General features: G+C 39.4%; 114 protein-coding genes, 1 tRNA gene and 3 pseudogenes (2 of these 118 cut by a window edge). 27 read left to right on the forward strand and 91 right to left on the reverse strand.

Annotated features, from left to right (window positions below; all coding sequences use genetic code 11):
- Both ilvC and I6F10_RS05630 read left to right on the forward strand, forming a co-directional pair.
- Nucleotides 1-1,268, forward strand: the 3' portion of a protein-coding gene (gene ilvC, locus I6F10_RS05625; protein WP_197098578.1) for a ketol-acid reductoisomerase. The gene continues 205 nt to the left of window position 1, outside the view; the window shows 1,268 of its 1,473 coding nt (coding positions 206-1,473); its start codon lies beyond the left edge, outside the window; its stop codon occupies nt 1,266-1,268.
- Between the two features lie 192 nt (nt 1,269-1,460).
- A complete protein-coding gene (locus I6F10_RS05630; RefSeq protein WP_197098579.1) occupies nt 1,461-3,380 on the forward strand; it encodes a methyl-accepting chemotaxis protein in 1,920 nt (639 codons plus the stop codon).
- Between the two features lie 94 nt (nt 3,381-3,474).
- On the opposite strand, the gene I6F10_RS05635 is transcribed toward I6F10_RS05630, so the two are convergent.
- The gene (locus I6F10_RS05635; protein ID WP_197098580.1) at nt 3,475-3,804 is read right to left on the reverse strand and encodes a GIY-YIG nuclease family protein; all 330 of its coding nucleotides are present in this window, start codon (nt 3,802-3,804) and stop codon (nt 3,475-3,477) included.
- Nucleotides 3,805-3,911: 107 nt separating this feature from the next.
- On the opposite strand from I6F10_RS05635, the gene I6F10_RS05640 reads away from it, so the two are divergent.
- Nucleotides 3,912-4,271: an outer membrane protein assembly factor BamE gene (locus tag I6F10_RS05640; protein ID WP_004335706.1), complete on the forward strand. Its 360-nt coding sequence runs from the start codon at nt 3,912-3,914 to the stop codon at nt 4,269-4,271.
- Nucleotides 4,272-4,403: 132 nt separating this feature from the next.
- Here I6F10_RS05640 and I6F10_RS05645 read toward each other — a convergent pair whose 3' ends face one another.
- Both I6F10_RS05645 and I6F10_RS05650 read right to left on the reverse strand, forming a co-directional pair.
- The gene (locus tag I6F10_RS05645) at nt 4,404-4,727 is read right to left on the reverse strand and encodes an RnfH family protein (protein ID WP_004335703.1); all 324 of its coding nucleotides are present in this window, start codon (nt 4,725-4,727) and stop codon (nt 4,404-4,406) included.
- On the reverse strand, nt 4,724-5,164 hold the full coding sequence (locus I6F10_RS05650; protein WP_197098581.1) for a type II toxin-antitoxin system RatA family toxin: 441 nt from the start codon (nt 5,162-5,164) through the stop codon (nt 4,724-4,726). The genes I6F10_RS05645 and I6F10_RS05650 overlap by 4 nt, the downstream gene beginning before the upstream one ends.
- Nucleotides 5,165-5,310: 146 nt before the next feature.
- Between I6F10_RS05650 and smpB the strand changes: the two genes are divergently transcribed.
- Together smpB and I6F10_RS05660 are read left to right on the forward strand one after the other, a co-directional pair.
- Complete coding sequence (gene smpB / locus I6F10_RS05655) at nt 5,311-5,790, forward strand: SsrA-binding protein SmpB (RefSeq protein WP_004335699.1); 480 nt, start codon at nt 5,311-5,313, stop codon at nt 5,788-5,790.
- Between the two features lie 462 nt (nt 5,791-6,252).
- Nucleotides 6,253-8,808 carry a TonB-dependent receptor gene (locus I6F10_RS05660; RefSeq protein ID WP_197098630.1) on the forward strand — a complete coding sequence of 852 codons (2,556 nt, stop codon included), beginning with the start codon at nt 6,253-6,255 and terminating at the stop codon, nt 8,806-8,808.
- Between the two features lie 95 nt (nt 8,809-8,903).
- Here the strand turns inward: I6F10_RS05660 and I6F10_RS05665 are convergent, their stop codons facing one another.
- Together I6F10_RS05665 and fadR are read right to left on the reverse strand one after the other, a co-directional pair.
- The gene (locus tag I6F10_RS05665) at nt 8,904-9,509 is read right to left on the reverse strand and encodes a peroxiredoxin (RefSeq protein ID WP_007378637.1); all 606 of its coding nucleotides are present in this window, start codon (nt 9,507-9,509) and stop codon (nt 8,904-8,906) included.
- 362 nt (nt 9,510-9,871) lie between these two features.
- Nucleotides 9,872-10,585, reverse strand: coding sequence for a fatty acid metabolism transcriptional regulator FadR (fadR, locus tag I6F10_RS05670; protein ID WP_024606190.1), 714 nt, complete (start codon nt 10,583-10,585; stop codon nt 9,872-9,874).
- A 544-nt stretch (nt 10,586-11,129) separates the two neighbouring features.
- Here fadR and dsbB point away from each other — a divergent pair.
- Complete coding sequence (gene dsbB, locus I6F10_RS05675) at nt 11,130-11,648, forward strand: disulfide bond formation protein DsbB (protein WP_007584117.1); 519 nt, start codon at nt 11,130-11,132, stop codon at nt 11,646-11,648.
- Between the two features lies 1 nt (nt 11,649).
- On the forward strand, nt 11,650-11,952 hold the full coding sequence (locus I6F10_RS05680) for a DUF6170 family protein (protein ID WP_010553884.1): 303 nt from the start codon (nt 11,650-11,652) through the stop codon (nt 11,950-11,952).
- Between the two features lie 24 nt (nt 11,953-11,976).
- On the opposite strand, the gene I6F10_RS05685 is transcribed toward I6F10_RS05680, so the two are convergent.
- The gene (locus I6F10_RS05685) at nt 11,977-12,273 is read right to left on the reverse strand and encodes a ComEA family DNA-binding protein (RefSeq protein ID WP_165742701.1); all 297 of its coding nucleotides are present in this window, start codon (nt 12,271-12,273) and stop codon (nt 11,977-11,979) included.
- A 313-nt stretch (nt 12,274-12,586) separates the two neighbouring features.
- Here I6F10_RS05685 and I6F10_RS05690 point away from each other — a divergent pair, with 313 nt between their 5' ends.
- Nucleotides 12,587-12,904, forward strand: coding sequence for a YebG family protein (locus I6F10_RS05690; protein ID WP_024606193.1), 318 nt, complete (start codon nt 12,587-12,589; stop codon nt 12,902-12,904).
- Between the two features lie 273 nt (nt 12,905-13,177).
- Here I6F10_RS05690 and putP read toward each other — a convergent pair whose 3' ends face one another.
- Entirely contained in the window at nt 13,178-14,656 is a 1,479-nt protein-coding gene (gene putP, locus I6F10_RS05695) for a sodium/proline symporter PutP (RefSeq protein WP_197098582.1), read from the reverse strand.
- Between the two features lie 331 nt (nt 14,657-14,987).
- Here putP and I6F10_RS05700 point away from each other — a divergent pair, with 331 nt between their 5' ends.
- Nucleotides 14,988-16,214, forward strand: coding sequence for an EAL and HDOD domain-containing protein (locus tag I6F10_RS05700; RefSeq protein ID WP_024606195.1), 1,227 nt, complete (start codon nt 14,988-14,990; stop codon nt 16,212-16,214).
- A gap of 147 nt (nt 16,215-16,361) precedes the next feature.
- Here I6F10_RS05700 and I6F10_RS05705 read toward each other — a convergent pair whose 3' ends face one another.
- Genes I6F10_RS05705 through ccmA form a run of 10 tightly spaced genes read right to left on the reverse strand, consistent with a single transcriptional unit; the run spans nt 16,362 to nt 24,082 of the window.
- Nucleotides 16,362-17,093: an MlaA family lipoprotein gene (locus tag I6F10_RS05705; RefSeq protein WP_002959276.1), complete on the reverse strand. Its 732-nt coding sequence runs from the start codon at nt 17,091-17,093 to the stop codon at nt 16,362-16,364.
- A gap of 9 nt (nt 17,094-17,102) precedes the next feature.
- Nucleotides 17,103-18,356 (reverse strand): c-type cytochrome biogenesis protein CcmI, encoded by a 1,254-nt coding sequence (gene ccmI / locus I6F10_RS05710; protein ID WP_197098583.1) that lies wholly within the window; start codon nt 18,354-18,356, stop codon nt 17,103-17,105.
- The gene (locus I6F10_RS05715) at nt 18,357-18,818 is read right to left on the reverse strand and encodes a cytochrome c-type biogenesis protein (protein WP_197098584.1); all 462 of its coding nucleotides are present in this window, start codon (nt 18,816-18,818) and stop codon (nt 18,357-18,359) included.
- Nucleotides 18,818-19,387, reverse strand: a complete 570-nt coding sequence (locus tag I6F10_RS05720; protein ID WP_002959281.1) for a redoxin family protein — start codon at nt 19,385-19,387, stop codon at nt 18,818-18,820. Before I6F10_RS05720 ends, I6F10_RS05715 begins: the two co-directional genes overlap by 1 nt.
- Nucleotides 19,384-21,354 carry a heme lyase CcmF/NrfE family subunit gene (locus tag I6F10_RS05725; protein ID WP_197098585.1) on the reverse strand — a complete coding sequence of 657 codons (1,971 nt, stop codon included), beginning with the start codon at nt 21,352-21,354 and terminating at the stop codon, nt 19,384-19,386. Before I6F10_RS05725 ends, I6F10_RS05720 begins: the two co-directional genes overlap by 4 nt.
- Before the next feature lie 2 nt (nt 21,355-21,356).
- On the reverse strand, nt 21,357-21,836 hold the full coding sequence (gene ccmE, locus I6F10_RS05730; protein ID WP_002959283.1) for a cytochrome c maturation protein CcmE: 480 nt from the start codon (nt 21,834-21,836) through the stop codon (nt 21,357-21,359).
- Complete coding sequence (gene ccmD / locus I6F10_RS05735) at nt 21,833-22,036, reverse strand: heme exporter protein CcmD (protein WP_002959284.1); 204 nt, start codon at nt 22,034-22,036, stop codon at nt 21,833-21,835. Before ccmD ends, ccmE begins: the two co-directional genes overlap by 4 nt.
- A 2-nt stretch (nt 22,037-22,038) precedes the next feature.
- Nucleotides 22,039-22,776: a heme ABC transporter permease gene (locus tag I6F10_RS05740; RefSeq protein WP_002959285.1), complete on the reverse strand. Its 738-nt coding sequence runs from the start codon at nt 22,774-22,776 to the stop codon at nt 22,039-22,041.
- Entirely contained in the window at nt 22,776-23,462 is a 687-nt protein-coding gene (gene ccmB, locus I6F10_RS05745; RefSeq protein ID WP_002959286.1) for a heme exporter protein CcmB, read from the reverse strand. The genes I6F10_RS05740 and ccmB overlap by 1 nt, the downstream gene beginning before the upstream one ends.
- Nucleotides 23,462-24,082: a cytochrome c biogenesis heme-transporting ATPase CcmA gene (gene ccmA / locus I6F10_RS05750; RefSeq protein WP_152609331.1), complete on the reverse strand. Its 621-nt coding sequence runs from the start codon at nt 24,080-24,082 to the stop codon at nt 23,462-23,464. Before ccmA ends, ccmB begins: the two co-directional genes overlap by 1 nt.
- Before the next feature lie 103 nt (nt 24,083-24,185).
- Here ccmA and fliK point away from each other — a divergent pair, with 103 nt between their 5' ends.
- The gene (fliK, locus tag I6F10_RS05755; RefSeq protein WP_197098586.1) at nt 24,186-26,639 is read left to right on the forward strand and encodes a flagellar hook-length control protein FliK; all 2,454 of its coding nucleotides are present in this window, start codon (nt 24,186-24,188) and stop codon (nt 26,637-26,639) included.
- A gap of 2 nt (nt 26,640-26,641) precedes the next feature.
- The gene (locus tag I6F10_RS05760) at nt 26,642-26,950 is read left to right on the forward strand and encodes an EscU/YscU/HrcU family type III secretion system export apparatus switch protein (protein ID WP_138488715.1); all 309 of its coding nucleotides are present in this window, start codon (nt 26,642-26,644) and stop codon (nt 26,948-26,950) included.
- 29 nt (nt 26,951-26,979) lie between these two features.
- Here the strand turns inward: I6F10_RS05760 and I6F10_RS05765 are convergent, their stop codons facing one another.
- The 31 genes from I6F10_RS05765 to I6F10_RS05915 all read right to left on the reverse strand — a co-directional run bounded on the left by I6F10_RS05765 (nt 26,980) and on the right by I6F10_RS05915 (nt 57,275).
- Nucleotides 26,980-27,381, reverse strand: coding sequence for a DUF2802 domain-containing protein (locus I6F10_RS05765; protein WP_024595394.1), 402 nt, complete (start codon nt 27,379-27,381; stop codon nt 26,980-26,982).
- Between the two features lie 17 nt (nt 27,382-27,398).
- A complete protein-coding gene (locus I6F10_RS05770; protein ID WP_002959294.1) occupies nt 27,399-27,896 on the reverse strand; it encodes a chemotaxis protein CheW in 498 nt (165 codons plus the stop codon).
- Nucleotides 27,897-27,920: 24 nt separating this feature from the next.
- Nucleotides 27,921-28,715, reverse strand: coding sequence for a chemotaxis protein CheW (locus tag I6F10_RS05775; RefSeq protein WP_197098587.1), 795 nt, complete (start codon nt 28,713-28,715; stop codon nt 27,921-27,923).
- Between the two features lie 3 nt (nt 28,716-28,718).
- Nucleotides 28,719-29,489, reverse strand: a complete 771-nt coding sequence (locus tag I6F10_RS05780) for a ParA family protein (protein ID WP_002959298.1) — start codon at nt 29,487-29,489, stop codon at nt 28,719-28,721.
- Nucleotides 29,490-29,501: 12 nt separating this feature from the next.
- Entirely contained in the window at nt 29,502-30,461 is a 960-nt protein-coding gene (locus tag I6F10_RS05785; protein ID WP_024595392.1) for a flagellar motor protein MotB, read from the reverse strand.
- 1 nt (nt 30,462) lies between these two features.
- Complete coding sequence (locus I6F10_RS05790) at nt 30,463-31,227, reverse strand: flagellar motor protein (protein WP_197098588.1); 765 nt, start codon at nt 31,225-31,227, stop codon at nt 30,463-30,465.
- Nucleotides 31,220-32,383, reverse strand: coding sequence for a protein-glutamate methylesterase/protein-glutamine glutaminase (locus I6F10_RS05795; RefSeq protein WP_197098589.1), 1,164 nt, complete (start codon nt 32,381-32,383; stop codon nt 31,220-31,222). Before I6F10_RS05795 ends, I6F10_RS05790 begins: the two co-directional genes overlap by 8 nt.
- 58 nt (nt 32,384-32,441) lie before the next feature.
- Entirely contained in the window at nt 32,442-34,661 is a 2,220-nt protein-coding gene (locus tag I6F10_RS05800) for a chemotaxis protein CheA (RefSeq protein ID WP_197098590.1), read from the reverse strand.
- Nucleotides 34,662-34,676: 15 nt separating this feature from the next.
- The gene (locus I6F10_RS05805) at nt 34,677-35,450 is read right to left on the reverse strand and encodes a protein phosphatase CheZ (RefSeq protein WP_149602298.1); all 774 of its coding nucleotides are present in this window, start codon (nt 35,448-35,450) and stop codon (nt 34,677-34,679) included.
- Between the two features lie 17 nt (nt 35,451-35,467).
- Nucleotides 35,468-35,851: a chemotaxis response regulator CheY gene (cheY, locus tag I6F10_RS05810; RefSeq protein ID WP_004588308.1), complete on the reverse strand. Its 384-nt coding sequence runs from the start codon at nt 35,849-35,851 to the stop codon at nt 35,468-35,470.
- 40 nt (nt 35,852-35,891) lie between these two features.
- A complete protein-coding gene (locus tag I6F10_RS05815) occupies nt 35,892-36,602 on the reverse strand; it encodes an RNA polymerase sigma factor FliA (RefSeq protein WP_197098631.1) in 711 nt (236 codons plus the stop codon).
- A gap of 26 nt (nt 36,603-36,628) precedes the next feature.
- The gene (locus tag I6F10_RS05820; RefSeq protein WP_002959312.1) at nt 36,629-37,489 is read right to left on the reverse strand and encodes a MinD/ParA family ATP-binding protein; all 861 of its coding nucleotides are present in this window, start codon (nt 37,487-37,489) and stop codon (nt 36,629-36,631) included.
- Nucleotides 37,482-38,963, reverse strand: coding sequence for a flagellar biosynthesis protein FlhF (flhF, locus tag I6F10_RS05825; protein WP_182692825.1), 1,482 nt, complete (start codon nt 38,961-38,963; stop codon nt 37,482-37,484). The genes I6F10_RS05820 and flhF overlap by 8 nt, the downstream gene beginning before the upstream one ends.
- Before the next feature lie 21 nt (nt 38,964-38,984).
- On the reverse strand, nt 38,985-41,096 hold the full coding sequence (gene flhA / locus I6F10_RS05830; protein ID WP_182748762.1) for a flagellar biosynthesis protein FlhA: 2,112 nt from the start codon (nt 41,094-41,096) through the stop codon (nt 38,985-38,987).
- Nucleotides 41,097-41,168: 72 nt separating this feature from the next.
- Complete coding sequence (gene flhB / locus I6F10_RS05835) at nt 41,169-42,299, reverse strand: flagellar biosynthesis protein FlhB (RefSeq protein ID WP_024596365.1); 1,131 nt, start codon at nt 42,297-42,299, stop codon at nt 41,169-41,171.
- Nucleotides 42,300-42,308: 9 nt separating this feature from the next.
- A complete protein-coding gene (gene fliR, locus I6F10_RS05840; RefSeq protein WP_024596364.1) occupies nt 42,309-43,088 on the reverse strand; it encodes a flagellar biosynthetic protein FliR in 780 nt (259 codons plus the stop codon).
- A gap of 2 nt (nt 43,089-43,090) precedes the next feature.
- Nucleotides 43,091-43,360, reverse strand: a complete 270-nt coding sequence (fliQ, locus tag I6F10_RS05845) for a flagellar biosynthesis protein FliQ (protein WP_002959325.1) — start codon at nt 43,358-43,360, stop codon at nt 43,091-43,093.
- Between the two features lie 40 nt (nt 43,361-43,400).
- The gene (gene fliP / locus I6F10_RS05850) at nt 43,401-44,141 is read right to left on the reverse strand and encodes a flagellar type III secretion system pore protein FliP (protein WP_002959327.1); all 741 of its coding nucleotides are present in this window, start codon (nt 44,139-44,141) and stop codon (nt 43,401-43,403) included.
- A gap of 4 nt (nt 44,142-44,145) precedes the next feature.
- Nucleotides 44,146-44,529, reverse strand: coding sequence for a flagellar biosynthetic protein FliO (fliO, locus tag I6F10_RS05855; RefSeq protein ID WP_197098591.1), 384 nt, complete (start codon nt 44,527-44,529; stop codon nt 44,146-44,148).
- Nucleotides 44,526-44,924, reverse strand: coding sequence for a flagellar motor switch protein FliN (fliN, locus tag I6F10_RS05860; protein WP_002959332.1), 399 nt, complete (start codon nt 44,922-44,924; stop codon nt 44,526-44,528). The genes fliO and fliN overlap by 4 nt, the downstream gene beginning before the upstream one ends.
- Before the next feature lie 20 nt (nt 44,925-44,944).
- Entirely contained in the window at nt 44,945-46,036 is a 1,092-nt protein-coding gene (gene fliM, locus I6F10_RS05865; protein WP_197098592.1) for a flagellar motor switch protein FliM, read from the reverse strand.
- A gap of 9 nt (nt 46,037-46,045) precedes the next feature.
- A complete protein-coding gene (fliL, locus tag I6F10_RS05870; protein WP_197098593.1) occupies nt 46,046-46,573 on the reverse strand; it encodes a flagellar basal body-associated protein FliL in 528 nt (175 codons plus the stop codon).
- Between the two features lie 57 nt (nt 46,574-46,630).
- The gene (locus tag I6F10_RS05875; RefSeq protein WP_197098594.1) at nt 46,631-48,742 is read right to left on the reverse strand and encodes a flagellar hook-length control protein FliK; all 2,112 of its coding nucleotides are present in this window, start codon (nt 48,740-48,742) and stop codon (nt 46,631-46,633) included.
- Nucleotides 48,743-48,831: 89 nt separating this feature from the next.
- On the reverse strand, nt 48,832-49,278 hold the full coding sequence (gene fliJ / locus I6F10_RS05880; RefSeq protein WP_197098595.1) for a flagellar export protein FliJ: 447 nt from the start codon (nt 49,276-49,278) through the stop codon (nt 48,832-48,834).
- Nucleotides 49,278-50,612: a flagellar protein export ATPase FliI gene (gene fliI, locus I6F10_RS05885; RefSeq protein WP_197098596.1), complete on the reverse strand. Its 1,335-nt coding sequence runs from the start codon at nt 50,610-50,612 to the stop codon at nt 49,278-49,280. Before fliI ends, fliJ begins: the two co-directional genes overlap by 1 nt.
- Nucleotides 50,613-50,630: 18 nt before the next feature.
- Entirely contained in the window at nt 50,631-51,437 is an 807-nt protein-coding gene (gene fliH / locus I6F10_RS05890) for a flagellar assembly protein FliH (RefSeq protein WP_002959339.1), read from the reverse strand.
- A 3-nt stretch (nt 51,438-51,440) separates the two neighbouring features.
- Nucleotides 51,441-52,481, reverse strand: coding sequence for a flagellar motor switch protein FliG (fliG, locus tag I6F10_RS05895; RefSeq protein ID WP_007581881.1), 1,041 nt, complete (start codon nt 52,479-52,481; stop codon nt 51,441-51,443).
- Nucleotides 52,474-54,189, reverse strand: coding sequence for a flagellar basal-body MS-ring/collar protein FliF (gene fliF, locus I6F10_RS05900; RefSeq protein WP_182769532.1), 1,716 nt, complete (start codon nt 54,187-54,189; stop codon nt 52,474-52,476). Before fliF ends, fliG begins: the two co-directional genes overlap by 8 nt.
- Nucleotides 54,190-54,209: 20 nt before the next feature.
- Nucleotides 54,210-54,542 (reverse strand): flagellar hook-basal body complex protein FliE, encoded by a 333-nt coding sequence (gene fliE / locus I6F10_RS05905; RefSeq protein ID WP_197098597.1) that lies wholly within the window; start codon nt 54,540-54,542, stop codon nt 54,210-54,212.
- Nucleotides 54,543-54,699: 157 nt separating this feature from the next.
- A complete protein-coding gene (locus I6F10_RS05910) occupies nt 54,700-56,166 on the reverse strand; it encodes a sigma-54-dependent transcriptional regulator (RefSeq protein WP_154903544.1) in 1,467 nt (488 codons plus the stop codon).
- Entirely contained in the window at nt 56,163-57,275 is a 1,113-nt protein-coding gene (locus tag I6F10_RS05915) for a sensor histidine kinase (protein ID WP_007581877.1), read from the reverse strand. The genes I6F10_RS05910 and I6F10_RS05915 overlap by 4 nt, the downstream gene beginning before the upstream one ends.
- A 132-nt stretch (nt 57,276-57,407) precedes the next feature.
- Between I6F10_RS05915 and I6F10_RS05920 the strand changes: the two genes are divergently transcribed.
- Nucleotides 57,408-58,004, forward strand: a complete 597-nt coding sequence (locus tag I6F10_RS05920) for a DNA-3-methyladenine glycosylase I (protein WP_197098598.1) — start codon at nt 57,408-57,410, stop codon at nt 58,002-58,004.
- Nucleotides 58,005-58,302: 298 nt separating this feature from the next.
- On the opposite strand, the gene I6F10_RS05925 is transcribed toward I6F10_RS05920, so the two are convergent.
- Nucleotides 58,303-59,739 (reverse strand): sigma-54 dependent transcriptional regulator, encoded by a 1,437-nt coding sequence (locus tag I6F10_RS05925; protein ID WP_197098599.1) that lies wholly within the window; start codon nt 59,737-59,739, stop codon nt 58,303-58,305.
- 395 nt (nt 59,740-60,134) lie between these two features.
- Here I6F10_RS05925 and fliS point away from each other — a divergent pair, with 395 nt between their 5' ends.
- A complete protein-coding gene (fliS, locus tag I6F10_RS05930; RefSeq protein ID WP_197098600.1) occupies nt 60,135-60,536 on the forward strand; it encodes a flagellar export chaperone FliS in 402 nt (133 codons plus the stop codon).
- Nucleotides 60,537-60,544: 8 nt separating this feature from the next.
- Nucleotides 60,545-60,859: a hypothetical protein gene (locus I6F10_RS05935; RefSeq protein ID WP_197098601.1), complete on the forward strand. Its 315-nt coding sequence runs from the start codon at nt 60,545-60,547 to the stop codon at nt 60,857-60,859.
- 97 nt (nt 60,860-60,956) lie between these two features.
- Here the strand turns inward: I6F10_RS05935 and fliD are convergent, their stop codons facing one another.
- From fliD to I6F10_RS06025, 18 genes and pseudogenes are all read right to left on the reverse strand, one after another.
- Entirely contained in the window at nt 60,957-62,390 is a 1,434-nt protein-coding gene (gene fliD / locus I6F10_RS05940) for a flagellar filament capping protein FliD (RefSeq protein WP_197098602.1), read from the reverse strand.
- A 61-nt stretch (nt 62,391-62,451) separates the two neighbouring features.
- Nucleotides 62,452-62,874 (reverse strand): flagellar protein FlaG, encoded by a 423-nt coding sequence (locus I6F10_RS05945; protein WP_197098603.1) that lies wholly within the window; start codon nt 62,872-62,874, stop codon nt 62,452-62,454.
- A gap of 151 nt (nt 62,875-63,025) precedes the next feature.
- Nucleotides 63,026-63,478 carry a flagellin gene (locus tag I6F10_RS20545; RefSeq protein ID WP_442960859.1) on the reverse strand — a complete coding sequence of 151 codons (453 nt, stop codon included), beginning with the start codon at nt 63,476-63,478 and terminating at the stop codon, nt 63,026-63,028.
- A gap of 585 nt (nt 63,479-64,063) precedes the next feature.
- Nucleotides 64,064-64,423: pseudogene (locus I6F10_RS20550) on the reverse strand (flagellin N-terminal helical domain-containing protein); the annotation flags it as partial.
- A gap of 310 nt (nt 64,424-64,733) precedes the next feature.
- Nucleotides 64,734-66,548, reverse strand: coding sequence for a flagellin N-terminal helical domain-containing protein (locus tag I6F10_RS20370; RefSeq protein WP_269435804.1), 1,815 nt, complete (start codon nt 66,546-66,548; stop codon nt 64,734-64,736).
- A gap of 310 nt (nt 66,549-66,858) precedes the next feature.
- Nucleotides 66,859-68,112 carry a flagellar hook-associated protein FlgL gene (gene flgL / locus I6F10_RS05965; protein WP_197098604.1) on the reverse strand — a complete coding sequence of 418 codons (1,254 nt, stop codon included), beginning with the start codon at nt 68,110-68,112 and terminating at the stop codon, nt 66,859-66,861.
- Nucleotides 68,113-68,114: 2 nt separating this feature from the next.
- Complete coding sequence (gene flgK / locus I6F10_RS05970; RefSeq protein ID WP_197098605.1) at nt 68,115-70,115, reverse strand: flagellar hook-associated protein FlgK; 2,001 nt, start codon at nt 70,113-70,115, stop codon at nt 68,115-68,117.
- A gap of 1 nt (nt 70,116) precedes the next feature.
- Complete coding sequence (flgJ, locus tag I6F10_RS05975) at nt 70,117-71,133, reverse strand: flagellar assembly peptidoglycan hydrolase FlgJ (protein WP_197098606.1); 1,017 nt, start codon at nt 71,131-71,133, stop codon at nt 70,117-70,119.
- Between the two features lie 172 nt (nt 71,134-71,305).
- Nucleotides 71,306-72,400, reverse strand: coding sequence for a flagellar basal body P-ring protein FlgI (locus tag I6F10_RS05980; protein WP_197098607.1), 1,095 nt, complete (start codon nt 72,398-72,400; stop codon nt 71,306-71,308).
- An 11-nt stretch (nt 72,401-72,411) separates the two neighbouring features.
- Nucleotides 72,412-73,095 (reverse strand): flagellar basal body L-ring protein FlgH, encoded by a 684-nt coding sequence (flgH, locus tag I6F10_RS05985; RefSeq protein ID WP_010553251.1) that lies wholly within the window; start codon nt 73,093-73,095, stop codon nt 72,412-72,414.
- A 16-nt stretch (nt 73,096-73,111) separates the two neighbouring features.
- On the reverse strand, nt 73,112-73,900 hold the full coding sequence (gene flgG, locus I6F10_RS05990) for a flagellar basal-body rod protein FlgG (RefSeq protein WP_002959420.1): 789 nt from the start codon (nt 73,898-73,900) through the stop codon (nt 73,112-73,114).
- 21 nt (nt 73,901-73,921) lie between these two features.
- A complete protein-coding gene (locus I6F10_RS05995; RefSeq protein ID WP_149591735.1) occupies nt 73,922-74,665 on the reverse strand; it encodes a flagellar basal body rod protein FlgF in 744 nt (247 codons plus the stop codon).
- A 157-nt stretch (nt 74,666-74,822) separates the two neighbouring features.
- Complete coding sequence (flgE, locus tag I6F10_RS06000; RefSeq protein WP_165742728.1) at nt 74,823-76,166, reverse strand: flagellar hook protein FlgE; 1,344 nt, start codon at nt 76,164-76,166, stop codon at nt 74,823-74,825.
- Between the two features lie 58 nt (nt 76,167-76,224).
- A complete protein-coding gene (locus I6F10_RS06005; RefSeq protein WP_197098608.1) occupies nt 76,225-76,905 on the reverse strand; it encodes a flagellar hook assembly protein FlgD in 681 nt (226 codons plus the stop codon).
- A gap of 13 nt (nt 76,906-76,918) precedes the next feature.
- Nucleotides 76,919-77,350, reverse strand: a complete 432-nt coding sequence (flgC, locus tag I6F10_RS06010) for a flagellar basal body rod protein FlgC (RefSeq protein ID WP_002959429.1) — start codon at nt 77,348-77,350, stop codon at nt 76,919-76,921.
- Between the two features lie 5 nt (nt 77,351-77,355).
- Nucleotides 77,356-77,763: a flagellar basal body rod protein FlgB gene (gene flgB, locus I6F10_RS06015; RefSeq protein WP_002959431.1), complete on the reverse strand. Its 408-nt coding sequence runs from the start codon at nt 77,761-77,763 to the stop codon at nt 77,356-77,358.
- Nucleotides 77,764-77,908: 145 nt separating this feature from the next.
- Nucleotides 77,909-78,739: a CheR family methyltransferase gene (locus tag I6F10_RS06020; protein ID WP_039484688.1), complete on the reverse strand. Its 831-nt coding sequence runs from the start codon at nt 78,737-78,739 to the stop codon at nt 77,909-77,911.
- Between the two features lie 20 nt (nt 78,740-78,759).
- Complete coding sequence (locus I6F10_RS06025) at nt 78,760-79,692, reverse strand: chemotaxis protein CheV (protein WP_002959434.1); 933 nt, start codon at nt 79,690-79,692, stop codon at nt 78,760-78,762.
- Between the two features lie 140 nt (nt 79,693-79,832).
- Between I6F10_RS06025 and flgA the strand changes: the two genes are divergently transcribed.
- The 6 genes from flgA to I6F10_RS06055 all read left to right on the forward strand — a co-directional run bounded on the left by flgA (nt 79,833) and on the right by I6F10_RS06055 (nt 84,525).
- Nucleotides 79,833-80,540, forward strand: coding sequence for a flagellar basal body P-ring formation chaperone FlgA (flgA, locus tag I6F10_RS06030; protein WP_007581857.1), 708 nt, complete (start codon nt 79,833-79,835; stop codon nt 80,538-80,540).
- A 76-nt stretch (nt 80,541-80,616) separates the two neighbouring features.
- The gene (gene flgM, locus I6F10_RS06035) at nt 80,617-80,937 is read left to right on the forward strand and encodes a flagellar biosynthesis anti-sigma factor FlgM (protein WP_002959436.1); all 321 of its coding nucleotides are present in this window, start codon (nt 80,617-80,619) and stop codon (nt 80,935-80,937) included.
- Complete coding sequence (flgN, locus tag I6F10_RS06040) at nt 80,930-81,361, forward strand: flagellar protein FlgN (protein ID WP_182672290.1); 432 nt, start codon at nt 80,930-80,932, stop codon at nt 81,359-81,361. Before flgM ends, flgN begins: the two co-directional genes overlap by 8 nt.
- A gap of 101 nt (nt 81,362-81,462) precedes the next feature.
- A protein-coding gene (locus I6F10_RS06045; protein WP_442960858.1) for an IS3 family transposase occupies nt 81,463-82,679 on the forward strand; the annotation gives its coding sequence in 2 pieces (ribosomal slippage) (nt 81,463-81,796 and nt 81,796-82,679; 1,218 coding nt in all).
- A 35-nt stretch (nt 82,680-82,714) separates the two neighbouring features.
- On the forward strand, nt 82,715-83,914 hold the full coding sequence (locus tag I6F10_RS06050; protein ID WP_331461820.1) for an HlyD family type I secretion periplasmic adaptor subunit: 1,200 nt from the start codon (nt 82,715-82,717) through the stop codon (nt 83,912-83,914).
- Nucleotides 83,915-83,937: 23 nt separating this feature from the next.
- Complete coding sequence (locus I6F10_RS06055; RefSeq protein ID WP_197098610.1) at nt 83,938-84,525, forward strand: response regulator transcription factor; 588 nt, start codon at nt 83,938-83,940, stop codon at nt 84,523-84,525.
- Between the two features lie 22 nt (nt 84,526-84,547).
- Here I6F10_RS06055 and I6F10_RS20150 read toward each other — a convergent pair.
- The 5 genes and pseudogenes from I6F10_RS20150 to I6F10_RS06070 all read right to left on the reverse strand — a co-directional run.
- A pseudogene (locus tag I6F10_RS20150) lies at nt 84,548-85,063 on the reverse strand (EAL domain-containing protein); the annotation flags it as partial.
- Nucleotides 85,064-85,363: 300 nt separating this feature from the next.
- The gene (locus tag I6F10_RS20155; RefSeq protein ID WP_231619893.1) at nt 85,364-86,503 is read right to left on the reverse strand and encodes a LapD/MoxY N-terminal periplasmic domain-containing protein; all 1,140 of its coding nucleotides are present in this window, start codon (nt 86,501-86,503) and stop codon (nt 85,364-85,366) included.
- Nucleotides 86,503-86,901 (reverse strand): annotated as a pseudogene (locus I6F10_RS20160) (transglutaminase-like cysteine peptidase); the annotation flags it as partial. The pseudogene I6F10_RS20160 and the gene I6F10_RS20155, both read right to left, overlap by 1 nt.
- 15 nt (nt 86,902-86,916) lie before the next feature.
- Nucleotides 86,917-87,210 (reverse strand): hypothetical protein, encoded by a 294-nt coding sequence (locus I6F10_RS20165; RefSeq protein ID WP_231619894.1) that lies wholly within the window; start codon nt 87,208-87,210, stop codon nt 86,917-86,919.
- Between the two features lie 142 nt (nt 87,211-87,352).
- The gene (locus I6F10_RS06070) at nt 87,353-87,811 is read right to left on the reverse strand and encodes an LPP20 family lipoprotein (protein ID WP_008168853.1); all 459 of its coding nucleotides are present in this window, start codon (nt 87,809-87,811) and stop codon (nt 87,353-87,355) included.
- A 140-nt stretch (nt 87,812-87,951) separates the two neighbouring features.
- Between I6F10_RS06070 and I6F10_RS06075 the strand changes: the two genes are divergently transcribed.
- On the forward strand, nt 87,952-89,145 hold the full coding sequence (locus tag I6F10_RS06075) for a flagellar assembly protein FlgT (RefSeq protein WP_197098611.1): 1,194 nt from the start codon (nt 87,952-87,954) through the stop codon (nt 89,143-89,145).
- Here I6F10_RS06075 and I6F10_RS06080 read toward each other — a convergent pair.
- Nucleotides 89,142-90,041: a LysR substrate-binding domain-containing protein gene (locus I6F10_RS06080; protein ID WP_197098612.1), complete on the reverse strand. Its 900-nt coding sequence runs from the start codon at nt 90,039-90,041 to the stop codon at nt 89,142-89,144. The two genes, I6F10_RS06075 and I6F10_RS06080, sit on opposite strands and share 4 nt — an antisense overlap.
- Nucleotides 90,042-90,153: 112 nt before the next feature.
- On the opposite strand from I6F10_RS06080, the gene I6F10_RS06085 reads away from it, so the two are divergent.
- From I6F10_RS06085 to I6F10_RS06100, 4 genes are all read left to right on the forward strand, one after another.
- Complete coding sequence (locus tag I6F10_RS06085) at nt 90,154-90,882, forward strand: glutathione peroxidase (RefSeq protein ID WP_197098613.1); 729 nt, start codon at nt 90,154-90,156, stop codon at nt 90,880-90,882.
- 80 nt (nt 90,883-90,962) lie between these two features.
- Nucleotides 90,963-92,411: a dihydrolipoyl dehydrogenase gene (locus I6F10_RS06090; protein ID WP_197098614.1), complete on the forward strand. Its 1,449-nt coding sequence runs from the start codon at nt 90,963-90,965 to the stop codon at nt 92,409-92,411.
- A gap of 145 nt (nt 92,412-92,556) precedes the next feature.
- Nucleotides 92,557-93,489 carry an exopolyphosphatase gene (locus tag I6F10_RS06095; RefSeq protein ID WP_197098615.1) on the forward strand — a complete coding sequence of 311 codons (933 nt, stop codon included), beginning with the start codon at nt 92,557-92,559 and terminating at the stop codon, nt 93,487-93,489.
- Between the two features lie 111 nt (nt 93,490-93,600).
- Nucleotides 93,601-94,194 carry a DUF4303 domain-containing protein gene (locus I6F10_RS06100; protein ID WP_197098616.1) on the forward strand — a complete coding sequence of 198 codons (594 nt, stop codon included), beginning with the start codon at nt 93,601-93,603 and terminating at the stop codon, nt 94,192-94,194.
- Nucleotides 94,195-94,271: 77 nt separating this feature from the next.
- Here I6F10_RS06100 and I6F10_RS06105 read toward each other — a convergent pair.
- The 13 genes from I6F10_RS06105 to rppH form a co-directional block, all read right to left on the reverse strand.
- Nucleotides 94,272-94,346 (reverse strand) — tRNA-Arg (locus I6F10_RS06105).
- 72 nt (nt 94,347-94,418) lie between these two features.
- Nucleotides 94,419-95,093, reverse strand: coding sequence for a FlgO family outer membrane protein (locus tag I6F10_RS06110; RefSeq protein WP_197098617.1), 675 nt, complete (start codon nt 95,091-95,093; stop codon nt 94,419-94,421).
- Between the two features lie 8 nt (nt 95,094-95,101).
- Nucleotides 95,102-95,803, reverse strand: coding sequence for a FlgO family outer membrane protein (locus tag I6F10_RS06115; protein ID WP_197098618.1), 702 nt, complete (start codon nt 95,801-95,803; stop codon nt 95,102-95,104).
- Nucleotides 95,804-95,816: 13 nt separating this feature from the next.
- Nucleotides 95,817-96,410 (reverse strand): FlgO family outer membrane protein, encoded by a 594-nt coding sequence (locus tag I6F10_RS06120; RefSeq protein ID WP_197098619.1) that lies wholly within the window; start codon nt 96,408-96,410, stop codon nt 95,817-95,819.
- 48 nt (nt 96,411-96,458) lie between these two features.
- A complete protein-coding gene (locus tag I6F10_RS06125) occupies nt 96,459-96,656 on the reverse strand; it encodes an SPOR domain-containing protein (protein ID WP_331461821.1) in 198 nt (65 codons plus the stop codon).
- 3 nt (nt 96,657-96,659) lie between these two features.
- Nucleotides 96,660-97,049 (reverse strand): hypothetical protein, encoded by a 390-nt coding sequence (locus I6F10_RS06130; protein WP_197098620.1) that lies wholly within the window; start codon nt 97,047-97,049, stop codon nt 96,660-96,662.
- A 107-nt stretch (nt 97,050-97,156) separates the two neighbouring features.
- Nucleotides 97,157-97,840, reverse strand: coding sequence for an SPOR domain-containing protein (locus tag I6F10_RS06135; RefSeq protein WP_197098621.1), 684 nt, complete (start codon nt 97,838-97,840; stop codon nt 97,157-97,159).
- A 700-nt stretch (nt 97,841-98,540) separates the two neighbouring features.
- Nucleotides 98,541-99,419 (reverse strand): UTP--glucose-1-phosphate uridylyltransferase GalU, encoded by an 879-nt coding sequence (gene galU, locus I6F10_RS06140; protein WP_024594910.1) that lies wholly within the window; start codon nt 99,417-99,419, stop codon nt 98,541-98,543.
- Nucleotides 99,420-99,442: 23 nt separating this feature from the next.
- Entirely contained in the window at nt 99,443-100,294 is an 852-nt protein-coding gene (locus tag I6F10_RS06145) for a thymidylate synthase (protein WP_165742738.1), read from the reverse strand.
- Nucleotides 100,295-100,304: 10 nt separating this feature from the next.
- The gene (gene lgt / locus I6F10_RS06150; protein WP_165742739.1) at nt 100,305-101,108 is read right to left on the reverse strand and encodes a prolipoprotein diacylglyceryl transferase; all 804 of its coding nucleotides are present in this window, start codon (nt 101,106-101,108) and stop codon (nt 100,305-100,307) included.
- 13 nt (nt 101,109-101,121) lie between these two features.
- On the reverse strand, nt 101,122-101,931 hold the full coding sequence (locus tag I6F10_RS06155) for a sulfite exporter TauE/SafE family protein (protein WP_165742740.1): 810 nt from the start codon (nt 101,929-101,931) through the stop codon (nt 101,122-101,124).
- Nucleotides 101,932-102,021: 90 nt separating this feature from the next.
- Nucleotides 102,022-104,286: a phosphoenolpyruvate--protein phosphotransferase gene (ptsP, locus tag I6F10_RS06160; RefSeq protein ID WP_165742741.1), complete on the reverse strand. Its 2,265-nt coding sequence runs from the start codon at nt 104,284-104,286 to the stop codon at nt 102,022-102,024.
- Between the two features lie 30 nt (nt 104,287-104,316).
- Entirely contained in the window at nt 104,317-104,835 is a 519-nt protein-coding gene (rppH, locus tag I6F10_RS06165; protein ID WP_002958704.1) for an RNA pyrophosphohydrolase, read from the reverse strand.
- 530 nt (nt 104,836-105,365) lie between these two features.
- Here rppH and mutH point away from each other — a divergent pair.
- Nucleotides 105,366-106,037 (forward strand): DNA mismatch repair endonuclease MutH, encoded by a 672-nt coding sequence (mutH, locus tag I6F10_RS06170; RefSeq protein ID WP_182753783.1) that lies wholly within the window; start codon nt 105,366-105,368, stop codon nt 106,035-106,037.
- Nucleotides 106,038-106,230: 193 nt separating this feature from the next.
- Here mutH and eno read toward each other — a convergent pair whose 3' ends face one another.
- From eno to rlmD, 5 genes are all read right to left on the reverse strand, one after another.
- Nucleotides 106,231-107,529 carry a phosphopyruvate hydratase gene (gene eno, locus I6F10_RS06175; RefSeq protein WP_002958706.1) on the reverse strand — a complete coding sequence of 433 codons (1,299 nt, stop codon included), beginning with the start codon at nt 107,527-107,529 and terminating at the stop codon, nt 106,231-106,233.
- Between the two features lie 112 nt (nt 107,530-107,641).
- A complete protein-coding gene (locus I6F10_RS06180) occupies nt 107,642-109,276 on the reverse strand; it encodes a CTP synthase (protein ID WP_033020682.1) in 1,635 nt (544 codons plus the stop codon).
- Nucleotides 109,277-109,438: 162 nt separating this feature from the next.
- On the reverse strand, nt 109,439-110,236 hold the full coding sequence (gene mazG, locus I6F10_RS06185; RefSeq protein ID WP_197098622.1) for a nucleoside triphosphate pyrophosphohydrolase: 798 nt from the start codon (nt 110,234-110,236) through the stop codon (nt 109,439-109,441).
- A gap of 2 nt (nt 110,237-110,238) precedes the next feature.
- On the reverse strand, nt 110,239-112,395 hold the full coding sequence (gene relA, locus I6F10_RS06190; RefSeq protein ID WP_197098623.1) for a GTP diphosphokinase: 2,157 nt from the start codon (nt 112,393-112,395) through the stop codon (nt 110,239-110,241).
- Nucleotides 112,396-112,403: 8 nt separating this feature from the next.
- Nucleotides 112,404-113,729 (reverse strand): 23S rRNA (uracil(1939)-C(5))-methyltransferase RlmD, encoded by a 1,326-nt coding sequence (rlmD, locus tag I6F10_RS06195; protein ID WP_165742745.1) that lies wholly within the window; start codon nt 113,727-113,729, stop codon nt 112,404-112,406.
- A gap of 109 nt (nt 113,730-113,838) precedes the next feature.
- Between rlmD and barA the strand changes: the two genes are divergently transcribed.
- A protein-coding gene (gene barA / locus I6F10_RS06200) for a two-component sensor histidine kinase BarA (protein WP_165742746.1) crosses the window boundary here: on the forward strand, nt 113,839-115,343 show its 5' portion. 1,270 nt of this gene lie beyond the right edge of the window; 1,505 of the gene's 2,775 nt are visible here — the first part of the coding sequence; it begins with the start codon at nt 113,839-113,841; its stop codon lies off the right edge, out of view.

Genomic DNA, 115,343 nt, shown 5'->3' on the forward strand with positions numbered 1-115,343 from the left:
CATCAGCTATTTCTGAGCGTCGCCAATCATTTTTGAACGCATCTGAAAACGGCTTTACTGTTGGCACTTACGAAGAACTAATCCCAACAGCTGATGTAGTACTTAATTTAACACCAGATAAGCAACATACTGCTGTAGTAAGTGCAATTATGCCGCTTATGAAAAAAGGCTCTACACTTGCCTACTCTCATGGCTTTAATATTGTTGAAGAAGGCATGCAAGTACGTGAAGACATTACTGTAATCATGGTTGCGCCTAAGTGTCCTGGTTCTGAAGTACGTGAAGAATACAAACGCGGTTTTGGTGTACCAACTCTAATTGCTGTTCACCCAGAAAATGACCCTCAAGGTCATGGTTTAGCACAAGCTAAAGCGTATGCAGCAGGGACTGGCGGACACCGTGCAGGTGTACTTAAATCATCATTTATTGCTGAAGTTAAGTCAGACCTAATGGGCGAGCAAACCATTTTATGTGGCATGTTACAAACTGGCTCTATTTTATGTTTTGATAAAATGATAGAAAAAGGCGTTGATGCGGGTTATGCATCAAAGCTAATTCAATACGGCTGGGAAGTAATTACCGAAGCACTTAAGTACGGCGGCGTTACAAACATGCTTGACCGCCTTTCAAACCCTGCAAAAGTAAAAGCGTTCGAACTAAGCGAAGAGCTAAAACTAATTATGCGCCCGCTTTATAATAAGCATCAAGATGACATCATCGACGGCACTTTCTCACGCACTATGATGGAAGACTGGAATAACGATGACGTAAACTTACTTAAATGGCGCGCTGAAACAGCAGAGACTAACTTTGAAAAGACCCCTGCTGGCGATGTAGAAATCTCAGAACAGGAATTTTTTGATAACGGTATTTTAATGGTAGCAATGGTAAAAGCAGGTGTTGAACTTGCTTTTGAAACCATGACAGCAGCCGGTATTATTGAAGAGTCAGCTTACTACGAGTCTTTACATGAAACGCCATTAATTGCTAATACTATTGCACGCAAAAAGCTTTTTGAAATGAACCGTACAATTTCTGACACTGCAGAGTATGGATGTTACCTATATAACCATGCATGTTTACCATTACTTGCAGATTTTATGAAAAACATTGATACAGATGTTATTGGTAAAGGTCTTGGCGAGCACAGTAACCAAGTTGATAACCAAACATTAATTCAAATTAACGCCGCCCTTCGTGAGCACCCAGTTGAAAAAGTAGGTGCTAAATTACGTGGCTACATGTCAGCAATGAAAAAGATTGTTTAACCCTAAACGATAAATGTTTCGCTTGTTAGAAACCAAGCCTATATGCTTTGCATATGGGCTTTTTTATGCGTATTCATAAAACTTTAACCATACCACGCTACCTTCTATTCATTTTGCAGTAGGCAATATTTAGCTCAAAATAAATAATGTGCTAATATAGCCCTCTACTCAGTTGTAAAATTAATTAATATCATGACGATACAAAACCTTTCTATTACTCAAAAAATCACAGCTTTAGGCAGTGTTATTGCTATATGCGTAGCGGCACTGATTGGCTTGACCTCTTTATACAGCTCTAAAGACATAATTGAGCAACGTATGATCGAGTCAGAGCTACCTAGTAAACTGCAAACAATCAGTAATCATATAGGCGGTGAAATTAACGAGTTACTTGGTGCTGCTCAGCAACTATCATCAAACGAATTTATTTTACAATGGGCTCAATCAAACAACCAAGACGATACATTACTATTAAAAGAATTAAATCGTGTTGCCCAACAATACGATTTAGCAACAGCATCTTGGGCAAATAGAGACACTGCACAGTATTGGAATCAAAATGGTTTTTTACGAGTGTTAAAAAACGATGCAGCTGATGGCTGGTTTTTTGCTTTTAAGCAATCAAAACAACCTTATTCTATCAGTATTTATCAAGAATCAGCCAATGATGTAAAAATGTTTATAAATCATCAGCAGGCTAATGGTACTGGTTTAGCAGGTCTTGCAAAAAGCATCACTGATATGCAAAAGCTATTACAGCAATTTAAAATTGAGCAAACAGGTTTTGTATTTATAGCCGATAAAAATGGATTAATTCAACTTCATAAAGATGCCAATAAAGTAGCAAAAGCAAATATTGACGATTTATATACTGCAAATATCCACAACCAACTATTTAATAGTAATGGCTTTGCACTAGAAGAAATTAACTTAAATGGCGAACCCACTCTTGTCGCCGCTACGCCAATTAAAAACACTGACTTATATGTTGTAGCTCAAGTACCAAAAAGTGAAGTATTCGCAAGTGTAAACACCCTACAATGGCAAATATTTACTTTTACAGTGATCACCGCGTTAGTTGCTAGCTTGATTAGTTACTTACTTGCTCGCTCTCTTTCATCTCCACTTTCTAAAATGGCTGAGTTATTTTCACGCTTAGGCTCTGGCGATGCAAACTTAGCGTACCGCTTACCAGAATCAAGCCAACCAGAGCTCAACAATTTAAGTAATGGCTTTAACCAGTTTATAAATAAAATAGAAACAGCGATTACTCAAGTTGCCAGTGAAAGCCACGATATTCGCCAAAGTTCTGATCATGTATTTGAACAGGCAAAACGAAACTCGCAAGCAATTGATAATCAAAAAGAGCAAACAATATCTGTCGCAGCAGCTATCAACGAAATGGGCGCTACAGTGCAAGAAATAGCACAAAGCGCAGCGAATACAGCTAAGTTAACCGATAACAGCCGTGAGAACACCATTCAAAGCCACAAACAAGTATTACAAAGCCAGGCAACTATCTCAGCCCTAGCTAGCGATATTGATGGCATAACAGAGCAAGTTATTTTGCTTTCTAAAAAAACGGTTGATATAGCAAGTATTGTGGATTCAATTAGAGGGATATCGGATCAGACTAATCTACTTGCTTTAAACGCGGCAATTGAATCTGCTCGCGCAGGTGAGCACGGCCGAGGCTTTGCTGTTGTTGCTGATGAAGTACGCGCTCTGGCAAACCGTACATCGCAATCAACCACCGAAATTCAATCTATGATTGAAGAGCTTACAAGAATATCTGATGATGTAGTTAATGATATTAGCCAATCAAAAGATAAAGCGCAGCAAAGCGTTGGTGCAATGCAAAGCTCAGTAGAATTACTCGATGCGATAGCCGAAACAGCTAATCAAATAAACGATATGGCTACGCTTATTGCAACTGCAACTGAGCAGCAAAGTAATGTGGTTGCTGATGTAGGTCGTAACATAGAGCAAATAAGTGAAATTAGCGATAAAGCAATGAGTGAGCAAATCAATACAGAGCAAGCTATTCGTGATTTAGCAAACAGCGCTCAAACACTCGATGCACTTGTCGCTACCTTTGAAAAACATCGCTAAGCAGCTATAACTGCTATGTTTCCTTTGTGAGCAAAAGCTATATTAAAAGCTCGCTTTTGCCCACAACGAATACGGTTTAATTTAAGTAAATTAATTAAATGACTTTAGTATCGCTGGTATTAAATGCTAAAACGTATGCTTCCTTTTTAGCTCTAGGAAGCTTTTTTAATTGATACTCAAGTTTACTTGCTTCACTTTTATTACCAACTTGTTGTTGATGGATAAGTAAAAGCGGCCCTTTCCCTCTAAGGTTTTTAGCCCCTTTGCCAGCTTGATGAGTTGCAAAGCGTTTTTCAACATTAGTCGTGATCCCTGTGTACCAATGACCAAACCGTGTCTCAACTATATATAAAAACCAAATAGACTCCGTTTTTAAAATATTCGTTTCGATGTGCTGTAAACTTTTTTCATTATTAATGGTCAAAACATTACCTTAACGCCCTTAACATAAAACAATTGCTTAAAAGGGTTTTACCTTCAGTGACTAATCGGTATCATGCAGATATTAAAAAATAAGGATCACAACTAACAATGCAGTCGTTAAAAACTTTTTCTCTTTGGCTTATCGTTGCTTTAACACTTAGCTCAGCAGCAGGTTGCTCTAGCTGGGTATACCGAATTAACATCCCACAAGGCAACTTTTTAGAGCAATCGGATGTTGAAAAACTTCGTGTAAATATGACTCGAGAGCAAGTTGTTTACGTATTAGGCAGACCTATTGCCGAAGACGCCTTTGATAACAATACTTGGCGTTATATTTACAGCTTCAATAAAGGCCGTAAAAACGAGCAAAATAAAGAGTTAGTAATTAACTTTGAAAATGAAAAGTTAGTTTCAATCTCAGGTGATTATGACCAACCTGAAAACTTTACTACACCGCTCGAGCAATAAATTTCTCAAGTGGTAAAAAAAGGTGAGCATGGCTCACCTTTTTTATTGGTTTATTTAAAAGCTTTTACCATTTTAAACAACGTTAGCGTATAATTTAATCAGTTAAATTTTCCACGTTTATACCGATTTGCGTTACTTTTCGAGTGGGCGGCCACCCGTTATTTTATTTGCACGCCCCTCTTCTTTAGCTTTTTCTGCACGCTTTCTGCGCGCATCTTTAGGATCTGCAATTAATGGACGATATATCTCTATACGGTCACCGTCTTTTAACTCATAGTTAGCTTTTACAGTTCGATTCCACACACCTAACGTTAGCGATGTAGCATCTATCTCAGGGCACTTTTGTATAATACCTGACTGAATAACAGCTTGCTCGACTGTAGTCCCTTGTGGCACTTCAATTGATAAACACGTTGCCGTGGTTGGTAACGCAAATACCACCTCAACATTAATCATACTCGCGCTCCATAAACCTGTTTTGCACGTTGAGTAAATGCACTCACCATATTTTTAGCAACATCGTTAAAAATCTTACCAAAGGCAAGCTCTATTAACTTACTTGAAAATTCAAATTCTAGTTGCAAGTGAACTTTACATGCTTTGGCGTCAAGCTCTTGAAAGTGCCAGCGCCCTTTTAACGTCTTAAATGGTCCATCAACAAGGCTTAGCAACACGGTTTGCTCATCAACAAAGGTGTTTTCGGTGGTAAACCACTTTTTTATACCCGCCTTGGATATTTCTAAACTCGCGGTCATGTTATTATCATGCTGTGAAACAATTTTTGAGTCTGAGCAATTTGGTAAAAACTGCGAATAAGCTTCTACATCATTAACTAGATCAAACATCTCTTTAGTGCTGTACATAACCAGCGCACTTTTTTCTATTTGTGGCATACTCACTCCCAACTGTGTGGGCGAATTTTAGCAAGCTTTGCGCGTTTCCCCAAATTTTCATGCTGCTTAAATTAAAGCTTAATTTTTAAAAGCATTATTAAAAAATCGATGTAAAACATCTCACATTACGTATATTATAGGGCACTATGGCTAAGAAAAATTCATCAAAATCGACAAGTAATACCATCGCGCTAAACAAAAAAGCGCGACATGAGTATTTTTTACACGATAAGTTTGAAGCAGGTGTTGAACTACAAGGCTGGGAAGTAAAAAGTATCCGAGCAGGTAAGGTAAACATCACCGAAACTTATATTCATCTTAAAAATGGCGAAGCATTTTTGCTTGGCGCGCAAATCCAGCCACTTAATAGTGCATCAACCCATGTAATTTGCGATCCGTTGCGTTATCGTAAGTTACTATTAAGCAGACGCGAACTTGACCGTCTACTCGGTGCAACAGAGCGAGATGGCTATTCATTAATAGCTACAGCTATGTACTGGAAAAAATGTTGGGTGAAACTTGAATTTCATCTAGCAAAAGGTAAAAAGTTGCACGATAAACGTGACGACGGGAAAAATAAAGATTGGTCTCGCGAAAAAGAACGTTTAATGAAACACAAAGTATAAGCACAACGCCTAACTAACAAGTTAGGCGTTTTTTTTTATTAAAAAAAACCAACTATTATTTGTTTTATTAATATACAACAAGATTACTATTCATTCAGAATATACATGTAAATAATTTATTACAATTTTATTGTGAATTAATTAATTTAATTATTACTCGCATTTAGGCTGTATTTGTTATTTCCAAAATAAAGCATATGCGCCTATTTCAACCTTCTTCAGCGCATAACATCTGTTTTAAAATCATCCAAAAACACACAAAAAACCATACTAAAATCACATTTCAGTCTAATTGCTAACACTTAAGTTACATGATATTAATGTCGTCGCTTGTTATATCAATCCGCTTAAATATGGGATTTATTTAACAGTTTAAAAAGGATTGGTATAGAGCAACTAAATTTATAACATATCAACAAGGACTTAAGGATGAAGTAATCAACTGCATTTACACCTAGCTTAATTGCAGGTGCTACAATCGCACTTTCAGCAGATTTTACAACAACTTACGCTGCTGAAGAAGCTAACAAAGTAGAGCGCATTGAAGTAACTGGCTCACGAATCAAACTTTCAGATATCGAAGGACCTTCTCCGGTTCAATCAATCGCAAGAGCTGATATTGAGAACATGGGTTATGACAACCTACAACAACTCCTCGAAAGAATGCCTGTCGCGGGTAGCGGTACTTTCTCAACACGTGGTAACAACCAAGACTCAACTGCAAATGGGTCTGCTGCTGTTAGTTTACGTGGCTTAGGTGCTGATGCTACGCTCGTACTAATCAATGGCCGTCGTGTCTCTATTAGTGCATTTGCCGAAGGTATCACAAACTCATTTATAGATATTAACAGTATCCCAGTTTCTGCCATTGAGCGAATCGATATACTAAAAGATGGTGCTTCAGCTATCTACGGCTCAGACGCAGTAGCGGGTGTTGTAAACGTTATCTTGAAAAAAGACATTGACGGTGTTGAAGTTAATTTGGGCTACGGTGGTACTGATGGTCCCAATTATGAAGAAACAACAGCAAGTTTAGTATGGGGTACTACTAGCGAGAAAAGTAGCGCGTCAGTTATTATCGATTACTTTAAAAATACATCTCTTTCTTCTGATGAAATGGGCAGCTTAGGTACAGCAAATCAATCACCTTATGGTGGTGAAGATTTTCGCTCATCTCGTGGTTTCCCTGGATATTTTTATGTAGACGGTGTTAAAACAATTGATCCGGCTTGTCCTGCTGAAAATGCAACTTCAAGCGGCAGTTGTTTATTTGATTACGGCCCTTACGGTTATATCGCACCAGCGTCTGAACGCGTGGGTGCTATTTCTCAATTTGAATATAACTTTGATAATGGCATTACGGGCTTTTTAGAAATGGCAGTACAGCACAATACGTCTGTTGCGGCCGGAGCCCCTACTCCAATTGATGAAGATGCAGGCTTAACTGTCCCAGCTAACCACCCTAACAATCCATTTGGTGAAGACATTCAAATTGGTCGCTACCGTACAGTTGATGCTGGCGCACGCCAATGGGATATTGAATCAGATACTCTTCGCTTTGTTGCAGGGCTTAGAGGTGAGTTTAATGACTGGAGCTGGGAAACCGCTGTACAAAAAGGCCGTAGTAAATCTCTTCAAACAGGTGATAGAACACAAGGTTGGGTTCGTACTGATTTCTTACAACAAGAAATTGATGCAGGAAACTACAATCCAGTTGGTGGCACGTACAACGACCCAGCTGTAATTGACCGTATTACAACAAGCTTAGTGCGTCGTGGTGAGTCTCACATGACTTCCTTTGATGCAAACATTACAGGTGAAGCATTTAGTTTTGGCGACGATGTAGTAATGATGGCTGCAGGTATTGAATACCGTGAAGAAGATGTGAATGACATCCCTGATGATCAATTTCAACGTGGCTTAATATTTGGTACAGAATCTGTATCGGCATCTGCAGATCGTGAACAATACGCAGCCTATGTTGAGTTTTCTATTCCTCTTGCTGAAAATTTAGAGCTACAACTTGCTGGCCGTTACGATGACTACAGTGACTTCGGTACAACAACAAACCCTAAAGTAGCTCTTCGCTGGGCGCCTACTGATGAAATCACAGTGCGTGGCTCTTGGGCACAAGGCTTTAGAGCGCCTTCTTTGGCACAAGTTGGTTTAGGTCCATCTCAAGAAAGCCAATTCTTTGTAGATACATACCGATGTGAAGCAACGGGCCTTGATTGTGATGCACTTGATTACAACATTGAATTTGCTGGTAACCCTGACCTTGAAGCTGAAGAATCAGAATCATGGAATATCGGCTTTATTTGGGCGCCTTCTGCAGAGTTTGGTTTAAGTGTCGATGTGTGGAGCATCACTCAAGATAACAAAATTGATGAGCAAGAGTTTGGTCCAATTTATAACTCTGAGTGTAATAACCAAGATAGTACTGTATGTGTACGCTTAACACCTACAGGTGGCGATAGCTTAGGAACAATTCAAAAAATTTACAGCACATTTGAAAACGTTTCCTCGCAAGAAGTATCTGGGGTTGATGTTTCAGCTAACTACAATCACTCACTTGATGACTTAGGTTTATTGAAATTTAATTTAGAATGGGCATACCAAGATAAATTTGAAAAAGATGGCCGCGATTACACCGGTGAGTATGGCTATCCAGAGCACCGCTGGATTTTCTCTACAAACTGGGAAATTGGCGAGTTTAATACAAACGTAAACATCAGTTATGTAGGTGAGTTTGAAGATACCCCAGATATTGATTTTGACGGTAATTTAGACTTTGATAGCAATACATCACGTATGGTTGATTCGCAAACATTGGTAGATTTACAAACATCTTATCGTGTTACTGACTCAACTAAAGTATCGTTAGGTGTAAATAACTTATTTGATGAAGAGCCACCATTTGCAATTGGTGATGGCGACGCTGATCTATACGGTTATGCTTCAGGTGTACACAACCCTAGAGGCCGATACTTCTACACTAAAGTTAGCTTCTCGTTTTAACTTTGCGAGCTTATTTTAAAGTGAGCTAACGCTACAAATAAAAAAACCGCCAATTGGCGGTTTTTTTATTTAAAACTAAGGGCTAAATTATAGCTTTATAGCTCGCCTTCGTTTTCAGATAAGAACTTAGCAACGCCTTCAGGGCTTGCGTCCATACCTTTTTTACCTTCAGTCCAACCAGCAGGACATACTTCACCGTGCTCAGTATGGAACGCTAGCGCGTCAACCATGCGAAGCATTTCGTCTATGTTACGACCTAGTGGTAAATCGTTCACTACTTGGTGACGTACGTTACCTTCTTCATCAATTAAGAAAGAACCACGGAACGCAACACCCGCTTCTGGATGCTCAACGTCGTATGCTTTACAAATTTCGTGTTTAACGTCTGCAACTAGTGCGTATTGAACTTTACCAATACCGCCGTCTGCTACAGCAGTGTTACGCCATGCGTTATGTGAGAATTGTGAATCGATAGAAACACCAATTACTTCTACGCCACGCTTTTGAAACTCTTCAAAACGCTTATCAAATGCAATAAGTTCAGAAGGACATACAAACGTGAAATCTAGTGGGTAAAAGAAGATAACTGCTTTTTTACCTTTAATTGTTTCATGAAGGTTATAGCTATCTACAATTTCACCGTTACCAAGAACAGCTGCAGCGGTAAAGTCTGGTGCCTGGCGGCCTACTAATACACCCATTTTATTCTCCAAATATTTTGAGTTTGTTTTCAATTGCTTTCGCAATGCTGGTACTTATATGGGCGCTAAAAATTAAAAACCAATAGCGCATACATATAATTAATTGGTATTCTAAAGTTATTCACTACAAAAGAACAATCGCATTTAACGATGTGAGCAATCGAAAATAACGAACACTTGCAACTTGCGCTAATATGCTTAAATAATAGGTCTAATTTAAAGTGTAAGTTGCGTTGTAACTAAGTAGAAATTTTAAAAATATCGAAGTGGTTTATGCATTAAACTTTTTAGAATTTCATATACGGTGGCGCTAAATTTTACAGATATAAAAAAACCTGCAAATGCAGGTTTCTCGCTTAGACTTAGTCCATTATATCTGAGGGCATATCACCACGGATTTTTTGCCAAATCTCACCTGTTTGATGACCATATTTACGCATCATAGAAATAGCACCATCATGCTCTTTCTTTTCTGCCAAAATGGTTAAATCTTTATAAAACTGACGAGCAAGTTCACGAGTTCCAGCATCAGAGAAGTAATGACAACCAATCTTTGAATAAAAGCCTCTAAAGCCGTTAAGTATTAATACATAAATACGGTTATTACCCGCAACGGCTAATTCGTGATGCACTTTATAATCATAGTCAGCAAATGCTTGAGCGGTGTCTTCTAGCTCATGGCTTTGTGATAAAATTTCAATCACGCGTTCAGGATTTAACTTAATTGCAGCACGTGTATAAATAGCACTAATATTAGTACGTGCAGATAAAAGCTGATCTGTCAGCTCTGGCATCTTGTCTTCATCTAAGCGCGCTAATGTTTCAAGAATGTTTAAGCCAGACGTTTCCCAAAAGTTATTTACTTTTGTTGGTTTACCATGCTGAATTGTTAACCAACCATCACGTGCTAAACGCTGTAATACTTCTCTCAAGGTCGTTCTTGTTACACCAATTAACTCTGAAAGTTCTCGCTCGGCAGGTAGAATTGAACCTGGAGGGAAATCGCCGTTCCAAATAGATTCAACTATATATTCTTCAGCAAATCCTGCTGGGCTTTTCGCTTTAAAAATTCTCATCCAGTTCCCACTCGAATTAATCAACACTCATCGTTTTACACGAATAACTGACTGATTGTACCAGAGGAAGCATAACTAACAAGTAAAGTCAGGTATATTAATAAGCAAATGAGTAGAAATTAAAGATTAATAAATAATAAAATTTAGGTTTTTCTAATATAGCTACAATGTATAAATATACAGAGCAATATTCATTGTAGATACATTGTAATTATTGGTATTTTTTATTTACACCATACCTAGCTGAATCAACTTAAAACACATAAGTACATTAAAAAGGAACACCTATGCAACAGAGCGTTCTAACCGCAACTTTAAAGAATTGATTAGGCAATGTACCAATGTTGTATAAGTAAGCGATATAACTAAGCTTATGTATCAATGGGAACTAAGTCGAGCGTCATGTAGCCTCTGCTGAGGCTGCATTGAGTGGTCAAAAATTTCATCTTATAAAAAGCGACTTCGGTAGCTTTTTTTTCCTTTTTGTTGCCGCATACATTATCCTAGGTCATAATCTAACGTCTTATTTAAACGCGGAATTTTTATGAACTGGCTTGCGCAATTACCCACCCAACGTACCCCTTGGCTTTTATTTACAGCTATCGTTTTTTTACTTGAAGTGACCGCCCTTTTCTTTCAATACCAAATGGGATTGGCGCCTTGCATAATGTGCATATATCAACGTACAGCCGTACTGGGTCTATTAGGCGCAGGAATTGTAGGTTCGACTAAACCACAGAGCAAAGCAGTTCGTATATTAGCGTATGTAATTTGGGGTGTATCGAGTGTTTGGGGATATTTAATTGCTCGCGAGCATATTGATATGCAAACCACCACGGACCCTTTTGCATTTAGCTGTGAGTTTGAACCAAACTTCCCATCGTTTATGCCGTTACATGAATGGATACCTAGCTTTTTTCAGGCGACCGGGGATTGTGGAAATATAGATTGGCAATTTGTTGGTTTGAGCATGCCTGCTTGGATGGAAATTATATTTGGGATTTTCTCACTAACACTATTTATTATAGTTATTGGCCGTTTATTAATTAAAAAGTCGATTTGATATGTTCACATTTTTTTCAAGCCAATTAGATGAGCTTAAGCACCTAAAGGTACGCAAGCGTCAGGACGTAATAGCACTTTCTTTAAGTATGTTATCGCCAACTGATAAAGTGTTACTACGTATTATTAAATTAATATTACTAAGTCCACTATTTTTAATATTCACAGTATTTAAAGGTTGGATATTAATCCCGTTTTTGATACTCGGCGGACTTTGCTACCCACTTTTAACAACACCTATTGAAATCAACTTTGCTAAAAAACACTTAAGCGATGCATTAAAACAATTTAATCAGGGCGCATAGCGCCCTGATTGTTATCTACTGCTATTAAAGTGAAATTTTCCCCTCTAATTTGGCTAATAGTTTTTTACCAATTCCTTTAACTTGCGATAAATCACTGACGCTTTTAAATTCGCCGTTTTCTTCACGGAAGTCCACTATTGCCTGCGCTTTTTTCTTACCTATACCTGGTAGCTTAGCAAGCTTCTCTGCATCGGCATTATTTATACTAATTGTCTCAACTTGAGGCATTTGCTTAGTTACTTCTGATAATTGTGCATACGCGGTAGTCGCGGGTAGTAAGCATAATAAGCTTATTATGAATAAATTTTTTAACGTTTTCATCAAACTTGTCCCTATTCTTCTTTTCTTAATTTTGAATATTGCTCAGGAAAACCAAAAAGTAAGGAACTGAAAAGCTCATCATTTAAAGTGTACCTAAACGCATTATCACTATGATCCGAAATCCTGAAAATGCAGCTGGTACAACAAGTGATTGCTTAACTAAAGTAAAGTTACCGTTTTTTGTCAAATTTAAGACACCTAAAAATTAATACTTCGCGCTTGCAAATTTACGCCCAAACCATTACTGTACATAAAAACAGTAATCTAATGGTTTTTACAAACCACGGTGCCAAGCAATTTTGCAGGAGAAATCATGGCTGTTGTTGTTAAATATGTTGTAGAACGAAACGGAGTCGAGCGTATGACGTTTACTACCAAAAAAGAAGCTGATGCTTATGATAAGATGCTCGATATAGCAGAATCACTTGAGCTAATGCTAGAAAAGGTAGACGTACCGCTTAGTGAGCAACAAATTGAATCACTTGCTTTAGAAATAGCGAAAAGCAAAGATGACTTTATGACCATATTAAAGGGCGGCAAAGATCCAGTTGTTACCAAAGCGCCAGCAAAAAGTAAAAAGTCAGATAACGTTGCATCAATTGAAGATAACAACGATAAAAAAGTAAGTTAATTCATAGAATGTTCCCTCCTCGAACGGGACAAACTAAATAAAAAAGGGAGCAACTAAGTTGCTCCCTTTTTTATTATACCAATTCGCTTAATTAAGTGATCTCTTTGAGGGTGGAAAAACGTGTTGATAGCTAGGCAAAAATTCGATATTTAGTTGTACTAAATGAGAATTTTTTAACGCCGGTAGCAACACGTTTAGCCCCGCAAAATGATTAAGTATTATTGCGGATTGGTATTAATTACTACTCACTTTAAAATAAGTAGTAATTGCTAATTAAAGCTCTTTTTCTACTTCATCAAATAAAACAGTGATGTTTTGCTCTGGCTCTTTTGTTACTAAGCTAACAACAACAATTGCAATACTCGCTAAAATAAAGCCAGGTACTATTTCGTACATAAAGCTACTTAAGCTTTCACCATTGATAGTAAATGGTCCATATATCCAAATTAGCACAGTAAATGCGCCTACTAACATACCAGCTAACGCACCAGCAAAGTTCATGCGTTTCCAATAAAGGCTAAACAATACAAGTGGTCCAAACGCAGCACCAAAGCCAGCCCACGCATTACTTACTAGGTCTAATATAGAGCTATCTCTATCGTAAGCCAAATAAATAGCGAACATAGCAACTACGGCAACACTAATACGGCCAACAGCAACTAGCTCTTTATCACTGGCATCTTTACGTAAGAATGTTTTATAGAAATCTTCTGTTAATGAACTTGAACTAACCAATAATTGAGATGAGATAGTACTCATAATCGCAGCCAAAATTGCAGCAAGTAAAAAGCCAGCAATAAGTGGGTGGAACAGCAACTCAGAAAGAATTAAGAAAATTGTTTCAGGATCTTCAACTACAATGTTGTTCTCATAAGTATAAGCTGCACCAAATATACCAGTACCAACAGCACCAATGGCAGCAACAATCATCCATGTCATACCAATACGGCGTGCTTTAGGCATATCTTTAACACTACGCACCGACATAAAACGAACAATGATATGTGGTTGGCCAAAATAACCTAAACCCCAAGCCATTGCAGAAATAATACCTAATGCAGAACCTGCACCAATCCAGTTAAGCATATCTGGATTTACGCTATGTAAAGTTGATTCTAAAGGTTGTTCAAGCAAAGAGTATGCAACCGTTGGTACTAGAATAAGTGCAATGAACATAATACAACCTTGCACAAAGTCAGTTAAGCTGACAGCTAAAAAACCACCAAACAAGGTATATAAAACAACTACGCCCGTTGTAATGTATAAACCCATCTCATAAGTTAAACCAAATGAGCTTTCAAACAATTTACCACCAGCGACAACACCAGATGAAGTATAAAGAGTAAAGAAAACAATAATTACCACAGCTGATACAACACGTAATAGGTTGGATTTATCATTGAAGCGATTTGAAAAGTAATCTGGGATGGTTATAGAGTCATTTGCTTTTTCAGTGTAAACACGTAATCTCGGTGCAACTAACAAATAGTTTAACCAAGCACCAATCACCAAGCCAATTGCTATCCATGTACTACTAAAACCAGTAACAAACATCGCACCAGGTAGGCCCATTAAAATCCAGCCACTCATATCAGATGCACCTGCAGACAGTGCAGCTACACTTGGAGATAGATTTCGTCCACCTAACATGTAACCAGATACATCGTCAGTAGATTGCTTATATGCATATAGTCCGATACCTAACATTACAATAAAATATAATGCTAGTGAAATAATCATTCCTGTTTCCAAATTAGCCTCCGCATAATTATTAATAATAGGCTTTAATCCAAATAATGACTCTTAAAATTTTATAGTTAAGACACTATTGGGGTAAAAACCATTCTCGCTGACTATATCATGCTTGATAATAAAATCTCCAACTTGCTGCCCTCACCTGATACAAAAATACTCATGTTGAATAATTTTAAAGCGAATTGGTGAAATATAATAAATTAAATACTAGAAAGACCTTAATTTTTAATGATAATTTATTAATCTAGCAAATATACGTAATGCTATTTTGAGTCTTTTGCCATATATTATTACAATAACTAATTAGATTACTCTTACGGAACTGTTTATGTATTTTTACGCTGCACGCCAACCTATTTTAGACAGAGATAAAAAGCTCATCGGGTATGAACTTTTATTTCGCGATGGCGTTGATAACGTATTTCCCGATATAGACGGTGACGAGGCAACAACACGACTTATAGAGGGTAGCCAGTTTAATTTTGGTTTAGAAGATTTAACCGACAATAAACCTGCCTATATAAACTTCACCCTAGAAACACTATCAAAGGGTTACCCTACACTACTAGGTAAAGACACTATAGTTGTAGAAATACTTGAAACTATCCAGCCTGGTAAGCGTTTATTAGCTATCGTTAAAGATTTAAAAGATAAAGGTTACACTATTGCTCTTGATGACTATATTCATCAACCTGTATGGCGTCATTTTTACCCATTTATTGATATTATTAAAATAGATTTTTTAGCATCTGATATAGATACAATAAAAACGGTTCTTAATGATTTAAAACTGCACTCGCATATTAAGTTACTTGCCGAAAAAGTAGAAACCTATGAAATTTACCAACAAGCTCTAGAGCTTGGTTTTGATTATTTCCAAGGATTTTTCTTCTCAAAACCTGAAATGGTACAAAGTAAGGCTCTACCGCCTTCAGAAATGGCATTAGCTGAATTACTTTACGAAACATCAAGCGTTGATATGGATCTTAAAAAAATCACTGATGTGTTTGAGCGTGATGTAAACCTATCTTACAAATTACTTAGGTATTCAAATTCTGCTGCCTTTGCAAGGCGTGCTGAAATAAGTACCATTAAGCAAGCCCTTATAGTGCTTGGTGCTAACGAAATTAAAAAACTATTATCATTATTATTTGCAGCGCAAGTATCAGCAGATAAACCTGTAGAGCTAATTAGGCTATCGCTTACGCGCGCTCGTTTTGGTGAGTTACTCGCTATATCCCATGGACAATTTAAAGATACCGGCATGGCATTTTTAACCGGTATGATGTCTCTTATGGATGCTATTTTAGATGAGAGTATGGAAAGCGTTATGAAAAAGCTTCCACTTTCGAATGACATAAAAGCAGCGTTATTAAACGATGAAGGCTTGCTGGCAAAATATTTAAACTTAGTTAAGTATTATGAACAAGCTAACTGGTCAGCCGCAAACGAATTAACGAAAGAGCTAAACCTAGGTGAAAAAGTTCCTGATGCCTATCATGAAGCACTCACTTGGGTTAATGAGCAAATGCAGTTAATAGTTAACGAAAAATAAGTAACCCGAACTCTGGTTAAGGTATTTACTAATATATTGAATCATAATGATACTTAAGTTTATTTTTCTCTAGCCAAAGTTCAGATTATATATAAACAGTCAATAAAAACGCCAGCATTTAGCTGGCGTTTTTATTATTGGCTTCAATTATAAACTTTCTAAAAAGTCTTCATCAAAATCAGCTGGCTCTTCTTTTATAGGTGGGTTGCCATCGTACAGCTCATAAATTTGACGCTGGAAGTAAATATCTTTTACAAATAAGTACGGATCAAGTGAATCATTTAATAGCCCTTCTTGTGGGATTAATGATGCACGCGCCTCAACTGCTTTTAAAACAAATACTAAAATAGTTTGTGGAGTCGTTAGCGCAACTTCAGGTAATACAAAGTTATCGACTACATCACCGGTCAGGTTACGTGCTGTTGTTGGCCCCATACCTGGTAGCATTAAATAGGCGCCATCACCTACGCCCCATACACCCAACGTTTGTCCAAAGTCTTCATCGACTATTTCAAGACCTAGTGAGCTTGCAACATCAAAGATACCAAACAGACCGACAGTAGAGTTAACTAAAAAGCGTGCTAAGCTCACACTTGCATTACCCGGTTTACCTTGCAAACCCGCATTGATCATATCTACAGGTGCGGTGATATTACCTGTAAAATTAACAATACCGTTTCTTACCGGTACAGGCGTTACTTCAACATAACCTACAGCAACTGGGCGCAACAAATAAGCATCCAGTACATCCATATTAAAGTCATATAATGGACGATTAATACTTTGCAGCGGATCTCTGTCATCTACTTTGCTTTGAGGTACTTGAGCACAGCCGGCTAGTATCAATAAACATAAAAAAGTAAAACTGTGTTTTAACATCTAACGTCCTTAAGGTATTAATGTATCAATTTGAAGTTGGTAGTCACTTACACTTTCACGCTTTAACGCCTGTGAATGACCTTCTAGCTCACCAGAGCTTGGCATAACAGAGTCATCGATAGAAATACGTGCCGAAATAATAATATTTTCTGCACTAGATAAGTTAAGCCCTGCAACCATTGCACTACTATCACTCAACTCAACTGTAATTGGAAATGAATATTTAGTCAGCTTAACAGCAGCCAATGGCATAGGTGAGCCAGTTGCAGCTTTTGCAAATATAAACAAAATACCGTCTTTTGGCTGTTTATCAATAAGCTCTTTTGCAATGTCGACTGTAACTGCAATAGCACCCGTTGTAGTAGTAACTGGCATAACTGAGCCTTCACTTTGCATTTGCTGCTCAATATCAGCAATACGTTCTGAGATCATGTTATAACGTGAATCATTTTTTTCCATGCTCGCCAATAAAACTTCAAATGCAGTTTTAGCTTGAGGCCAATCTTTACGCTCATACGCTATCAGCGCTAGTAACGAAATAGCATCTAAATTTGTAGGCTCAACGTTTAGCACTTTTGAAAGCATACCTGCCGCGCGAGTCATATTAGCTTCGCTACCTTCAAGCAATAAAACCTGACTGTAACTAATAAGAACCTGCATATTATCAGGGTTCATACGTAGTGCTTTATCAAATGACTGCTGCGCCATGTCAAATTCATTAAGCGACATAGCCACTCGACCAAGTAGCATCCAAGCAACTTCATCATCGCCAGAACGGCTAAGTTTAGTACGAAGCGCCAATGCAAAAGCCTGCAGCTCATTTTGACTAAGCGGCTCACCTTTTTGCATTACAGCACGCTCGCCATAATCAGCTAAATTATCCATTGCATCATGCCAAGCCGAAATTTGCTGCTGACTGCCTGTAAAACTATAAAAAATCCCTGTAAGTGCAAGAACAAATGCACCGCCTGTTAAAGCAAAAATACGGTTATTACCTTTGCTGTTAAGTGATTTCTCTGGTGATAGCTCGTTCAATAAGCGACGTTTTAATTCAACAATTGATTCTGCGTGATTTACGCTATCAATGCGTTGATTATCTAAATCAGTTTGCAAATCGACTAAACGCTGCTCATAAATACTAATTAATTCAGCATTGGCGTTATGAGTAATCGTTTGAACACGCTCTTTTTTTAAAAAAGGTACCATAACAAAGCTAAGAGCAATCAGTGTGAGTAAGGCAAAACACGCCCACATTAAAATCATTTAGCTTTGCTCCTGACGTTTATTTTGTTCAATTAGCTTCGCTAGCAGCATTTCATCGTCGCTGCTCCATGTTTGTTTTACTGATGCTTTTCGTTGGCGAATAACAATAAAACCAAAGCCAACAATTACAATTAACACAGGTAGTACCCACAGCACTAAAGTCGCTGGTGTAACAGGTGGGTCGTAATGAACAAAATAGCCAAAGCGGTCAATCATATAATCAATCACTTCGTCTTTGCTTTTACCTTCTTTAACCAATACGAGCACTTTATCGCGCAAGTCTTTAGCAACAACAGCGTCGGAGTCCGCGATGTTTTGATTTTGACACTTAGGGCAACGTAGCTCTTTGGTTAACTCTTCAAACAATATTGCTTGTTTGTTGTTATCAAATTGATAGCGATCTTGCTGTGCAAACGCACCCATGCTTACAAAAAGGCTAAGCGCAAGTAGTAACCACTTCATTATTTAAGCTCCTGCATAATTGGCGCAAATTTAGCTCGCCATACTCGCGGGTTTATATCACCGGTGTGATGTAACAAAATAGTGCCGTTTTTATCAACTAAAAATGTTTCTGGCGCACCCGACACGCCTAAATCCAACGACAAAGTACGGTGTAAATCTAAAATATTAAATTGGTAAGGGTCACCCGCACGTTGCAGCATATCAGTGACTTCGCTGCGAAGTGATTGCATATCAAACGGGCCATCAAAATCAGCGTCGTAACCTTGTACGTAATATAGTCCAATAATTTTAACGCCTTGCTCACGTAACTTAGTTAAATAACCAAGTTCGACTAAACATGTTGGGCACCACGTACCCCATACATTTAATAAGTAAACTTCACCTTTTAACGACTCGTTAGTCCACTGCTTATTGTCTTGCATTAAATCAGGTAAATTAAATGCTGGCATTTCTTGACCTAACCGCCCTGTTTGAATTTCACGAGGGTTGGCAAAAAGACCTTGGTATAAAAATACACACACAAAAGCAAACACTAAAAGCGGAGCAATAGCTAAAATTTTACGGTTCATAAAACACTCTCCGGAACATCTTTACGGGCTGTTTTAGCTGATGTACGGTAACGTTTATCAAACAAAATCATGAAACCTGCTAATGACATAAGCACACCTCCAATCCATATCCAGCGTACAAATGGTTTATGATAAATGCGAAGTGACCATGCATCACCACTTAATTGCTCACCTAATGCTAGGTATAAATCACGTTTAAAACCGGCATCTATTGCCGCCTCAGTCATAAACTGCATACCAATGTCATATTTACGTTTTTCGGCGTGTAAACGTGTTACTAGCTCATTATTTTTAAGCACAGATACAACGCCCGCATGACCGCTGTAGTTTGGCCCACGAATAGTTTTAACGCCATCAAAGCGATATTCATACTCATTAAGCTGTGCTATTTCACCCGGCTTCATCGATACATCACGCTCTACTGAATAAGCCGAGGTAAGTGTTACGCCCGCAATAATAAATGCAATACCAATATGCCCAAGTACCATAGCCCAGTAACTTACAGTAAAGCGTTTTAAGCCTTCTTTTAAGCTCCCGTGCACAGCTGCTTTGGTGTAAATATCAATCCCTGTTGATATTGCAATCCAAACCGCCAGTGTTGTCGCTAATAACGTAAGTGGTTTTACTAAATCGTAACTTGAGAATAACCAAGCGCAGGTAATCACAACACTTGCTAATGCGCCCATTAATATTTTGTTTTGCAAAAAAGCCCACTTGTTTTGCTTCCAACGTAAAAGTGGTCCGATCCCCATCAAAATAGCAAACGGTACTAAAATTATTGCAAACATCTTATTAAAAAACGGTTCGCCAATAGAAATGCTACCTAAGCCCATTTCTTTATGAACCATTGGCAACAATGTACCTAACATAACAATTAATGTAGCAACAACTAAAAATATATTATTGAGCCATAACGCCACTTCGCGCGATACCAGCTTGTATCGTCCTTCACTGTGAACTTGTGACACACGCATTGCATATAACACCAAGCCACCACCGACAACGATGCCTAAAAAGGCGAGTATAAATAAGCCTCTATCGGGGTCTGTAGCAAACGCATGTACCGATACAATAATACCCGAGCGTACAATAAACGTACCTAGCAAACTTAAAGAGAATGCTGCAATTGCGAGTAATACGGTCCATGATTTAAATATACCGCGCTTTTCTGTCACACTTAATGAATGCAGTAATGCGGTTGCAACAAGCCAAGGCATAAGCGCTGCGTTTTCTACTGGATCCCAAAACCACCAGCCGCCCCAGCCTAGTTCTGAATACGCCCACCAGCTACCAATAGTAAGACCTAAACCTAAGAACCCCCATGCTGTCATCGTCCACGGGCGTGACCATTTAGCCCATGTGTTATCAAGTTTACCTGTTAACAATGCCGCTATAGCAAAAGAGAAAGCAACCGACAGCCCCACATAACCCATGTACAGTAATGGTGGATGAATAATCATACCTGGATCTTGAAGCAGCGGATTCAAGTCACGCCCTTCTACCGGAAAATAAGGAAGTAGGCGCTCAAACGGGCTTGAAAGCAGTAAGGTGTACATCATAAAACCTACACCTAAAAAGCCAAGTACACCCAGTACGCGAGCACGTAATACCCAAGGTAATGATTTAGAACGCGCTGCTACAGCAGCAGTCCAACCCGCTTGCATTACTAACCATAATAAAATAGCACCTTCATGACCGCCCCACGTAGAGGTGATTTTATAGTACCAAGGCAGCGTACTACTTGAATGATACGCTACGTAAGATACGGTAAAGTCGTCTGTTAAACTTGCATAAATAAGTGCAGCAAAAGAGATTAGTACAAAAGCAAACTGGCCTATTGCTAAAGATGGAGCCGCACGCATTAATCGAAGATTACCAGTATGCGCGCCCCAAAGAGGAAAAATACACAGTAAAACGCTTAGCACCATGGCAAGCGTTAAAGAAAAATAACCAATTTCTGGGATCATAGCTAATTACCACTATCTAAGTTGTATTTTGGTTTTTCGTGCTTAATACCTTTAACTGCCTCTGCAACTTCTGCTGGCATATATTCTTCATCATGCTTTGCAAGCACTTCAAATGCTTCAATAACATTAGGCTCGACTAATACGCCCTGCGCTACAATGCCTTGCCCCTCACGAAACAAGTCTGGCAATATGCCTTGATAACGCACTGTCACTAATGGACCTGTATCTATTAGCTTAAAGCTTACTTGTAAGCTTTGTTCATTACGCTCAACCGTGCCTGGCACAACCATGCCGCCAATACGTAACTTTTGACCTATATGTGGTTTTTCTTTGTTAGGGCCTTTGCCATCAATTAATTCGCTTGGCGTATAAAAAAGATTAATATTTTCTTGCAGTGCATAAAGCACTAAACCAATTGACCCACCAATACCAAACAGTACGGCAATGATTACCAATAGGCGCTTTTTACGTCTTGGATTCATGAGATTTGTTCCTGCTTAGCTTTTTTAATTCGCGCTTCACGTATTATTTGTTGCTCCACTGAAGCCATAATACGCTTGGTGTCTCTCAAAGAGTTCACTAAAATACCGAGTAAAATAAGTGCGCATGTACCAAAAGAAAGCCAGACATAAAATCCATAACCTCCCATTGCAATAAAATCAGAAAAAGAGTCAAACTGCATAATTACCCCTTATTTAACAACGAGCGCACCCACGGTCGGTGCTTTTCACGTTGCAAAATTTCATTTTTAAGACGAATTAAAGTCACTGTTCCAACAAAAGCAGCAAAGGCTAAAATATTAACCATAAGAGGCCAGAACATACTTGGATCTATTGCTTTTGTGTCTAGCTTTGTAATGCTTGCACCTTGATGTAACGTATTCCACCACTCAACAGAGTAATGAATAATAGGTAAATTAATTACGCCAACAATTGCTAAAATAGAAGCCGCACGCCCTGCTGACTTCTTATCTTCAAATGCATGGTAAAGCGAAAGCACACCAAGATATAAAAATAATAAAATAAGCTCAGACGTTAAACGTGCATCCCATACCCACCAAGCACCCCACATAGGCTTACCCCATGCAGCGCCAGTAATTAGCGCTATAGCAGTAATACATGCACCAACAGGCGCAATAGCAATAACAGCAAGCTCGGCATTTCGTAGTTGCCATACAAGTGCAACAATGGCGGCAATTGCCATTGAGGAGTAGGCGCCCATGGATAAAATGGCAGAAGGCACATGAATAAAGATGATACGGTAGCTGTCTTTTTGTTGGTAATCGGCAGGTGCAAAACCAAGCCCCCATACCCATCCAACAATCATACTAACTACGGTAACTACGGCAAAATAAGGCAGTAACGTATTGCATAACTGGTATGCACGCTCTGCTTTAGCATAGGGATGTAACCACTTCCACATTAACTTACACTCACTTTTAAAGCTGACGATATGGCAATTGGTGCGCTTATAATAGCAATAAGTAACATTGCACCAAGGATGGCAAGCTGCCCACTATAATCCAGTGACATTGTACTGGTATCGATAGCCGACGTTGCAAAAATCAAAACAGGAATATACAAAGGCAGTACGAGTAAACTCATCAAAATACCCCCTTTTTGTAATCCCACAGTAAGCCCAGCGCCTATTGCGCCAATAAAGCTCAATAATGGTGTGCCTAATAATAATGTTAAAACGGTTGCTGTTAACGCCGTACTTTCTAGGTTTAACAACAATGCAAATAGCGGGGTCATTAATACAAGCGGTAAACCTGTCACCACCCAATGAGCAGCCACTTTAGCAAGTACGGTTAGCGATAATGGATAAGAGGATGCAATTAACTGCTCCAACGAGCCATCGTTAAAATCATCCCTAAACAACTTATCTAAACCCAACATGGTAGAGAGTAATGCGGCAACCCAAATAATACCTGGCGCCATTCTCGCAAGTAGACCGGGCTCAGGCCCTATTGCTAACGGAAATAATGAAATTACAATTAAGAAGAATAAAATAGGATTTACAATTTCGGCGCGCTGGCGAAACGCAAGTTTTACATCTTTGGTAAATACCGCACTAAATAGCAACCAATAAGAGTGTTGACGAGTCATTAGTGGCGATACTCCAGTGTAACCGTTTGTAAGTTACTAAAGTGGGTCGTTAAGTCTTGGTGGGTCGTTAATAAAATGGCACCACCGCTTTGTAAGTGTTCAGTAAATCGTTGCTGTAAAAAGGCGACACCGCTTTTATCAAGCGCGGTAAATGGCTCATCAAGTACCCATAATTTAGCATCACTTAACCAAAGCCTAACTAGCGCTACACGTCGTTGTTGTCCAGCAGATAGCATTCTAACGGGTACATCTTCAAGTCCAACAAGGCCAAGTTGCGCTAAAATAGGATATAAATCAGGCTCATTTATGTAGCCATTAATTTGTAACCAGTGGCGAACATTTTCAACTGCACTAAGCTGAGTACTTACACCTGTTTTATGCCCTATAAAAAGCAGCTCTCTGGCATACTCTTCATAGTACTTAGATATAGGTTGATCTTGGAACAGAACAGACCCTTCATCAGGCACAGAAAAGCCAGCAATAATACGCAATAGCGATGTTTTACCAGCCCCATTAGGACCCGCTAATTGCATGATTTGACCGCTATTAAGGCTAAAATTAAGATCCGCAAACAAACAACGATCTTGCTTGATGCAGGTGACGGACTTAATGTGTAACAAGATGACGATTCTCTCTGCCAAAAATTAGGCGTTAGTCTACCATAATGATAGGGTAATACGAATATTGCTTTATAATCGATTAACAAAAACTTGATTTAAAATAATGAATACACCAACGCAAATAACATTATCTAACTCATTGGTTATCAATCAATCTGCTCACAGCCAGACCAATGAGTTACCACAGTTACCTAGTGAGGTACTTGCGGCTAAAAACATCCAATTTTCTAAAGACTCGATTACGCTTGATGTATATATTGATAAGCATTGGCAAACATTAAGGCTTGGCACTACAAGCGCACCACAAAGCCTGCAAAAAATAGTCAGTGCTAACATACAGATCAGCCCTGATGGTAAGCAGCTCAACATCTCGCCAAACAGTACAACCCTTACTTTAAATCAGCCAGTACAATTACAGCGCTTGTTAAATTATGTAAGCACGGGCACTGAGGTACAAAGCCAACCAATGGATGTACAGGTTGCTGTATCCCCGTCTCCCAAGTTAGTTATTGATAAACTCAACGCAAATATTGCCATAAATAAAGACGTAGCCCAGTTACTTACAACTGAACAGCCTTTAAAAGTAGTTGTTAGTACGACTAATAAAGACGCACAGATTAATGTTATTAACCGCTTTGCTGATACGGTTCACTCGCAACCACTTAGCCAAACTAAACTTACTAATTTACTCGCGGCCTTATTACCCAGTGCGCAGCTTCAAGTAACACCAAAACTGGCTATTTTAACTCATCCTCAAAAGTCAGGTTCATTTACAACACCTATTACTAATCAACAACTTGCCGAACTACCTAATACACCTATTAAAGTAAATTTAGTGAACCAGGCAGATAAATTATTTATTAAAACCGATACAAACAATATAAAAGTAACGCTTAACAACTCATTCTCAAAACCATTCAACGAGTTACTTTTAGCGCAAAAAAGCAATGCACCTGAAGTAGCCGTTTCTGCGAGTAATATTAAAGTAAATCCATTATTGCCCCTAAATAGTCCAATAAAATCGTGGCTACAAAATAGTTTTAGTGATTTAAAAACGCGAATTAATGATGCGGTTAAATATTTTGAAAATAAGCCTTTTGCTACAATAAGTAAATCTGAGTCAACGCAGCTATCAACTTCGCCCGCGCAACAAAAAACGTCTTTAGCTATACAACTGAGTAAATCACCGCTAAATAGAGTTAACATTACTCAAAGTGTGAGTACTGCGTTAAATAACAATACGAGCAATATTTTGCCAGAGCACTTTTCAAGGCTCCCGCCGATTGTACAATTAACGCAACTAGTAAAAGGAAGTGTTAGTGTTTGGCAAACACCTGCAAACACAGCAACAACCTACACGCCAATAACAAATAATACTACCCCAGGTGAAGTGGCGAGCGCTAAGCCAAGTGATTTAAAAGCAAGCCAATTAAAACCCCTTATTACTAGTGAAAACAGTAAACCGAACACCTTGCTTAACCCTACCAATGAAGTAGTCACTAAGGGACTTACCACCTCCTCATCACAGCTTGCAATAAACGATAATAATCAAAACAACACAAGCACAGTGAACACTAAAAGCATTACCTTGTTAACTGAGCCGTTATCTAATGCGCCCTCTCGTAGTCAAATGCTACAACCAATAGAAGCAAAACTATTAAGTACATTATTAAAGCTTCCTGATGCCACAACCCCTACAGATAAGCTGGCTTACAATAAACAACTTTTAAGCAGTCAAATTACTGATATTACAGATAAGGCAACAAAAGACACCCCTGATTTAACTCGCTTAATTAATCAGGCATTTAACCGTATGGTTTCAAGTAATAACATAAACCCTGCAACCATACAGCGTGAGATACTTGCTACTTTACAGCCCACTCAACTAGCGGGTGATATGCTGCAAAGTAGTTTCACTAAAGGGCTTGAACAGGTGGCTGTGAGTATTTTAGCTGCGCCTCTGATTAGCCAATCAGTAACGCCTATCAGTTTTAATAATCAAACTGGCTTAGATGCTCTCTTACAAGTACTTATACCTACTTTTAAAATGGGTAACACGGGAGCAAAAATGCTTGAACAGCTTCAACAAGCTCAAGTACAAACTTTGGCCAGCGAAATCGTACACGTTAAAAACACACTTACCCAAGTAAGTGTCTCAACACCAAATCAACAGCCAGACACAAACCCGCTTGCACAATTTTTATTACCGATGAGATTACCTCCAGAAGCAGCCCAAACAGAAATAACACTTGGACAGTATAAAAAGCCAAGCGCCGGTAAATTAGAAGATAAAAATGTATGGTTTGTCAGATTAAACTTTGATTATGCCCAACTTGGGCAGCTACAAATTACTGCAGAGTTAATGGATAAAGCACTCGATTGCCAGCTATTAGCCTCGAGCCAAGAAGTAAGTGCAATTGCTCACCCTCACTTAGATAATTTAAGATCAAAACTAGCTAAACATGGCTTACAAGTTGGCGAGCTCAATTTAAGGCGAGGCGATGCCAACAATCAGGCATTCTATAAATCTCACGCAATTATTAATATTAAGGTTTAGCTATGAGTGAAACACCGATTAATAAATCTGCCATTGGCCTTTTGTACGAAGCTGGTAACACACCCACTGTAAGTGTTAAGGGGTTTGGTGAATTAGCTGATGAAATAATAGCAGCGGCTAAACTAAAAGGAATTATGATCCACGAAGATGCAGCACTTGCTAAAACGTTGTCGCATTTAGAGTTAGGAGAAGAAATTCCTAAAGAGCTTTATTATGTTATTGCAGAGCTTATTGCGTTTTCGTATGTATTAAGAGGTCAATTTCCGCCAGGTTGGCAGGATTTTCAAGGTAAGTTAAATATTAAGGCTTGAGCCAATTTATCCGCACATAAAAAAAGGCGCTAAGCACCTTTTTGTTTATGTAATGAAAATAGTAATTCGGCTTCTGCTCGTGGTAGTTCGCACTCGCGTATTACTTCATCAAGGTCTGCACCTAACTCAACCATTTTTACAGCACGAGAGTAAATTTTAGCATCAGGGTCATCGTATTTTTGCGCCGCTTGCTGTTGCATTAAATCTTGGTTTTGTTGTTCGACTTCAAGCACTCGCTTACCAATACTTAAGAGCCCGGTTCTAATCTCCGAAATTTCACTGCGCAAAATATGAGTCTGCTCAGAGCTATCTTTAAGCTGCTGCGATACAGCATTAATTTCATTCGCGTGTTTATTTTTTAATGCAATAATTAACGCCAGCGATATAAGTCCTACCGCTAACGCTGATATAGCTATACTAAGTAACACCATAATTTATTTGGTAAAGCTTATATATCGCTTAACTCATCCCATTCGTCATCACTGAGTAACTTATTTAAATCAACCAAAATCAGTAATTCATTATCGCGGTTACAAACACCTTGAATAAACTTAGCGCTTTCTTCAGTACCAACATTTGGCGCACTGTCGATTTCAGAGCTGCGCAAGTAAACCACTTCCGATACGCTGTCGGCTAAAATACCAATAACTTGCTCTTCTGCTTCAATAATTAAGATGCGAGAGTTGTCAGTTGCATCAGCAGCTAGCAAACCAAAACGTGCGCGAGTATCAATAACGGTAACAACGTTGCCGCGTAAGTTAATAATACCAATCACATATGAAGGTGCACCTGGTACAGGAGCTATCTCTGTATAACGAAGTATTTCTTGTACTTGCATTACATTTACGCCGTAGGTTTCTTCCTCTAGCTTAAACGTAACCCACTGTAAAATTTCATCGTTATTATCTGCGTTTTTATTTGCTGACAGTAATTTATCTTGATTCATGCTATTACCCCGTAATGGTCATTACTACTGACGGCTATCTAAGCCTTTCTCTAATAATATATTTAAATTATCTACGTCTATCAAAGCACACATTTTTTCTTTTATAACGCCAGCAAGCCATGGGCGCTTGCTTTTATTTGTACGCCATTTTACATCTTCTTTACTCAATGTAATGTTATTTATCAACTTCTCAGCTAATAAACCCCACTGGCTATCACCTAATGTAATCAAATATTGATAATCTAAAGATGCCTCTAATTTATCATCATATTTTTCTGGCATAACCCAACGCGCAGTATCAACAACATTAAGCTTTTCTTCTCTGTTGAGCATAACGCCTTTAAACCATTTCGGCTTACCAAACAAATGATTTACTTCACCTAATTGATGTATTCCACCGAGTGCTTTTAATGGCACAGCCAAGGTCAAGCCAGCAACTTCAAAAAATAGTGCCTGAAATTCACCATCAAAATAGTCTGATTGGCTAGTAGTTACAATCTCCAGCTCTGGCTTATCTATAGTAGTAATTGCAGGTGCTATTACTTTTTCGTCAACCACTTCATTAACTTTTTCGGTTTCAAACGCTGGCTCAGCTATTGGCTCAATTTCAACATTAAGTAAGCCATTATCAAATGTGCTCTCTGCTGCTTTTAATTGTTCTTTAGGTTTTGAATGAATATGCTTGTGTTGTGAATCATCAGGGATTTGCTCAAGTAATTTTGCAACTGGCTCAAGGTTATCTTCAGGCTCATCTTCACATAACAAAGCCCCGAGGTATTGTTTCATTACTTTTTCATTAGCAAACAATTGCTTACTCATTCATTAACCTTGTTCAATTAAATATTCTAGCAGTGCTTTATATGCGTATACACCGCGTGAGCGAGGACAATACTCTACAGGTACTTTTTGTGCAAAGCTTGCATCTCTAAATTTGGTATCCACCGGTATCACACCTGGCCAAACTTTATCACCATATGTACTTTGCAATGTTTTGTATGCTTCTAACGATGCTTTGGTACGTTTGTCGTACATGGTAGGAATTATAGTATATTGATAATCTTTTGCTTGAGAGGATTGCATCAAATCCATAGTACGCATCATTCTATCAAGCCCTTTGAGTGCTAAAAACTCCGTTTGCACTGGCACTAAAATTCGCTCACTTGCTGCAAGCGCATTGACCATTAACACCCCTAAAACTGGAGGGCAATCTAAAATGGCATAATCGTAATGTTCGCTAATTTTTGCAAGCGCTTTTTTTAGTATTAACCCCATCCCTGTTTTATTACCCATACTTCGATCAAGTGTAGCTATTGCCATAGTCGCAGGTAAAATATCCAGGTTTTGAAGTGTTGATGGACACAAAGCTTGGAGTATCTCTTCACTTTGCATACTTGTACCACGGGCAAAAATATCGTACACACTGACTTCTAAATCCTCTGAGTCAATGCCAAAGTAATAAGTGAGTGACGCATGAGGGTCTGTATCTATAAGCAACACACGTTTACCTTGTAATGCCAAAATACCGGCAAGGCTCACTGCGGTTGTTGTTTTACCAACCCCTCCTTTTTGATTAGCGACAGTCCAAATCTTCACATTACATCCTAATTACTGTTCATTGCGCGTTGTTATGCGAATACCACCATGAGGCAAACGAATTATTTTTATTGTATCGTCATCTGAAGGAAGTTCAATTTCAGGTTCAATCACTGCAGGCTCATCAGCTTGCCCGTCACTTTTAACCTCTTGTTTTGGCGGTAATCCATACTTAGAAAGTGCGATAACAACTTTACGATTTTCTGCGCGCCCTTGTTCTGTATCGTTACTTGCAAAAGGTGAATATTGGCCATAACCTTCTATCGCCATTCTAGCTGAATTAATGCCTAATGCTTCCAGCTCTACTAAAATTGACGTGGCTCTAGCTACCGACAGTTCCCAGTTCGAACGAAATATCTCATTACGAATACTTTCATCATCAGTATAACCTCGTACTCTTACATAGTTATCTACTGGTGCAATAATATCTTTAACAATCTTGACGACCTGTTTTGCTCGAGAGTGTGCAACTGAACTACCACTTGAAAATAACATACCTGAGCTTAGCTCTATAATCAGCCAATCTTGGTTAAGCTCTAAACTGGCTTCTCCATCACGGATTTCATCAATAAGCGCTGACTGTAATTTAATTAATAAACTATCAAGAGGTTTGCCTAAATACTTTTGCTGGATGTTGCTTGTATCACTTTGGCCGTCGAGTAGCTCAGGACCTTGCTCTTCTTTTAAAATACTTTCGCCATAAAGGACTTCTTGTTCAGGTGTCACTCTATCTGTCAATATTCCATTACCGTTGACACCTTCACCTTGCTGGGAGTATTGGCGAGCTGACTTATCAAAAACCTGTTCAAGGGAATCTGACAATATTTGGAATTGTTCTTCTTTATTAATCGCTATCGCATACAGAACCACAAAAAAAGCAAACATAATAGTCATGTAATCGGCATACGATACAAGCCAACGTTCGGTATGTTGACTTTTAGCAGCAGAGTGACGAAGTCGTCGGCGTAACATGTTATTCGTCCACTAAATTAGGGCGCTCTACACGATAGGCTTCAAGCTTTAATTCTATATTTACTGGGCTTTCACCTATGCTTATTGCAATAACGCCTTCAGCAAGCATTTCATGGTAAAGCATTTTTTGCTCTACACGCTGTTTTAACTTATTTGCCATAGGTAAAAACAATAAATTAGCTAAGCCAACACCATAAATGGTCGCAATAAATGCCGTTGCAACGCCGGCGCCAAGCATTTGTGGATCGGTAATAAACGACATTGCCTGTATTAAGCCAAGCACCGCACCTAAAATACCAATGGTAGGGCTGTAACCCCCCATTGCTTCATAAACACGCGCGGCTTCAAGCAAACGATCGCGTTCTAGCAGTAAATCAATTTCAAGCGTGTCACGTAGTTTTTGCTCTGAGCAGCCATCGACAAGTAAGCTTAAACCTTTTGCTGCATACACATCTGGGTGAGCTAAGGCTTCATTCTCAAGCGCTAAGTAACCTTCTTGACGTGCTTTATGAGACCATCGTTTAACTTGCTCTATTGCGTCTTCAATATCGTATTGTGGTGCAACAAAAACCCACGAGCTCATATTTAGCATTTTTTTGAATGTGCTAGCAGAGGTTTGCAACATAACAGCGCCAAGCGTGCCACCAAGTACAATAATAAGCGCAGGGCCATTAAATAAAGCTGAAACAACACCGCCTTCTAAAGAATAACCTAAACCTATTGCACTAAGTGCTACCAATAGTCCAAATATTGAGAGTTTATCCACAACCTACCTCTCTCATTATACGTGCTGCAACATCGCTCAATGCTAAGCTTTCACTTGAAAGCCCCGCATTAGCAATTGCTTGGGGCATTCCATAAACGACACAGCTTTTCTCATCCTGTGCCCAAATAGTTGCCCCCGTTTGTTTTAACATTCTTGCACCATCACGACCATCAGCGCCCATACCTGTTAAAACAATAGCAAGTACATCGCCTTGATACGTTTTAGCTGCACTAGCAAACGTTACATCTACGCTTGGTTTATAACTTATTCTCTCGCTATGATCTTCAAATACGCGCAGCGTTCTATTTGCTCCACGCCCCTCTACCATCATCTGCTGTCCGCCAGGCGCTAAATAAGCAGTTCCTGGTTGTAAACGATCGCCTTGTTGTGCTTCTTTCACTTTTATTTGGCACAAACCGTTTAAGCGCGCTGCAAACGCGGGTGTAAATGCAGCGGGCATGTGCTGAATAAGTAAAATAGGGTGAGGAAAATTAGCAGGCAATTGAGTCAATATAGTTTGCAGAGCAACAGGACCACCTGTAGAAGTACCAATAGCTAAAAGTTGATATTGTTTTCCACTTGCTCGCATTGAGGAAACATTTGAACTTGTCGATGCAACAGGCGCAGCTCTTTGAAAGCTTCTATCAGGCTGCTTGATTTGAGTTGTTGATGTGCTTGCTCTTTGCGAAAGTGAACTTGTTGGTTTAGTTGAAATGACTGGTTTAACTGGTGTTGCCGCTCTAAATGTTCGCGGTAAACGTCTTCGCCCTATATCTTTTACTTTACTTTGCAAAAGCTTAATTGCATCTTCATTATTGCGTGCAATATCTTCAAATTTTTTCGGTAAAAAATCCATTGCGCCAGCATCTAACGCATCAAACGTTGCTGTTGCACCATCACGTGTAAGTGATGAAAACATTAAGATAGGAGTTGGGTTACTCGCCATTATCTCTTTAACTGCGCTAATACCATCAAGCACAGGCATTTCGACATCCATGGTGATCATGTCAGGACGCAATTGAGCTGCTTTCTCAACAGCCTCTCTGCCATTAACAGCAAAGCCTATAACTTGTATATCGCTATCTTGCTCAAGGATTTCGCTTACTCTACGGCGAAAAAAGCTTGAATCATCAACAACTAAAACTTTAACGGCCATTTAGCTCTCTTATTAAATTTATGCGTAGGTATATATTAAATATATACCTACTTTATTATTAGCCTGCGTAATGTTTTAACATGTTTGGAACGTCTAAAATCAGTGCAATGCCACCATCCGAAGTTATTGTAGCCCCTGCCATACCTGGCGTTCCTTGAAGTAACGCATCAAGCGGCTTAATCACTACTTCTTCTTGGCCAATTAATGAATCAACAACAAAACCAATTTGTTGCGTACCAATTTGTACAATAACGACGTGACCTTTAGATTTTCGCTGAGAACGATCTGAGCCTTTTACTAACCAATGCTCAAGGTAAAATAACGGTATCGCCTTTTTACGCACAATAATTGTTAATTGCCCATCAACTACATTCGTCTTCGTTAAATCTAAATTGAATATCTCACTAACACCAGCCAGTGGTAACGCAAATGTTTGTGCGCCAACAACGACCATTAATGTCGGTAATATAGCCAAGGTAAGTGGTACTTTTATTTCTAAAATAGTACCGACACCAAGTTCAGACTGAATGCTTACTGAGCCATTAAGTTGCGTGATCTTAGTTTTAACTACGTCCATCCCTACACCACGGCCTGAAATATCAGATATTTCTTCTTTTGTAGAAAAGCCAGGTGCAAAAATCAGGTTATATGCTTCGGTGTCAGAAAGTCGACTCCCCTGGTCATGATCGAGTACGCCTTTACTAATTGCAATTTTTTTCAGTTTTTCAGCATCCATACCTGCACCATCATCTTTGATGGTTAGCAAAATATGGTCGCCCTCTTGAGATGCTGATAAAGTAACATTACCTGTTCTAGACTTACCTGCAGCTTCACGGACAGCGGGCATTTCAATACCATGGTCAACTGAGTTTCTAACTAAATGCACAAGCGGATCGGCAAGTGCTTCAACTAAGTTTTTATCTAGATCGGTTTCTTCACCAATAAGCTTTAAATCAATATCTTTATTTAAGCTACGTGCTAAGTCGCGTACAACGCGAGGGAAGCGACCAAATACTTTCTTAATTGGTTGCATTCGCGTTTGCATAACCGCACCTTGAATATCCGCAGTCACTACATCTAAGTTAGAGATTGCTTTACCCATCGCTTCACTGTCTGAGTTAGTCGCTAAACTAACCAAACGATTTCGTACAAGAACTAACTCACCAACCATATTCATAATTTGATCGAGTCGTTTTGTATCTACGCGAACGGTGGTTTCTGCAGCTGGTGGCGCTGATTTTTTTGGAGCTGCTGCTGGTGGTGCTTTAGCTGCTGGCTTCTCTGGCGCTTTTTCAACTGGTTTTGGAGTAGGAGCTTTAGCTGGCGCAGCTTTTTTTACTGGTTCACTCACTTGTTTAGCTGGCGGTGAAACAGGTTCAGGTTGTTTTGCAGCTGGCGCACTTTCTATCGATTTAGGAGCAGTGCCTTTACCATGAAGTTCATCAAGAAGCGCTTCAAATTCGTCATCACTAATTTCATCATCTGATGAATTAACTGTATTTGCCGCTGGTGTAGCTGGTTCTACAGGTGTTTTATTGGCATCATTTTGTTCAGGTTTGATCGTAACTTCACCAAAACTGCCAACACCATGTAACTCGTCTAATAAGCTGTCAAATTCATCATCAGTAATATCACCACTAAAATCACTACTACTTGCTACTGGTTTTTCAACTGCAGGACCTTGTCCTTTACCGTGTAGCTCATCAAGTAAGCTTTCAAATTCGTCTTCAGTGATTTCATCTATTTCAGCATCGCTAACCGAAGGCGCTCCGCTAAATAGTTCATCAAATGCAAACGGATCTTCATCATCAGCTACCGGTGTATCCACCACTTCATTATGAGGTTGTTCAACCCCTGTTTGTGAAGAGGCTTCAGTGGCTTCGGCTTCTGTTGGAGGTAGACCTAAGATATGAAGAGTATGAAGTAATTCAGGATCTGCAGGTTCAGGCTTGTCTCTGTTTTGGATAGTCGCAAACATCTCATTAATGGTGTCTAGTGCTTGTAAAATAACATCCATTAACTCTGAGTTGACTGTTCGCACGCCTTGACGTAGTAAATCAAATACGTTTTCAGCACCGTGACAAGCATCAACAAGTTCTGTCATAGCTAAAAAGCCTGCACCACCTTTTACAGTGTGAAAACCTCTAAATATAGCGTTTAGTAACTCGGTATCTTCTGGATTATTTTCCAGCTCAACTAACTGTTCAGATAAAAGCTCTAGGATTTCTCCAGCCTCTACAAGAAAGTCTTGTAAAATATCTTCATCGACTTCAAACATGCAGTTACTCTCCTCTTAGAAGCCCAAACTTGATAAAAGATCATCAACTTCATCTTGATCAGATACAACATCATTACGCGATTCTTTATCAATGATAGGGCCTTCAGGACCTGCTAAAGTTTGTGTGGCAACTGGTTCTTTTATTTTTTGTTGTTCTACTTTATTCGCGGTGCTGTTAGTGTCGTCTTGTTCAGCAAACGCAGTTAAAAGATGCAGTAAACTTTCTTCTACTTCCCTAACAAGTTCAATAACACGGCGAATAACTTGACCTGTTAAGTCTTGATAGTCTTGAGCCATTAGTACATTTGTCATTAAGCTTTGAAGCTCATCAGTCTTATGATGAGAGTTGTTCATAAACTTATCGATGCTATGGCAAAGTTGCTTAAACTCACCAAGCTCAATCTCGCGGCTCATTAAACGATCCCATGTCGGTTTGATATGAGATATTTCGTCCGCTAACTGTTGGGCTATAGGAAGACTCGCTTCCACTGCATCCATTGTTTTATTAGCCGCATTTTCTGTCATTTCTATAACATAATTAAGCCGCTTTTTAGCATCTGGAATCGCATCTGTCGTTATATCAGTTAAGCGAGTATCAAGCTCAAAACTTTTAAGGGCTTCGTGCAGTTGACGAGTCAACTTTCCAACTTCAGCAAATAATTCAGATTGCTCTTTAGAAGCAGCCTCTAAAATCAACTGATTTGCTTTGTCTTGCTCATCATTTTCTAAAAAAACAACGAGCTGACGAGCTTGTTCTAACGTTATTTGAGGCGCAGCTGGTGCTGGCATAAGCCTCTCCCCCATCATTAGCCTAAGCGTTCAAATACTTTTTCTAATTTAGTTTTTAATGTTCCAGCCGTAAATGGCTTAACAATATAACCATTCACGCCAGCTTGCGCCGCAGCTATTATTTGTTCTTTTTTAGCTTCTGCCGTTACCATTAATACAGGGATATGTTTTAACTTCTCGTCTGCACGTATTGCTCTTAAAAGATCAATACCCTGCATTCCAGGCATATTCCAATCCGTGACTACAAAATCAAACACTTGATTTTGCAACATAGGCAAAGCTGTAGACCCATCATCAGCTTCTTGAACGTTAGTGAAACCTAAGTCACGTAACAGGTTTTTTATAATGCGTCTCATCGTTGAAAAATCATCAACTACAAGAATTTTCATGTTTTTATCCAAAACATCCCCCAGTGAGGTATTAACCTTTGTTTACTTACTACTAATTTATCCAGTCATTGATTTTAGCTTTAAGCTTAATCATCGCCTGACCATGTATCTGACTTACACGCGATTCACTTACATCGAGTATATGTCCTATTTCTTTTAAATTCATTTCATCGTTGTAGTACAAAGAAAGCACCATTGCATCACGCTCTGGTAATGACTTAATTGCACTTAGCAAAGACTCATTAAACCTATCATTTTTAACATTATTAAAAGGTTTATCTTGTGCTAAATCTTGGCCTACAGGAGTAATAACATCCTCATCTACACCAAGGTCTTCAATGCCTAATATTTTACTCGTATTCGCATCATCTAAAATATGATGGTACTCATTGAGCGAAATTTCAAGTTTTTCAGCAACTTCTATGTCCGTTGGTTCGCGGTTCAGACTACTTTCTAGCTCAGTAATTGCTTCTGCAACTTGCCTGTTTTTACGGTGAACTGAACGAGGAGCCCAATCACCACGGCGCATTTCATCAAGCATAGCACCGCGAATACGAATACCTGCAAAAGTTTCAAAGCTTGCGCCTTTTGTTGCATCAAAGTTTTTCGAAGCTTCTATTAAGCCTATCATTCCTGATTGAATTAAATCATCAAGTTGAACGCTAGGTGGTAATCGAGCAATTAGATGACATGCCACTTTTTTAACAAGTGATGCATGCTTCTCAACAATCACATTTAAATTTTGTGTTGATTGATATCCCATAGCTCTATTCACCAGTGTTGTCATAATTAACCGTTTACTAGTTTCTCAATGAAAAACTCTAAATGCCCAGATGGTTGGTTGGGTATTGGCCATTTAACTGCTTTTGTTGCCAGCGTTTTAAACGCAAGAGCGGCTGGCGAATTTGGAAAGAGCTCTACTATTACTTTTTGACGACGTGTTGCTTTGCGCATATTTTCATCATAAGGAACCGTTGCTACTAGCTCCATTGATACATCTAAAAAGCGGTCGGTAACTTTAGATAGCTTTGCAAACAATTCAGTGCCTTCACGCATACTGCGCACCATATTGGCAACAATTTTAAATTTATAAACGCCGTGCTCACGACTTAATACTTTAATAAGTGCGTAAGCGTCGGTGATTGATGTCGGCTCATCGCATACAACAACCATTACATCTTGCGCTGCACGCGAGAAGCTCAGTACCATGTCTGAAATACCAGCAGCTGTATCTACAATTAAAATATCAAATTCGGTATTCAATTCGCTAAACGCACGAATTAACCCAGCATGCTCAGATGGTGATAACTCAACCATACTTTGCGAACCCGATGTAGCGGGTACAATTTTAATTCCTGCAGGGCCTTCAACTAAAATTTCATCAAGCTCACATTCACCAGACAAGACATGTGACAAGTTACGCTCTACACGTAAACCAAGCATCACATCACAGTTTGCTAAACCCAAGTCAGCATCCAGCACTAATACTCGATTACCTTGCTGCCCAAGTGCAATAGCTGTATTTAGAGAAACATTTGTTTTCCCTACTCCACCTTTACCACCGGTTACAGCGATAACTTTTACGCCGTTGTTATTGTTTTGACTCATTTTGCGCAGGCCGCTTGCTTGATCTAATACTGTGTTAATCATACATCCCTACTGTGCTTGGCGCCACTGCTTGGTGCCTTGAATGTTGTTCTTTTGTTCTTTTTAAATATAATTGCTCAGCCTTTTTAACTAGTTTCTCAGCATTTGCAACACGAATATCCTCTGGTACTCGTTGACCATTAGTAAGATACCCTATTGGAAGGCGATTTTGAATCGCAATACTAATAATCTCACCCAAACTTAATGATTCGTCTAACTTAGTGAAAATACAGCCACTTAACTGTACTTTTTTAAAGTGACGTACAGTTTCTTGCAATACATTAATTTGTGCTGTCGCGCTAAGTACTAAGTAGCTGCGAATATCTACACGTTGGTTACGCATTAACGTGTTTAATTGCTCAGTTAAACGTAAATCTCGCTGGCTCATACCTGCTGTGTCAATTAATACTAGACGTTTATTTCGTAAATGATATAAAACTTCAGCTAATTCATTAGCATCTTTAACTTGCTTAACACCACAACCAATAATACGACCATACGTTGCAAGTTGTTCATAAGCACCAATTCTGTATGTATCAGTGGTTATTAACGCCACTTTATCGGCACCATATTTTTGTGCGCCTAGAGCTGCAAGCTTAGCAACAGTCGTTGTTTTACCCACACCTGTTGGACCCACTAACGCATATACACCACCTTGGCGAAGTATTTCATTATTGGTTGTTTGCATTTGATCTTCGACCATAGTTAACAATGCTTTCCAACCTTGCTTACGAGACACATCATCAGGTACAAAACATGCCATTTGCTGTGCTACTTCTTTATCGATACCCATACCGACTAAACGGTCAACCATACAAGCGCGTGTTGGATCGCGACGCGCCATATCTTGCTGCATCAAGCCTGATACTTGGTGCTCAAGTAATTGACGAATTGCGTTCATTTCTTCACGCATTGTTGTCATTTCTTCGCTTTCATTATTAGGTGCTTGTTGGCGAGTGGTTACTGGGCTATCTAAATCATCAAAGTCGCGGTCTAAATCATCAAAACCTAAGCTATCCGCTTGAGTTTGTGGACGAACTGGCGCAGCAGCTTCAGGAGCAAACATATTTTTAGTACGCTGCCCCATATCAGGTTCTTGATAGTTATCAGTAGTATCAATACCCGATTGTGAAAACATTGATGCAAGCTCAGGAGAACGAGGACGCGGTGATTGACGCTCTAATAATGCTTGTAGGCTGTCAGCAACCTTTGCTTGAGGCTCAGGCTTGGCACGCTGTGGCTCTGGTTTTACAAAATTATGCATGCTTTGTTGTGGCGCCTGAGTACGCGGCTCTGCAGGGCGTTGTGGTTGCGCTGCTACTTTAGGGGCTGCTTTGTCATAATCAACTGCCGCTACAATTTCTACACCGTTAGCCAGTTTTTTATTTGACATAATAACCGCATCAACACCTAACTCATCTTTAACTTCTTTAAGTGCTGTGCGCATATCTTTAGCAAAAAAACGTTTAATTTTCATGATTCAACCCCTGTTAAAATCTTATTGTTGGCCTACCGAGCTTACAATTTTGATCTGTCTTTCGTCTGGTACCTCTTGATAAGACATCACTCTCAATCCTGGAATGGTGTACTTAACAAAACGAGATAACACAGTGCGTAACATTCCTGACGTTAGCAATATAGAAGGTTCGCCGGCCATTTCTTGATTTTGATGCGCTTGTGTCAATGACACTTGAAGTCGCTCTGCAAGTCCTGGCTCAATACCGGCACCTTCATCGCCTGCATTTTGTAATGACTGATGCAACATCTGTTCCAACTCAGGTGCCAAGGTTATGACAGGGATTTCTGATGACATTCCCACCGCATCTTGAACAATTAATCTACGCAGTGAAATACGCACTGCAGCCGTTAATACATCAGGGTCTTGACTACGTGGGCCATACTCAACAAGGGTTTGAACAATTGAGCGCATATCGCGAATAGCCACGCCTTCATTTAATAAATTTTGTAGTACTTTTACAATAACAGTTAATGGCAATACATCAGGTACTAGTCCTTCCACTAAGCGAGGATGGCTTTTAGCAAGCATATCAAGTAGGTTTTGAACTTCTTCATGCCCTAGTAATAACGCTGCACTGTTAGTTAATAACTGGCTAATATGAGTGGCAACTACCGTGGCTGAATCTACAACGGTATAACCTAGTGATTGTGCTTCATCTTTTTGATCTGGCTTGATCCATACTGCATCAAGGCCAAACGCAGGATCTTTTGTTTCAACCCCTTTAATTGGACCAAATACTTGTCCTGGGTTAATCGCTAGCTCGTCGCCATGCTTAAGCTCGCTTTCACCGGTTGAAACCCCCATTAGTGTTATTCTGTAAGCGTTAGGGTCAAGCTCTAAGTTGTCGCGTATATGTACCGGCGGCACTAAAAAACCAAGCTCTTGAGAAAGCTTTTTACGCACCCCCTTAATACGATTAAGTAGCTCACCACCTTGTGATTGGTCCACTAACGGAATTAATCTATAACCGACTTCTAAGCCAATTACATCAACCTGCTGAACGTCATCCCAGCCTAGTTCTTTTTGTTCTTGTTTATTAGCAACACCCGTTGCAACGCTTCCGCCATTAGCGGCCTCTTCAGCTTCTGCCGCAGCAGCTTTTAATTTACTTTGCTGTGTGTAGTAAGCTAAGTAACCCAGTAACGCACCTAAACTTAAAAAAGCAATATGCGGCATACCAGGCACTAAGCCCATGATGATCAAAATACCAGATGCAATAAAGAGTGACTTTTCGTTGCCTAGTTGTTTCTTAAATTGGTCCCCCATATTGAGCGACTCATTTTGGCGTGTTACAACAATCGCGGTACCAATTGAAAGCAGTAAAGAAGGGAGTTGAGCAACTAAGCCATCGCCAATGGTAAGTAATGTATATACTTCCATTGCATTGCCAAAACTCAAATTGTGCTGGATCATACCGACAAATAAACCACCAACAATATTGATGATTAGTATAACAATACCTGCAATCGCATCACCTTTTACAAATTTACTCGCACCATCCATTGAGCCGTAAAAATCAGCTTCGCGAGTTACTTCCTCACGACGGTCACGCGCTTGTTCTGCGCTGATAAAGCCTGCGTTCAAATCGGCGTCAATTGCCATCTGTTTACCCGGCATTGCATCAAGGGTGAAACGCGCAGATACCTCAGAAATACGACCAGCACCTTTAGTAATTACTACAAAGTTAATAATGATCAGGATTAAAAACACAACCAAACCAACAGCGTAGTTACCACCAATAACAACTGAGCCAAACGCTTCAATTACTTTACCGGCAGAGTCACCACCATTATGGCCTTCAAGTAATACAACTCGAGTACTGGCAACGTTAAGTGCTAAGCGCATAATTGTAGCGATTAGTAATACAGAGGGGAAAATACCAAATTCAACTGGCTTCATCGTGTAAACAGTTACAAGTAAAACCACTAACGCGAGAGCAATATTAAACGAGAAAAGGATATCGAGTAAAAATGGCGGTAGTGGTAAAATCACCATTCCCAAGGCAGCAAGCACAAGCAAAGGTGTACCTACCCCTTTGGCATAGTCTTTTTTGTCTCTGTTAAGTTGTTGTAATACCGCTTTAAAACTCATAATTCTACAATTTCAAAAAATTGACACTACGTAGAATTTGCAATAACTATTCCAAGTTACTCAGTTAACGGTTTAATACTTGTAGGCATCGGGGATTGGCAGCTTTTTATTGAGCTTAGTTGGACGTTTTCCGCGCCCTTTATTAAAGCGCTTAAGCTGAAATACATACGCTAAAACTTGCGCTACTGCGGTAAATAGCTGATCGGGTATTTGCTCCCCTACTTCAGCCGTATGATAAAGCGCTCGGGTCAACATGGGGGATTCTAATATAGGTACTTCATTCCCTATCGCTACTTTTCGAATTTGCATCGCCATTTCATCAATGCCTTTAGCAAGCACTATAGGCGCACCTGCGCGCTCCGTGTCGTATTTTAATGCTACAGAGTAGTGAGTTGGGTTGGTAACAATAACATCAGCGTCAGGAACATCTTGCATCATGCGGTTTTGCGACATTTGCCTTTGTGTTTGCCTAATGCGCGCTTTTATTTGTGGGTCACCTTCAGAGTTTTTATACTCATCTTTAATTTCTTGCATTGTCATTTTAAGTTGTTTGTTATGGTTGTAACTTTGAAATGGTGCATCAATGGCGGCAATAACAATTAAAGTGCACGAAAGGCCTAAAAACATCCACCCTAAAATCTCTAAGGCATGAATAATATTACCCGGCGCACTTTCTAAACTTAAATGCAGTATTTCATCAAAATAAGTATTAATTAAAAACACAGCAAAACTTGCAACCAAACCAAATTTTAAGAGTGACTTTACAAGCTCAATAGCCGCTTGTGGACCAAACATCCGCTTAAAGCCTTTCATTGGCGACATTTTACTTGCTTTAGGTGCAGCAGCTTCCCAGCTAAAATTAAAACCACCGAGTAACGTATTACCAATAAATGCAGCCAAAACGATAATTAACACAAACATAGCCATAGGAAACATCAACGCGTCTGCAACCTCTCCCCACACGGCAAACATTTTAGTGGTATCAAAGGCTTCGTTGCGGTTTAAGCTAAGGGTTCGGCCCATTACATTGTATAAACCTTTACCAATTTCTGGCCCATACATCAAAAGCGATATAGCCGAAAAAATAAGTACAAACATAGTACCTAGCTCTTTTGAGCGCGCTATTTGGCCTTTCTTTTTAGATTCTTCAAGCTTTTTGGATGTGGGTTCTTCTGTTTTTTCTTGTCCTGAGTCTTCAGACATGACTTTCTCCTAAGGTGAGCAACCAACTAAAGTACACATTAGCTCAACCATTTTTAACCATTGAAACTCAAACTGAGTAACAAAGTTACCTAGTGTCGCCCAAATAATAATAAGCCCCGCTACCAAGGTAAACGGAAAACCAATAGAGAAAATATTTAATTGCGGTGCTGCACGCGTCATAATACCAAACGACATATTAATAACGAGCATCGCGGTAAGCGGTGCAAGTGAGAGTACAAGTGCTGTAGTAAACATCCAGCCACCCCAGGTCACTATGTCCCAGTAATGATCTACAGACCACCATGTGCCATCAATGGGTAGCACTTGAAAACTATGCACCACCATTTGAATCATCATTAAATGACCGTTAAAAGCAAAAAATAACAAGGTGGCCAAAATAAGGAAAAACTGACCAACCGCTGGGACGCTTGCGCCATTAGAGGGGTCAATAACCGAAGCAAAACCTAAACCGGTTTGCATCGCGAGTATTTGCCCTGCTAACACAAAAGTATTTAATAAAAGTATAGATGCAAAACCAATAGCAACACCAATCAGCATTTGTTGAATAACGACTAAAATCATCTCAAACGAAAATAAATTAGTGAATGTAGCGGGCGGCAGAACAGGAACAACAAGAAAAGTTACAACAACTGATAACCCCATTTTTATACGCGTAGGGACATTTTTAGCACCTAAACCAGCCATAATCATAATCATTGAGCTAATGCGTACCAGGGGCAGCAAAAAATCGCTCAACCATTGAATAACGACAGCAAAGGGGTATTCCACGTTTAACCTGCAATTTCAGGAATAAGTAATACTAGGCGAGTAAAAAAATCCATTAGTTCTTGAGTAAGCCAGTGCCCACCTACAATAAGCGCACTAATGGTAATTAATAAACGAGGTAAAAAGCTCAACGTTTGTTCATTGATTGATGTTGCCGCCTGAAATACAGCAACCACTAAACCAATAATTAAGCCTGGGACTACAATTGCAGACACCAATTTAATAACTAAAAACAGCGCGTCACTTAGAATATCAACAAAAATTTCCGGTTCCATGTTGTACTCCTATTGTTGGGTCATGTTAATGCTTTGCATACTAAGTCCCTAAACCAAAGCTTTTAGCTAGAGTCCCCATCACTAAGCTCCAACCATCAACAAGTACAAACAGCATAATTTTAAACGGTAAGGACACTATCATGGGGGAAAGCATCATCATACCCATCGCCATTAATACCGAAGCGACCACTAAATCAACAATTAAAAATGGGATAAAAAACATAAACCCAATTATAAATGCCGTTTGCAGTTCGCTGGTTACAAAGGCCGGTATTAACACTATTAATGGCGTATCTTGTGGCGAATTTAGCTGATCGTAACCAGCAATTTTAGCGAACGTTTCTAAATCTTTTAAACGCACCTGTGAAAGCATAAATGCTTTCATTGGCTCTTTAGCAAGCTCTAAAGCCTCTACTGATGTAACCTGCTCATTTAAGTAAGGCTCTATAGCTCGCTCGTTTACCTGCTGATAAATAGGCGCCATTATAAAAATACTTAAAAAAAGTGACATGCCTAATAACACTTGGTTTGACGGTGTTTGCTGTAAGCCAATTGCTTGGCGCAAAATGGCGAGTACAACAATAATTCGTGTAAAAGAGGTCATCATAATTATGGCGGCCGGTATAAAACTCAGCGCCGTCATAATTGCTAAAACTTGTAACGTTACTGAGTAATCTTGTGTGCCATCAGCGTTTGTTGTAATAGTAAGGGCATCAATTCCTTCTGCACTTACATTTGGTACAAACACCATGGCAAAAATAATAAGCAGCCACTTTGTCATAGGTTTAATTCTTTTTATTTTGGTTTGATTGCGGGTTTAAAAATTTACCAAATCGTTTAGCGAGTTCAGGCAGTTCTTTTTCACTTAATGGGGTTTCTAACTTGTGTAAATAATTAATACTGTGGGGAGTTACACCAAGCAAATGCTGAGCATTATCTATCTCAACAACCATTAAACGCTCACGAGAACCTAAAGGTAGACTTCTAACTACTTTAAACTCATCACTATTTGCTAAATTAGGGTTAAGCTTTTTAACAAAAAATGCCAGTACAATAATCAGTACTAGCACCATTACAAGCGACAGCACCATAGAGAGTATATCCCCAGTTGGTGTTGCCACATCTGCTTTTGAAAAAACGGTAGTCGTTAAAGCAACTAATAAGCTCATCGTAATTTTTTGATCCGCTCTACTTGGCTTATCACGTCAGTTAAGCGAATACCAAATTTGTCGTTTACTACAACTACTTCACCATGAGCGATTAAAGTACCATTAACTAGTACGTCTAGCGGCTCACCCGCAACACGGTCAAGCTCAACAACAGAGCCTTGATTAAGTTGCAGTAGGTTACGAATATTGATTTTAGAGCGCCCTACTTCCATTGAAATAGTAACGGGAATATCTAAAATAGTGTCGAGTTTTCGTTTTTCATCACCACTCATTTCGTGTTTTGAATCACTTAACTCATCAAGCTCTGCAACATGTGCTTCGCCACTATCATCTGGACCTTCGGCTTCTGCTAATGCTGCTGCCCATTCATCCATTGTGTCTTGATCATCGCTCATACTTTTAACCTTTTAATCAATTACCAGTCTAAGTCTACACCGTCAGAGAGGTGTAAATCATCTTCTAGTTCTGCTAATTCTGCATCTGAGTCAATTTTCTTGCCGCCTTTGGTAAATACATGCAGCTCAGATTTAACTGAATCAGGTCGTTTAATTTTTTCACTAATTTGAAGCGCAACATTATCGCGAGAGCGACCCATCTTGGCTCTAAATGTAGGGAGTTCCTCAACAAATACGGTTATATGCTCAGGCATTTCAACCGGAATAATATCACCTGCTTTTAATTCCATAATTTGCTTTAAGGTCAAATCAACTTCAAGTAACTGAGTCGACATATCAACCTCAACATCCATTATTTCATCGCGAAGTGCTTTGCTCCAACGTAAGTCGGTATCCTCTGTATCAGATTGAACACCTGCATCTAAAAGCTCTCGGATTGGCTCAAGCATCGAATACGGAAGTGCAATATGAAAATCGCCGCCACCGCCATCAAGCTCAATATGAAAAGAGCTAATAACCACAACCTCTGTTGGACTTACAATATTCGCCATAGCTGGGTTTACTTCTGAATCGAGATATTCAAACGATACATCCATAACCGGTGCCCATGCTTCTTTATAATCTTCAAAGATTATTTTAAGGAGCATTTGTACAATCCGGCGCTCTGTTGGGGTAAATTCTCGGCCCTCTATTTTTGCATGATAACGCCCGTCACCACCAAAAAAGTTATCTACCAAAATAAACACAAGTCGTGCTTCCATGGTAATCAGGCCAGTGCCTTTTAAAGGTCTAAAACGCACCATATTTAAGCTGGTTGGAACAAATAAAGTATGAATATACTCGCCAAACTTAATCATTTGCACGCCGTTAATAGACACCTCTGCGGTGCGGCGCATCATGTTAAATAGGCTAATTCGCATATGACGAGCAAAGCGTTCGTTAACAATTTCCAGCGTCGGCATACGACCACGCACGATCCGATCTTGCGAAGAAAAATCGTACTGAAGCGTACCTCCCCCGCCATCTTCACCGTCGTGTATATCTTCCTCTTCAACGTCATCAACGCCATGTAATAGCGCATCAATTTCGTCTTGGGATAATAAATCGCTCACGCTAACCCCTTATTGCATTACAAAGCCGGTAAACAATACCCGCTCAATTACTTTGCTGCCTTCAACATCATTTAAAGCCGCTTGGACTTTTTCAAGTGCAGAAAAACGAAGTGTTTCTTTACCCGTACTCGTACTTAACTCATCGGCTGTTGTAGTAGAAAACACACTTAATAGCGTACCTTCTATTAATGGAATGTGTTTTTTGGCTGTTTCTTCATTTACTTCGCCACGTACTAATAATTGTACTTTAATTTGTACAATCCTGTCGCGACTTGAGCCAGGCACGTTAAATACAAATGGGCGTGGCATTGACACATATAAAGCACTGCCTATTTCAGCTGAATCACCAAATCCGGTTGACAGATCTGCAGAGATTCCCGCTTCTTCATCTAAGGTTTCAACTGGCGCATCCGAACCCGACATAAAAAAGTAACCCGCAGCACCGCCTGCAATAAGTAGTACAGCTACTATGATTATTATTAGTTTCTTTTTATTTTTACCGGTTTCTTCAATTTCTAAACTTGTTTCTTCAGCCATCATGATTCCTTTAATCGCAAAGGTACTTGCTTGTTTTAGTTATTATAATAGCAGTACTTAGGCATAGTAATCTATTGATGATGAAGTTTGTTGTCGAGAACTTTGGGCAGTGTTATTTGCTTGCTCGTCGTTTTCATCATTAACTGACTTATTATTAGCCAAATTACCTTGGGCTCCACTCTCACTTTGCTCAGCAGTTTCACCACCTGATTGGCCATAAGAAATAGTGCTTTCACCAAGCTCTAATCCTTGTTGCGCTAGCATTTCACGTAAGCGCGGCATTGATTGTTCAAGTGCTTCTTTGGCTTGCTGGTTTTGTACTACAAAGTTTATATGTGCTTGTTCTGCATCGCTACGAATACGTATTTGCATACTGCCCATTTCGGGAGGATCGAGGCGAATTTCTGCTTCTTTATTATTAATGCTCAGCATTGAGCTAACGCGCTCTTGCAGTAATTTAGCTGCATCACTTTTAACAATATTAATTGCCTGCATTACACCAGGATCAATACTTACTTGCTTAACTTGCGATGTACTTTGTGATTGTTGAGTTTGTATTATTTGGGTATCAAGTAAGTTCTGCTCGTAATTTAATGAGTCGTATTGGCTTAATGTGCTCACTTGGTGAGTATTTAAAGCAGCTGTAATTTGCGTAAATACTTGTGCTACACGTGCAGGCGTTTGTTCTGCCGTTGTTTTTCTAAGCCCATCTTTTTGTAACTCTTCAAGTGATTTTAATAAATCATCACGCTTAGCTGAGGTTGCTACAGCTTTATTTAAATCAGCCCCTTCATTTGTCGGTGTCTTTAAGCTTAACTTTTGTGGATTATATACTGTATTAGGAGTCTCTAACGCTACAAACGTTTTTGAGTCGGTCTTAGCGGTATCGGCAAGTCCTATTTCAATTGAAGCTTTTAATTCATTAACTGTTTGCTTAAGCACTGCCAATTGCTCGCCTTTAGGCTGCTCTGTTTTAATATAAGCGTTTAATTGCGTTAATAAGCTTTGTTTTTCAGTTGTATTAAGTGAATTGATTTCTGCGCTAAAAGAGTGTTTAGCTACGCTACCCTGTGCTTCTTCATTATCAGTAATAAATTGCGCAAACATTTGCTTAAGATTTGAAGTGTTACTAGTTGCGTTACTGGCTGAATCAGTATTTTCTAATACTTTAACTTGCGCGTTAAGTTGTGAGCGCTGTTCAGGCGTTAAACTAGCAATAACATTATTAGCTTTAATTAAGCTTGCATCTTTAGCAATTAACGTATCTATTGCTGCGCCTTTTTCAATCTCAGATGTCTGTGAACTTACTTGTATCGCTTCTGATTCAGTTAAAGGAGGTGTCTCTACAGATGCAGCTGCTGGCGTAGGTACTGGTGTTGGCAACACTATATTTTTTAAGTTTTTATCAACGGGTTTCCCTTGAGCTAACTGCTCCTTTAAATCCATTGAAACTAATTCAGCATCATCAACTATGGGCCCAATGCTGTCATCGGGCTTTTTATTTATAGAATTTAATGGCCCTTCAATAGCTTCAGCAACACCACTTTTACGATGCTTGCCTTCATTTAATGGTAACGAATTTAAAGGTGGGGTGCTAAAGTTATCGCTTTTTGAATCAGTTAATTTAGCCGTTTTAGAGTCTACATTAGTGGCAATTGGATTTTGCACTACATTCGCTGTATTCGCTTCATCAGTTGATACTTCACTACTTGTATTAGTTGATGCAATTCCTGGTGTGCTTTTTAACTCTGTATTTTCTGATTCTGTATTCTCTGTTTGTGTAGCTTCTGGCTCTGCATTTTCTGATTCTAAACTGTTAGTTGCATCGGACGGCTTATTGACCGAAGTGCTCATTGCTTGTGCTGAATTAATTTGATCAAGCATCTCAACAGACACAAAAGTAACTTCGTCCGTTGTTACTTCATCTAGCTTTACGCTCAGATTTTCATTTTCTTCTGGCTGTTTATGCTTAGGTATGGCAATCGAATTTTCGGCATCGGGATTTTTATTGCCTTTAAGCAATGGCTCCATAGAGTTATGCGCTTCGTTTAACTGACTTAAAAATTCATCGCCTAAATTTCCTTCGCCATTAGCTAAGCTATTGTCTTTAAAAGCTAACAGTGAATCTTTTTCAGAAGAAACTAAAAACGAAATGTTATTCATCGCCATAAATCACCTAATACCATTACGGCAATATGCCACCGCATACCGCCAAAAGTTAAATACCACTAAGTAACAAAGCAATTAACGTGCCTGAATTACAAAGCTTTCCGACGTTGCAAAAACTGATTAGCTGAAAACTCATCTAACATTTTTTGCTCGTTTTTAGCCATTAATGCATTTGCTTTGAGTTTTTGATTCTCGATTAATTTAGCAACTGCTTTAGCTTTAATTTGCTGCTTAAGCCATAGCGTTTTACGTTGAGTAACAACTTGCTTAGCGGTATTTACTGTACTTGCTTGTTGGCGAATTGCCTCTTCAATTTTAGCTATAAAAGCATGGTACTGACCAAACCCTGCACTAGATAAACCCGACTTACCTTTTAGGTGTAACTGCTGAGAGTATTCAAGTCTAAAGTTATTTAAACCTTGCAGCTTTTGTTGATTTGCTTGCAAATTTTGATTGGCTTGTAAGTAACTCATGCGCAAATTTTCTTCTTTATCATTTTCAATTTTGAGCAATAAATCGAGTTTATTTTTAGCCATTATGCTTGTCCTAGTAACTGAGCAAGACCTTGCAGACCATCATCGTAACTAATGACATCTCGCATACCTTGTTGTAAAAATGTATTCACTCTTGGCATCATATTTATGGCTTGGTCGAGCATTTGATCGGTCCCTTTTTGATAAGCACCTAAAGTAATCATATCTTTGTTTTGTTGATACATTGAATAAACTTGCTTAAGTACACGGGCTTGTTGCATGTGTGGTTCAGAAACGACTTGAGGCATAACACGCGAAATCGATTTTTCTATATCTATAGCGGGATAGTGCCCGCTGTCGGCTAAATCACGCGATAATACAATGTGGCCATCTAAAATAGCTCGCGCTGCATCAGCAATAGGGTCTTGCATATCATCGCCTTCACTCAACACCGTAAAAAAGGCGGTAATTGAACCTTGCCCTTCACCGCCATTACCAGCACGTTCCACCAGCGCAGGTAATTTAGCAAACACCGAAGGCGGATAACCCTTTGTAGCAGGCGGCTCGCCTACAGCAAGTGCAATTTCACGTTGCGCCATTGCATAACGCGTTACCGAATCGAGTAACAATAATACGTTTAAACCCTGATCTCTAAAATACTCTGCAATAGTTACGGCGCTCTCACAGCCTTTTAAACGCATAAGCGGTGATGAATCAGCGGGCGCTGCGACAACAACTGAACGTTTGCGCCCCTCTACACCGAGTATTTCTTCAATAAATTCTTTTACTTCGCGACCACGCTCCCCCACTAAGCCAACAACAATTACATCGGCTTCGCTACCTCGGGTCATCATACCGAGAAGTACTGATTTACCCACACCTGAGCCTGCAAACAAGCCCATGCGCTGGCCTTGCCCTACTGTAATAACCGAGTTAATAGCACGTACACCTACATCCATAGGCTTAGTGATTGGTCTTCTTGAAAGCGGGTTTATAGTATTTTGCGCAAACTTTAAATGATGCTCAGCATTAATTTTACCAAGGCCATCTAGCGGTCGCCCTAAGCCATCAACCACGCGCCCTAGTAAACTCATCCCTACAGGTAAACCTAAGTTATTAACTTGAGGAATTACACGCGCACCAGGAAGTACACCAGAGATATGATCATTAGGCATTAAATACAACGTTTGATCGTTAAAACCGACTATTTCGGCGTCTACAAAGCCGTTCATAGTTTCTATTTTACATTGGCTACCAACGGGAGCACGTAAACCTCTAGCCTCAAGGGTAAGGCCAACAACACGCGTTAAAATACCTGCCACAGCAGGCGCTGGGGTTTTAATATGTTGTTGATATTGAGATAAGCGTTCGCTTAAAGGTGCACGTTGAGTTGACATAACACGCCAATAAAATAGTTAGATACCACTATTATGCAAAAAACTATCCAACGTTTCTTTGACACGTGTTTTAAGGGTCATATCGAGTGATGATTGCGCTGTTTTAACTTCACAGCCACCACGCTCAAGAGTGGGCTCTGCCATTAATTGCCAGTTATTATCAATAATAGTTTGTTCACCGTAACTCTCTTTTATGAGCTCTAAATCTTCGGGGTTTAAATGAATTCGTACTTTTTCTTGCTCGGCATTAAGAGAATCTATACTTTGCTTTAACGTATGTAAAATCACATCAGGCGATGTTTTTACTTCTTGATAAATAACAGCTTCCGCTAACATACTAGCAAGTTGTACTAATTGCTTTTCAGCTTGTTCATCGACTTTATCTAGCGGTGCAGTAAGTCCCTCTAAAATAGTTTTTAAACTTGTTAACTGCTCTTCAATTAATGGTTTTACGTCATCAAGGCCTTTGGTTTTACCTTGCTCTAAGCCTTCTTTGTAGCCAGCCTCTTTGCCTTCGCCAACGCCTTTTTCAAAACCATCTATGTAGCCTTGCTCATGACCTTGCTTGAGGCCTTCTTCGTAGGCGTCTTGCCTAATGCGTTCAAGCTCAACCATAGTAAGCGCAGGCAATTCTGGTTCTTGTGGCTCATCAATTGGCATTTCTTCAGCTAATTCTTTTTTATACAGATCACTAAGCGGTGTACCGTAAGCTGTAGAGCGATTGCCAAAGCTGCTCTCATCTGGTGCTACATCTGGAATAGCCCAGTTTTTTAATAATTCATCTGCTTCATCAGCCCGAAGTGTGCGCCCTTTGAGTTTGCTCATGGTTTACAAGAACTCCTCGCCACCGCCGCCGCCCAGCTGAATTTCACCTGAGTCAGATAAACGACGCGCTGTTGATAAAATCTCTTTTTGCGCCGCTTCTACTTCACTTATACGAACAGGTGCCATAGCTTCTAAATCATCAGCAAGCATTTCGGCTGCACGCTTAGACATATTGCCCAGTATCTTATCTTTAAGGGCATCGTCGGTGCCTTTAATTGCTTTCATTAATACGTCTTGTTGTACTTCTCGCAGGATTGCTTGAATACCACGGTCTTCAACATCCATTAAGTTTTCAAACACAAACATTAAGTCTTGAATTTGCTGCGACATCTCTTCGTCATGCTCACGAATAGAGTCCATTAACTGCCCTTCTACATTGGTATCTAGGTAGTTCATTATATCTGCAGCTGCTTTTAAGCCACCCATTTTAGCGGCTTGTGCACCTGCTTGGCCGGCAAATTGTTTTTCCATAATTTCGTTTAGCTCTTGCAGTGCTGCTGGCTGAACTTCTTCAAGGTTTGCAATACGCATTGTTAAATCTAAACGCACTTTTTCAGGGAACTGAGCAATAATCTCAGCTGACTGTTCTGGCTCTAAATACGATAATACAATGGTTTGAATTTGCGGATGCTCATTACGAATAATGTTTGCTACCTGCTTAGAGTCCATCCATTTTAATGAATCCAAGCCTTTAGCACCTGAGCCCATAACAATTTGGTCAATAAGGCTAGCGGCTTTGTCTTCACCAAGTGCTGCTGTAAGCGCTTTTTTAATAAAGTCTTCTGATTGAAAACCAATGGTACTAAAGCTTTGAATTTGTTCTATAAACAAGTTGTGTACAGCGCTAATTTTAGCTTGAGATAAATCCTGTAGCCCAGCCATTGCCATACCCACTTTTTGCACCTGTTTAGGTTCTAAGTGTTTAAGGATTTGCGCGGCATCTTCTTCTGATAAACTCAAAAGTAATATAGCGGCTTTATCTACCCCATCTAGCTTATCAACATCAAAGGCTGGCGGGAGTTGTTTTTGTTCTTGATCAGTCATCTTCTGTTAACCACGCTTTCACTACTTGTGATGATAGTTCTGGTTCGTTAGCTACAAGGGCACGAATTGCTTTGAGTAAATCTTCGTCGCCATGTAAATCCGGTAACTGCAGTGTACCATCACTTGAGAAACCAACCGAAGCAGAATCAAAGTCTTTATTTAGCATATCAAGTGTATTGTCGCCAATATCTACGCCTGAACTTAATGCATCTTCGTCGTATTCTTCTAGTGTATCGTCTGGGTAAATTAAGCGCTTAAGCATTGGTTTTACTACTGCCATTATCAATACAATGATAACTAAGGCGCCTAGTACAAGGCGGGCTATTTTCATAAACCAGTCTTGTTCCCACAGTGGCACTTCTATTGCTAAATTTGTTGCTTCACGTACAAACGGCACTGTTACTACTTCAAGTGCATCACCACGTTGCATATCAAAACCTACACCACCTTGTAGTAAGCGACGAATATTTGACAATGCCTCTACCGAGCGCGGGGCCATAGTTGTTTCGCCGTTTTCTCCCACTTTAGGGACGTAGTCAACAGCAACTGACACACTTATTCTGCGTATTACACCACTTTGCTGGCGCTTGTGAGAAATAGTTGTATCGAGTTCATAATTACGTGTTGCTTCTTTATGGCTACGTGTTGGTGACGTAGCTGTGCCTGCGCCGCCTTGTCCTGCAACTTCAGGGATGTTTGAGTTTAGCGGTGGCTGATTTGTAAGCGCACCAGGAATACCAACAGCTAAACCACCAATGTTATTTTCTTCAAATGTGGTTTCGCTTCTAACCGCTGGTAGGTCTGGGTTATAACGCTTTTGAGTTTCCTCAACTGAGCTAAAGTCCATGCTCAAATCAACTTGAGCTGTATAGTTTGCAAGCCCAACAACCGGTATTAAAATACTGTCTATTTTTTCAAGGTACTCTTGTTCGCGCTTGCGTTCTAAATCGTATTCTTTACGAGAGCGTGCTGCTAATGAGCTTTGCGAACCTGAATTTAATAATCGACCATTTTGGTCAGTAACCGTAACACGTGCAGGCTCTAAGCCTTGTACTGCTGAAGCAATCATATCAACAACAGAGTCTACTTCTTCACGGTCAAGTGAGCGGCCACGCTTAAGTGTTAATACAACAGTAGCGGATGGTTTTTTCTCTCTGCGGGCAAATACGTTTTCTTTAGGGATGGCTAACAATACTTTGGCGCGAGTAATGTTATTTAGCTCTTCAATGGTGCGTGCTAATTGCTGTTCACGACCATGTTTTAAACGTTCACGCTCCAAGCGTTGGCTTACACCAAAGCCCATATCTTGCATAATTATGTCGGAGCCAGATGCAGGGCCTTGCTCTAACCCTTCGCGGGTCATTAGCAATTTAATGTTTTGGTATTCGCTTTCATCAACCGATACAACATTGCCATCAAGTTGATATTCAATTTTTTGCGCATCTAAAAAGTCTAATGTTTGAATAAGCTCTTCTGTTTGCATTTTGCCTAACGGACGCATATCTGGCTGACGAGCCCAAATAATAATAAAAATCGCGATAGCTAAACAAATAGCCAATGCTATAACCAATGTTACTTGCCGCAATACATCAACACCACTTAAAGCACTTAAGTAGCCTGACTTTTGTTCTTGTTGATCATCACCACCACTTTGGTCAATACCGCCACCAGCAAGTGCTAGGTCTGTAGATTGGTTAGATTGCGCCACAATAATTCTCCACTACCTAATTAAACAGGCATGTTCATGATTTCTTTATAAGCTTCAACAAGTTTATTACGAACCTGTACTGTAGCCTCAAAAGCAACTGATGATTTTTGAGAAGCAATCATCGCCTCAGCAAGGGATACACTTCGATCCCCCATCTCAACTGCTGTTACTTTTTGCGCGGCATCTTGTTGTAATCCGTGCACTGAATTTATTGCATCACTTAGCATGTCGCCAAATTGTGCTGTAGAAGTAGACTGCACCTGAGTTGGCAGTTTATTAGTTTGATTACTGCGGCCAGCTTCTAAGGCCATTGATTGCATTTCTTGAAATACAGCGCTGTTTTGAATTTTCATAATTTTTCTCTGACGGTGCAGTTAACTCTTAAAGGTAATAAAGCACAAAGCATGCCAAATAAATAAGCCTTTAAATACATATGGTTAATACTTTATTTAGTGAGTCAGAGTTTTGACAACCCTAAATTCGTAGCACGAATTTAGGGTTTAAAGGGAGCTATGCTGGAAGTGAAATACCTAAGTCGCGCATTTGCGCTAGTTTATAACGTAAAGTTCGTGGGCTTATGCCCAACGTTTCGGCAACGTCTTTACGCTTACCTTGGCAACGTGCAAGGGTTTCTAAAATAATGCGGTGCTCTTTGTCTTTAAGCTCATCTTTATAGCTACCGGTATCTGCCGCTAGCAAACCTTGTTTAGGCTCATCCTCAGCATGCGACTTTTCATCATAATATGCAGAGCTTAAAGTGCTTTTATCAACACCTTTGTCTGCATGTGCTAATTCTGTTGGCGATACGGTTTGCGCTGGTGCCAATGATGGCTCCATAACAAAGTTATTAGATACTAAGTTTTCGATAAAAATAGCATGCTCGTTTATTGTATCGCCACTTCGCAGTATAAGTGCACGCTGTATAACGTTATCAAGTTCGCGCACATTACCAGGCCACGCGTGAGCCAGTAACTTTTGCTCGGCAGCTTTATCTAAATACGCCATAGGCTCTTTGCTTTTACTTATATGGCGCTCAATTAAATGCTTAGCCAATACAATAATATCGCCTGGGCGTTGGCACAATGGACGCCACATTAGTGGAAAAACATTAAGCCTGTAATATAAATCTTCTCTAAACTGATTATCTACTACGGCTTCTTTTAAATCGCGATTACTGGTTGCCAAAATACGTACATCGAGCTGAATTGTTTTACGACCCCCTAAACGCTCTACTTCACGCTCTTGCAGTACGCGTAAAAGTTTAGCTTGTAGCCCTAAGTCCATCTCAGTAATTTCATCAAGTAAAATAGTGCCGCCCTGTGCTTGCTCAAACTTACCCGGACATGCTTGAATCGCGCCCGTAAAAGCTCCTTTTTCGTAACCAAATAACGTGGCTTCGAGCATATTTTCAGGAATAGCCGCGCAGTTAATCGCCACAAATGGCTCATTACATCGGCTCGACTTATCATGAATATAACGCGCAAGTACTTCCTTACCTGAACCACTTGGGCCAAGTACCATTACACTTGCATCAGAGCGTGCTACTTTACTTGCAAGCTCCAATAATTGAATACTAGTTGGGTCGGCAACAATAGGTCCGTCGGTTTCTTTTGCTTTTTCAGGCAAATAACGGCTCACCATATTTAACAGCACTTCAGGTGCAAATGGTTTAGCCATGTAGTCAATTGCACCTAGGCGCATGGCTTCTACCGCATCGTCAATTGTGGCGTACGCCGTCATCATCAATACAGGTAAATCAGGGTGGTTTAATTTAATACTACGTAGTAAATCCAGTCCACTCATTGCGCCCATTTGCACGTCGCTTACAACAAGCGAAAATTGATCTTTTTTAAGCAGTAACATTGCTTGCTCAGCACTGCTCGCTGCAACACATTCAATACCCGACATTTCAAGGGTATCTATTAAGGCTTCACGAAGCCCTGCGTCATCTTCGACAACTAAAATAGTGTTACTCATAATGACCCCTCTAATTTAGATGTTGCCTTAATAGGCAGTAACAAGCTAAAGCAGGCACCACCCTGCGTATTATTAGTCACATCAACACGGCCTTGGTGCGCACTAGCCACCGAACTCACTACAGCAAGCCCTAAACCTGTGCCCTGACTTTTTGTAGTAAAAAATGGTTCAAAAATTTTGTCGCTTTGGCTTAAATCAACACCTGGGCCATTGTCGCTCACACTAATACGAACCATATCTAAATCTTTTAAATCTCTTTGTGCGCTAATTTTTACTTTTGCGCCGCCGCCAATAACTTGAATACTATTGTGCACAAGATTTTGAATAGCACTGGCCAATGCCGTTTTATTACCAACTATTTGTATATCTGGCTCTGGTAAGCTTACATCCAGTTCACTTTCATTAAGTGCGACCATCGCATCGGCACCTGCTTTAACTTCGGTTAAAAGCTGCTGCATTGAAACTTGCTCAACAACTTGCTGATCGCCACTTTTAGCAAATAACAGCATGTCGTTTACTTGAGTTTCTAAATCTTTTAAACGCGACATTAACTTTGTTTGAAAGTTATCGCGAGATGCTTCGGGTAAGCGCTTTGATCCTAAATTAGCAGCGTACAGCATAGCGGCTGAGAGCGGCGTACGGACTTGATGCGCTAATGATGCAACCATTTTACCCAGCGCGCTTAATCGCTGCATATGTGCAACACGTTTTTGTAAGCGGCGGGTTTCGGTTAAATCCGTCATTAAAATAAGTTGCCCAGGCTCTGGTGCCAAAGCGGTAATATCAAGCTTTATTAGGCGCCCGTCCTTTAAAGACACTTCATGGCCATCATCTTGATGTGGCCTAAAAGAGCGCTGAATAACATTAAACCAGCGTTCGCCTTCAAGTGGCTCGCCAAGCATATCTATCGCTATTTGATTCGCTTTTGCAATCAACCCTTTGCCATCAAGTACAACCACACCTGCTGGCATAGTATCAACCAAGTGCGAAAGCCAACTTGCTTGCTTGCGCAGATCGCTTAATTCACCAATGTACTCCTCTTGAAGTAAACATGGGTTATACTGATTTGCAGAAAAAAACTGTGGTTTAAGCACGCTAGCAAGGGCCATAATCAAATCTCGAATTGGTGTAGATACATGTCTAAATGCACGATTTATACCAAAATTTATTTACATACTTATCATTAAGTTACATCAATAATTTGAGCGACATAAAAATGACGCACACAAAAAGGAATAATAATGAGTGAGCAAATAAAGTGCCGTTGCCCGTGGCTCGACACCACTAAACCCGACTACGTTATTTACCATGATGAAGAATGGGGCGTCCCTCTTTATGATGATACAAAGCTGTTTGAATTTATCACTCTTGAATCAGCGCAAGCCGGCTTAAGCTGGTACACAATTTTAAAAAAGCGTAGCGGTTACAAAAAAGCATTTGCTAATTTTGATGTAGATAAAGTGGCACAATTCACACAAGATGACATTGAGAGACTAATGCTTGATGAGGGTATTGTGCGAAATCGCTTAAAAATTGCGGCAACCGTCAACAACGCAAAGCGCTTTATAGAAATACAAAAAGAATTTGGAAGTTTTAGTAACTACCAATGGCAGTTTGTGGGTAATAAACCGATTATAAGTAATTTAAATAACGTTGAAGACTACCCAGCAATTACAGAAGCATCAACTGCATTCGCTAAAGATTTAAAAAAACGGGGTTTTAAGTTTTTAGGCCCTACAACGGTTTACGCTCAGATGCAGGCCTGCGGTATGGTTAACGATCACAGTAATGATTGTTTTAGAAAAGAAGAAATTATTGAGGCTTTTAGTAGTAAGTGATTAAAAGCCATAAAAGTGTTCTGTTCACAAAGAGGGTAAGAGACGCTTCGCTTTAGAGAAGTAACGTGTAAGTTAACTATGGTTTCTCATTTGCCCTCGTTTTTCTCTTTGTGAAATAACGTTTTATTTAAATGATTAAAAGCTTCGCTTTTCACGCGAGCAAGCTCAGCGTCTACCGCCAAGGTTTAAGTTTGTGTTTATCTTGTAGACGCCAAGCTTGCTTGCGTGACGGGCAAAGCCCGTAAAGTAACTACTCACAAATGGAAAATAATAAAAACATTTCATCCTTTATGGATGGCTAATCTCTTGAAAGATTATACTTTTTCATTTTCTCAACGAGTGTGGTTCTGCGAACACCCAATATCTCTGCAGCGCGAGCTACAACATAATCATAGCGCTCTAACGCTTGGGTTATTAAGCTAATTTCAAGCTCTGCTAAATAATCTTTAAGTTCAATACCATCATCAGGCAATAGCCCACTACCCGTTTGGCTAAACTCAGCGTCTGGCTCACTTTCGTAATCACTAAAGCCTGTGCTAAATATGTCGTTAAAGGCATCTTTTTCCATTAACTCTTCAGGGTATTCTGGCTCGTAGGCTTCAACTTCAATGTAACGATATTTGTTAGGTAAATCGGGAATGTCAACCACTTTTTCAGGAAACATAATAACCATACGTTCCACTAAGTTAGCAAGCTCACGAATATTACCAGGCCAAGCATGTTCTTTTAAGCTCTCAACTGCGCGCTCTGTAAACTTAGCGGTAGAACCTGTTTGGTCGTTAACACGGCGCATTAACTCTTTTAAAAGCAGCGGAATATCATCAGCACGTTCACTCAGCGATGGGTTTTCGATAGGAAATACATTTAAGCGGTAATATAAATCTTCCCTAAAACTACCCTCTTCAATCATTGTTTCAAGATTACGATGTGTGGCTGCAATAACGCGTACATCAGCTTGGATAGCCTTTGTACCACCAACTCGTTCATAGCTTCGCTCTTGCAATACTCGTAGCAACTTTACTTGCATTTGCAGTGGCATATCGCCTATTTCATCTAAAAATAGCGTCCCGCCTTGAGCTAGTTCAAACCGCCCTTTACGAGCCGATATAGCACCAGTAAACGCGCCTTTTTCGTGGCCAAATAGTTCACTTTCGAGCAGCTCTGCCGGAATAGCACCACAGTTAACAGGTACAAACGGTCCATTAATACGCTTTGAAAGCAAATGTACATTACGGGCAACCACTTCTTTACCAGTGCCTGATTCGCCTAAAATTAAAACATTGGCATCGGTTTTTGCCACTTGTTCAATTAAAAAGCGAACATCTTTAACCGCATCGGTTTCACCAACAAGTCCATCAAAAATTTTATGTGGTTTTGTATGCTTATGCTCATTAGGCAACATGCGCTGATACTGCTGGCAATCGTGAAGTAACTGCGTTGTCACTTCGTGATTAAATGGCTCGCAAATAAGCCCCACCACATTAGCTATACTTAATAGGGGTTTTAGCGTTTCGCCAATTAATAAAAACGGTAATGTTGGATAGCGTTTAATTAAGCTTTCGTGGTCAAGTGATTGCAATGCTCCTAAAATGATCATGCATTCTTGCTGATGATATTTTTTGCATTCTTGTTCAAAGCAGTCTTCGCTTAATAGTTGAGCAGCTTCACCAATAAAGCCAAGTGAAGCATTTAATCCTATTGCGCGGTTGTTATTATTATCTAAAATCAAGATCATATTTAGCGAGCCGTACTTTCACTAATTTGTATAATTAGTTAAATTGTAAGCCAGTTCAGCATGGATGCAAGCAATAGCGGCAGTTTTTTGACATAAACGCCAAAAAACAGACGGGCTAGTTAAGTCAATCATACTTAATAGTTAATCATTAAGTATGGGTTATAGTTTTAACTTAGTTATTACTTAGCCATTACTTAACTATTACCTAACTATAACTTAGCCCTAAAAATTAATTTACTCGGCAATAAAAATGCTATTGTTAGTAAATAAACTCAATTATAAATTTAAGTTGAAGTTACAAATGCCGATACATAAATAAGTGAAAATGCTTGGCATTAATATTGCCTTGTATTAGCTTTCACATAATTTTATTGTTTTAAATTTTAGGATTTTCCATGGCTCACATCTCAGTAAAAAAATACGGTCAAGTTCGTGCTAGTAGTATTGCCGAAATGACTCCTTACGAACAAATAAACCTTATATTTAGTAATATTATCGGCCGTTTAGCAGCTACAAAAGGGTTTATTGAGCGCAAAGAAATAGCAAAAAAAGGGGAAAATATTTCGGCCTGTGTTTTATTATTTGGTGCCCTGCAAGACGCACTTAATTTAGAAGTAGAACAAGACCCTAGTATTTCTAATAATTTATTGGCGCTTTACGATTACTGCCAACGCCGTTTAACGCAAGCGAACATAAACAACGATATTGAAGCAATTACTGAAGTATCAAGTATTGTTAAAGAAATTAAAGAAGGGTGGGATAACATCCCGCTAGATCAACGAAGCCCTGCGGTTTAATTTAAATTATGGACTCGCCAACATCTTCAGAGCCATTAGCGAACTACTCTGAGCAAATACAAACACTGCTTAGTAACATTGAGGTGTTAGTAAATGACAATAATGCAGACGAAGCTCAGCCTTTTTTAGATACTTTAAATACTAAACTAAAGCAATGGTGCGAAAGCAACGAAGGACCAAGCGCAGAACAATTGGAATTAATTCAGCTTCGTATAAATACTATTTTAGTAAAAGCGAATAGCGCTAAAAATGAATCGTCAAAAGCTATTATTAAACATAAAAAGTCAGGAAAAGCGATAAAAGCTTATAAAGCAAGTCGCTAAAATCTACTCAAATTGAAAACACAAAAAAACCGTTTTAAATAACGGTTTTTTTTGTGTTTTCTTAATTTAGTTATTAATTTAATATCATACTTATCTACTAAGAGTTATCTCGTACTACGCCTGGCATATTTTCCAGCTGAGCTTGAACATATGTACTGGTGTTATTAAGGCTTGCCACTAATAAATCCATCGCATTATATTGAGCATACAACCTTGACGATAGCGACTCCATTTTACTGGCAAGACTCAAGCGCTGGTCATCTAAATCGTCTAGTTGGTTTGTTTTGCTGTCTATACGGTTTTGAATAATACCGTCGGAATCGGTGTAAAAGCTTAATTTTTCGTCAAACGATTGTGCGAAGCCATCATCATCGTCACCTACAAAAAACTGCTGCACTAAATCTACATCGCTTGCTATTTTTTCATTGAGTGTTTCTGTATTTAGCGTTAAAACACCGTAGCGGTCTGTTTCTACACCTAATTGCGAAAGCGATAGTGAGTTGCCATTACCTAAATCAACGGGATTTGTTATTTCGCTACGAAGCTTTGACATAACGCCACGAAGTAGTGAATCACCAGCCATAACGCCTGCGCCATCTTCGCCGGAGGCACCCAAGTTATTACTAAGCTCTAACAGTTCGTTATAACTTGAAATAAAACTATTTAAACCTGTTTTAATATTATTATTGTTTTCGGTAACCGATATATCACTTAAGTCGTCGTCAGTGGCATGCAACTTTTTAGCGGTAATATCCACGCCATCAATCACATTACTAAATTCATTGGTATTACTTGATACAGTTAACGTACCATCAATTGTTATTTGCGCATTTTGTGCAGCATTAACTTGCGTTAAATTAGTTGTATGGTTAGCCGGGTCTGCATCTGATACATCATAAGCTAATCGTGACAATCCGCCTGTATCAGTATTACTGCCGTCATCGTCTTGTACGGTTATTGTAATTGCGTTATCTTCGCCAGTTTCTTTACTTGTAAGTACTAAATGCTGACCGGTATCACTAGTTATTATAGTGGCGACAACCGAATCATTACTATCGCTGCCAGTAAAAGGGCCATTGTTAATCTGGTCGCGTAAATCTTCTAACGTATTTGTAGCCGATAAAACAGTAGAGAAGCTATTTGCACCAGAACCAATTGTAATTACGCCAGCTCCAATTGCCTCATCAGCGGCAAATGCGGGGGAAGATAATTTATGAGCTTGTGCTAATGCATCTACTTTTATGTTGTAACTACCTGGCTGAGCGTCTTTATCTGAGCTAATTGATATAAAATCATCATTACCCGATGCAGTTCGTTTTTGATAGTTATCACTAACACCCAGTGCTTCCATTGATGTTTGTACTTTTTCAAGCGCAGACTTGAGTGCACCAACAGCAGAAATATCAGTTGTTAATTTACCTTCTGTAGTATTTAAACGAGCTTCAGCAGGGGCTTGCTCAGCATTAACTAGCGCATCAACAATGTCTGACACTGCTAAACCTGAGCCTAAACCATTAAACGTAATAGACATACTTCACCTCTTTAAATACTCAAAAATAAACCAACTTATTATTAGTAATTCAAACCGCTCACTAAACTGTTTGGTCAATTAAAATACCTGCCGATTCAGACAATTTAGAAACCAAACTTAATACTTCTTCAGAAGGATACTGCTTGATAACTTCGCCGCTGTCTTTATCGAGTACTTTAATTACATCGCGACCTGAATCTTCATCAACCTTAAATTGCAAACTACGGTTCATTTCGCCCATAAAGTCCTGCAATTGTTGCGCCATTTGTTCTAGTTGTTCACGCTCTAACGGCTGAGCAGTAACTTCTTGATTATTTTTTTCGTATTGGTTTTGCTGTAATCGTTGTTGATTTTGTGTATCAGCTTGCTTTACATCGTCAACAGCGCGTTCAGTTAGCGAACTAGCTGCTTGGCCAGCTACTTTATCTTCACCCGCTAGCGGGGTTGGTAATGTAACTTCTGCATTGGAATTAATGGTATTCATAACAGATTCCTATTTATTAGTTAATTAAACAATAGCTCAATTAAAACCCTTAAACCACAAAAGGAGGTAGCTAAAGCCACCTCCTTTATTGTAAAACTAATACTGACTTTATGTACTAGCTAGCTAAACATTAAGCTATTACTTTAACTTATTAACCTAATAAGCTAAGTGCTGCTTGTGGTAACTGGTTCGCTTGCGACAAGATTGACGTACCTGCTTGTTGCAAGATTTGGTTCTTCGTCATGTTAGCTGTTTCGGTTGCAAAGTCAGTATCTTGAATACGGCTACGTGATGCAGATACGTTTTCTTGAATGTTAGCAAGGTTACTGATTGTGTGACCAAAACGGTTTTGTACCGCACCAAGGTCAGCACGTTGCTCATCAATCTGGGCGAGTGCACCATCTATAATATCAATAGCGCTCTGTGATCCTTCTTGTGTTTCTAAGTTAACTGTTTCAACACTTGTAAATTCAGCTTCATCTGTTATAGCAGTAACTACAGTACCGTCAACTACACTTAAATCACTCTTAGAAGTAAGTTTTATAACGTCTCCAGCTGAACCTGTGGCACTAAGATTTTCAGTTGCTGCACCAGCTTCTGTCACCGTAGCTTCTACACCATTAGCATCAGTGAAAGTAGCTGTACCTACATTAGTTCCAGTAGTTGTGTCAGCATAATTACCAAACTCAATAGCAGTACCGTCAGCTTTTGTTAGTACAATGTCAGTGCCATCGACTACCGCAGTAATACCCGTATCACCAGTTTTTGCATTAATATTAGTTACTGTATCAGCTGCAGTAGATCCACCTAAAATGGTTTCAGAGCCTAAATCAAAACTATCGCCATCACCAATTCCTGATAACTTTGCTGTTGTTTCCGCCGCAGTTGATAAAGTAGCTGTCGCACCATGTTCAGCTGTTTTCTCATTAATTGCGCTAACTGTAGCCTCCGCAGTTGCGCCACTAGCTACTGTTACAGTTGTACCTCCAATTACAACATCACCTGTACGAGCACCTGTAAGTTCGATACTTGCTACATTTGAACCAATTTCGTCTGCGGCAGTACTTTTTAAGCTAACTTGAATTGTTTCGTTAGCGTTTGAACCTACTTGAAAGTCCCTAGAGCCAAAAGTACCATTTAGTAACTGCTGACCACCAAACGAAGTAGTGTCAGAAATACGGGTTAATTCAGACTGTAATGCTGATACTTCTTTTTGCAGTGATTCACGGTCTTCTGTAGAGTTTGAACCATTCGCTGATTGTAATGCTAGTTCACGCATACGCTGTAAGATACTTGTTGATTCTTGCATTGCACCTTCAGCTGTTTGTGCCATTGAAATACCGTCGTTAGCATTACGCTGCGCTACACCTAAACCGTTTATTTGTGATGTTAAACGGTTTGAAATTTGTAGGCCTGCCGCATCATCTTTTGCGCTATTGATACGCATACCTGATGATAGACGTTCCATAGAAGTTGCTAAGTCAGAACCTGATTGCGATAGGTTACGTTGAGCATTTAGTGAAGACACATTTGTGTTTACTGAAATCATAATAAAACTCCTGATTACTTTCGTAATGTTGCTATTTTAATTTAACCAAGAGCTGTCACAAATGTATGCTCAGCTCCGTACTGATTAAGTTAACGGCAGGAGGTAAATTATCTTTAGGAGTATTTTGAAAATAAATTAGTTTATTTACTCAGAAAAAGCTAACTGACTGTTTTGAAAGATTAGTTATTTTAAATGAGTTTAAAATACAGTTTGAATATTATGCTTTAGATGATTTAAATAACCTAAAAACAAAAAAACGCACTTCAAGTTGAAGTGCGTTTATATAAACAGTGACTAGTAAACTAAATAATTAGCCACCTAATAAACTAATGGCTGCTTGTGGTATTTGGTTTGCTTGCGAAAGTATTGACGTACCCGCTTGTTGCAAGATTTGGTTCTTCGTCATTTGCGCTGTTTCGGTCGCAAAGTCTGTATCTTGAATACGACTACGTGACGCAGATACATTTTCTTGAATATTAGCAAGGTTATTAATTGTGTGACCAAAACGATTTTGTACCGCACCTAAACCAGCTCGCTGCTCATCAATTTGAGCAAGTGCACCATCAATTATAGATATTGCACTTTGTGAGCCCAGCTCTGTAGTCAGATCAATATCGCCTACATTGTTTAATTCAGAAGATGCCGCTACTGCTGTTCCAGAACTTGCATCTAAGACGGAAAATGTTTTAGAGGATGATAACAATACTTCTGATGAAGTAATAAGCACAGGATTAGCCGCTGCGGCCGCTGCATTAACTAGTACACCTTCTTTTAGTGCAGTGCTATTACCTTGGGAGTCTGTAAAAGTAGCTGAGTTATCAGTTGCTCCATCAGCATCTGCATAATCTGTAAGAGTAATATCAGCACCAGCGGTACCTCTTAAAGTCAGTTCACCAGTACTACTATCGTGAGTTGCTGTGATTCCTGTAGTACTACTTTGAGCATTTATAGCCGTCTCAAGAGCCGACTGATCAGTGGTAGTTCCGACCGATGCTGTAATCGGTATACCGTTTAAACTAAAAGATATATCACCATTTATACTTGGAGGGCTAAGCGTGGCCTTAGTTTGAGTTGCTGGAGTCACTACAGTCGCTTCAGAAGTTACATCCACAATCCCACTTTCGGTCAGTGCAGTGCTATTACCTTGGGAGTCTGTAAAAGTAGCTGAGTTATCAGTTGCTCCATCAGCATCTGCATAATCTGTAAGAGTAATATCAGCACCAGCGGTACCTCTTAAAGTCAGTTCACCAGTACTACTATCGTGAGTTGCTGTGATTCCTGTAGTACTACTTTGAGCATTTATAACTGTCTCAAGAGCCGACTGATCATTAGTAGTTACGCCTGGTGCTGTAATCGATGTACCGTTTAAGCTAAAAGATATCTCACCACCTGCATTAGGAGGTCCTAATATTGCTGTAGTTTGAGTGGTAGGATACTCTTCTATTTCTACCAATGATGCAGTAACCCCATGCTTATTACTGAGTGCATTTATTGCCTCCGCTTTTTCAGCTGCGGTTGCACCAGGCTCAATAGCTACATCTGTATTAATATCACCCGTAGTAAAGGTAATATTACCACCAATAACAGTGTCTATTCCAACAGTACTTTGATACATCCCTATTTTTTCTGCAGCTGTATTACTCAAGCTAATTGAAATAGTTTCATTTGCGTTTGCACCGACCTGGAAACTTCTAGTCCCGTATGACCCATCTAATAATTGCTGACCACCGAACGATGTAGTGTCGGAGATTCGAGTTAGCTCTTCTTGTAAGGCTGACACTTCTTTTTGCAATGCATCACGATCTTCAGCTGAATTTGAACCATTAGCAGATTGCAGGGCAAGCTCTCGCATACGCTGTAGTATATTAGTCGATTCTTGCATAGCGCCTTCTGCGGTTTGCGCCATTGAAATACCATCATTGGCATTACGCTGAGCAACTGCTAGACCATTTATTTGCGATGTTAATCTGTTTGAAATTTGTAGGCCGGCGGCATCATCTTTCGCACTATTGATACGCATACCTGACGATAAACGCTCCATTGACGTTGCTAATCCTTCGCCAGATCTTGTTAGGTTACGTTGTGCGTTTAGTGACGACACATTAGTATTTACTGTTAATGCCATTTTACCATCTCCTAGGTTTAAACAGAGTGTGGTTCAACACGATTTAACAGGAACCACTGTTCGATAATTTCTTACAACAATAAAAGCATTTACTGTGCCAACTTTAATTTATTTTTAAGTAATTGTTTTTTATAGATAAAAATAGGTTTTGCTGAATTGTAAATAATTAGTGAAGTTATTTAGAAGGGGGTGACATTTTTTTGCCGCGATTTTGTAGCCAATTTTTGCCGCGATTTTATAGATAGTTATTGCCGCTTTAAAGTAGGTAAAGCGGCAAAGTATTTCTGTTTATAATCTGCTTATAACTTGCTTATAAGTAATCGAATAATGAAAGGTTAGTTAAACGGCCAAAAGTAGCTTGCGATGCTTGCAGTGCCGTTTCTTGTTTAGTTAGTTCGCTAATAGCTTCTGCCATATCAACTTCAACTAAGTTAGAGCGATTACTTTTATTTTGAATGTCGAGTGCTAAGTTTGAATCGCTTACTCTTTCAAGCGCGTTCATACGACCGCCTAAACTTGATTGGGTAAACACCACTTGCTCACTCGCATTTTGTAATTGCACTAAGCCATCAGCAAGTACTTGCTGAAAGTCATCACCTTCAAGTGTGCCATCGTTAAGGCCGGTAATAAGTGCTTGTAGTGTATTGAGTACGTTTTCTTTGCCTGGCTTTTCAAGGCTAAAATCTAGTTGACCTGGTGCTGTGCCTTCAAATTCAATTTTCATACCTGCAAAATCGATAGGCTCATCAGTAACTTCACCTGTTACTGCGGGGGTTAGTGCAGCGCCATCTCGGTATATTTCGTAGGTTTGTGGGTCTGTTGCTGTAGCACCAGGGCTTACTAATACACTATAAGTATTTGCTGTTGCTAGAGCTGTTGGGTCTGCGTTGTAATTTGCTTGATGAAACTTATCAAACTCAGCTTGGCCGTCAACATATACACTTGCCGCTGTAATAGAGCCTGAAACACTTGCCGTGTTAGATTCTACATTTAATCGCGCGTTAGTTTTTTCAAATGTATCAAAGCCGTTATCACTCGCTTTAATTGATACACCTTCAGCTATAGTTATTTGGTACTGGCCTTGGTCGCCATTATAGGTGTACTCACCCGCTGTAGAATCAAACTGATAAGGCTGCGTGCTGTCTTGGTAGCCTGAAAATATAAATTTTCCGTCTTCTGATCGGGTGTTCATTAAGTTAGCTAACGTTTGTTGAATGCCACTAAGTTCTGATGCAAACGTCTTTAAATCATCTTTAGTATAAACACCATTACCTGCCTGAATAGTGAGCTCTTGTGCTTGTTGAATATTACTATTTATGCTTTGTAATACGCTTTCTTCTGTTTCTAGGCGGCCATTTAGCTGATCGATATTTTTAGTGTATTGCTCATTAGTTTGTATTTTATTTGAATACAGCATAGCTTGCGAAATAGCAGCTGGCGCTTCTGAGGTAGATAAATACTTTTGCCTAGTATTTACTCGCTCTTGAGCATTTGCAACACCTTGTTGGTTGTCGAGTATTTTATTTATGTTGTTTTGGTACATTAAATTATTTGATAAACGCATAATTACCTCGCCGCATTTAATAAGGTGTCAAAAATTTCTTGAGCTGCTGCTAAAACTTGTGCTGATGCTGAATATGATTGTTGAAAACGCAGTAAATTTGCGGCCTCTTCATCAAGATTTACTCCAGATAACGACTCGTACCATGCCTCAGATTGCTGTGCTAGAGCGTCAAATGCAGCGCCACTTGTGATTGCTTGACCAGTTACAACACCTACATCGCTCACTAATCCTGAATAAGCTTGGTTGAACGTTTTATGGTTGTCGGCCGTTGCTGTTGTTTCTACATTTAAACGGACTAACTCACCATTTTGTAAATCTGCTAATTTTAAACCATTACGGTTATCGTCAAAGCCGCCTTCGTTAAACTCAAGTGTAAAGGTATCGCCTGTTGCTGGTGTACCTTCTATATCAAAATCGAATCCGTAGGTATCAAATGGAGCACCCGCTTGCGATAACATTCCTTTTGCAGGAGGCGTAATAGTAAAAGTATTCGTTCCGCTATTATCAGTAATTTGATATTCGTTAGCATTACCTGTTTTAACAAGCGTTATTTCACCGTTTGTTAAGCTTGGTGTTGAAGTAAATCCACCGGAGGTAACACTTGTTACCTCTCCCGCTGAAATAGTGGCGGTACCTATATTATTTAAATCGTTAGCAGTACGGATTGGCGATGCTAGTGCTAAATCTTCTGCGCGCCCTGTTGCAAGTGTAATACTTGAAGCAGCATCTGAATTAAGCTTTATTTGAAATTGATCCCCCTCAACACCAGCCCCTGATACATTTACTTGAAGACCAAATGATTCTCCGGTAGTAGTCGATGAATCAATAACACCTGTCGATATATCAGCAAGTGAAGGCTGACCTAACGGGTCGCCTTTGTTATCTATAGGCTGAATACTTACTTCATTAGCATTAGCTGTATAAGTAATAATAAAGTCACTGGCAGGAAGTTCACTGCCCTTACCTGGCTCTACCGTTGCAGTCATACCGGCAGTACCTGTGTTAGCTTGATACGCATAAGCACCAACGGTAGGAATATTAAAAATATTACCCCCTAGCTGACCTGTTGCATCCATACCCAATTTGTTTTGTTCGTTAAATGCATCAGCTATCGCTAAGCCCATTTGACCAATTTGGTTTTGCGCAGGGACTAGTATGTCATCTCTAAAAGCAAGTAAGCCGCCAATTTTGCCTTTTAGTTTACTTACATCAACTTCAAGCGGCACAGCTTTGCCACCATTAACGTCAAGCGTGAATTCTTTAAAATTAGGATCAGGATCCCCTGTCATCGAAAATAGGTTAAATGCGCCATTTTGCATAACAACTGCTTCGCCTGTGCCCATAAAAACGAGTTTTTCGCCATTTGGACCATCAAGCGTTTCTATGTCTATTAGCTCAGATAAGTCGCGTATTGCTTTATCGCGTTCGTTATAGGTAGAGCTGGCATCTGCGGCGTTATTAGTGCCATTAACTGCTGCAATATTTTGATTTAGCGTACTAATACTTTGAATGAGTGAGTTTGCTTCATCTGAAAATATTTCGAGCTGCTCGTTTACTATACTTTTTTGATCAAGCACGATGCCCGAAAGCCTATCCATTTGATCAATTAAGCTTTGCGCATCTGTCATTACTAATGAGCGGGCAACGGTAGATGACGGCTGATTTAGCGCTTCTTGCACATTATTAAATAAAGAGTTAATTCCAGTCGAAAGGTTGTTCGACTCTTCAGAAAAAATAGTATCAACTCGATTAGCCTCAGTAATAAACTGATCGAAAAACGATTTATTAGAGGTGTCACGATTTAGCTGTGACTGAGCAAACTCGTTTAGTAATCGGTATGTTTCGCCCCGCCCCACTTGGTTATCAACCATAGTGGTAAATTCAGTACGCTCACGTACGTAGCCTACGGTATTTACATTGGCGATATTTTTACTTGTCGTTTGCAGTAGCTCCGAGCTTGCTCTAACCCCAGAACTGGCAATGTTTAATAAATTAAACGACATGTTACTCTACTCCTTGGCGGATCACGTTTGCCGCAATGTCTTTTAGCTGACTACTATTGAGCACTTTTTTTATTTTGCTGGCATAATTTGGATCGGTTGCATAACCTGCTTTTTGTAATGAATCTAAAAAGTCATTTGGTTTTGCTGTATTTTGTAATGCTTCTTTGTAGCGCGGGTTTTGCGTTAAAAAATCAACGAAGTCGTTCACGCTATCTTTAATTGAATCGTAGGCTCTAAAGCTGGCTTGTTTTTTAACGGGTGTACCTTGCTCAAACTCAAGCGTTACTTTGCTTGCTTTATCGCCTTCCCAGCTTTTATCTGACTTAATATTAAATAAGTTATTTGAGCTACCACCGTCACTTCTATTAATAATGTGCTTACCCCAACCGGTTTCAAGTGCCGCTTGTGCAACCATTACCGCTGGGTTTAAACCAATTTTTTGCGCTGCAGTTTTAGCGTGTTCCCACACTGAACTTACAAACTCTTCTGCATTTTTAAATGTTGGGCTATCGATTTTAGACTCTGCAGTATCGACTTTAGGCTCAGCAATATCGGCTTTAGTGTTATTAACGATAAGATCGGGTTGCTTATTTTTTTGCTCATGAGGAAGAGCAGATCCCACTTGTGTATCGCTGAAAATATCGTTGGTTGTTCTAAGTACCGAACCTGGCATAAAGTTTTTAGACTCAGGCGATAACTGCTGAACAATTAAATCGGCAAGGCCTAACGAGCCATTTGAAGAAAGCTCTGTTGAAAGTTGCTGATCGTGCATTTCTTCAAAAAACTTTACGCCACTTGAATTAAATGGGCTGTCTTTGTCTTCAAATGCTTCGTTAGCTTTGCGCATTCCTTTGAGCAGCATTTGCGTAAAAATAGCTTCAAATTGTGCGGCCGCTTTTTTAAGCGCAGCTTTAGAAGCATCAGTTGATGCATCGCCACTGGTTAAGGCTTCTTTACGAAGTGAATCTAAGTTGCCTAAATCAAAAAAGTTTTGTTTATCGAGGTGATTAGTTTCCATCGGCTTTTTGACACAAAATGAATAATGCAGTTAAAAATGCAAAAATTGAGCCACTACCGATAAAACGAGGAAGATAAAAATAATAAACTTAAGTTGCTGTAAATAAAAAGCCCTATATCTTGTTTCAAAAATATAGAGCTTAAGTAATACGTTATTTATTGACTTGAGTTATTTATATAACAACTAACTGCCCGTTAATTGCGCCGGCTTCTTTTAGTGCTTCTAAAATAGCCATTAAGTCACCAGGCGCTGCGCCTACTTCGTTAATTGCGCGAACTAAATCGTCAAGGCTTACACCTGGATTAAATACAAAGGCGCGCGAGTCGTCTTGGTTTACATCAATAATACTTTGCTGCGTGACAACTGTATCACCGTTTGCTAGCGGATTTGGTTGTGACACGTTTTGTTGTTCTGCAATTGTTACCGTTAAGCCACCATGAGTTATAGCCGCAGGCTGAAGCTTAACGTTTTTGCCAATGACAATTGTACCGGTGCGCGAGTTAACTATAATTTTAGCGGCCATGTCAGCTGGCTTAAATTCTAAGTTTTCGAGTGTCGATAAATACGATACACGCTGGGATGCATCGCGTGGTGCTATAACACGAATAGAAACAGAATCTATTGCTTGTGCGCTATTTGGGCCAACTAGGTCATTAATTGTTTTTTCTAGGCGTTTTGCCGTTGTAAAGTCTGGGCGGTTTAAATTAAAAGTAATGTAATCACCTTGCATAAATGGGCTTTCTACAGTGCGTTCAACTGTTGCGCCATTTGGTATACGACCAACGGTAGGGGTGTTAATTACAACCTTACTGCCATCAAGGCCTTGTGCGCCTAAGCCACCGACAATTAAGCTACCTTGTGCAATAGCGTATACGTTACCGTCTACACCCTTTAAAAAAGTTTGTAGTAAAGTACCGCCACGTAAACTGCCTGCACTACCAATAGAAGAAACCGTAATATCTATTGTTTGCCCGGGCTTTCTAAATGCGGGTAACTCTGCATGCACAGCAACAGCGGCAACATTTTTAATTTTAGGACTTTGAGTTGAAGGCAGCGTAATACCAAAGCTGTTTAACATGCCTCTAAAACTTTGTTGTGTATATGAGTTTTGCTCGCCAGTGCTCGGTAAACCAACCACTAAGCCATAACCAACTAATTGGTTAGAGCGTACACCTTCAACCATAGACACATCTTTTATGCGCTCGGCACTGGCAGTAAACTGCCAACCTAATAACACAACTAAACATAAAGCTTTAAGGCTATTCATGTTGTTACCCTCTAAAATGGAAACAGCGAACTGCTAAAGAAACGTGTAAGCCAACCAGGACTTTGCGCTTCTTGCGTTTGCCCTTTACCTGAGTATTGAATACGTGCATTAGCAATACGGTTTGATTCTACTGTATTATCGGCGCTTACGTCTTGAGGGCGTACTAGCCCTTCTAAACGAATAAACTCTTCGCCGGTATTAAGCGTTAGCCATTTTTCGCCGCGTATAACTAAATTACCGTTAGGTAAAACACGCATTACATTTACCGAAATATCGCCTACTAAGCTGTTTGACTGGTTTGATTTTGAATCACCCGTAAACGACGAATCACTACCAATACCAAACTGAATGCTATCGCCACCTATATTTACAGGTAGACCGCCTAATCCAATAACGGGGTCTAAGCTTGCGTCAGTTTCTTTGTCTGTTTCTGTTTTAGCGGCCTTTGTTGCTTGAGTAGACTCTTGCAGTTTAACCGTAATTATATCGCCAGTACGTAGCGCTTTTTTATCAGAATATAAGTCGTTTGATGTATGAGTATTAAACAGTGAACCTGTGGCTACCAACGGCTCTAAAATAGGTTCGGGGTACATAGGTGCGTAGTAAGGGTCGTCCTGCACTACCTCACTATTTTGCGTAGACATACAGCCACTTAAAAATAATGTGCCCGCTGTAAATAAAATAATATTACGCATAATTCCCCCTATTCTATTAAAGCTGTTGATTGATATAACTCATCATTTCGTCAACGGCCGAAATTACTTTTGAGTTCATTTCGTAAATACGCTGAGTTTCTATTAGGTTTACGAGCTCTTCAGTCACATTTACGTTAGATGTTTCGAGTGAGCCTTGAATAATACTACCTAACCCTTCAACACCAGGATTACCTTGTACAGGCGCACCACTTACAGCAGTTTCGGTATAAAGATTTTGACCAATTGGCTCAAGACCCGATGGATTAATAAAGTCACTAATAGTCAGCTGACCAATTACAACGTTATCGGCTTGGCCTGCAACACGCACAGATACTTCGCCGTCTTGCGAAACCGTAATTGATTGCGCGTCATCTGGTACATTCATTTCTGGCTGAATCACATAACCTGCGCCCGATGTTACAATTCGTCCATCGCCATCAGTAGTAAACTGACCATTGCGCGAGTAAGCAATATTGCCATCTGGTTGCAGTACTTCAAAAAAACCTTCGCCAGAAATCATCCAATCTAGTGAGTTTTCGGTGGTCAACATGTTGCCTTGCGTGAACTCTTTTTGGTTAGCTACAACTTTAGCACCCGCACCTAACATTAAGCCCGACGGCATTTCGGTATCTTGCGATGAACGACCACCCGGTTGATTAATATTTTGATAAAGTAAGTCTTCAAATATAGCGCGGCTTTTTTTGTAACCTACGGTACTCGCATTCGCTAAATTATTTGAGATAACCGATATATCGGTTTGTTGAGCGTCTAGCCCCGTTTTACTGATCCACAATGCTGGATTCATAATCGTGTCCTCATTTTAAAATTAAACTATGCGTAATAACTGATCTTGACGCTCGTCAATTTCTTCAGCTGTTTTCATTAATTTCACTTGTAATTCAAATTGGCGCTGGTGGCTTATCATGTCGACCATTTCGTGAACGGGATTTACGTTAGACATTTCAAGCGAACCACTTAAAACTTTTACATTGGCAGAGGTATCTACTGTTACATTTGCTTTTGGTCTAAATAAACCATCGTTACCTTTTTCGAGCTGTGAGCTATTTGCTTCTACCACTCTAAGCGTGTCTATTTCTTCTAAAAAGTTAGCGGGAGCGCCTTGTGGTCGAACTTGAATAGCGCCATCTTGGCTAAACCCTATTTTTTCGACTGGGACGGGTAAAATAACAGGTCCCCCTTCGCCAATTACTTGACGACCACCGCTCGTTACTAACATGCCTTGCGCAGTAATATTGAGCGTACCTACTTTGGTATAAGCTTCGTTGCCTGAGGCATCTTGCACGGCAAGCCACGCGTTATCGCTCATTGCGATATCTAAGTCTCGCCCGGTTTGAACAATGCCACCCGATACCATGTTTGAACCCGGACGCTCCTGCATTGCAAATACACGTGTAGGCAAACCTTCGCCAAACGCTTGCATAGAACGCGCCTGTGCAAAGTCGGCTTTAAAACCTGTTGTATTTGCATTCGCCAAATTATTGGCTTTAAGCGCAAGCCCCTGCAGGCTTTGCTTAGCGCCAGAGGCCGCAATGTAGACCATTTTGTCCATAGTATCGACTCACATAAAAAATCTCTGAACTTATAAATGCAAAATAGATGCCAGATTAAATTTGACGCAACATTGAGAGGTATTTAGAAGGGCTTACAAAGAGGACTTATAAAAAAGGCTGCAAAAATGCAGCCTAATATATTTAATGGGGTTTAGCTTATCGAATCTGCAAAATACTTTGCTGAATAGTTGAGTTAACTTCAAGCGCACGTGAGTTTGCTTGGTAATTACGCTGTGCAGTAATTAAGTCTACAAGCTCGTTTGTAAGGTTAGTATTTGATTGCTCAAGCGCTGATGAATTGATCGATCCTAAAGTACCTGATCCTGGTTCGCCTGCAATTGGATCACCCGATGTTAAACTTTTTTTCCAAGCGGTATCACCGACTTGCTGTAAGCCTTGTGAGTTAGAAAAACGAACCATAGCGACTTGACCTAAAAAAGTTGAGTCACCATTACTGTAAGATGCAACTACTTTACCATCAGTACCAATATCAATACCGGCTAAACGGCCAACAGTAGCGCCGTCTTGCTCAAGCGCTTTTACTTCAAAGTTACCTGCATACTGAGTGGGAACTTTATTACTGGTTCCCGCTTCATCACGCCAACTGACTGACACATCATCAGGAAAACTTGCACCATTAGTCAAAAGAGAAGTCAAACCTGTAGTCGCATCAGAAGATAAGTCTATATCATCAAAAGTTGTAGCCGGTAATGTTACATTAGGCAAACCTGCTGATGTAAATTCAAAAGTATCTATAGGGGTATGTGAACCTGCGACTGTTTCAACTCCATCTGTCCCAAAATTTTTCCCGTCTAAAGTTCCATAAACTTGCCATTGATTTGGTGTTGTCGTTGGGTCTTGCTTTACAAAGAAAAGCTGTAAAACATGTGGCTCACCTAATGAGTCATAAACTGTAGTTGATGTAGAACTATTATAAGAGGCACTCGTACTTGAATCAAAAGGTGTTACTGTAGGTTGAGTTTCTCGTGAATCTAAGTTGAATGATGAGTACACTTTACTTGTTGCGCGAGGAGAACCAGACGAATCCGGTATCTGTAATGGTGATGAAGTACTCAAACTTACTGATGTAGTGGCACCTGTAGCTTCATCAACAGGGAAACCTTGTAAAAAATTACCTTTGGCATCTACTACAAAATTATCTTCATTTAATTTGAATGCACCTGCACGAGTGTAAGAAAAATCTTGAGAACCTAAGTCTTCACTCATCGCGAAATAACCTTCACCAGTGATAGCCAAATCAAGTGAGTTATTTGTAAATTGCAGTGAGCCTTGATGAAACTGCTGTGCAACCATAGCGGTTTGAACACCATCACCATTTTTAGTCTTACCAGAGCTAAATACTGATGAAGCGTAAACATCGGCAAACTCAGCGCGCGACTCTTTAAAACCTGTTGTATTTACGTTTGCAATATTATTTGCAGTTACGTCTAAATCTTTTTGTGCGGCAGCTAGGCCGGTTAATGCAATATTGAAGCTCATAATTCACCTCTAACCTGTTAATCTGTGGCCTGCTGGCAGGCAAGAAATATTAAATTTGTTACGCGATTTCTGCAATGTCGGTTAACCTAACCGCACCTTCTTTGGTGTTCACAATGATGCCGCTTGAACCGTTAATGTTTACACTTTCAATATTTTTGAAAGTTGCAATAGGCAAGCTAGAAAACTGGCCATTGGTGCTACCTTGTGCCGATAACGTGTATTCCCCTTCAGGTAAACGCTCACCGCTTTCATTATTACCATCCCAAGCGAAGCGAACAGCGCCCGCAGGCTGAGAACCCATATCAATTGTTCTCACTAGCTGTCCTGAAGCATCAGTTACACTAAGTGTTAAGCTTTCAACTGCACTTTCAGCAACGATAGACCCTTTAGCATCACCTAATTCATTTAAATCAACAGTATTTGACTCTAGTAAAGCCTGCTTGCCAACAAGCGTTGAAGCTTGCAGGGCTGAGTTTGATGTCATCGAAGTAGCCAACGTATCAAAATTTGAATTCAAATCACTGATACCTTGCGCCATCGTAAAGCTAGTCATTTGCGCAATCATTTGATCGTTATCCGCAGGGTTACTGGGATCTTGATACGATAATTGCTGAGTTAACAAAGAGAAAAAGTCTTCTTGTGTTAACGCATCACTCTCATTGTCGCTGGTCGCTACTTGCGATTCTTGCCAACGCAAAGAGTCTAAATAGGATGAAGATGTACTAATATCGTTACTCATAACCTACCCTCGGTTACCGCTGCCCTAGCAACAGTGTTTTACTTAGCATTTGCTTAGCTGCATCAGCAACTTGCACGTTTGTTTGGTAAGAACGAGAGGCAGAAATCATATTTGCCATCTCCTCTACAACATTAACGTTGGGTTTATAGATATAGCCATTTTCATCCGCACTTGGATGGTTTGGGTTATATTCAATTTGTAATGGTGCATCGCTTTCAACAATGCCCAAAACTTTAACACCAACTGCGGAGCCCTGCTGGTTACTTACTGATGCTGAAGCCTTTGTTAGCTCAGCCGCAAATACAGGTTGGCGCGCTCGGTACGTTTTGTCTTGAGATGAACTAATGGTATTAGCATTAGAAATATTACTAGCTGTCGTATTTAAGCGAACGTTTTGTGCGCTCATACCCGAACCTGCAATATCGAAAACATTATATAAACTCATAATTTTTATCCTTGACTACCGAGAGCTTTATTTAGGCCTTTAAATTTGCCGCTTAAGAACTGCAAGCTGGCCTGATACTCCATAGCATTCTGTGTATACAAGTTTCGTTCCACTTGTATATCAACCGAGTTACCATCACCAGTATCTGATTGATTTGGCAAACGAAATGATTCTGAACTGCCCATACTATGAGTACCTCCACCAATGTGTTTATCATTAGTTCTTACCATAGTATTGCCGCTTTGCTGGGTTGACCTTGCCGCTTTTAAAGCAGAGGCAAAATCAATATCTTTTGCTTTATAGCCAGGCGTATCAGCGTTAGCTATATTAGTTGCAATTAATTCTGCTCGCTGTGAACGGATCAACATGGCTTGCGGATGCACACCTAATGCTTTATCAAAACTGATAGCCATAACCTTCTCCAAAAAATTGACTTACCCATTAATAAAGCAAAAAATAAGCCATTAATATTAGGGCATGCTATATTTTTATAAGACTATGTATCTAAATAGAAAAACGACGCTAGGTGCGTCGTTTTAGGGAAGGGAGTTAGTTTAATCACTTCTTTTGGTAAATAATACCAGGGTTGCACCTAACCATATCAAACTCAGTACTTAGGCCAGTTAGGGACTCTGACGCGCCTAAAAATAGGTAACCGTTTGGATTTAACGCTTGTGCAAACTGGTTAATAATTTTAGCTTTTATTTCAGGCGCAAAATAAATTAGTACATTTCGGCAAAAAATAATATCAAACTTGCCCATTAACGCGTAAGAATCAAGCAGATTTAAATGCCTAAAACTAACTTGCTTTTTTATTGTATCGTTTACTTGTGCCATACCGTTGCCGCTGTCTTTAAAAAACTTTTTACGACGCTCTGCAGATAACCCTCTGGCGAGTGCCAGCGCGTCATACTCTGCATTTTTACACATATCAAGCATGGTATTAGATATGTCGGTACCAATAATTTGTGCCCCCATACGAAGCACACCTGGTTGCTTAGCACTAAATTCAGCAACCGACATAGCTATTGAATAAGGTTCTTGGCCTGACGAACTGGCAGCAGACCAAATTTTTAAAGGTCTTCTTAAATCTTTAAATTCAGGGAAAAGCTTGTTTTGGAGCAACTCAAATGGGTATTGATCTCTAAACCACAAAGTTTCGTTGGTGGTCATTGCATCAACAACAGCGGCTCTTAATTGCCGCTCGTGAGGCCCGAGAGTTTTACTAACCAATTCCGATAAAGATCCCACATTAAATCGAGTCATTAACGGAGCAAGTCGGCTTTTAACTAAATACTGTTTATTTTCACCTAAAACAATGCCGCATTGCTGCTCTAAAAACGAACGAAACTGGTCGTATTCACTTTGCTGCAAATCTTTATTATTCAAGTTAGTAGCACCTATTTTTGTTAATCACAATGAACCCACTTTTTAACCGCTGTTGCTAATTCATCTGGATTAAATTTAGCAATAAAGTCATCTGCCCCTACTTTTTCAATCATCGCTTGGTTAAAAACACCACTCAAAGAGGTATGCAAAATAACATGCAAAGGTGCAAGTTTGGGATCTGCTTTTATTTCAGCTGTTAAGGTATAGCCGTCCATTTCTGGCATTTCAACGTCTGAGATAAGTAATGCTACTCGCTCTGTAATATCATTTTTACAATCAAGCTCTGCTATTTCTTTAAGCCTAATTAAAGCTTCCTTACCATTTTTAGCAAGCTCTGTTTGAACACCTAGCGGCTCTAAGGCTCGTTTAACTTGATTACGGGCAACAGCAGAGTCATCTGCAATAAATACGATACGTTCGCCTAAATCTCTTTGAATATCGCCACTTTGTGCAACTTCAGCACTTACTTCTGTGTTTACTGGACAAATTTCGTTGAGAATTTTTTCTACATCGAGAATCTCGACTAATTCATTTTCGATTTCGGTCACTGCTGTTAAATATGAATAACGTCCGGCGCCTGATGGCGGTGGCATTATTTTTTCCCAATTCATATTTACAATACGTTCAACTCCGCCCACTAAAAACCCTTGCACAGAGCGATTGTATTCAGCAATGATTATAAAGCTGTCTTTAATGTTGTCGATTGGGCGCCCACCTACAGCCATTGATAAATCAATAACCGAAATGGTTTGACCACGAATATGTGCAACACCACGAATATACGGATTAGATTTTGGCATGCTTGTTAGTGGAGGGCATTGCAGCACTTCTCTCACTTTAAATACATTAATACCAAAACGCTGACGCCCTCTGAGCTTAAATAAAAGTAATTCTAGGCGGTTCTGCCCAACCAACTGTGTGCGTTGGTTTACTGAGTCTAAAATGCCTGCCATTCAAATCTCCTAAAGAAAACAAATAATACGGAACGATAATTGCTTTCTATTTATAAAGCTACATAACATCGCGGGTGCGTCTACTTTTTGACGCAAAATATTTATACCCTGTTTGAAACCATAAGCATAGTCGAAACATTATGAGTTTGTTAAAAAAAATCAGAAGATACAGTGTTTTTTATTTTGTTACTAGCTTGTGCTTTGTATTCCCTTTGCAAGCTAAAGTGTTTAGTAAAGATTTATTACAAGACATGGCCGTTGCTTACATAGCTAAGCAAATTGGTACATTACAAAATACTAATACTCAATTAAGTGCTCTGCCTTTAGACAGTCGCATTCCTGATCGTGTCTGTAATACAGAGCTTGAATTATCAACATCCGATGAGCCACCATTTAACCGCCAAGTAACCTTACAAGCCAAGTGCAATGATGCGCAAACGTGGGCTCAATACGTTCATGTAAGAGTTGTTGAAATGGCTCCAGTTGTTGTTGCCACTGCTAATTTAACCCGCGGTGAAGTAATAACTAAATCGCATTTAAGTATTGAAATGAAACCAACTCACTTTGTACGAATACAGTACTTAGATGATCCCACAATGCTAATAGGTAGTAGAAGTAAACGAAATATTAGAAGTGGTATGCCAGTATTACTAAACCAAATTTGCATGGTGTGTAAAGGTGACTCTGTTAATATTTACGCAAACCTAAGAGGCCTTAGAATTAAAACCACTGGTATTGCTTTAGAAGACGGTACTTTGGGCGAACAGATACAAATAAAAAACAAAAAATCAGGTAAAGTTTTAAATGCGCGAGTAGATGGTGTAGAGTCTGTTCAAGTGAATATTTAATTTAGATTTATACTAAAGTATCCTACGTATATGCCGATAACATGGCATAAGTTGGGTAATATACGGGTTTATTATTATGGTTAATCAAGTTAATGGCAGTAATCAACAAGCTAATGCGTTAACAAATGCAAAGCAGCAACAAGTTGATTTAAAAAAAGATAACGCAAATACACAAGCTGCTCAGGCCCCTTCGCCTAAAGCTGCAAGTGATTCTGTAAGTTTAACGCCGCAAGCGCAGCAATTAAAAACGCTTCAGGATAAAGCACAGCAATCGCCTGGCTTTGACAGCGATAAAGTTGCTGAGCTAAAAAAAGCAATAACTGAAGGTAAATACCAAGTGGACAGTGAAAAGCTTGCTAAAAACTTAGCTGATTTTGAGTTTAACGTGTATGGCTGATCATAATAGTTTAATTAGCGTAAAGCTAAACCAACAAGTAAGTTGTTTAGACTCTTTACACACGCTATTAAACGATGAGCTTACTGCTATTGCCTCACGACGTGGTGCTGGTTTAAAAGAAATTGCCCAACAAAAAATGTCTTTTTTAACTAAGCTAAGCACTCTAGATAAAGAGCTAAGTAAGCTAATTGCCAGTAACGATACACAAAATCCTGAAATATCTGAGCTAATAAGCCAAGTTAAAACGCAACTTGCGCAATGCCAAAAACAAAATAATGTTAATGCTCATGCTGCCCGTCAAGCGCAGCTTAGTGTTAAACAATTAAAAGAGATATTAATTGGCGCACCAACGTCAATGACCTACGACCAAGCCGGTAAATCTGTAAATACCGAGAGTAAACTGGTTCGTAATCTAAAAGCGTAAGCCCAAAATTTTACATTAAAAAAGCCTTATTGATAAATCAATAAGGCTTTTTTAATGTCCTTGTCTCGTCCTGAAATGTGTTTACACATTTAGGATTTATTATGACCAAGTCAAATAATACACCGCTCAAACGAACACAACGAGATTATTCATTAGGCTTTAAATTACAAGTTGTCGACGCTGTAGAAAAAGGCGATATGACTTATAAACAAGCCCAAAAAATTTATGGCATACAAGGTCGTTCAACCGTGCTTACTTGGTTAAGAAAACACGGTAAGATGGATTGGACTCAATCACCTAAAGCTAAAGAAAGTCCCGCTCAAAAAATCAAACGCCTCGAACGAGAGCTTGAAAATGAGCATTTACGTAACCTGTTACTCAATGAAGTGGTTAATATTCTTGACGCTGAGCATGGGACAAGCCTTCGAAAAAAGTATATTGCCAAGGAGCAAGAAGCCTTCAAAAGCAAAAAATAGTTAGCTTAGAACGTGCTTGCAAGCTGCTTGGTATAACGAGACAAGCGATATATCAACGAGAGAGTAGAGCTAAATTGCGTGCGATTGAACTCGCACCCGTTAAAGCGATGGTATTGGAAATACGACGCTTTATGCCGCGTTTAGGCGGAAGAAAATTATACTTTCTACTTAAACCCAAATTCATAGAGCAAGGCATAAGTTTAGGTCGAGACGCTTTCTTTAGTTACCTGAAAAATGAACATTTATTGGTTAAGCCTAAGCGTAGTTATACAAAAACTACGTTTAGTAAACATTGGATGAAAAAGCATCCTAATTTACTTAAAGATAGGCAGCCATCGAAGCCAGAAGAGGTATTTGTAAGTGATATAACCTACGTTCAATCAGCGCAAGGTGTTCACTATCTATCGCTAGTAACTGATGCGTATAGTCGAAAAATTATGGGATATGAACTCAGTGATGAAATGAAGGCGACAGATGTGGTTAAGGCATTAGATATGACCATCAATAATCGTCAGTATCAATGTAGTACGATTCATCATTCAGATAGAGGGTTGCAGTATTGCTCGCGGGTATATCAAGTAAAGCTTAATGAAAATGGCATTATTCCATCAATGACCGATGGCTATGACTGCTATCAGAATGCACTGGCGGAGCGTATTAACGGCATATTGAAACAGGAGTTCTTACTCTATAAATGCCAAAATCTAAAAGAGCTACGTGAACTCGTCGAAGAATCAATATTAATATACAATGAAATGAGGCCGCATTTGAGTTTAGGAATGAAAACACCAAACCAAGTGCACAAAAAAGACCAGGAGCAAAAGCTACTGGCCTTCATTTAAAACCGTCAACGTATTTTAGGACGGGACAAACGTTTATATGCCTTATTGTGTGGTCTGGCTTTGCTAATTTGGATGAAGTTGCTCGTGGCGAGGGCCGTGTTATTCCCTCTAATAAATTACAGCTTATTCAATCTTATGACGGCGGTATGGTCGAAAAAATAAATGTCCGAGAAGGCCAAATAGTAAACGAGGGGGATGTACTCATTAAAATAGACCCTACCCGCTTTATTTCTAGCTTTAGAGAAAATCAATCCAAGGTTGAATCGTTAAGTGCAAAAGTTGCGAGGCTCAGAGCGCTCACTCAAAAAAAGGAGCTCGTATTTAAAGAAGATGTTATAAAAAATGCACCTCAGGTGGTTCAACACGAACGCTCTCTTTATTTGAGTAACAGCCAAGAGTTGAAGCAACAGGTAAGTATACACAAACGCCAACTAGAGCAGCGACACCAAGATTATATTGAAGCAAAAGCGGCACTTCAGCAACATACCAGCGCGCTACGCTTAACAAACAGGGAGCTTAAAGTGACCCGCCCATTGTTACGCACCGGTGCTATTTCGGATATAGATATTATTCGTTTAGAGCGTCAAATAGTTGATTTAAACGGCGAGATAAACAGAACCAAAGCAGTTATAAATAGGAGTCTTTCGGCCATTAACGAAGCTAAAAATAAGGTAACCGAAGTTGAGCTCGTTATGATTAACCGCTGGAACAATGAACTCTCCGAAGCGCTACTGCGACTAGATTCAATTAAAGAAACTGAATCTGGCTTAGCCGATAAAGTAACTCAAACTGAAATACGCTCTCCTGTTAAAGGCACTGTACAACGATTATTAGTTAATACTGTTGGCGGTATTTTACAGCCAGGTAGTGATGTTATGGAAATTGTCCCGCTTGACGATCAACTTGTAGTAGAGGCAAAAATCCCGCCTAAAGACATTGCATTTTTACGCCCTGGGCAATCTGCAATGATAAAATTTAGTGCCTACGACTTTGCCGTATATGGTGGCCTTGAAGCCGAAGTATTACATATAAGTGCCGATACAATTACAGATGACCGCGAGAATACCTTTTATTTGGTGCAGCTAAAAACCACCAAAAATAATTTTTCAAAAGAGCTGACTATTATTCCAGGAATGACCACTCAAGTGGATATTATTACCGGTAAAAAAACCGTACTTGAGTATATTTTAAAACCGGTTCTTAGAGCTACATCGCAAGCAATGACAGAGCGTTAAAACATTTTATAAACGGAGATATAATGCGCCAAAGTATTTTTATTACACAGCCTGAATTTGAGTCGAAACACTGGCATACAGCGTTTCCTGGTTGTTTGATATGCACAAAAGAACCACACAGAGTCACGGCATCAAGTATTATTTGGTTTTTGGTCGGCACACCTAATTGGCTTGAGCTTGTTAAAAAGTATTCTCAGCAACGTTTACTGGTTATAGTTATGACCAACGAACTAGACATAAATCAACTAAGAAGTGCGCTTGAAGCAGGCGCTAGGGGGTATGTAGAAGCACTCGCTACTAAAGTAATTATTGAACAAGTACTTGAGGCAATTTATACTGGCGGAATATGGTTACCAGGGCAATTACTATCTAACTTAGTAGGTGCTTTATCAAATACACCGTTTAAATATGCGAGCACATGCGAGCTTGATGTACTCACAAAGCGAGAACGTCAAGTAGTTGATATTGTTGTAACAGGTGCAACTAATAAGCAAGCTGCAGAATCTTTAAATATTACAGAACGCACAATTAAAGAGCATATGAGCTCTATATTTAATAAGCTAAAAGTTCGCGACCGTATTCAATTAATGTTAGTTGTAAAAGGGCATTAACCGCACCGTTAATGCCTATTACTTACTCTTTAATAACCCCATCAAAACCTAAGTTAATAAGTGTATCTATATCATCTTGGCTTGTTACACCTTGAGCCACCACTTTAATGCCAATAGAGTGAGCTAACGTACACACCCCTCGCAAGAATGTTTGGTTATCTTGGCTATAACTAATATTGTGCCCATAAACGCTATCAACCTTAATCATTTCAAGCCCAAACTCCTGAATTTTTTCAATTTTAGTAAACTCAGGGCCTACACGTTTTAACGCCACCTTAGCGCCCATACATCGAGCCTGCTCACAAAAACCTTTAAATATTTTAATTTCGCTAACAGCAATACTCTCTCGTATATCAAAGCAGATTTTAGAAGCTAAATCAGGAAATGCCGACAGATAGGTAAGGATTGAAGCAAGCGCAGCATCATCAAGTAACGTTTGGGCAGATAATTCAACCGAAATCAGTTCACTTGGTGGCTCAATACTATAATGAGCCACCAACGCCTTAATTAAACCCCAATCTAAACGCGCTAATAACTTTAATCGGTTAGCCTACTGGTAGTAGTAACTAGCACGGTATACTTGCCCACCAAGCTTTAGGCTCAACCCTAATTGATTTTGCATTACCTGCCCTGTAAAGCTCGTTACTGGGTAAGTATTTATTTCTAAATTATTATTGTTGAGTGACTCTTCTATGGCATTTTTCCAGCTAGTTGCATTATCAAACAGCTCACTTTCCTGCTTGATTTGAGCTACTTTTGCTTGTACATCAGATCGTTTACCCGATGATTTTAAAAGTTCATCCGCACGCTTTAATGCATCAAATCGCGTGTCGTCTTTTTAAATATAAGTACAGCTGTGGGGTATCGCTAGCTTAACGTTTTTATACTCTTCAACAAACGATTGATGCATCAATAAAATACGTTCACTGATTGCTTGAATATCATCAATATCACTAAATAAAACTGTAAAATCGCTGTGAGAAATACGTGCAATGTAATTTTCAGAAAAGTGTTCTTGGTTGTTCTCTAAGAAGCTAACCAACATCTGTGAAAATCGACGTAGAAAGTTAACCATTTCTACTCGTCCCACTTCCTCACTTACGCGATCGAGGTTAACAACCCTAAATAAAAACAAGGCACCATGGGCATGATCTTTTGATTTCTGTAAGTGAGCCTCAAGTGTTGCACCAAAGTATTCTCTATTTGCTAAACCAGTTAGCTCATCGTGTTGCGATTTAAATCTAAGCTCTTCTAAACGTTTATTATCTTCTTTAATAATACGGCTAAAACTGGTAGATAATTGGTTCATTGATTGCACTAAACGTGCAAACTCAAATGTGCGCGGAACGCTCGATTTAATAAAACGTTTTTCACCAAATGCATTAGCCTGATACACAACATCATCTAGTGGTTTTAATATCCTACTTAAAAAGTAAGCACTAACTATACAAGCAAAAAAAGCGACAATTAAAAAACTAAAAAATAGTTTAAGCGCACTTTCCCATAAGGCTTGCTCAGCATATTGACTATGACTTTCTATAAACAAAGTACCAAACTGCTGCCAACCATCATTTACTTGCCCAACCCCTGGCTGTACATTTAATCCATACATTGCTCTAAACCACTGCGGAGCCGTCGCTTTAAGTTCATCGGTAAACGTGCGTTTAACAATCACCTCACCATTAGGGTTTTGTAGTTCTATTCGCTTATAGTGACCGGTATCAAATGTGGCCGATACTAATAATTCAAGCTCAACGGGGTCTTTATCTAATTGGCTGATCATTAACGCGAGTGAACTGGCATTATCTACATTTTTTAAGTACAGCTGGGTCGAAAAATAACTTTTAGCCGAATTAGTGCTAATTAAAACACTACTTATAAAGCCTACAAAAATAACAATTAATAATGCAATCCACAGCTCTTGCCTGAGTGTTATTTTTCGTTTTTTAAGATACTTAGATAAGGAAAATGATGCCATTACCACATAACTCCTTCTTTGGTTGTCTGCTCCAAAATTTTACGCCAGCGTGAAAGTCTTGCTGTTGGGCTGGCTACACTTTTGGTTGAATTATTAGCCCATAAACCTTGGCTGTTAAAGCTAAAAACAGGGCTTAAATCTACACGTTTTGCAGCAGGTAAAACCTTTGTTATTAAACTGTCTAAAATAAGTGGCTGAGCGTTTGGTGTAGCAAAGTAACCTAACACCATATGTGCTTGCGTTTTGTTAGTGCCCGCAATTTTTGCTTTTACATAAATAAGGCGTAACTTGTCGTCGCTCACACCTAACGCTCTTAAGCTGATATATTTTGCTATTGCGTAATCTTCGCAATCACCGAGGCCCCTGCCTAATGTTTCTAAAGGGGTTGCCCAATAATCGTTTTGTTTCCAAAGCTAAATATCAGTTTGGTAGCGTAAATTACGCGCAAAAAAATCATTAACAATAAGAATTTGTTGTTGCTCTGGCTTGTTTTGAGTTTGCACCAACATGCTTTGCCAGTTGCGAGCAACTGCCGCTCGCGCAGGCCCGTATTTTTGACCCATGAGCTCTATAAAGGTATTAAATTGAATAGTTAGTCGGCTTGCAAGCACACCACTGGAGAGTACAAAAAACAGCAATAGGTAGCGCAAATTAGCTTTGCACCATATAAATAATTGAGGATTTAAATGACTTGGCTTAATCGCCATTTACAGAGCCACTGTTAATATAAGTGGCAATAAAATACATCTGTTGAGCACTACACAATCTGCTTAAAATTAATCCTAACAACAGCATAGCACTCAATATAGGAGGATGAGATATTTTGAATAACTTTTTTAATAAACGTTTCTAGTAGTACGTTACTTTTTTAACTTCACGAGGTTTTACTTCACCTATGTATAAATCGTGCACACGCTTCATATTAAGCTCAAGCTCGGTCACGTAAGTGTCATCTACCGCGTAAGTTTTAATTATTTGTGCACCTTTAATAAGCCCCTGCACTTTACTTTCTAAGTAATCGTCTTGAGCAATTGAACCTTCCACCGTTGTTCCTGCGGTAATTTTTTGCCCATATACTTGCTCAGTAAGCTCGCGGTAAGCTTCAAGCTTAGAAGCCTTAATGGCCATAAGTTGCTTTTGCGACGCGTTAGCGCCTTTTTGCAAGCTAATAGGTGCATACCCTATCGCTTTTAAAACGGGGTAATTATTTGGCTCTACATATTTATATTCAACATGCTTATCAAAAACGCTGCTACAACCACCTAAGGTTAAACACCCAAGTGTAATAAGTAATGAAATTGCTCGCATAGCATTTAGCCCTTGTATAGTAATTAGCAGTACATATGCACGTTTAATGCCATTTATAGCATTACTAATAATTACCAAATAACATTGGTACAGTCCTTGCTCTACCTAGTTAATAGCTAACGTTTAATTGGAGTAAAAGTATGAAGTCGTTTTTATCATTGGCATTTGCAGGATTAAGTGCAACGGCATTATTAACGTTCTCCCCTTTTACTAAAGCGCAGTGGTATGAATCAACGGGTCACGCGAACGTCCAAAATGGTGATACGAGCGCTGCCAAATCTGCCGCTATAAAAGATGCGATTACACAGGCGTTAGTGTTCTCTGGCGCACGGGTTAGCTCTGTGCAAACCTTGGTAGATGGCGTGTTAATGCAAGATCAGCTAAAAATTAGCAGCCACGGCGAAATTCAAAAAATTGAACTGGTCAGCGAAAATAAATACGACAATAAATTTGCCGTTACATTACGGCTCGATATTTTTTCTCAAACAGAGCAATGCCCACAAAATAGTTTTAATAAGTTTGTGGCCGTTACACAAAGCCAACTTGTTCATCGTGAACATGCCAAAATGGGTCAAATATTTGACGTAAGCAAAGCGATTAGCAAAAATATTTTTACTTCCCTGCAAAAATCAAAAATGAGCGCAGTGCCTATTGCTTACTATAATAATGCAATAAGCGTTGATAAATACTTTTCGCAGCAGCACGACTATTCAAATGCCCAATTAGAAGAAATATCTTCGCGCAGTAACGCTCAATATGTTCTGCTTAGCCGAATAACCAGCCTTTCGACTAGCGACAAACTCAATAACGATTATGCATTTTGGCAAGACGAGGCGTATGAGCGCAGTTACAACATTGAGTTTGCACTGTTTGATGGCACTACCTATGAGCAACTTTGGCAAAATAGTTACCATACTCAAGCAATTTGGCCATTTGAAAAAACAACCATAGTTGATGTTAATAGTGATAGGTTTTGGCAATCACCTTATGGGCAAAGCATAACCGATATCAACCAATCAGTAAGTTATGACATTCAAGCAGCCATGGCGTGTTTACCTACTCAAGGTAAAATAATGCATATGGAAAATAGCAAAATCGTTATTAACTTAGGTAAAGCTCATGGGTTAAAAAAAGGCCAAATGCTAAGCATTGCGCACCATAACTATTTAACCGACGCGGCAGGTAATGTTATGCCACACACCATTACCACGCTTAATAAAATTCGCGTTGAGCAGCTTTATCAGCAAACCGCAGTAGCTGTCAGTATTGATTACAAACCACTACCTGGCGTGCAAATTAACGATGTTGTAGAAATAATCAGCCAAGATCTTTAGAGTTTTTTACTCAATTTAGCTTTTAAATTAGGGTGAGCCGATAACCACTCGCCCAATTGTTCTACACCAGATAAATGCGGATAATGCTTTCTGCATGCAAACACCACATTACGCTGCTGATTAGGGAATATAGGCAAGTAATCAATCCCTACACGGTCGGTACATGCCAACTTTGGTACAAATGTAATACCGTCATCCATAGCCACTAACGCTAATAATGTTTCTAAACTATTACCTTTATACTGGTTAGATACATCGACTCCTGCAGAAAAACAAAACTTTTGGGCTTGATCTTTAAAGCAATGGCCATCACTTAACATTAATAGGCTGCATCCTTGAAGATCGCTCAGCGCTACTTTTTTATGCTTAGACAGCGCGTTATCGTGTGATACCGCCACTAAAAAGTCTTCTTTGTATAAAGCAACCGTATGGTAATTAATAAGCTCTGGCACATCGGCTAAAATAGCAAAGTCGAGTTCCCCCTTGTTTAAAGCTTCTAAAATTGTTGCTGTTTGCATCTCAATAAACGAAAACTGGCTATCAATAAATGCCGCTTTCATCGATGTTAATAACGCAGGCAACAAGTAAGGCGCAATGGTAGGAATAATACCAATAGTTAATTTACCTTGTAGAGGCTCGTTAGAAGTAGCAGCAAGTTCTTTGAGTATTTGCGTATGTTCTAAAATAATCTCTATTTGTGTCAACAAACGTTCACCTTTTGCTGTTAAGGTAACTTGCTTGGTTGAGCGATCAAATAAAGTAACGCCAAGCTCATTTTCGAGTTTTTTTACTTGGCCACTTAATGTAGGCTGGCTTACAAAACATGCATCGGCAGCTTTGCGAAAGTGTTTATATTGCGCTATTGCTTTTACATATTCAAAATCTTTTAAGTTCATATTCAGCTCTACGTGATAGTTTATAACTATCAGTTTAATACAAACAAACGATTGGAACTATATTTAATTATTCACCATAATGGCTATCAACAAATCAAGAGGAACAAAAATTATGTTAAACAATATCGAAGGTCAAACAATCCCAAGTGTTACATTTGCAACTCGTCAAAATAACGATTGGAAATCAGTAACAACAGATGACATTTTTAAAGGTAAAACGGTTGTAGTGTTTTCACTACCAGGTGCATTCACACCAACATGTTCATCAACTCACTTACCACGTTACAACGAATTAGCAGGCGTACTAAAGCAAAACGGCGTTGACGAAATTGTATGTTTATCAGTAAACGATACCTTTGTAATGAACGCATGGGCTGAGCATCAAGAAGCGCAAAACATTACTTTATTACCAGACGGCAACGGCGAATTTACTGACGGCATGGGCATGTTAGTAGACAAGAGCGACCTAGGCTTTGGTAAGCGCAGCTGGAGATACTCTATGCTGGTTAAAGATGGCGTGATTGACAAAATGTTCATCGAGCCAGATTTACCAGGTGACCCGTTTGAAGTATCTGACGCAGACACAATGCTTGATTACATCAACCCTAAGCAAGCTAAACCAGAACCAGTAAGCATCTTTACTAAACCTGGCTGTCCTTTCTGTAAAAAAGCGAAAGAGCTTCTTGCAGAGAAAGGCTTCGCATATGAAGAGATTGTTATGGGTGCAGGCGCATCACTTACAAGTCTTAAAGCTGTATCTGGTCGTGACACTGTTCCACAAATATTCATTGGTGGTAAACACATCGGTGGTTCAGACGACTTAGAAAAATACTTTGCTTAATTAATAAGTAAATTAAATACCTAACGTTAGTAGGTAAAAAATAGGGGCTTTTATGCCCCTATTTATTAGAGGAAAATACTATGAAAGAATTGCAAACCGATGTTGTTGTTATAGGTGCTGGCACTGCAGGTTTAAGTGCATACCGTAACGCTAAACAGTTCACACAAAACGTATTAATGATCGAGTCAGGCCCATACGGCACAACATGTGCACGTGTTGGTTGTATGCCAAGCAAATTATTAATTGCCGCAGCTGAGGCAGCTCACTCAATTGAAATGGCACCTGCATTTGGTGTACACAGCTCAAAACCTGTAATTGATGGCAAAGCAGTAATGGCGCGTGTTAAAAGTGAACGAGATCGCTTTGCAGGATTCGTAGTAGAAGCCGTAGATGAGCTACCTGATGTTGATAAAATTCGTGGTTACGCTAAATTTTTAGACACAAACCGCGTACAAATAGACGACCATACAATTATTACAGCAAAACGCTTTGTAATTGCCACAGGTTCACGCCCTTCATATCCTGGCGTATTTAATAACTTTGGCGACAAACTTATTATAAACGACGACGTATTTGATTGGGATGACCTACCAGAATCAGTCGCTGTATTTGGCCCTGGTGTGATAGGTCTTGAAATTGGCCAAGCACTTAGCCGACTAGGCGTAAATGTAAAACTATTTGGTGTAGGCGACGCAATTGGCCCACTTACAGATCCAGTCGTAAAAGACTACGCAAATACTGTTTTTGCTGAAGAATTTTTTGTAGATACCGACTCAAACGTATCTGACATGATGCAAGTTGGCGACAAAGCACAGCTAACTTACACCGACAAACAAGGTGAAAAACACACCGAACAGTTTGACTACGTACTTGCAGCCACAGGCCGAGTACCTAACGTAGATAAACTAGGCCTTGAAAACACAGGCATTGAACTTGATGAACGCGGCGTACCGCACGCAGACACTCACACAATGCAGTGTGGTGAGTCAAACATATTTATAGCAGGCGATGCGAGTAACATGCTACCACTGCTACACGAAGCATCTGACCAAGGTGCTATTGCAGGTCAAAATGCAGGGCGCTTCCCAGATGTACGTATAGGTCTGCGCAGAGCAAAAATTGCAGCTGTATTTAGCGACCCGCAAATAGCAATGGTAGGCGAAAGCTACAAGCAAATTACTGACCGATTAGGCCCATGCGGTTGTTTTGAAGTCGGCGAAGTCAGCTTTGAAAACCAAGGCCGTAGCCGAGTAATGCTTAAAAACAAAGGTCATATGCGTGTATATGCAGAGCAAGGTACAGGCTTATTTTTAGGTGCAGAATTTATTGGCCCACAAGCCGAACACATTGCTCACTTACTAGCATGGGCTGTACAAAACAAAATGACCGTACCTGAAATGCTTGATATGCCATTTTACCACCCAGTCATTGAAGAAGGGTTACGTACCGCCCTTCGCGACTTAAACGCCAAACTTAAATTTGGCCCAGACATTGTAAATTCATGTATGGAATGTGGCCCAGGCGCATAACCTATTTACTACACATACAAACTTGCTAAGTAAAAGCCAAAACTAACGTTTTGGCTTTTTTATGTGTTTTTTTAAGCTGACCTCTCAAAAAAAATTTTAGCTGTTACACTTAATTGATAATTCAATTAAAAAAGATGGAATAGCTATGCCCAATAATAAATTTAGACTAGTCACTCGCAGCGATTTTGATGGCTTAGTTTGTGCCGTATTGCTCAAAGACTTAGACCTAATTGACGATATTTTATTTGTTCATCCAAAAGACATGCAAGATGGCAAAATAGACATTACCGAAAACGACATTACGACCAACCTCCCCTACGTTGCAGGCTGTCATATAGCATTCGATCATCACCTTAGCGAAACCGTTCGTAACTCAAGCGACATAAAAAACCATATTATTGACCCAAAAGCCCCATCAGCAGCTCGCGTAGTGTACGACTACTATGGCGGCGCTGAAAAACTTCCCAATATTCCTGTTGAAATGATGGACGCGGTAGACAAAGGTGATGCTGCTCAGTTTTCTAAAGACGAGATATTAAACCCAACAGATTGGGTATTAATGAACTTTATTATGGATGCGCGAACTGGACTTGGCCGTTTTCGCGAGTTTAAAATTTCAAATTACCAATTAATGATGAAACTGATTGATGCGTGTAAAGATCAGAGCATCGAAGAAATCTTACAAATGGAAGACGTAGCCGAGCGTGTTGCTTTATATAACGAGCATAACGAAAAAGCTAAAGAGCAAATTTCTCAATGCGCTACCGTTCATAAAAACTTAGTAGTCCTTGATTTAACTCAAGAAGAAACCATTTACGCCACCAACCGATTTGTTATTTATGCCATGTACCCCGACTGCAATATCTCGATTCATAAAATGTGGGGCCTTAAAAAGCAAAACGTAGTGTATGCCGTTGGTAAATCAATCACTAACCGCAGTTCAAACACCAACGTTGGCGAGCTGTGCTTAAAATATAATGGTGGCGGACATTTAAATGCTGGTACTTGCCAAGTAGAAACAAGTAAATCTGAAGCCGTGCTTAGTGAGTTAATCGATAAAATTACAAGTGATGGTTAATATTAACTTACAATAACCAGAGTCATATAATAGCTCTGGTTATTTTAGTAGAGTGAGTTTTAATCACTCTTTTTCATATAAATTTCTGTAATCATAAAAAATAATGACCTCATGTTAGATACTAAAAACTTCGAAAAAACACTTTATCAAGATACCAAAAAAGCGTTTAAAAACATTATACAAAAATACGGTAACGATCTTTATGTAATGGGCTTTTACCACACAGGTAGCTACTCACTACTTCCAATGTTTAATACCTTATCGGATTTAAAAAAAATATTTGAAGAAGAGTACGGCAATGATGTAAGTAGTTTCTACATGGCTAAATGGAATCCAGAAGACTACCCCACGCTTGAGGATTATTCCGAATACTTTGATGAAACAACTCTAGAGTGTCAAAAACTAGAAAACAGCATTGATTTGTTTCAATCAGATATAGAAGCAATGGATAATTGGCATCAATGGCTTACAACCATGGAGAAAGTGCTCATACAATTAGATACCGAAGGAATATTTTCAAATGGTATCGAACGCGAAAAAATTACTTTAGCAATACTCGCCTATGATGAAGAAGAAAGTATTCAATTTAAAAGAATCAAACGACTTAACCCACCAGCTGTTCTAGCACAAATTCAAACTGACTTTGAAGCCATGATTACAGAGCGTGAAGAATACGAAAAAGAAGCTTCAAGCGCCTTTAATTAAAAAAGCGCAACACGACTACATATACGCTATACACAAAGTATAAGGAAGGGAGTTAAAATATAACTCATTGATTTAATTGGTAGCCCCTGCAAGAATCGAACTTGCAACTGCCCCTTAGGAGGGGGCCGTTATATCCATTTAACTAAGAGGCCACAAATAAGCTGTGTGCTTAGAGGTGTGAATTATAACGGCATCTGGTTTTTTATATCAAGCGACAACTGAACTTAATTACTTGATAAGTATATATCTTCTTTATTTAGTACATAAATTGGGATTAGTTTTCGACTACTCGCGACGATTTTTTTTGTATGCGCGTTAATTACACGTGTATTTACAACAACAGCATCACTGCGATAAATTAATGTACCCGCTAATACATGGCTCGCCATTTGCTCTTCGCTAAGCTTTTCAATATCACGCGAGAAAGCAAAATCACCACGGCTATTTACATCTATTGTTTGGGTTGTTTTAAAATCAACCACGCCATAACCAAACTTTTGTAACTGATGAATTAACGTTTCAGAAATTTGATTACCCAATTGGTTGCTTTTAGTAAGCGATGAATCAAGATCTACTAAGGTAGTAACGGCAATATTAATATTGGTGTCGGTATCACTTTCAAATTCAAGCGTATCAACCAGATCAAGTGCCATTTGCTCTACATAGTTAGCAAGTGTTTTATGGTGCTTAAGTGGTGTGAACTGCTGAGATGGATCGTATTCAACTTGCGATTGTATTGCTTGATTGTTATAAGCAACATTAAGCTGATCATTACCACCGTTTACTGTGTAATCTGTTCGTGTTGTGTTTTCGTTATGCTCATTATTTTGCGTCATTGAGCAGCCTGTTAACCCAATTAAAGTAGTAAATCCAACGATAGTAATTAGTATATACGACATAGTTAGCCTCACTTGCTTGCTTGCTTAAGCATTATGCCATCAGTGCGGTAGTTACTATTAAGTGCATCAACAACTGACTGCGGAATAAAACCTTGCGCAGTGCCTACTACGGCTTTGCTTTGCAGCCCAATAATACGTGCATTTACAAGGACTCCTCCTTGACTACTCACTAATGTTCCAGCGAGTACGTATTTAAAGTTTTGATCTTGGTTAAGCTCTAAATAATCTCGACTAAATACAAAGTCTCCTTCAGGTGTAACACGCATGTAGTCGGTTGTTTTAAAGTCAATAACGGGTATACCAAAATTATGTAGCTCGTGCATAAAACTTTCGGATATTTGATTACCCAGTAAACTACTATCATTAAAATCATCATCTAAAAATACAAAACTTGAAACAGCTAATGGTGTTTTTCCATTAACATATTGCAGGTTTTCAACCATGTCTTGCATTATTCCGCGTACATAATGATTTATGTTCTTTCGCATTGGCGGAGTCGGCTTAGTATGACTATTTTTTTGAGCAAAGTGCGATTGAAATAAACGGTCATTGGATACTGGATCTGCAACATCACGCTGATTATTAACGAGTTGCATTGTTTGGTTATTATTTTGAACCTGGGCCTCGTCTGTACCTGTATTCATACCACTTAGTATATGCGAACAGCCAAAGCCCAGAGGTAAGCATAATGTAATTAATAGGTTTTTCATTTTGTGCTCCAAATTAGTATTCGCTTCGGTATAAAAGTCCGTCACGCTGCTGAATTTTCTCATTGCCCCACATTACATTAATTGGGATCTCGGTACTTCCCGCAGAGAGCACCTGTTTATTTTCTATATTCACAAGCCGTGCATTAACTATGTATGCATGCTGCTGGCGAGTCACTGTTCCTGTGATAACTAAGTCAATATTTTGGCGATTACGTAATTTACTTAAATCGCGACTTAAAATACTGTCTGAGTTTTCTGATAAAGAGAGGTTATTCCCAAGTCTGTACTCAACGGTGTGATAACCCAGTTGAGTAAATTGTGTAAGCAGACTTTCTTGGATCTGCTGACTTAAGCCTGAGGCCTGCCCTGTCACTAATTTAGTATCTAGTGCATCTGCATAAAAGAAGCTACTAACGCCAACACGTGCATTAGCATTTAAGGCTCCATTTAGGTGGTTAAGTTGCGAAGTTAAATTAACTACATAATCATTAACCGTAAAAGGAGCCATGGCCGCTTTAGATGCATTTGTAGGCACACTTGGTTCTGGTGGTGGCACCAAGTTACAAGCAGCTAAATTTAAAAATAATAAAGGCAGTAAAAGGCGCATAATTGCCATCCTCTTCAAAACATACTGAGGATGAAGCAATTTGTATGCCTATATCGTACTTCTGTAAGGTTGTTGAACATAATAGCTAACAAAACATGTTACTTGTTGCTTTATAAGGGCTAAACAATCACTTTTTGCGTCCGCTGAATTACTATAAGCACCTAACTTCAATCGATAAAAAGTTGTGTTATTAACACTTACGGTTTCTACATTTATCTCAGTGGGTGAGATAATATTTTGTGGTATTTTTTATTGGAATTCGCTGAGCTTCTTTTGCAATGCATTTTTATTTTTAAAAGCGGCAATTTGTAAAGCAAACAATGCCGTGTGGGTTTTTAATATGCTTTCGTTATTAACTTCATCATTTACACGAGTATTTAGAGCATCAGAATCATTTAGTTGTTTTAGATTAGTAGCAAGCTGCGTTAATTTATTTTCTAACTTGAGTAGCTCCTCTACTTTTGGTTGAGAGCTTTCCCATTGTGCCGCAGAGATTTTGAGCTGCTCTAAATCAGACTTTTCAATAAGAATCGGTTGCGGGGTTGCTTGAGTCACTTTAACTTGTTGAGATGAGTTACATGCAGATAAAACAAGTACACCCATTAGCATCATGCATTCTAAACTCCATTTTAATAACATTTAACTTCCCTAAAATGACGTTGTTTAGGGGGTTATTTATCCCCTAAACGTATTAAATTATGAAGGGTGTATTTTATGGATAAACAATTTTTAAGCAAGTTTATTAACTACAGCCTTACTGGCTTATCGGTGTAGTTACTTACTATGCAATCGAGTTTATACAGCTTGAATACGTTACAGTCTGCTTTTGCATTTTTAAAGTTTTGGTAAGAGCCAAGTTTTAGCCTGTAAAACATTTTGTCGTTTATTTTGGCGGTTTCTACGTTAGTCAATATTTTGTCTCTAAACAACGGTGCTGCTTTAGTATTTAGCTCTTGCCATGCTTTAGCCACACCTTGCTCTGAGTCAACCGAAGCTACCTGCAAAGCAAATACATGTTTTGGTTTATTTAATTTTACAGCTTGTTTTTTATTGCTGTAGTTTTGCTTAACTTGTTGGCGTGATTTAACATTACGTGTGTTTCGAGGTGAGCGTACAGACTTGCTGCTATACCCTTGATTAGACTGCGCAATAGCTTTGCTGTTTATAATATCAATATGATTTACGAGGTAAGTTATTTCTTTTTCTAATCTTAAAATTCGCTCTATACCTTCGCGTGCTTGTTGCCACTGCATTGCAGCATCTTTTAGCTGAGCAAGCTCCAAGGCTGTAATTGAGACGTAGTCAGGCGAGTTATTTTGAGGTTGTTCGTCAATAGTTTTTATTTCAGGCGTAACGCTGCATGCTGTGCCAAATAAAAGCATTAGCAAGCTAAGTAAAAGCCCAATGTTATTTTTTTTATATATAAACATGTATTTGCTGTCCTGAAAGCAGTGTTTTCACTACATTTCAGTTAAACATTCTCACAAGAAAGCGTTTAACTTTATTTAAGCTGTGAGCTATAAAACTTAGCTCTTCGCATGCTTGTCAGTGTTTTATAAAACACAACGTTGCATACTCCCACCCTTCCTTGAGAGCATTATTTAATACAAATTCAATGCCAGTTAACACAAACTTTACAACACAAATAACAATATGTCTGTAATGACTTAAAAAATTTTATTTTTAGAGAGGCCCCTTTCTTATTTTATTCTAGGGCCTGTTGACCTTTCAGGATTAAAATTTGTTCAATCTAGGGGCCATTTAATCGCGGCGCGAGGTTTGTAACCTAGTGGGCTCGGTAACTGCTCCTGCGTTACCCTACTGGCTTACATCCATGTAAGAATAAGTAAAAACCGAGTAAAGCTTCCGCGTCCTGCTCACGCCCCTTACCTACATCCATGTAGGCAACAAAGAGTAAATTGCCCCGAGGCAGAACCCTTCGGGCAGCGCATGTTTGGCATCTATGCTACGTTATCGCCTATTTATGGGGAATAACCACACTACATAGGCTCTGCCTTGCCTAAATACCAAACAGCCTGCTGAAAATTTAACCTCGAAAGATAAACAGGCCTTGATAAAACTCATAAAAAAGGCGCCGATATAGGCGCCTTTCATGATTTACATTAACTGTTAAATCAGTTTTTTAATAAATGACTTTAATTCATCAGCAAATTCATCGCGACGAAGTGCAAATTCAATAGTTGCTTTTAAATAACCAATTTTACTTCCACAATCGTGGCTACGGCCTTTTATAGCGTATGCATCTACTTTTTCGTGTTCCATTAACATCGCAATTGCGTCAGTTAATTGAATTTCATTGCCTGCTCCTTGCGGAGTTTTTGCAAGTAACGGCCATATGTTTTCGCTTAATACGTATCGACCCACTACAGCTAAGTTAGATGGTGCTTCGTCTACTGGCGGTTTTTCTACCATATTAAAGATTGCTGAGCTTTCACCTTGCTTTAGGTCAACATCGCCTAAATCAACCACACCAAACTTATCTACTTCATCCATTGGTACTGGCTCAACCATTATTTGGCTATGCTTGTTTTGCTCAAAATTAGCGATCATTTCTGCTAAGTTATCTTTTTTAAGATCGCTCTCTACATCATCAATAATTACATCAGGTAGAATAACTACAAACGGTTCGTTACCAATAATAGGCGCAGCACAACTAATAGCATGGCCTAAGCCTTTTGCTTCACCTTGGCGTACGTGAATAATGGTTACGTCTTTAGGGCAGATTGCTTGCACTTCGGCAAGTAGTTGCCGCTTTACACGCTTTTCTAAAGTAGCTTCTAGTTCAAAGCTCGTATCGAAGTGATTTTCGATTGAATTTTTACTTGAGTGAGTTACTAACACTATTTCTTTAATGCCTGCAGCAACGGCTTCGTTTACTACATATTGAATTAAAGGACGGTCTACCACTGGCAGCATTTCTTTAGGAATTGCTTTAGTGGCTGGTAACATACGAGTACCAAGGCCTGCTACTGGGATCACTGCTTTCATTTTATGTTTTCCTTAATCTTTTATTATACTGAAAATGGATATTGAATCGCTTCATGGCATTGATAGCCTGTTACTTCAAAGTCGTCTCGTGTTACCCACGTTTCTATGTCTTTTAATGATTTAATTTCTGGATTAATCTTTAACTGAGGTGAATCAAATGGCTCACGCGTTAACTGCACGTCTCGCATCAGTTCAAGTTGGTTTTCGTAAATATGTGCATTAGCAATTTTATGATACGCCTTACCCGCTTTGTGGCCGGTAATTTGAGCCACTAACGCAAGCAACACAAAACACTGAATTTGATTAAAATTAAGGCCAAGTGGCACATCACAGCTTCGCTGGTATGACGTTAAATATAGCGTATCACCAAGTAAGGAGAAAGTGTGTGTATGCATACACGGGCGCAGGCAACCAAGCTCAAACTCACCTGGATTATAAAACGTGATTATTTCACCACGGTCATCAATGCCATTTTTTAAGTTATTAATAACTTTGGAAAGCTGATCAAGCGTTGAGCCATCTGGTCGTTGCCAACCACGACCTTGTACGCCGTAAACACGCCCCATGTCATCCTCACCTTTACGGTTAGGATTATTAAGCCATGCATTGTTATCGTTTGCGTTAGCATCCCACGTTTTACAGCCAATTTCACGAAATTGCGCAGCGCTGTCGTACCCGCGTAAATAGCCTAGCAATTCAGCAATCGCGGCTTTGTAATAACTTTTGCGTGTAGTGATCATCGGAAACTGATTATTAGCCACATCGTATTCTAAATCAGCATTGATAACGGTTAAACAACGCGTACCTGTACGTTTGTTTTCGACCCACTGCCCTTCGTCAACAATACGCTGACATAATTCTAAATATTGTTTCATGCTTTTCTTATTATGCCTTAGCTGGTGTAACGTGTTGTGGTTTCTTATATGCCCAAATTAATAAGCCTAAACCACCCACTATCATAGGAAGTGAAAGTATTTGCCCCATTGAAATAAAGTCGGCAAATAAACCTAGTTGTGCATCAGGTTGGCGGAAATATTCAATACAGAATCTAAACACGCCGTAACCTAATAAAAACACTCCGGCTACACTGCCTGCTGGGCGCGGTTTTTTAATAAACCATTGCAGGATTAAAAACAGCACTAAGCCTTCAAAAAATGCTTCGTATAATTGCGATGGGTGACGCGCAAGCGGACCGCCCGTTGGAAATACCATTGCCCATGGCACGTCGGTAACTCGGCCCCATAATTCACCGTTTATAAAGTTACCAATACGCCCAGCCAAAAGCCCTACAGGAACCAGTGGTGCAACAAAATCGCCCACTTGAAGAAGCGACTTTTTACGCGTCCACGAAAAAATTGCGACGGCGGTTATAACGCCAAGTGTTCCACCATGGAACGACATACCACCCTGATCTATCCTAAATAAATACAGTGGGTTTTCTATAAAATAACTAAACTGGTAAAACAATACGTAGCCAATACGCCCACCTAGTATTACCCCTAACATGCCGTAAAACAGTAAATCGCTTACTTGGTCTTTAGTCCAACCCGAATTTGGCTTTGACGCTTGACGATTAGCAAACCACATCGCAAATGCAAAACCTATTAAGTACATTAAGCCATACCAACGTACGCTTAGCGGTCCAACAGAAAAAATAATTGGATCAATTTGAGGAAACTCAAGTGCCATAAAAAATAAACCTTTAGCTAAAAACCATTTTAATTGCGATAACTACAAGCAGCACCGCGAAAACTTTCTTAATTGTATTAACAGGTAAATAGTGAGTTGCTTTGGCGCCAATGGGCGCAACAAACCACGAGGTAATAACAATCCCAAATAATGCAGGTAAATAAACAAACCCGGCAAAACCATGCTCTAAATCGGTAACATGCCAGCCTGCGCTGATGTAACCAATAGAGCCAAATAATGCAATAACAATTCCGCACGCTGCCGCGCAGCCAATTGCTTTTTTTATATCAACCGAAAAATAATTAAGCATCGGTACTATTAAAGCACCACCGCCAATACCAATTAAACCTGATAATCCGCCCATTATTGCAGAAAACCCACCTAAAATAGGACCTGACGGTAACGGTTTATCTGACATCGGTTTATTACGCGCGGATAGCACCATTCTTGCTGCAATAAATACAACACTTATAGCAAATACTGTACGTAATATTTGTTCAGGGATTAAACTTGCTGCAAAGCCACTAATAAGTGCACCTAAAGCCACACCCGACATAACCCATGGGGCAATATCCCAAGGCACGTTATCATTTTTATGATGAGCCAGCGCTGAAGACGTTGAAGTAAATAAAATAGAAGCGAGTGAGGTTGCAATAGCAATTACTAATACATGATCAGCCGACGTTACATTAAATGAGAGTAGCAGAGTGCTTAGTACTGGAACGATAATTAAACCGCCACCAATGCCTAGTAATCCAGCTAAAAACCCAACAATACAGCCTAGTAGTGCGCAGCTTGCGACTAACAAACCTAAGTCATACATAGTAATCTCAAATACCCTTTTAAGGTTTATATATTAAAGGATTATAAAACTAATAGCATCTGTGTATTACAATTAATTAAGCGTATAAGCTTATTTAGGAGTGTAAAACAAATCCCCTAATTTATGCTCTAGCATAAAGCTTCGCGTTAAACGAAGTACTTGTTTGGCTGTGGATTGCGCTAAGCATTCACTTAATAGTTGCTCCATGTCACTGACATTCAAACGCCTAAGAACCCATTTAACTTTATTAAGTGATGATAAGTTCATACTAAGGCGTCTGTAACCCATGGCAATAAGCAAAATAGCACCTTCAGGATCGCCGCCTAGTTCACCACACAAACTAAATGGCAGTTCATATTGCTCACATTCGCGCGCTACTTTATTTAGCACCCTGAGTACGCCCGGGTGATAAGGGCTAAAAAGTTCGGCAACTCGTGCATTAGCCCTGTCTACTGCTAATAAATACTGTGTTAAATCGTTACTACCTACTGAGCAAAAATCGACTTTTTTTGACCACTCAGGAAGCATAAATACACTTGAAGGTACCTCTAGCATTATACCTATGTCGGGTCTTTCTATTGTTTGCTCTGGGTATTTTTCACTTAACTCAAAATAAGCCTGTTCAAATAACGCAAGTGACTCATCAACTTCTTCAGTACCGCTGATCATAGGGAGCATTATTTTTAGATTGCCTAAACCAATATTTGCTTTAAGCATCGCTTTTAATTGATCTAAAAATAACTCTGGGTGATCAAGGCTGATACGAATACCACGCCAGCCTAAAAATGGGTTTTCTTCGGTAATGTTAAAGTAATCGAGTACCTTATCGCCTCCAATATCCAATGTACGCATAACCACAGGATTAGGGTGATAGCTAGTTAGTACTTCCCGATACCAGTTTTCTTGCTCTAATTGCGAAGGAAACTGACCTTTTTGCATAAACCACGCTTCGGTTCGATAAAGCCCCACTCCGTCACAAATATGCGCGCTACTTTGCTCGGTATTAAGCTCAAGGCCTGCGTTTAATAATAAGCTAACATGCTCACCGTCAAGCGTAATTGATTCTGAATCTTGCTCTGCTAAAAAGCGGTTATTAAGTAGGTTATCTTGATGCTGTAACTCTGTGTATTCATCCATCAACATTTGCGAAGGCGATATATATAAACGCCCAGCAAATGCATCTAAAATCATCGGTTTACCATTAAACTGCAGTAGAGGTAAATCTTCTATACCCCAAATGGCAGGGATCCCCATCGCACGCGTTAATATAGAAGCATGGCTATTTGCAGAGCCATTTACGCTTACAACGCCTGTTAAGTGACCTTTTGGCACCTCAGCTAGCATGGCGGGTGTTAAGGTATTAGCAATTAAAATAGTGTTGGCCGGATAATTTTTAACAGCGTGCTCGGTATTTACAAGATGGTGTAATACGCGAAGACCAATGTCTTTAACGTCAACAGCACGCTCTTTTATATAAGGGTCTTGCATGGCATTAAATTGAGATATTAAACGCTCTATTACAATTTTTAGGGCGCTTTTAGCACACCAGCCTTCTTGTAATTGCATTTCAACATTATGCCCTAAACTTTTAGCGTCAAGCAGTTGTTGATACACATCAAATACCGCAAGAGCTTCGTGCGGAATAGAATCGCTTAGCGTCATAGATAGGGTATTAAATTCTTTGCGCGTTGCAGCTACAGCTTGTGTAAACAAACGGCGCTGCTCAGTAACGTCACTGTCTTTTAAAAGCTCAATAGATTTAAAATCGAGTTTTGGTAATACAACAAATGCTTGCCCTATACCTATTCCAGGCGCGCTCGATACGCCTTTTAAAACAGACGTTTGATGAGATGACTCATCTTGGCGGAGTATTTCTTTAATTTCAGCATGCGCTAACTGTGAAGCAAGCTGGGCAGAAAGCGTTATTAAAAACGACTCTTCGTCTTGGCTAAATACACGTGCCATTTTTTGTTGAACAACAATAACGCCCAGTACTTTTTTTTGATGAACAACGGGTACAGATAAAAAAGCGTTGTAGCCTTCTTCATTTACTTCGGGGGAGAGCTTAAAGCGAGGATGTGATTTAGCAAATGCAATATTAATAGGTTCTTCGCGTTGTGCTACTAGGCCCACTAAGCCTTCGGTAAACCCAATTCTAAACTTACCCACCGCATCAGGATTTAACCCTTCGGTAGCCATAAGTACAAAATTGTCTTGGCTGTAATCTGCAAAATAAATGGAGCAGCACTGGGTTTTCATGGCATCTTTAACCATTTGCACAAAGCACACTAATGCGCTGTCTAAATTCGCTTGTCGCGATACAGACTCCGCAATAGATCTCAGTGTAGCCAGCATACCCTGCTCCTTTATTGTATCGAGAAATTACTACCTTTTACTCCGCCAATGATCTTTATGTTGTTCTCTCTTATTAAAAGGCATGGCGAAAGGAGCAAACTCTTTCATTACTCGTCGATAAACATCCCGTTTAAACGATACAACCTGTCTTACAGGATACCAATAACTTACCCAGCGCCAATCATCAAACTCTGGATGATGGGTTTTAAGTAAATTTACATCTTCGTCTTTACAGCGTAATTTTAGTAAAAACCATTTTTGTTTTTGCCCAATACACACCGGACTAGAGTCTCGGCGGATTAATCGTTTGGGTAATTTATAGCGTAACCAATGTTTTGAGCTTGCGACTATTTCTACATCTTCTGGTCGCAACCCTACTTCTTCGTGTAATTCACGGTACATGGTTTGTTCTGCAGTTTCGCCATCATCAACACCACCTTGGGGAAATTGCCAAGAGTGTTGACCATAACGTCTGGCCCAAAAAACCTGTCCCTGATTATTGCAAATCACAATTCCGACATTGGCACGAAAACCTTCGGCATCAATCACCTTAGTGCCTCATTTGTAAGTCGATTTTTAATGATTGTTCCACATTAGCCGCAATACGGCAAATACTATTATACCCAAGCCAATTAGTGAGCTAAGTTTGAGCGTTTAGTATGTTGATAAATTAATAGAGAATAGGTAAATATTTAGAAAATAACTCAGCAAAGCTATTGCGGTTCTTGTTTTCCTCTAGTTACTCACAGTTTGTGCATAACTTTTGTAAAACACGCTCATTTTGCAAACAAATCCACAATATTAGATCTTAAAACTTAGCTTCTCCACAGATTCTGTGGATAAACATGTTCATATAGTTGTATTTATCCTTACAACTTTTAAATGGCTTAATCAAAACTGAACGTGCACATTTAAAAAAACCTGCAGAGTCAGTAACTTAAAGTAAAGTAGCTTAATTTCAATATGTGCAAAATTAACACAAACAACAAGCGAGCAAAAAACGTACAACCCTAAAGATATCCACGGCTTAGCCTATTTGCTATCATGGCTATGGTATTTATACAACCGAAATTAAGAATATGCGACCTACAAAACCACACTCAATAAACGACTTAATGCAACGCGTTAACAGTATTGCCGGATTAACGCTAGGACAACTTGCTAACAAGTATAATTTTAAAACGCCAGATGATTTACTACGTGAAAAAGGCTGGACTGGGCAACTCATTGAATACGTACTAGGCGCTACTGCAGGCTCAAAACCCCTCCCCGATTTTGAAGATTTAGGAATTGAGCTAAAAACACTGCCTATTTCTTATAAAGGTAGGCCACTGGAAACTACGTTTGTATCGGTTACACCTTTAATGAACGTGACAGGAATGACGTGGCATACCAGCTCTGTGCGTAAAAAACTAAATCATGTTTTATGGCTCCCAATTTTAAGCGAACGTGATATTGCGCCGTTTGACAGAACCATCGGCAGCGGCTTTTTCTGGCAGCCCTCACCTGAACAAGACGCTTTGTTACAACGCGACTGGGAAGAGCAAATGGAGCTAATTGCGCTAGGTAGAGTCGACGAAATATCAGGCCATTTAGGCGATGCTATGCAAATACGCCCCAAAGCTGCACATAGTAAAATAGTCACTGATGCTATTGGCCCAAATGGGCAAATAATTAAAACCCTACCCCGTGGTTTTTATTTAAAAACCAGTTTTACAGGTGATATTTTAAAGCAGCAGTTTCAGCTATGAGTGCGTAAGAAGTTAAAGCATGAATAAAGCGTTATACTTTTGTGTTCCACTCTTTAGTGCTGCGGACATCAACAAGCTTGAAGCCTACAATTTATTTTCATCTCTTTGGAAAAAGTATCAGGCATAAAAAATCCCCGCATAGGCGAGGATTTTATCATCTAAAGTTAAAAGTTAGATTCTATATAGAATAGAATTACTGACCTTTAACTTCTTTAAGACCGTTGTACGGTGCTTTATCACCTAATTGCTCTTCAATACGTAGCAATTGGTTGTACTTTGCAACACGGTCAGAACGGCTCAATGAACCTGTTTTGATTTGACCTGCGGCCGTACCCACTGCTAAATCAGCAATTGTTGAATCTTCAGTTTCACCAGAACGGTGAGAAATAACAACAGTAAAACCAGCATCTTTAGCCATTTTGATTGCAGCTAAAGTTTCAGTTAAAGAACCGATTTGGTTAAACTTAATTAAGATTGAGTTAGCAATACCGTTGTCGATACCACGTTTTAAAATCTTAGTGTTAGTTACGAATAAGTCATCACCTACTAATTGGATTTTATCACCCATTAGTTTAGTTTGGTGTGCAAAGCCATCCCAATCTGACTCATCAAGACCATCTTCGATAGAAACGATTGGGTACTGATTAGTAAGATCTTGTAAGAAGAAGTTAAATTCTTCAGAAGTGAATTTTTTACCTTCACCTTTAAGATCGTAGATGTTTGCTTCTTTATCGTAAAACTCAGATGCAGCACAATCCATCGCTAAAGTAATATCTTTACCTAGCTCGTAACCTGCGTTTGCAACAGCTACTTTGATTGCAGCAAGAGCCGCTTCGTTAGATGCAAGGTTAGGTGCAAAACCACCTTCATCGCCAACCGCTGTTGAGTGACCATCAGCTTTAAGCACTTTAGCAAGGCTGTGGAATACTTCAGCGCCCATACGTAGGCCTTCGCGGAAGTTTTTAGCGCCAACAGGTTGGATCATGAATTCTTGAATATCTACAGAGTTATCTGCGTGCTCACCACCATTGATGATGTTCATCATTGGAAGTGGCATAGAGTAAACACCTGGTGTGCCATTTAAGTCAGCAATATGCTCATAAAGCTCAACTTTTTTAGACTGTGCAGCTGCTTTCGCAGTTGCTAGTGATACAGCTAAGATTGCGTTTGCACCTAATTTTTCTTTATTTTCGGTACCATCTAAATCTAGCATCACTTTATCAACAGCGTTTTGATCTAATGCATTTTGACCAGCTAAAGCATCAGCAATTTCTTTATTAATATAACCAACTGCTTTTAATACGCCTTTACCTAAGTAACGTGATTTATCACCGTCGCGTAACTCTAATGCTTCACGAGTACCAGTAGATGCGCCTGAAGGTGCTGCTGCACGACCCCAAGAACCATCTGCTAAATGTACGTCTGCTTCAACAGTTGGGTTACCACGCGAGTCCATAATTTCGCGACCGATTACTTTTACGATTTCTGACATCTTGATTCCTCTATATTCCCAAAATGGTGAGTTCAGCTAACTTTACTACGTTTTATATAGCTTAGTCAGCCCTTAAAACAAAAAAGCCGTGCAATATGCACGGCTTTTAAAATTACGAATTCGCTTTTTGGTGGATGTGCGCAGCTGCTACAAACCCTTCAAATAACGGATGACCATCACGTGGCGTTGACGTGAATTCCGGGTGGAACTGCGCGGCAATAAACCATGGGTGATCTTTATTTTCGATAATTTCTACCAGTTTTTTATCTTCTGATAAACCAGTAAAGCTTAAGCCTGCTTTTTCAAGTATTTCTACGAAGTTATTATTTACTTCGTAGCGATGACGATGACGTTCAACAATTTCGTCGCTGCCATATACTCCATGTACTTTAGAACCAGGCGTTAAATGACATTTTTGTGCGCCTAAACGCATAGTGCCACCTAAATCAGATTTTTCGCTACGTGTTTCAACATTACCTTCAGCATCTAGCCATTCAGTAATTAAGCCAACTACCGGTGCTTCTGAATTTGCATTAAATTCTGTAGAGTTTGCATCCGTTAAACCTGCAACATTACGTGCATATTCAATTAATGCTACTTGCATCCCTAAACAAATACCTAAGTATGGTACTTTATTTTCACGTGCATATTTAGCTGCTAAAATTTTACCTTCAACACCGCGTCCGCCAAATCCACCCGGTACTAAAATAGCATCTAAGTGTGAAAGTAATTCAACACCTTTGCTTTCTAAGTCTTGTGAATCTACGTATTCAATGTTGATTGTTAGGCGGTTTTTAAGACCCGCATGCTTTAATGCTTCGTTAACCGATTTGTACGCATCTGGTAATTCAATATATTTACCAACCATACCAATGGTCACTTCACCCGTTGGGTTAGACTCTTGATAAAGTACTTGTTCCCACTCAGCTAAATCAGCTTCTGGTGGATCTAAGTGAAAACGACGACATACAAAGTTATCTAATTCTTGTGTTTTTAATAACGCAGGAATTTTATAAATGCTGTCTACATCGGGTAGTGAAATAACCGCTTTTTCTTCTACGTTTGTGAATAATGAGATTTTTGCACGCTCATTATTAGGTAGTTTACGGTCTGAACGACAAATAAGAATATCTGGTTGAATACCTACTGAGCGCAACTCTTTAACAGAGTGCTGAGTTGGTTTCGTTTTCACTTCACCGGCAGGGCCTAAAAATGGCACTAGTGTTAAGTGAATAAATAGCGCGCGTTCGCGACCAATTTCAGTTCCCATCTGACGAATTGCTTCAATAAACGGTTGTGATTCAATATCACCTACAGTGCCGCCAATTTCTACAATAGCAATATCATAACCTTCAGCACCGTCGTATACACGTTGCTTAATATCGTTAGTGATATGTGGAATAACCTGAATAGTAGCACCTAGGTATTCACCACGGCGCTCACGACGTAATACGTCTTCATATACACGGCCTTGTGTGAAGTTATTACGGCTAGTCATTTTGGTACGGATAAAACGCTCGTAGTGACCTAAATCAAGGTCCGTTTCTGCGCCGTCTTCTGTAACGTAAACTTCACCGTGTTGAATTGGGCTCATTGTGCCTGGGTCAACGTTGATGTAAGGATCCAGCTTTAAAATGGTAACATTTAAACCACGGGCTTCTAAAATAGCGGCCAGTGAAGCTGCGGCAATACCTTTACCCAACGAAGAAACAACTCCGCCAGTAACGAAGATAAATTTTGTACTCATGCGAACCCTAGAATATCAGGAATTAAAAGGAATATAACACCCGAGAAAGAGACTCTGGGTATATCATCAAGACGGGGCGAAATTGTACCAAAACACTGCTTATCAATCCAGCTAAAATTAGCTAATACGCGCACAAAAAATGTGCACTATTTAACATTAAGCCTATTTTACTTTTTTAATCGCATCCCACGCACTATCCATCTCTTCAAAGGTTGCTGTATCTAAGCTTTTACCTTGCGCATGCAAATAAGCGTTTACCTTTTCAAAACGCGCTGAAAACTTATCATTAGCGCTACGAAGCAGTTGTTCGGGATCTCGTTTAACATGGCGTACAACATTAACAGTGGCAAAAAGTAAGTCGCCGAGTTCTTCCGCTGTATGATCAGATAGCGGGTCTTGCTCAATCGCTTCTTTTACTTCAAGCACTTCTTCACTCACTTTATCTAGTGCACCATGATACGTTGGCCAATCAAAGCCAAGGGAAGAAACGCGTTGTTGAATTTTTTTGGCTTTGCTTAAGCTTGGCATATTGCCAGGGATATCTTGCCAAAAAGAAGGGGATTCGGTTTGCGCTCTAGCACTTCGCTCCTGTGCTTTGATTGCTTGCCACTGCTGCGATAATTGATCGTCTGTTAGCTCTTTTTTTTCACCAAACACATGCGGATGACGACGGGTAAGCTTATCGTTTAATTGCTCTACTAGATCATTAAAATCAAATAGATTTTGCTCTTGTGCAAGTTGCGCATAAAAAACTATTTGAAATAGCAAATCACCCAATTCACCTTTAAGCTCATCTAAGTTGCCAGATTCAATACAGTCGGCAACTTCGTACGCTTCTTCTAGCGTATGCGGCACAATAGATTTAAAATCTTGCTTGAGATCCCACGGACAACCGCCCTTGGGATCTCGCAGTGTTTTCATTATGCTAAGAAGTTGTGTAAGCGCTGCATTATCATTCATTATTAATGACCACGCTTGGCATCATGTACACCTTCAATTTGGTGTAATTTAGAAAGAACACGGTTAGTACCCGATAAGTCATGTACTTCTATTTGCATTGTAAATATAGCTAACTGATTATCTTCAACCGTATTTACGTTCATGTTTAAAACATTTACTTTTTCATTAGCAAGTACTGAGCTTATATCGCGTATTAGCCCTGAACGGTCGCTGGCTTCTATTTTAATACTTAGTGCGTACGAGCCGTTAATATCATCAGACCAACTTACCGAAATAACACGCTCTGGATGCTGATTTTTTAAGTTATTAAACGAATCACAGTCTTCCTTATGAACACCTATTCCTCGACCTTGGGTTATATAACCTATTATTTCATCGCCAGGTACTGGGCGACAGCACTTGGCTACATGGCTCATTAAGCTGCCAACGCCATCAACCACAATGCCATTTTTGTCACCAGTTACTTTACTTGGTGCTTTAATGCGAATAACCGGCTCATCTTCTGTCCGATCACTTACAAAGTTAAGCATTTGATTGAGGCGAACATCGCCCGCACCAATCGCAACCATTAAGTCATCCAGCTCTTTAAAGTTAAAACGCTTAATGGCTGGCTCTAAATCTTTGTATGTTAAATTGAGCTTTTGTAGCTCACTGTCGAGAATTTCTTTCCCCGCACTTAAGTTTTTGTCGCGGTCAAGCTGTTTAAACCAGTGATGGATTTTAGCTCTAGCACGGGATGATTTAATGTATCCTAATGACGGGTTTAACCAATCACGACTTGGATTTGGTTGTTTTTGGGTCAGTATTTCTACCTGATCCCCTGTTGTAAGTTGATGCGTAAACGGCACTATTTTGCCAAATATTTTTGCACCAATACAACGATGCCCCACATTTGAGTGGATGTAGTAAGCAAAATCAAGCGGTGTAGCGCCAAGTGGTAAATCGATAATATCGCCGCTTGGGGTAAATATGTATACGCGATCTTCTACTACTTGGTTTTTAAGCTCTTCTGCTAAATCGCCGCCATCGACTACTTCTTCTTGCCATTGCAGTAATTTACGCAACCAGCTGATTTTTTGCTCATAACCCGAGCCGCGCCCTGGTAATGCACCTTCTTTGTACATCCAGTGTGCAGCCACCCCTAACTCAGCATCTTGATGCATGTCGCTGGTACGAATTTGTATCTCTACCGTTTTACCTTCAGGTCCAAATACCACGGTATGAATTGACTGATAGCCGTTTTGTTTTGGGGTTGCTACATAGTCGTCAAACTCTTTATTAAGATGACGCCAATTGGTGTGCACAATGCCCAGCGCACCGTAGCAGTCTTGCAATCGTTCAACGACGATACGCATTGCCCGAATATCAAAAAGCTGATCAAACTCGTAGTTTTTTTGCTGCATTTTTTTATAAATGCTGTAAATGTGCTTAGGGCGACCATAAACTTGGGCTTCTATGCCCGCTTCACTTAAACGGCTTTTTACTTGCTCAACCATATCTTCCATGTAGGCTTCGCGTGTAAGGCGTTTGTCGTCAAGTTGTTTGGCTATGCTTTTATAGGTGCCTGGGTGCAAATATCTAAACGATAAATCTTCTAGTTCCCATTTTAATTGCCCTATTCCTAATCTGTTTGCCAATGGTGCAAAAATATCAGCCGTTTCTTTAGCGGCAATGACGCGGTCTTCTTCATCCGCATTTTTTACATTGCGTAAATGACATACCTGCTCGGCAAGCTTAATGACCACGGCGCGCACATCTTCAACCATGGTTAATAACATTTTTCGAATATTATCAACTTGCATAGTGCCTTTACCTTGATGCGATAAAGTACTAATAGTGGCCATTTGTGCAACCCCAGTTAGCAGCATGGCAATGTTATTCCCAAGCTGCTCTTCGATGGTTTCAAGCGATATTAAGTCGTTTAAAAAATACGGGGTTAAATACGCAGTAGCTAACGATTCGGGGTCGAGATTTAGCTCAGCTAAAATTTCAACCATTTCGATTGCAGTAGTTTGCCTGCTTTCACTATCACATTTTACGCAGAGCGCTTGGGCTTTAGTAAGTAGCTCTGTTTTTTCGTCAGACAAGGCAAGAAATGAAAGCCGAGTGCTAAAATCTGTTGTCTCATCTTGTTGATGTGATTGTCGTGTAGCTACCATAATGCGTTCTACCTCCGTTGAAATAACGCCATAGTTTCAATATGCCCTGTATGAGGAAACATATTCATTAGCCCAATTTTATTAAGATCAAAGCCAGCTTGTGAAATAATTGCGCTGTCACGGGCTAAAGTAACAGGGTCACAAGAGACATATAAAATAGTTTTAAACTGCTTTAAAGATAATTGCTCTAATACAGCCATAGCACCAGTCCTGGAAGGATCGAGTACAAGCACATCTAAGTTTTTGCTAAACCATGGGGCGCTCTGTATGCTTTGGGTTAAATCAAAGCAATGAAACTGCGCATTGGTAATAGAGTTAGTTTGCGCATTTTGAGCAGCCATTGCAACCGCTGAAGTCACACCTTCTACACCAATTACAGATTTTGCTTGTTTTGCTAACACTAATGAGAAATTACCAATACCACAAAATAAATCCAATAAATTTTCATCACCTTTTAAATCAAGCCAATTTGCAGCTTGCTTTAACATAGCTTCGTTAACTTGTGCATTTACCTGAATAAAATTACCTAAACCAAATTCAAATTTTAGATCAAATTCTTTAAGATAATAAAATGGCATGGCTAAGTGTGAATGTTCTATTGCATCTCTCTCGCTTTGCCATACAATTTCAAACTGCTGGCTTTTTGTTATGTGCTCAACCAAAGCCTTTGTATCATCATTAATTGCTTTAGTGTGACGAATAACAACAAAGTTTTGTTTATCACTTTGGCATAACTGTAAATGGCTTATACTGTGCAGTGCTTTGTGTTGATTAATTAAATCATCAAAAAGTGTAAAAACATCTGTAAATACTTCATCAAGTACTGCACATTTATTAATACTCACAATATTTTTTGAGCCACTTGCTCTGTAACCCACGCGCATTTTTTTAGCTGCTTTATCAAACATAACAGCTATACGAGCGCTGCGTCTGTAATGCACAGGTTTACTTAATAATGGGGCTTGCCAGTTTAAGCTGTTTAATTTAGCAAACTTACTAAATAACTGAGTAACTGCAGTTTGTTTTTCTACAACTTGTTGGCTTTCTTCTAAATGCTGTAATTGGCAACCACCACACTGATTATAGTGCTCACAAAAAGCATCTACTCTTGATTCACTCGCTTTAATAACTTTAATTACTTTTGCGCTGCTGTATTTAGCTTTATCTTCGACGAGTGTTGCTTTGACTGTTTCGTTTGGTAATGCACCGCTTACAAAACATACTTTATTGTTATGTTTAGCAATGCCACGCCCTTGATGATCCATTCCCGTTATAGTTAATTCTAGTGTTTGTTGCTTTAACGGTTTTTTTTTCGCTTTAAAAATTTGCGCCATTAGGCATTACCTTAACTTTATTTATGAAGCACCTATATTTAGATGCTTTAGAATGCGTGTTGAACCGTATATACTCAAGTCATACTAATAACGATAAAACGCTCTCATTATGACCAAATTAGGCTTACGCGATTCTGTTTTAACACTGACCCTGATCCCAACGGTGATCATAGGATTACTACTTGGTGGCTATTTTACAATAAATCGTTACATTGAGCTTGATGAAATTTTATATCAGCAAGGCACTACTATTTCTGAGCCCCTTGCTATTGCGCTTGAGCAACCCATGCTCGAAAAAAACAAACAGCTATTGAATCGCCTTATAAGTTACACACATAACAAGCACTCCCCTACAATTAAGTCGATTGCAATTTTTGATAAAAATAATGCGCTATTAATGACCAGTAATTATCACCGCTCATTTGAAAAGTTAATTAGTCAAAAAACGCTCATAAATTTAAAAACCACCCATGTGCAAAAGTCAGATGAGCTTGTTACATTTTTCACCCCCATTATTAACCATACAAGTCACGATTCTAAATGGGACCCGTCGGCTTTTCAGTCATCTCTGGGCACCGTTATTATACAGCTAAACAAAGACCAAGCTGTTATAGGGCAACAACGAGCTTTATTAATTAGCGGTATTGTGATTATTTTATCATTGGTGTTTGCAGCTATTTTAGCTTTAAGGTTAAGCCGCATGTTTATGACGCCGCTTAATAAGTTAGTACTTGCAACCGACAAGTTAGTTGAAGGTAAAAGAAGTACTGGCCTTAACGACAACATGATTGGTGAGTTTGAGTTACTTCGAGAAGGCTTAAACACCATTGCTCACACTATGGTGATGCAAAAAGATGAAATGCAAAAAAATATTGATCAAGCAACAAGCGACTACCGCGAAACACTAGAGCAATACGAAACGTCAAATATAGAGCTCTCGTTTGCTAAAAAAGAAGCGCAAGATGCTAACCGTGTAAAATCAGACTTTTTAGCTAAAATGAGTCACGAGCTTCGTACTCCGTTAAACGGTGTTATTGGGTTTACACGCCAGCTTTATAAAACACCGCTGAATAAACATCAAAAAGATTACCTCGACACTATTATGCTCTCAGCAAATAGTTTAATGACTATTATTAGCGACATTCTAGACTTCTCAAAACTAGAAGCAGGTGCAATGGAGCTTGAGTCGATACAGTTTCAACTTCGTGATGCTGTAAATGAAGTAATGACACTACTCGCTCCTAGCGCACACGATAAGCAATTAGAGCTATCCATTTACATTAACCAACAAGTACCGGATGACTTAACAGGCGATCCCACTCGCTTTAAACAAGTCTTAATAAACCTATTAAGTAATGCGATTAAATTTACCGAAAAAGGCTCTATTAAGGTCGACATAAGCCATCGGTTACTTGACGACGAACGCACTTCTTTACTTGTGTCAGTAACAGATACTGGCGTGGGTATACCTATGGATAAGCAAGACTCTTTATTCACTCCATTTGGGCAAGCAGACTCAAGCATTACACGTAAGTTTGGTGGTACAGGCCTTGGTCTTATTATTACCAAGCATATTGTTGAAGCAATGAGTGGTCGTATAACGTTAAATTCTGC

This window comes from Pseudoalteromonas sp. SWYJZ98 (assembly GCF_015864495.1).
Lineage (GTDB): Bacteria > Pseudomonadota > Gammaproteobacteria > Enterobacterales > Alteromonadaceae > Pseudoalteromonas > Pseudoalteromonas distincta.

Bases quoted from the DNA above. Each gene is read 5' to 3' on its own strand.
- I6F10_RS05685 (WP_165742701.1), bottom strand. From the start codon at position 12,273: ATGAAAACGTTAAAAAATTTATTCATAATAAGCTTATTATGCTTACTA.
- I6F10_RS05795 (WP_197098589.1), bottom strand. From the start codon at position 32,383: ATGGCCGTTAAAGTTTTAGTTGTTGATGATTCAAGCTTTTTTCGCCGT.
- I6F10_RS05700 (WP_024606195.1), top strand. From the start codon at position 14,988: ATGTATTTTTACGCTGCACGCCAACCTATTTTAGACAGAGATAAAAAG.
- fliI (WP_197098596.1), bottom strand. From the start codon at position 50,612: ATGTCAACTCAACGTGCACCTTTAAGCGAACGCTTATCTCAATATCAA.
- ccmI (WP_197098583.1), bottom strand. From the start codon at position 18,356: ATGATTTTAATGTGGGCGTGTTTTGCCTTACTCACACTGATTGCTCTT.
- I6F10_RS05680 (WP_010553884.1), top strand. From the start codon at position 11,650: ATGTTCACATTTTTTTCAAGCCAATTAGATGAGCTTAAGCACCTAAAG.
- fliK (WP_197098586.1), top strand. From the start codon at position 24,186: ATGAATACACCAACGCAAATAACATTATCTAACTCATTGGTTATCAAT.
- I6F10_RS06155 (WP_165742740.1), bottom strand. From the start codon at position 101,931: ATGTATGACTTAGGTTTGTTAGTCGCAAGCTGCGCACTACTAGGCTGT.
- fliO (WP_197098591.1), bottom strand. From the start codon at position 44,529: ATGAGCTTATTAGTTGCTTTAACGACTACCGTTTTTTCAAAAGCAGAT.
- I6F10_RS05925 (WP_197098599.1), bottom strand. From the start codon at position 59,739: ATGATCTTGATTTTAGATAATAATAACAACCGCGCAATAGGATTAAAT.
- I6F10_RS05805 (WP_149602298.1), bottom strand. From the start codon at position 35,450: ATGCCAGCACCAGCTGCGCCTCAAATAACGTTAGAACAAGCTCGTCAG.
- I6F10_RS05720 (WP_002959281.1), bottom strand. From the start codon at position 19,387: ATGAACCGTAAAATTTTAGCTATTGCTCCGCTTTTAGTGTTTGCTTTT.
- dsbB (WP_007584117.1), top strand. From the start codon at position 11,130: ATGAACTGGCTTGCGCAATTACCCACCCAACGTACCCCTTGGCTTTTA.
- I6F10_RS05920 (WP_197098598.1), top strand. From the start codon at position 57,408: ATGAGTGAGCAAATAAAGTGCCGTTGCCCGTGGCTCGACACCACTAAA.
- relA (WP_197098623.1), bottom strand. From the start codon at position 112,395: ATGGTAGCTACACGACAATCACATCAACAAGATGAGACAACAGATTTT.
- flgE (WP_165742728.1), bottom strand. From the start codon at position 76,166: ATGAGCTTCAATATTGCATTAACCGGCCTAGCTGCCGCACAAAAAGAT.
- flgG (WP_002959420.1), bottom strand. From the start codon at position 73,900: ATGAATCCAGCATTGTGGATCAGTAAAACGGGGCTAGACGCTCAACAA.
- I6F10_RS06055 (WP_197098610.1), top strand. From the start codon at position 83,938: ATGCGCCAAAGTATTTTTATTACACAGCCTGAATTTGAGTCGAAACAC.
- flhA (WP_182748762.1), bottom strand. From the start codon at position 41,096: ATGAGTTTTAAAGCGGTATTACAACAACTTAACAGAGACAAAAAAGAC.
- fliG (WP_007581881.1), bottom strand. From the start codon at position 52,481: ATGACTGATCAAGAACAAAAACAACTCCCGCCAGCCTTTGATGTTGAT.
- I6F10_RS05815 (WP_197098631.1), bottom strand. From the start codon at position 36,602: ATGGGATATCAATCAACACAAAATTTAAATGTGATTGTTGAGAAGCAT.
- I6F10_RS05910 (WP_154903544.1), bottom strand. From the start codon at position 56,166: ATGAGTAACACTATTTTAGTTGTCGAAGATGACGCAGGGCTTCGTGAA.
- smpB (WP_004335699.1), top strand. From the start codon at position 5,311: ATGGCTAAGAAAAATTCATCAAAATCGACAAGTAATACCATCGCGCTA.
- flgM (WP_002959436.1), top strand. From the start codon at position 80,617: ATGGTTAATCAAGTTAATGGCAGTAATCAACAAGCTAATGCGTTAACA.
- I6F10_RS05705 (WP_002959276.1), bottom strand. From the start codon at position 17,093: ATGTTAAAACACAGTTTTACTTTTTTATGTTTATTGATACTAGCCGGC.
- I6F10_RS05765 (WP_024595394.1), bottom strand. From the start codon at position 27,381: ATGGTGTTACTTAGTATAGCTATATCAGCGTTAGCGGTAGGACTTATA.
- I6F10_RS05945 (WP_197098603.1), bottom strand. From the start codon at position 62,874: ATGAATACCATTAATTCCAATGCAGAAGTTACATTACCAACCCCGCTA.
- I6F10_RS06005 (WP_197098608.1), bottom strand. From the start codon at position 76,905: ATGAGTAACGATATTAGTACATCTTCATCCTATTTAGACTCTTTGCGT.
- I6F10_RS05650 (WP_197098581.1), bottom strand. From the start codon at position 5,164: ATGCCACAAATAGAAAAAAGTGCGCTGGTTATGTACAGCACTAAAGAG.
- flhB (WP_024596365.1), bottom strand. From the start codon at position 42,299: ATGTCTGAAGACTCAGGACAAGAAAAAACAGAAGAACCCACATCCAAA.
- I6F10_RS06135 (WP_197098621.1), bottom strand. From the start codon at position 97,840: ATGTTTATATATAAAAAAAATAACATTGGGCTTTTACTTAGCTTGCTA.
- I6F10_RS06100 (WP_197098616.1), top strand. From the start codon at position 93,601: ATGTTAGATACTAAAAACTTCGAAAAAACACTTTATCAAGATACCAAA.
- rlmD (WP_165742745.1), bottom strand. From the start codon at position 113,729: ATGGCGCAAATTTTTAAAGCGAAAAAAAAACCGTTAAAGCAACAAACA.
- I6F10_RS06070 (WP_008168853.1), bottom strand. From the start codon at position 87,811: ATGCGAGCAATTTCATTACTTATTACACTTGGGTGTTTAACCTTAGGT.
- galU (WP_024594910.1), bottom strand. From the start codon at position 99,419: ATGAAAGCAGTGATCCCAGTAGCAGGCCTTGGTACTCGTATGTTACCA.
- I6F10_RS05820 (WP_002959312.1), bottom strand. From the start codon at position 37,489: ATGATTAACACAGTATTAGATCAAGCAAGCGGCCTGCGCAAAATGAGT.
- I6F10_RS05645 (WP_004335703.1), bottom strand. From the start codon at position 4,727: ATGATTAATGTTGAGGTGGTATTTGCGTTACCAACCACGGCAACGTGT.
- fliD (WP_197098602.1), bottom strand. From the start codon at position 62,390: ATGTCTATTACGTTTAATGGTTTAGGCTCAGGTTTAGCAGTGTCAGAC.
- fliS (WP_197098600.1), top strand. From the start codon at position 60,135: ATGGCTCACATCTCAGTAAAAAAATACGGTCAAGTTCGTGCTAGTAGT.
- I6F10_RS20370 (WP_269435804.1), bottom strand. From the start codon at position 66,548: ATGGCATTAACAGTAAATACTAATGTGTCGTCACTAAACGCACAACGT.
- I6F10_RS05800 (WP_197098590.1), bottom strand. From the start codon at position 34,661: ATGTTTGAAGTCGATGAAGATATTTTACAAGACTTTCTTGTAGAGGCT.
- fliP (WP_002959327.1), bottom strand. From the start codon at position 44,141: ATGACAAAGTGGCTGCTTATTATTTTTGCCATGGTGTTTGTACCAAAT.
- I6F10_RS06095 (WP_197098615.1), top strand. From the start codon at position 92,557: ATGCCCAATAATAAATTTAGACTAGTCACTCGCAGCGATTTTGATGGC.
- fliQ (WP_002959325.1), bottom strand. From the start codon at position 43,360: ATGGAACCGGAAATTTTTGTTGATATTCTAAGTGACGCGCTGTTTTTA.
- fliL (WP_197098593.1), bottom strand. From the start codon at position 46,573: ATGGCTGAAGAAACAAGTTTAGAAATTGAAGAAACCGGTAAAAATAAA.
- I6F10_RS06075 (WP_197098611.1), top strand. From the start codon at position 87,952: ATGAAGTCGTTTTTATCATTGGCATTTGCAGGATTAAGTGCAACGGCA.
- I6F10_RS05740 (WP_002959285.1), bottom strand. From the start codon at position 22,776: ATGTGGAAGTGGTTACATCCCTATGCTAAAGCAGAGCGTGCATACCAG.
- I6F10_RS06130 (WP_197098620.1), bottom strand. From the start codon at position 97,049: ATGTTATTAAAATGGAGTTTAGAATGCATGATGCTAATGGGTGTACTT.
- flgA (WP_007581857.1), top strand. From the start codon at position 79,833: ATGAGTTTGTTAAAAAAAATCAGAAGATACAGTGTTTTTTATTTTGTT.
- I6F10_RS20165 (WP_231619894.1), bottom strand. From the start codon at position 87,210: ATGGCGATTAAGCCAAGTCATTTAAATCCTCAATTATTTATATGGTGC.
- fliJ (WP_197098595.1), bottom strand. From the start codon at position 49,278: ATGGCTAAAAATAAACTCGATTTATTGCTCAAAATTGAAAATGATAAA.
- flgL (WP_197098604.1), bottom strand. From the start codon at position 68,112: ATGCGTTTATCAAATAATTTAATGTACCAAAACAACATAAATAAAATA.
- mutH (WP_182753783.1), top strand. From the start codon at position 105,366: ATGCGACCTACAAAACCACACTCAATAAACGACTTAATGCAACGCGTT.
- I6F10_RS06145 (WP_165742738.1), bottom strand. From the start codon at position 100,294: ATGAAACAATATTTAGAATTATGTCAGCGTATTGTTGACGAAGGGCAG.
- ccmE (WP_002959283.1), bottom strand. From the start codon at position 21,836: ATGAATCCAAGACGTAAAAAGCGCCTATTGGTAATCATTGCCGTACTG.
- fliH (WP_002959339.1), bottom strand. From the start codon at position 51,437: ATGAGCAAACTCAAAGGGCGCACACTTCGGGCTGATGAAGCAGATGAA.
- mazG (WP_197098622.1), bottom strand. From the start codon at position 110,236: ATGAATGATAATGCAGCGCTTACACAACTTCTTAGCATAATGAAAACA.
- I6F10_RS05640 (WP_004335706.1), top strand. From the start codon at position 3,912: ATGCAGTCGTTAAAAACTTTTTCTCTTTGGCTTATCGTTGCTTTAACA.
- I6F10_RS06110 (WP_197098617.1), bottom strand. From the start codon at position 95,093: ATGTCGTATATACTAATTACTATCGTTGGATTTACTACTTTAATTGGG.
- I6F10_RS05915 (WP_007581877.1), bottom strand. From the start codon at position 57,275: ATGGCCCTTGCTAGCGTGCTTAAACCACAGTTTTTTTCTGCAAATCAG.
- fliE (WP_197098597.1), bottom strand. From the start codon at position 54,542: ATGAAAATTCAAAACAGCGCTGTATTTCAAGAAATGCAATCAATGGCC.
- I6F10_RS05715 (WP_197098584.1), bottom strand. From the start codon at position 18,818: ATGAAGTGGTTACTACTTGCGCTTAGCCTTTTTGTAAGCATGGGTGCG.
- flgB (WP_002959431.1), bottom strand. From the start codon at position 77,763: ATGGCTATCAGTTTTGATAAAGCATTAGGTGTGCATCCGCAAGCCATG.
- I6F10_RS06180 (WP_033020682.1), bottom strand. From the start codon at position 109,276: ATGAGTACAAAATTTATCTTCGTTACTGGCGGAGTTGTTTCTTCGTTG.
- I6F10_RS05980 (WP_197098607.1), bottom strand. From the start codon at position 72,400: ATGAATAGCCTTAAAGCTTTATGTTTAGTTGTGTTATTAGGTTGGCAG.
- ptsP (WP_165742741.1), bottom strand. From the start codon at position 104,286: ATGCTGGCTACACTGAGATCTATTGCGGAGTCTGTATCGCGACAAGCG.
- flhF (WP_182692825.1), bottom strand. From the start codon at position 38,963: ATGAAAATTAAACGTTTTTTTGCTAAAGATATGCGCACAGCACTTAAA.
- ccmB (WP_002959286.1), bottom strand. From the start codon at position 23,462: ATGACTCGTCAACACTCTTATTGGTTGCTATTTAGTGCGGTATTTACC.
- I6F10_RS06085 (WP_197098613.1), top strand. From the start codon at position 90,154: ATGTTAAACAATATCGAAGGTCAAACAATCCCAAGTGTTACATTTGCA.
- I6F10_RS05775 (WP_197098587.1), bottom strand. From the start codon at position 28,715: ATGAGTAAGCAATTGTTTGCTAATGAAAAAGTAATGAAACAATACCTC.
- I6F10_RS06120 (WP_197098619.1), bottom strand. From the start codon at position 96,410: ATGCGCCTTTTACTGCCTTTATTATTTTTAAATTTAGCTGCTTGTAAC.
- lgt (WP_165742739.1), bottom strand. From the start codon at position 101,108: ATGGCACTTGAGTTTCCTCAAATTGATCCAATTATTTTTTCTGTTGGA.
- I6F10_RS05665 (WP_007378637.1), bottom strand. From the start codon at position 9,509: ATGGGTGTATTAGTAGGCCGCCAGGCACCAGACTTTACCGCTGCAGCT.
- flgN (WP_182672290.1), top strand. From the start codon at position 80,930: ATGGCTGATCATAATAGTTTAATTAGCGTAAAGCTAAACCAACAAGTA.
- eno (WP_002958706.1), bottom strand. From the start codon at position 107,529: ATGTCAGAAATCGTAAAAGTAATCGGTCGCGAAATTATGGACTCGCGT.
- I6F10_RS05875 (WP_197098594.1), bottom strand. From the start codon at position 48,742: ATGGCGATGAATAACATTTCGTTTTTAGTTTCTTCTGAAAAAGATTCA.
- I6F10_RS05995 (WP_149591735.1), bottom strand. From the start codon at position 74,665: ATGGACAAAATGGTCTACATTGCGGCCTCTGGCGCTAAGCAAAGCCTG.
- I6F10_RS05630 (WP_197098579.1), top strand. From the start codon at position 1,461: ATGACGATACAAAACCTTTCTATTACTCAAAAAATCACAGCTTTAGGC.
- ccmD (WP_002959284.1), bottom strand. From the start codon at position 22,036: ATGCAGTTTGACTCTTTTTCTGATTTTATTGCAATGGGAGGTTATGGA.
- I6F10_RS05690 (WP_024606193.1), top strand. From the start codon at position 12,587: ATGGCTGTTGTTGTTAAATATGTTGTAGAACGAAACGGAGTCGAGCGT.
- I6F10_RS06090 (WP_197098614.1), top strand. From the start codon at position 90,963: ATGAAAGAATTGCAAACCGATGTTGTTGTTATAGGTGCTGGCACTGCA.
- I6F10_RS06115 (WP_197098618.1), bottom strand. From the start codon at position 95,803: ATGAAAAACCTATTAATTACATTATGCTTACCTCTGGGCTTTGGCTGT.
- flgH (WP_010553251.1), bottom strand. From the start codon at position 73,095: ATGCGTAATATTATTTTATTTACAGCGGGCACATTATTTTTAAGTGGC.
- flgC (WP_002959429.1), bottom strand. From the start codon at position 77,350: ATGAGTTTATATAATGTTTTCGATATTGCAGGTTCGGGTATGAGCGCA.
- I6F10_RS20155 (WP_231619893.1), bottom strand. From the start codon at position 86,503: ATGGCATCATTTTCCTTATCTAAGTATCTTAAAAAACGAAAAATAACA.
- fadR (WP_024606190.1), bottom strand. From the start codon at position 10,585: ATGAGAATTTTTAAAGCGAAAAGCCCAGCAGGATTTGCTGAAGAATAT.
- I6F10_RS05770 (WP_002959294.1), bottom strand. From the start codon at position 27,896: ATGAATCAAGATAAATTACTGTCAGCAAATAAAAACGCAGATAATAAC.
- I6F10_RS05760 (WP_138488715.1), top strand. From the start codon at position 26,642: ATGAGTGAAACACCGATTAATAAATCTGCCATTGGCCTTTTGTACGAA.
- I6F10_RS06080 (WP_197098612.1), bottom strand. From the start codon at position 90,041: ATGAACTTAAAAGATTTTGAATATGTAAAAGCAATAGCGCAATATAAA.
- I6F10_RS06025 (WP_002959434.1), bottom strand. From the start codon at position 79,692: ATGGCAGGCATTTTAGACTCAGTAAACCAACGCACACAGTTGGTTGGG.
- I6F10_RS05785 (WP_024595392.1), bottom strand. From the start codon at position 30,461: ATGTTACGCCGACGACTTCGTCACTCTGCTGCTAAAAGTCAACATACC.
- I6F10_RS05935 (WP_197098601.1), top strand. From the start codon at position 60,545: ATGGACTCGCCAACATCTTCAGAGCCATTAGCGAACTACTCTGAGCAA.
- flgK (WP_197098605.1), bottom strand. From the start codon at position 70,115: ATGTCGTTTAATTTATTAAACATTGCCAGTTCTGGGGTTAGAGCAAGC.
- fliN (WP_002959332.1), bottom strand. From the start codon at position 44,924: ATGAGCGATGATCAAGACACAATGGATGAATGGGCAGCAGCATTAGCA.
- I6F10_RS05725 (WP_197098585.1), bottom strand. From the start codon at position 21,354: ATGATCCCAGAAATTGGTTATTTTTCTTTAACGCTTGCCATGGTGCTA.
- flgJ (WP_197098606.1), bottom strand. From the start codon at position 71,133: ATGGAAACTAATCACCTCGATAAACAAAACTTTTTTGATTTAGGCAAC.